The sequence below is a fragment of the Pseudomonas monachiensis genome (genome assembly GCF_047345015.1).
In the GTDB taxonomy this organism is placed as follows: Bacteria; Pseudomonadota; Gammaproteobacteria; order Pseudomonadales; family Pseudomonadaceae; genus Aquipseudomonas; species Aquipseudomonas monachiensis.
Genome location: NZ_CP178857.1, coordinates 287,691 through 403,033, shown reverse-complemented (window position 1 = coordinate 403,033; position 115,343 = coordinate 287,691). Strand labels below are relative to the sequence as shown.

102 protein-coding genes and 3 pseudogenes (2 of these 105 cut by a window edge) are annotated in these 115,343 nt (G+C 61.0%); 52 read left to right on the top strand and 53 right to left on the bottom strand.

Annotated elements, in window-relative coordinates:
* Positions 1-201, top strand: the end of a protein-coding gene (msrA, locus tag ACMDB8_RS01765) for a peptide-methionine (S)-S-oxide reductase MsrA (protein ID WP_409078558.1). It extends 450 nt beyond the left edge of the window; only the last 201 of its 651 coding nucleotides appear in the window; its start codon lies off the left edge, out of view; the stop codon is at positions 199-201.
* 99 nt (positions 202-300) lie between these two features.
* Here msrA and ACMDB8_RS01760 read toward each other — a convergent pair whose 3' ends face one another.
* On the bottom strand, positions 301-1,137 hold the full coding sequence (locus ACMDB8_RS01760; RefSeq protein ID WP_223541749.1) for a 23S rRNA (adenine(2030)-N(6))-methyltransferase RlmJ: 837 nt from the start codon (positions 1,135-1,137) through the stop codon (positions 301-303).
* A gap of 207 nt (positions 1,138-1,344) precedes the next feature.
* On the opposite strand from ACMDB8_RS01760, the gene ACMDB8_RS01755 reads away from it, so the two are divergent.
* The gene (locus ACMDB8_RS01755) at positions 1,345-1,839 is read left to right on the top strand and encodes a DUF2165 family protein (protein WP_056725574.1); all 495 of its coding nucleotides are present in this window, start codon (positions 1,345-1,347) and stop codon (positions 1,837-1,839) included.
* Positions 1,840-1,926: 87 nt separating this feature from the next.
* Here the strand turns inward: ACMDB8_RS01755 and ACMDB8_RS01750 are convergent.
* From ACMDB8_RS01750 to putP, 5 genes and pseudogenes are all read right to left on the bottom strand, one after another.
* Positions 1,927-2,037, bottom strand: a pseudogene (locus ACMDB8_RS01750) (sodium:solute symporter family transporter); the annotation flags it as partial.
* A 21-nt stretch (positions 2,038-2,058) separates the two neighbouring features.
* Positions 2,059-2,388, bottom strand: coding sequence for a hypothetical protein (locus ACMDB8_RS01745; protein ID WP_409078557.1), 330 nt, complete (start codon positions 2,386-2,388; stop codon positions 2,059-2,061).
* A gap of 540 nt (positions 2,389-2,928) precedes the next feature.
* Complete coding sequence (locus ACMDB8_RS01740; RefSeq protein WP_409078556.1) at positions 2,929-3,312, bottom strand: hypothetical protein; 384 nt, start codon at positions 3,310-3,312, stop codon at positions 2,929-2,931.
* Positions 3,312-4,715 carry a PAAR domain-containing protein gene (locus ACMDB8_RS01735; protein WP_409078555.1) on the bottom strand — a complete coding sequence of 468 codons (1,404 nt, stop codon included), beginning with the start codon at positions 4,713-4,715 and terminating at the stop codon, positions 3,312-3,314. Before ACMDB8_RS01735 ends, ACMDB8_RS01740 begins: the two co-directional genes overlap by 1 nt.
* Before the next feature lie 290 nt (positions 4,716-5,005).
* Complete coding sequence (putP, locus tag ACMDB8_RS01730) at positions 5,006-6,490, bottom strand: sodium/proline symporter PutP (RefSeq protein ID WP_150726630.1); 1,485 nt, start codon at positions 6,488-6,490, stop codon at positions 5,006-5,008.
* A 460-nt stretch (positions 6,491-6,950) separates the two neighbouring features.
* Here putP and putA point away from each other — a divergent pair, with 460 nt between their 5' ends.
* Positions 6,951-10,901: a trifunctional transcriptional regulator/proline dehydrogenase/L-glutamate gamma-semialdehyde dehydrogenase gene (gene putA, locus ACMDB8_RS01725; RefSeq protein ID WP_056725582.1), complete on the top strand. Its 3,951-nt coding sequence runs from the start codon at positions 6,951-6,953 to the stop codon at positions 10,899-10,901.
* A 259-nt stretch (positions 10,902-11,160) separates the two neighbouring features.
* Positions 11,161-12,963: an acyl-CoA dehydrogenase gene (locus ACMDB8_RS01720; RefSeq protein ID WP_409078554.1), complete on the top strand. Its 1,803-nt coding sequence runs from the start codon at positions 11,161-11,163 to the stop codon at positions 12,961-12,963.
* Positions 12,964-13,082: 119 nt separating this feature from the next.
* On the opposite strand, the gene ACMDB8_RS01715 is transcribed toward ACMDB8_RS01720, so the two are convergent.
* From ACMDB8_RS01715 to ACMDB8_RS01700, 4 genes and pseudogenes are all read right to left on the bottom strand, one after another.
* Positions 13,083-13,814 (bottom strand): methyl-accepting chemotaxis protein, encoded by a 732-nt coding sequence (locus tag ACMDB8_RS01715; protein ID WP_409078613.1) that lies wholly within the window; start codon positions 13,812-13,814, stop codon positions 13,083-13,085.
* 132 nt (positions 13,815-13,946) lie between these two features.
* Positions 13,947-14,990 (bottom strand): annotated as a pseudogene (locus ACMDB8_RS01710) (HAMP domain-containing protein); the annotation flags it as partial.
* 145 nt (positions 14,991-15,135) lie between these two features.
* Positions 15,136-15,438, bottom strand: coding sequence for a cell division protein ZapA (locus ACMDB8_RS01705; RefSeq protein ID WP_007981180.1), 303 nt, complete (start codon positions 15,436-15,438; stop codon positions 15,136-15,138).
* Complete coding sequence (locus ACMDB8_RS01700) at positions 15,435-15,644, bottom strand: hypothetical protein (RefSeq protein ID WP_056725587.1); 210 nt, start codon at positions 15,642-15,644, stop codon at positions 15,435-15,437. Before ACMDB8_RS01700 ends, ACMDB8_RS01705 begins: the two co-directional genes overlap by 4 nt.
* Positions 15,645-15,774: 130 nt before the next feature.
* Between ACMDB8_RS01700 and ACMDB8_RS01695 the strand changes: the two genes are divergently transcribed.
* The 6 genes from ACMDB8_RS01695 (at position 15,775) to trxC (ending at position 24,129) form a co-directional block, all read left to right on the top strand.
* The gene (locus tag ACMDB8_RS01695; protein WP_409078553.1) at positions 15,775-16,044 is read left to right on the top strand and encodes a hypothetical protein; all 270 of its coding nucleotides are present in this window, start codon (positions 15,775-15,777) and stop codon (positions 16,042-16,044) included.
* Positions 16,045-16,214: 170 nt separating this feature from the next.
* Positions 16,215-16,643, top strand: coding sequence for a hypothetical protein (locus tag ACMDB8_RS01690; protein WP_409078552.1), 429 nt, complete (start codon positions 16,215-16,217; stop codon positions 16,641-16,643).
* Positions 16,644-16,963: 320 nt separating this feature from the next.
* On the top strand, positions 16,964-18,706 hold the full coding sequence (locus tag ACMDB8_RS01685; RefSeq protein ID WP_056725589.1) for a potassium/proton antiporter: 1,743 nt from the start codon (positions 16,964-16,966) through the stop codon (positions 18,704-18,706).
* Positions 18,707-18,740: 34 nt separating this feature from the next.
* Complete coding sequence (gene mscK / locus ACMDB8_RS01680) at positions 18,741-22,109, top strand: mechanosensitive channel MscK (RefSeq protein WP_056725591.1); 3,369 nt, start codon at positions 18,741-18,743, stop codon at positions 22,107-22,109.
* 48 nt (positions 22,110-22,157) lie between these two features.
* Positions 22,158-23,621, top strand: coding sequence for a protein adenylyltransferase SelO (gene selO / locus ACMDB8_RS01675; protein WP_056725593.1), 1,464 nt, complete (start codon positions 22,158-22,160; stop codon positions 23,619-23,621).
* A 73-nt stretch (positions 23,622-23,694) separates the two neighbouring features.
* Positions 23,695-24,129: a thioredoxin TrxC gene (gene trxC, locus ACMDB8_RS01670; RefSeq protein ID WP_223541753.1), complete on the top strand. Its 435-nt coding sequence runs from the start codon at positions 23,695-23,697 to the stop codon at positions 24,127-24,129.
* 93 nt (positions 24,130-24,222) lie between these two features.
* On the opposite strand, the gene ACMDB8_RS01665 is transcribed toward trxC, so the two are convergent.
* Positions 24,223-24,993, bottom strand: a complete 771-nt coding sequence (locus ACMDB8_RS01665) for a ParA family protein (RefSeq protein ID WP_015093167.1) — start codon at positions 24,991-24,993, stop codon at positions 24,223-24,225.
* A gap of 356 nt (positions 24,994-25,349) precedes the next feature.
* Here ACMDB8_RS01665 and ACMDB8_RS01660 point away from each other — a divergent pair, with 356 nt between their 5' ends.
* From ACMDB8_RS01660 to ACMDB8_RS01570, 19 genes are all read left to right on the top strand, one after another.
* The gene (locus ACMDB8_RS01660) at positions 25,350-26,075 is read left to right on the top strand and encodes a beta-ketoacyl synthase chain length factor (protein WP_056725598.1); all 726 of its coding nucleotides are present in this window, start codon (positions 25,350-25,352) and stop codon (positions 26,073-26,075) included.
* Positions 26,051-26,860: a lysophospholipid acyltransferase family protein gene (locus tag ACMDB8_RS01655; RefSeq protein WP_409078551.1), complete on the top strand. Its 810-nt coding sequence runs from the start codon at positions 26,051-26,053 to the stop codon at positions 26,858-26,860. Before ACMDB8_RS01660 ends, ACMDB8_RS01655 begins: the two co-directional genes overlap by 25 nt.
* The gene (locus ACMDB8_RS01650; protein WP_056725601.1) at positions 26,841-27,101 is read left to right on the top strand and encodes a phosphopantetheine-binding protein; all 261 of its coding nucleotides are present in this window, start codon (positions 26,841-26,843) and stop codon (positions 27,099-27,101) included. Before ACMDB8_RS01655 ends, ACMDB8_RS01650 begins: the two co-directional genes overlap by 20 nt.
* A 9-nt stretch (positions 27,102-27,110) precedes the next feature.
* The gene (locus ACMDB8_RS01645; protein WP_007992314.1) at positions 27,111-27,365 is read left to right on the top strand and encodes an acyl carrier protein; all 255 of its coding nucleotides are present in this window, start codon (positions 27,111-27,113) and stop codon (positions 27,363-27,365) included.
* On the top strand, positions 27,362-27,907 hold the full coding sequence (locus ACMDB8_RS01640) for a hypothetical protein (RefSeq protein ID WP_056725603.1): 546 nt from the start codon (positions 27,362-27,364) through the stop codon (positions 27,905-27,907). The genes ACMDB8_RS01645 and ACMDB8_RS01640 overlap by 4 nt, the downstream gene beginning before the upstream one ends.
* The gene (locus ACMDB8_RS01635) at positions 27,904-29,583 is read left to right on the top strand and encodes an AMP-binding protein (RefSeq protein ID WP_409078550.1); all 1,680 of its coding nucleotides are present in this window, start codon (positions 27,904-27,906) and stop codon (positions 29,581-29,583) included. Before ACMDB8_RS01640 ends, ACMDB8_RS01635 begins: the two co-directional genes overlap by 4 nt.
* Before the next feature lie 146 nt (positions 29,584-29,729).
* Entirely contained in the window at positions 29,730-30,464 is a 735-nt protein-coding gene (locus tag ACMDB8_RS01630) for a glycosyltransferase family 2 protein (RefSeq protein ID WP_056725616.1), read from the top strand.
* Positions 30,461-31,402: a glycosyl transferase gene (locus ACMDB8_RS01625; protein WP_056725620.1), complete on the top strand. Its 942-nt coding sequence runs from the start codon at positions 30,461-30,463 to the stop codon at positions 31,400-31,402. Before ACMDB8_RS01630 ends, ACMDB8_RS01625 begins: the two co-directional genes overlap by 4 nt.
* Positions 31,383-32,927, top strand: coding sequence for an HAL/PAL/TAL family ammonia-lyase (locus ACMDB8_RS01620; RefSeq protein WP_056725628.1), 1,545 nt, complete (start codon positions 31,383-31,385; stop codon positions 32,925-32,927). The genes ACMDB8_RS01625 and ACMDB8_RS01620 overlap by 20 nt, the downstream gene beginning before the upstream one ends.
* The gene (locus tag ACMDB8_RS01615) at positions 32,920-33,345 is read left to right on the top strand and encodes an acyl-CoA thioesterase (protein WP_056725634.1); all 426 of its coding nucleotides are present in this window, start codon (positions 32,920-32,922) and stop codon (positions 33,343-33,345) included. Before ACMDB8_RS01620 ends, ACMDB8_RS01615 begins: the two co-directional genes overlap by 8 nt.
* A 197-nt stretch (positions 33,346-33,542) precedes the next feature.
* Complete coding sequence (locus ACMDB8_RS01610) at positions 33,543-34,091, top strand: outer membrane lipoprotein carrier protein LolA (RefSeq protein WP_223541756.1); 549 nt, start codon at positions 33,543-33,545, stop codon at positions 34,089-34,091.
* On the top strand, positions 34,075-36,414 hold the full coding sequence (locus tag ACMDB8_RS01605; RefSeq protein WP_409078549.1) for an MMPL family transporter: 2,340 nt from the start codon (positions 34,075-34,077) through the stop codon (positions 36,412-36,414). The genes ACMDB8_RS01610 and ACMDB8_RS01605 overlap by 17 nt, the downstream gene beginning before the upstream one ends.
* Positions 36,411-37,571 (top strand): hypothetical protein, encoded by a 1,161-nt coding sequence (locus ACMDB8_RS01600; protein WP_056725641.1) that lies wholly within the window; start codon positions 36,411-36,413, stop codon positions 37,569-37,571. The genes ACMDB8_RS01605 and ACMDB8_RS01600 overlap by 4 nt, the downstream gene beginning before the upstream one ends.
* Positions 37,558-38,805: an NAD(P)/FAD-dependent oxidoreductase gene (locus ACMDB8_RS01595; RefSeq protein ID WP_409078548.1), complete on the top strand. Its 1,248-nt coding sequence runs from the start codon at positions 37,558-37,560 to the stop codon at positions 38,803-38,805. Before ACMDB8_RS01600 ends, ACMDB8_RS01595 begins: the two co-directional genes overlap by 14 nt.
* A 93-nt stretch (positions 38,806-38,898) precedes the next feature.
* Positions 38,899-39,423 carry a hypothetical protein gene (locus ACMDB8_RS01590; RefSeq protein ID WP_056725644.1) on the top strand — a complete coding sequence of 175 codons (525 nt, stop codon included), beginning with the start codon at positions 38,899-38,901 and terminating at the stop codon, positions 39,421-39,423.
* Positions 39,420-40,616, top strand: coding sequence for a beta-ketoacyl-[acyl-carrier-protein] synthase family protein (locus ACMDB8_RS01585; protein WP_409078547.1), 1,197 nt, complete (start codon positions 39,420-39,422; stop codon positions 40,614-40,616). Before ACMDB8_RS01590 ends, ACMDB8_RS01585 begins: the two co-directional genes overlap by 4 nt.
* Positions 40,613-41,071 (top strand): hotdog family protein, encoded by a 459-nt coding sequence (locus tag ACMDB8_RS01580; RefSeq protein ID WP_056725648.1) that lies wholly within the window; start codon positions 40,613-40,615, stop codon positions 41,069-41,071. Before ACMDB8_RS01585 ends, ACMDB8_RS01580 begins: the two co-directional genes overlap by 4 nt.
* Positions 41,071-41,799 carry a 3-oxoacyl-ACP reductase FabG gene (fabG, locus tag ACMDB8_RS01575; RefSeq protein ID WP_056725650.1) on the top strand — a complete coding sequence of 243 codons (729 nt, stop codon included), beginning with the start codon at positions 41,071-41,073 and terminating at the stop codon, positions 41,797-41,799. The genes ACMDB8_RS01580 and fabG overlap by 1 nt, the downstream gene beginning before the upstream one ends.
* Positions 41,799-43,025 carry a beta-ketoacyl-ACP synthase gene (locus ACMDB8_RS01570; RefSeq protein ID WP_409078546.1) on the top strand — a complete coding sequence of 409 codons (1,227 nt, stop codon included), beginning with the start codon at positions 41,799-41,801 and terminating at the stop codon, positions 43,023-43,025. The genes fabG and ACMDB8_RS01570 overlap by 1 nt, the downstream gene beginning before the upstream one ends.
* Before the next feature lie 93 nt (positions 43,026-43,118).
* Here the strand turns inward: ACMDB8_RS01570 and ACMDB8_RS01565 are convergent, their stop codons facing one another.
* Entirely contained in the window at positions 43,119-43,385 is a 267-nt protein-coding gene (locus ACMDB8_RS01565) for a DUF6124 family protein (RefSeq protein ID WP_409078545.1), read from the bottom strand.
* Positions 43,386-43,905: 520 nt separating this feature from the next.
* Entirely contained in the window at positions 43,906-44,808 is a 903-nt protein-coding gene (locus tag ACMDB8_RS01560) for a LysR family transcriptional regulator (RefSeq protein ID WP_056725655.1), read from the bottom strand.
* Between the two features lie 118 nt (positions 44,809-44,926).
* Between ACMDB8_RS01560 and ACMDB8_RS01555 the strand changes: the two genes are divergently transcribed.
* Positions 44,927-46,207: an MFS transporter gene (locus ACMDB8_RS01555; protein ID WP_413966567.1), complete on the top strand. Its 1,281-nt coding sequence runs from the start codon at positions 44,927-44,929 to the stop codon at positions 46,205-46,207.
* Here the strand turns inward: ACMDB8_RS01555 and gspM are convergent.
* The 24 genes from gspM to ACMDB8_RS01435 all read right to left on the bottom strand — a co-directional run bounded on the left by gspM (position 46,200) and on the right by ACMDB8_RS01435 (position 73,761).
* Positions 46,200-46,631, bottom strand: a complete 432-nt coding sequence (gene gspM, locus ACMDB8_RS01550; protein WP_056725659.1) for a type II secretion system protein GspM — start codon at positions 46,629-46,631, stop codon at positions 46,200-46,202. The two genes, ACMDB8_RS01555 and gspM, sit on opposite strands and share 8 nt — an antisense overlap.
* Positions 46,628-47,734, bottom strand: a complete 1,107-nt coding sequence (gspL, locus tag ACMDB8_RS01545; RefSeq protein WP_409078543.1) for a type II secretion system protein GspL — start codon at positions 47,732-47,734, stop codon at positions 46,628-46,630. Before gspL ends, gspM begins: the two co-directional genes overlap by 4 nt.
* On the bottom strand, positions 47,731-48,582 hold the full coding sequence (locus ACMDB8_RS01540) for a general secretion pathway protein GspK (protein WP_409078542.1): 852 nt from the start codon (positions 48,580-48,582) through the stop codon (positions 47,731-47,733). The genes gspL and ACMDB8_RS01540 overlap by 4 nt, the downstream gene beginning before the upstream one ends.
* Positions 48,579-49,121 carry a type II secretion system protein GspJ gene (locus tag ACMDB8_RS01535; RefSeq protein ID WP_056725666.1) on the bottom strand — a complete coding sequence of 181 codons (543 nt, stop codon included), beginning with the start codon at positions 49,119-49,121 and terminating at the stop codon, positions 48,579-48,581. The genes ACMDB8_RS01540 and ACMDB8_RS01535 overlap by 4 nt, the downstream gene beginning before the upstream one ends.
* Positions 49,114-49,497, bottom strand: coding sequence for a type II secretion system minor pseudopilin GspI (gene gspI / locus ACMDB8_RS01530; protein ID WP_409078541.1), 384 nt, complete (start codon positions 49,495-49,497; stop codon positions 49,114-49,116). Before gspI ends, ACMDB8_RS01535 begins: the two co-directional genes overlap by 8 nt.
* Positions 49,490-49,957 carry a type II secretion system minor pseudopilin GspH gene (gspH, locus tag ACMDB8_RS01525; RefSeq protein ID WP_409078540.1) on the bottom strand — a complete coding sequence of 156 codons (468 nt, stop codon included), beginning with the start codon at positions 49,955-49,957 and terminating at the stop codon, positions 49,490-49,492. Before gspH ends, gspI begins: the two co-directional genes overlap by 8 nt.
* Positions 49,958-49,960: 3 nt before the next feature.
* Entirely contained in the window at positions 49,961-50,416 is a 456-nt protein-coding gene (gspG, locus tag ACMDB8_RS01520; RefSeq protein WP_056725671.1) for a type II secretion system major pseudopilin GspG, read from the bottom strand.
* 3 nt (positions 50,417-50,419) lie between these two features.
* Positions 50,420-51,628: a type II secretion system inner membrane protein GspF gene (gene gspF, locus ACMDB8_RS01515; RefSeq protein WP_056725675.1), complete on the bottom strand. Its 1,209-nt coding sequence runs from the start codon at positions 51,626-51,628 to the stop codon at positions 50,420-50,422.
* Between the two features lie 3 nt (positions 51,629-51,631).
* Positions 51,632-53,104 carry a type II secretion system ATPase GspE gene (gene gspE, locus ACMDB8_RS01510; protein WP_409078539.1) on the bottom strand — a complete coding sequence of 491 codons (1,473 nt, stop codon included), beginning with the start codon at positions 53,102-53,104 and terminating at the stop codon, positions 51,632-51,634.
* 4 nt (positions 53,105-53,108) lie between these two features.
* A complete protein-coding gene (gene gspD / locus ACMDB8_RS01505; protein WP_409078538.1) occupies positions 53,109-55,028 on the bottom strand; it encodes a type II secretion system secretin GspD in 1,920 nt (639 codons plus the stop codon).
* An 8-nt stretch (positions 55,029-55,036) separates the two neighbouring features.
* Positions 55,037-55,579 (bottom strand): hypothetical protein, encoded by a 543-nt coding sequence (locus ACMDB8_RS01500; RefSeq protein ID WP_409078537.1) that lies wholly within the window; start codon positions 55,577-55,579, stop codon positions 55,037-55,039.
* Between the two features lie 4 nt (positions 55,580-55,583).
* Positions 55,584-56,150, bottom strand: coding sequence for a cytochrome b (locus ACMDB8_RS01495; RefSeq protein WP_236709757.1), 567 nt, complete (start codon positions 56,148-56,150; stop codon positions 55,584-55,586).
* Positions 56,151-56,209: 59 nt separating this feature from the next.
* The gene (gene gbpA, locus ACMDB8_RS01490) at positions 56,210-57,676 is read right to left on the bottom strand and encodes an N-acetylglucosamine-binding protein GbpA (RefSeq protein ID WP_056725686.1); all 1,467 of its coding nucleotides are present in this window, start codon (positions 57,674-57,676) and stop codon (positions 56,210-56,212) included.
* Between the two features lie 290 nt (positions 57,677-57,966).
* Positions 57,967-59,034: a uroporphyrinogen decarboxylase gene (gene hemE / locus ACMDB8_RS01485; RefSeq protein ID WP_056725688.1), complete on the bottom strand. Its 1,068-nt coding sequence runs from the start codon at positions 59,032-59,034 to the stop codon at positions 57,967-57,969.
* 252 nt (positions 59,035-59,286) lie between these two features.
* Complete coding sequence (locus ACMDB8_RS01480) at positions 59,287-60,705, bottom strand: FAD-dependent oxidoreductase (protein WP_007975602.1); 1,419 nt, start codon at positions 60,703-60,705, stop codon at positions 59,287-59,289.
* A 32-nt stretch (positions 60,706-60,737) separates the two neighbouring features.
* The gene (gltB, locus tag ACMDB8_RS01475) at positions 60,738-65,183 is read right to left on the bottom strand and encodes a glutamate synthase large subunit (RefSeq protein WP_056725690.1); all 4,446 of its coding nucleotides are present in this window, start codon (positions 65,181-65,183) and stop codon (positions 60,738-60,740) included.
* 349 nt (positions 65,184-65,532) lie between these two features.
* Positions 65,533-67,122, bottom strand: coding sequence for an AAA family ATPase (locus tag ACMDB8_RS01470; RefSeq protein WP_409078536.1), 1,590 nt, complete (start codon positions 67,120-67,122; stop codon positions 65,533-65,535).
* 10 nt (positions 67,123-67,132) lie between these two features.
* Entirely contained in the window at positions 67,133-68,233 is a 1,101-nt protein-coding gene (gene aroB, locus ACMDB8_RS01465) for a 3-dehydroquinate synthase (protein WP_056725692.1), read from the bottom strand.
* 150 nt (positions 68,234-68,383) lie between these two features.
* Positions 68,384-68,902: a shikimate kinase AroK gene (gene aroK / locus ACMDB8_RS01460; RefSeq protein WP_056725695.1), complete on the bottom strand. Its 519-nt coding sequence runs from the start codon at positions 68,900-68,902 to the stop codon at positions 68,384-68,386.
* A 4-nt stretch (positions 68,903-68,906) separates the two neighbouring features.
* Positions 68,907-70,976, bottom strand: a complete 2,070-nt coding sequence (gene pilQ / locus ACMDB8_RS01455; RefSeq protein WP_056725697.1) for a type IV pilus secretin PilQ — start codon at positions 70,974-70,976, stop codon at positions 68,907-68,909.
* A gap of 13 nt (positions 70,977-70,989) precedes the next feature.
* A complete protein-coding gene (locus tag ACMDB8_RS01450) occupies positions 70,990-71,514 on the bottom strand; it encodes a pilus assembly protein PilP (RefSeq protein ID WP_409078535.1) in 525 nt (174 codons plus the stop codon).
* Positions 71,511-72,134, bottom strand: coding sequence for a type 4a pilus biogenesis protein PilO (locus tag ACMDB8_RS01445; RefSeq protein ID WP_409078534.1), 624 nt, complete (start codon positions 72,132-72,134; stop codon positions 71,511-71,513). The genes ACMDB8_RS01450 and ACMDB8_RS01445 overlap by 4 nt, the downstream gene beginning before the upstream one ends.
* Positions 72,131-72,697, bottom strand: coding sequence for a PilN domain-containing protein (locus ACMDB8_RS01440; RefSeq protein ID WP_409078533.1), 567 nt, complete (start codon positions 72,695-72,697; stop codon positions 72,131-72,133). Before ACMDB8_RS01440 ends, ACMDB8_RS01445 begins: the two co-directional genes overlap by 4 nt.
* Positions 72,697-73,761: a pilus assembly protein PilM gene (locus ACMDB8_RS01435; protein WP_223541766.1), complete on the bottom strand. Its 1,065-nt coding sequence runs from the start codon at positions 73,759-73,761 to the stop codon at positions 72,697-72,699. The genes ACMDB8_RS01440 and ACMDB8_RS01435 overlap by 1 nt, the downstream gene beginning before the upstream one ends.
* A 216-nt stretch (positions 73,762-73,977) precedes the next feature.
* Between ACMDB8_RS01435 and ACMDB8_RS01430 the strand changes: the two genes are divergently transcribed.
* Complete coding sequence (locus ACMDB8_RS01430) at positions 73,978-76,419, top strand: penicillin-binding protein 1A (RefSeq protein ID WP_409078612.1); 2,442 nt, start codon at positions 73,978-73,980, stop codon at positions 76,417-76,419.
* Between the two features lie 256 nt (positions 76,420-76,675).
* Here the strand turns inward: ACMDB8_RS01430 and ACMDB8_RS01425 are convergent, their stop codons facing one another.
* The 3 genes from ACMDB8_RS01425 to rpmE form a co-directional block, all read right to left on the bottom strand.
* On the bottom strand, positions 76,676-77,944 hold the full coding sequence (locus tag ACMDB8_RS01425; protein ID WP_409078532.1) for a malic enzyme-like NAD(P)-binding protein: 1,269 nt from the start codon (positions 77,942-77,944) through the stop codon (positions 76,676-76,678).
* Between the two features lie 182 nt (positions 77,945-78,126).
* Positions 78,127-78,915, bottom strand: coding sequence for a thermonuclease family protein (locus tag ACMDB8_RS01420; protein WP_056725710.1), 789 nt, complete (start codon positions 78,913-78,915; stop codon positions 78,127-78,129).
* 35 nt (positions 78,916-78,950) lie between these two features.
* Positions 78,951-79,169: a 50S ribosomal protein L31 gene (rpmE, locus tag ACMDB8_RS01415; protein ID WP_008047849.1), complete on the bottom strand. Its 219-nt coding sequence runs from the start codon at positions 79,167-79,169 to the stop codon at positions 78,951-78,953.
* A gap of 295 nt (positions 79,170-79,464) precedes the next feature.
* Between rpmE and ACMDB8_RS01410 the strand changes: the two genes are divergently transcribed.
* From ACMDB8_RS01410 to ACMDB8_RS01365, 10 genes are all read left to right on the top strand, one after another.
* The gene (locus ACMDB8_RS01410; protein WP_056725711.1) at positions 79,465-81,684 is read left to right on the top strand and encodes a primosomal protein N'; all 2,220 of its coding nucleotides are present in this window, start codon (positions 79,465-79,467) and stop codon (positions 81,682-81,684) included.
* A 209-nt stretch (positions 81,685-81,893) separates the two neighbouring features.
* Complete coding sequence (argS, locus tag ACMDB8_RS01405) at positions 81,894-83,630, top strand: arginine--tRNA ligase (RefSeq protein WP_409078531.1); 1,737 nt, start codon at positions 81,894-81,896, stop codon at positions 83,628-83,630.
* Position 83,631: 1 nt separating this feature from the next.
* Positions 83,632-84,345 carry an SPOR domain-containing protein gene (locus ACMDB8_RS01400; protein ID WP_007975583.1) on the top strand — a complete coding sequence of 238 codons (714 nt, stop codon included), beginning with the start codon at positions 83,632-83,634 and terminating at the stop codon, positions 84,343-84,345.
* A gap of 233 nt (positions 84,346-84,578) precedes the next feature.
* Positions 84,579-85,109 (top strand): ATP-dependent protease subunit HslV, encoded by a 531-nt coding sequence (gene hslV, locus ACMDB8_RS01395; RefSeq protein ID WP_007975582.1) that lies wholly within the window; start codon positions 84,579-84,581, stop codon positions 85,107-85,109.
* A gap of 54 nt (positions 85,110-85,163) precedes the next feature.
* Positions 85,164-86,501 (top strand): HslU--HslV peptidase ATPase subunit, encoded by a 1,338-nt coding sequence (gene hslU / locus ACMDB8_RS01390; RefSeq protein ID WP_056725716.1) that lies wholly within the window; start codon positions 85,164-85,166, stop codon positions 86,499-86,501.
* A 143-nt stretch (positions 86,502-86,644) separates the two neighbouring features.
* Complete coding sequence (locus ACMDB8_RS01385) at positions 86,645-87,016, top strand: gamma-butyrobetaine hydroxylase-like domain-containing protein (RefSeq protein ID WP_056725718.1); 372 nt, start codon at positions 86,645-86,647, stop codon at positions 87,014-87,016.
* Positions 87,017-87,274: 258 nt separating this feature from the next.
* Positions 87,275-88,954 carry a class II poly(R)-hydroxyalkanoic acid synthase gene (gene phaC / locus ACMDB8_RS01380; RefSeq protein WP_056725720.1) on the top strand — a complete coding sequence of 560 codons (1,680 nt, stop codon included), beginning with the start codon at positions 87,275-87,277 and terminating at the stop codon, positions 88,952-88,954.
* A 155-nt stretch (positions 88,955-89,109) separates the two neighbouring features.
* Positions 89,110-89,964: a poly(3-hydroxyalkanoate) depolymerase gene (phaZ, locus tag ACMDB8_RS01375; RefSeq protein WP_056725721.1), complete on the top strand. Its 855-nt coding sequence runs from the start codon at positions 89,110-89,112 to the stop codon at positions 89,962-89,964.
* A gap of 116 nt (positions 89,965-90,080) precedes the next feature.
* Entirely contained in the window at positions 90,081-91,763 is a 1,683-nt protein-coding gene (phaC, locus tag ACMDB8_RS01370; RefSeq protein ID WP_409078530.1) for a class II poly(R)-hydroxyalkanoic acid synthase, read from the top strand.
* Positions 91,764-91,822: 59 nt separating this feature from the next.
* The gene (locus ACMDB8_RS01365) at positions 91,823-92,440 is read left to right on the top strand and encodes a TetR/AcrR family transcriptional regulator (RefSeq protein WP_223541769.1); all 618 of its coding nucleotides are present in this window, start codon (positions 91,823-91,825) and stop codon (positions 92,438-92,440) included.
* 132 nt (positions 92,441-92,572) lie between these two features.
* On the opposite strand, the gene ACMDB8_RS01360 is transcribed toward ACMDB8_RS01365, so the two are convergent.
* The 3 genes from ACMDB8_RS01360 to ACMDB8_RS01350 all read right to left on the bottom strand — a co-directional run bounded on the left by ACMDB8_RS01360 (position 92,573) and on the right by ACMDB8_RS01350 (position 94,387).
* Complete coding sequence (locus tag ACMDB8_RS01360; protein WP_056725726.1) at positions 92,573-93,433, bottom strand: phasin family protein; 861 nt, start codon at positions 93,431-93,433, stop codon at positions 92,573-92,575.
* 10 nt (positions 93,434-93,443) lie between these two features.
* Positions 93,444-93,866: a phasin family protein gene (locus tag ACMDB8_RS01355; protein ID WP_056725728.1), complete on the bottom strand. Its 423-nt coding sequence runs from the start codon at positions 93,864-93,866 to the stop codon at positions 93,444-93,446.
* A 245-nt stretch (positions 93,867-94,111) separates the two neighbouring features.
* Positions 94,112-94,387, bottom strand: a complete 276-nt coding sequence (locus ACMDB8_RS01350) for a polyhydroxyalkanoic acid system family protein (protein WP_015093124.1) — start codon at positions 94,385-94,387, stop codon at positions 94,112-94,114.
* A 155-nt stretch (positions 94,388-94,542) separates the two neighbouring features.
* On the opposite strand from ACMDB8_RS01350, the gene ubiE reads away from it, so the two are divergent.
* The 11 genes and pseudogenes from ubiE (at position 94,543) to ACMDB8_RS01295 (ending at position 102,636) form a co-directional block, all read left to right on the top strand.
* Complete coding sequence (gene ubiE / locus ACMDB8_RS01345) at positions 94,543-95,313, top strand: bifunctional demethylmenaquinone methyltransferase/2-methoxy-6-polyprenyl-1,4-benzoquinol methylase UbiE (protein WP_007989286.1); 771 nt, start codon at positions 94,543-94,545, stop codon at positions 95,311-95,313.
* Complete coding sequence (locus tag ACMDB8_RS01340) at positions 95,313-95,936, top strand: ubiquinone biosynthesis accessory factor UbiJ (RefSeq protein WP_056725730.1); 624 nt, start codon at positions 95,313-95,315, stop codon at positions 95,934-95,936. The genes ubiE and ACMDB8_RS01340 overlap by 1 nt, the downstream gene beginning before the upstream one ends.
* Complete coding sequence (gene ubiB, locus ACMDB8_RS01335) at positions 95,933-97,537, top strand: ubiquinone biosynthesis regulatory protein kinase UbiB (protein ID WP_056725732.1); 1,605 nt, start codon at positions 95,933-95,935, stop codon at positions 97,535-97,537. Before ACMDB8_RS01340 ends, ubiB begins: the two co-directional genes overlap by 4 nt.
* A gap of 81 nt (positions 97,538-97,618) precedes the next feature.
* Positions 97,619-98,020, top strand: a complete 402-nt coding sequence (gene hisI / locus ACMDB8_RS01330; RefSeq protein WP_007975565.1) for a phosphoribosyl-AMP cyclohydrolase — start codon at positions 97,619-97,621, stop codon at positions 98,018-98,020.
* Positions 98,013-98,345 carry a phosphoribosyl-ATP diphosphatase gene (locus ACMDB8_RS01325; protein ID WP_056725734.1) on the top strand — a complete coding sequence of 111 codons (333 nt, stop codon included), beginning with the start codon at positions 98,013-98,015 and terminating at the stop codon, positions 98,343-98,345. Before hisI ends, ACMDB8_RS01325 begins: the two co-directional genes overlap by 8 nt.
* A 25-nt stretch (positions 98,346-98,370) precedes the next feature.
* Positions 98,371-98,643, top strand: a complete 273-nt coding sequence (locus tag ACMDB8_RS01320; RefSeq protein WP_007989280.1) for a twin-arginine translocase TatA/TatE family subunit — start codon at positions 98,371-98,373, stop codon at positions 98,641-98,643.
* Between the two features lie 10 nt (positions 98,644-98,653).
* Positions 98,654-99,106 carry a Sec-independent protein translocase protein TatB gene (gene tatB / locus ACMDB8_RS01315; RefSeq protein ID WP_082562979.1) on the top strand — a complete coding sequence of 151 codons (453 nt, stop codon included), beginning with the start codon at positions 98,654-98,656 and terminating at the stop codon, positions 99,104-99,106.
* Entirely contained in the window at positions 99,103-99,897 is a 795-nt protein-coding gene (gene tatC / locus ACMDB8_RS01310; protein ID WP_007989278.1) for a twin-arginine translocase subunit TatC, read from the top strand. The genes tatB and tatC overlap by 4 nt, the downstream gene beginning before the upstream one ends.
* Positions 99,894-100,601 (top strand): 16S rRNA (uracil(1498)-N(3))-methyltransferase, encoded by a 708-nt coding sequence (locus tag ACMDB8_RS01305; RefSeq protein ID WP_150703393.1) that lies wholly within the window; start codon positions 99,894-99,896, stop codon positions 100,599-100,601. Before tatC ends, ACMDB8_RS01305 begins: the two co-directional genes overlap by 4 nt.
* Before the next feature lie 118 nt (positions 100,602-100,719).
* Positions 100,720-101,781: pseudogene (locus tag ACMDB8_RS01300) on the top strand (methyl-accepting chemotaxis protein); the annotation flags it as partial.
* Positions 101,764-102,636 (top strand): methyl-accepting chemotaxis protein, encoded by an 873-nt coding sequence (locus ACMDB8_RS01295; protein WP_409078611.1) that lies wholly within the window; start codon positions 101,764-101,766, stop codon positions 102,634-102,636. The pseudogene ACMDB8_RS01300 and the gene ACMDB8_RS01295, both read left to right, overlap by 18 nt.
* A gap of 112 nt (positions 102,637-102,748) precedes the next feature.
* On the opposite strand, the gene mdoH is transcribed toward ACMDB8_RS01295, so the two are convergent.
* The 10 genes from mdoH to hutH all read right to left on the bottom strand — a co-directional run.
* Positions 102,749-105,319, bottom strand: coding sequence for a glucans biosynthesis glucosyltransferase MdoH (gene mdoH / locus ACMDB8_RS01290; protein WP_056725741.1), 2,571 nt, complete (start codon positions 105,317-105,319; stop codon positions 102,749-102,751).
* On the bottom strand, positions 105,312-107,126 hold the full coding sequence (locus ACMDB8_RS01285) for a glucan biosynthesis protein (protein WP_056725743.1): 1,815 nt from the start codon (positions 107,124-107,126) through the stop codon (positions 105,312-105,314). The genes mdoH and ACMDB8_RS01285 overlap by 8 nt, the downstream gene beginning before the upstream one ends.
* A 321-nt stretch (positions 107,127-107,447) precedes the next feature.
* Complete coding sequence (gene dtd / locus ACMDB8_RS01280; RefSeq protein WP_008047807.1) at positions 107,448-107,885, bottom strand: D-aminoacyl-tRNA deacylase; 438 nt, start codon at positions 107,883-107,885, stop codon at positions 107,448-107,450.
* Positions 107,882-108,853 (bottom strand): prolyl aminopeptidase, encoded by a 972-nt coding sequence (gene pip / locus ACMDB8_RS01275; protein WP_056725745.1) that lies wholly within the window; start codon positions 108,851-108,853, stop codon positions 107,882-107,884. Before pip ends, dtd begins: the two co-directional genes overlap by 4 nt.
* A gap of 104 nt (positions 108,854-108,957) precedes the next feature.
* Positions 108,958-109,863 (bottom strand): alpha/beta hydrolase, encoded by a 906-nt coding sequence (locus tag ACMDB8_RS01270; protein ID WP_056725747.1) that lies wholly within the window; start codon positions 109,861-109,863, stop codon positions 108,958-108,960.
* A gap of 58 nt (positions 109,864-109,921) precedes the next feature.
* A complete protein-coding gene (locus ACMDB8_RS01265; protein ID WP_409078528.1) occupies positions 109,922-110,878 on the bottom strand; it encodes a choline ABC transporter substrate-binding protein in 957 nt (318 codons plus the stop codon).
* A 280-nt stretch (positions 110,879-111,158) separates the two neighbouring features.
* Positions 111,159-111,962: an N-formylglutamate deformylase gene (gene hutG / locus ACMDB8_RS01260; protein WP_056725750.1), complete on the bottom strand. Its 804-nt coding sequence runs from the start codon at positions 111,960-111,962 to the stop codon at positions 111,159-111,161.
* Positions 111,963-111,972: 10 nt separating this feature from the next.
* On the bottom strand, positions 111,973-113,178 hold the full coding sequence (gene hutI, locus ACMDB8_RS01255; RefSeq protein ID WP_409078527.1) for an imidazolonepropionase: 1,206 nt from the start codon (positions 113,176-113,178) through the stop codon (positions 111,973-111,975).
* Positions 113,179-113,195: 17 nt separating this feature from the next.
* A complete protein-coding gene (locus ACMDB8_RS01250) occupies positions 113,196-114,602 on the bottom strand; it encodes an amino acid permease (RefSeq protein ID WP_056725755.1) in 1,407 nt (468 codons plus the stop codon).
* A gap of 124 nt (positions 114,603-114,726) precedes the next feature.
* Positions 114,727-115,343, bottom strand: the 3' end of a protein-coding gene (gene hutH / locus ACMDB8_RS01245; RefSeq protein WP_409078526.1) for a histidine ammonia-lyase. It continues 916 nt past the right edge of the window; 617 of the gene's 1,533 nt are visible here — the last part of the coding sequence; the start codon falls outside the window, past its right edge; it ends in the stop codon at positions 114,727-114,729.

The following is a 115,343-nucleotide window of genomic DNA, read 5'->3' as shown; positions in this document are numbered from 1 at the left end:
CAGGAACAACTGGACGCGGCGCTCAAGAGCAAGGAAACCTACCAGGCCGAGCTGTCCAAGGCCGGTCTCGGTGAAATCAGCACCGAAATCGACCAGGCCCCGACCGTCTACTTTGCCGAGACGTATCACCAGCAGTACCTGGCGAAAAACCCGGAAGGTTATTGCGGCATTGGTGGTACCGGCGTGACCTGCCCGATCTGATCGCCAAAACAAAAGATCGCAGCCTTCGGCAGCTCCTACGGGTGTACGCATAGCCCTGTAGGAGCTGCCGCAGGCTGCGATCTTTTGATCATGCAGCTACTACTCGGCAATCAACCAATCCATCTGCCACCCACCCTGGGTTTGCCCCAGCTTCCGGGACAACCACGGCAGCAGTTCACGCAACTCTTCCTCCAGCCCCCAAGGCGGATTGGCAATCGCCAGCCCGGAACCGTTCAGGCTGTTCGGCGTATCCAGCGGATGCACCAGCAACTCCACCCGCAACAACTTCGGCGCACCAGTACCGGCCAGGTCCTGATAGAAGCGGCGCAGGGCACGCTGATCCTTCACCGGGTACCAGATCGCCGCCACGGTCTGGCGCATCCGGCCAATCGCTTCCTTCAACGACGCGGCACAGCGCTGCATCTCGTCGAGCTTCTCGAACGGCGGATCGATCAACATCACCGCACGCTTCTCCGGCACCGGCAACAAGGCCCGCGGCACATGCCAGCCTTCACCCAGGTGCACCTTGACCCGGCGATCACCGGCCATGTTGTCCTTGAGCAGCAGGCCGTCTTCCGGGTGCTTCTCGTTGAGCAACACACGGTCCTGCGGGCGAGTCAGGCGTCGCGCCAGCTCCGGCGAGCCCGGGTAATAGCGCAACTGGCCATCCGGGTTCATCTCGTGCAGCACCTGCATGTAATCAGCGGTCAGGATCGGCAGATCCGGCTGATCCCACAAACGCGCAATGCCTTCCAGGTACTCACCGGTACGATTGGCCTGGTCACCCTGAAGGTCATACAGACCGATGCCGGCGTGGGTATCGAGATAGGCAAACGGCTGCTCCTTGCGCGACATCAGGGCGATGAGGCGGGTCAAGGTCAGGTGTTTGAACACATCGGCGTGATTGCCGGCATGGAAGGCGTGACGATAATTCATGGTTGCTCCTGCGAAGGGCGGGGAGTTTACCTTTTACCGGCCGGCAAGTCAGGGGCTGGCGGCTGAGCGGACACTTCGAGCATTCATAGCGGCAACAAGCACGCACCATCGATCGACAAATTCAGAAACGCCTCACAACAGGAAGATTCCCTAACCTGCAAACCGGCGTGATAGCGTTCTTTGTCGAAAAAAGCAAAGGACGCACAAATGACCATTCGCTACGCAAAGATTGCAATGACCCTGGCGCTCGCCGCATTCGCCTTCATGACCGTATTCAACAACATCACCGACTACAGTTCCAACTTCAACTTCGTCCGGCATGTGCTGAGCATGGATACCACCTTCCCTGACAACGCCGCCCGGTATCGCGCAATTGATCTGCCTTGGGTGTGGCATGGAGCTTACTGGCTGATCATCCTTGGCGAAGCCATTACCTGTGGACTTCTCGGCTACGGCGCACTACAGCTCTGGCGCTCGCGGTCAGCCGGTGGGCATGAGTTCAGACTGGCCAGGAAGTGGGCCGTAGCGGGTTTGACGACAGGGTTTTTCGTGTGGTTTTTCGGCTTCATGGTGGTTGGAGGTGAGTGGTTTCTGATGTGGCAATCCGACATTTGGAATGGTCAGGACGCAGCCTTCAGGTTCTACATGGCAATACTGGGTGTGCTGATCTTTCTGAATCAGCCCGATGCCGATCTTGACTGATCCCCAATGAAAAACGGCCCGCATCCATCGGATGCGTGCCGTCTTCTTCAATCAGGAAGCTAATGCCTCGCTGAAAACCTCATTTGCTCAGCATGAAGTCCTTTCCGCCGCGGCGAATCGCTGCAGCGTGCCCGCAGACAGCGCGCCCAATTTGCTGACGATGTAAATCGCCAGGCTGGCGAAGATGAAGCCCGTGATCTTTTGATCTTGTGGCGACACCTACGCCGCCGCTGTAGGCCGCCCCCGCAACCGCCGCCCAACCACATCCAGCACATCACAGCCATCGCGCAACGTAATTGCGCAGAGCAAGGCGAAATCGCTGAGGATGAAGGACTCGCACTCGATCGAACCGCGCATCGACAGGTTCTCAAGCACTTGGGTAACTGTGCGGATTCTGTAGTTGGCGGCGTCGGTGAGGATGTCGAGTGGCACGTGGGTGTCGACGAACAGAGTGGGCATATCGGTGCAGTTGCTGGTCAATGCCATGAAGCGGTTGTCGGGATGGGGGATTGGTTTTTCGTAGGGTGGGTCGGGGTGAATTGTTTTCATTTTTTAACCTCTGGTAGAAGTGGGGGCTACCATCGGCCTTCCTACAGGCTTGGGTGGCAGCCATACGCGGGGTAGGAATATCGAGACCAGAGAACTCGACCACGCCGAAGCGTGCCCGCGCACAGCCGCCGCAACAGATCTTACGGGCGCACGTTAGAGGCCGCAAATCAGGTGTCGATGCCAAGCGTGTCTCATGGTCTTAACGGGTTCCTACACCCCACCACTGAATTGTCAGTGACCACCAAAGACTATCGACGGAACTCGCGTCGTACCAGTTCATGAAAACCGCTAGGTTTTGAAGGAAACGTCCGAGGACCCTGCCCGGAAAATTCGCAGCACCCCCCAATCCATCAAAGAGATTTGAGACTGTTGCGCTCAAGCTGGGCAAGCCGTTGAAGGATAGTGTTAATCCGTAAGGCATCCTCCCAACCCGCCTGACGGGAAAGTGGCATGAAGAATGGGCACGCCAACCGGGTTGGGTGCCCATTTTTTGTGGAGGGAAGATTATTTAAATCGATCTGATCTTCATGAGGACTTTAACTATATCCAGTCAGTGGCTGCACCAACTCCACCGAGCAACAAAAGCAATCCACAAAGAATCAGCACTCCCCAGCGCCAAATGACAAGTTTGCGCTTGAGTGAAGCAGGAAGACTGTTTATGTCGTCAGCACTTAGAGTGCCATTTTTAATATAGCGATCAGGGAACGCGACAAGTGCTGCGATTCCCGCAATCAAATGCAAGTGGCCCCATGCTCCGAGACGCCGATAGTGAGATAAAGCCATGACCGCAGTACTGTTTTTCAGATGTTTTAGCATCACGTCAATCTTGGTGTAGGACAAGTAAAGTGCTAACCCCATCCAAATGAATATCGTCAGCAGGACTGCGCCACCGAAAGCGCCGAAAATCAATTTCCCCGGGGTCATTAATTCATCTCGTAAACAATGTCGCCAAATAACTCGCCAAGCCCGTTACCCACTGCGCCGCCTACTAACGATCCAGCTGTCACCACCACCACGCCACAGACCAAGGTTCCGACTCCTGCCGTGGTCACGCCGACCGCGAGGCAAATCCCACCAACTGTCTTAGCGGTTAAGGCTGTACCTATTACTGCGCCGCCTGCGATTCCACCGGCGAAACTCCCCGCCTCAGTAAATTTAACTCGCTTGCAGGCCTCGGTATTTCCCGCCGAACACACATCCTGAACTTTCAAGGCAGATGCCCCGCCACCAATAGCCGTGCCGACCCAGCCACCGTACTTGATGTATTTTGATGCTTTGGCCACCCCCTCAAGATGAGTCGCGTAACCCGGCATCTGCCCCACGCCGCCAGCTTCCGTCCAGCGATGAACCAGACTGGGAGGCGAGAGGAACAGCGCCCGATTCAAGTTGGGGTGGTCGGGGAAACCAATGCCTTTGCGCGTCAGGCTGGTCAGGTGGCTATCGAGTTGTGCCAGCAGCTTTTGCCGTTCTGCCACAAACGTCGGTGAGCTCAGGTGGCCATCGCGCAGAAATGAATGTTGATGCAACGCTTCGATTTTTTTCAGGGTTTCGCTGACGTTATCCAGATTATTTTTGAGAATACTCGCGCCGACACCTATTGCGCCCGAGCCATAGGTCAGAAAGGTCTGGATGGCATCACGGTGTTGCACCATGAAATCCGCCTCTTCCGGGCTGAGCGATGCAAGCACCTGGTTGGTCTTGGCCGCTACGTCCATGAGCAGGGCTTCTTCGCGGGTGCACTGGAAGTTATTGGGATCGCTCAGCACGATCATCGAGCCGGCCTTGACGTCGCCCAGGTTGGGATTGAGCAACTTGAATTTGCCCATCACCGCTGGGTCGCGCAGGGTGAACAGCGAGGCCTCGAGTTGTTCCCGGGTGGTGCTTTTGGGAACGACGTAAAAACCAGGCTCCTGGACCGATGTATTGAACGGTATCGGTTTCGGATTGCTCCGCGCGGTCGCGAGTGATGATGGCGATGCTACCGGGTTGCTCGTGGCTAGGGCAGACGGTTGTCTGACGGCCCGTGCGGCGTGCGGTGCAGCACTTCTGCTGGATCCATACGAGCCTGTGAAATCCGATGCGATCAGAGTCGCCTTGCAAGGGCAACCGCTGAAACTGTCCAGCGTGCCGGCCACCAATCGTCCATGACTCACCATGTAGGAAATACCGCCCTCAATCCTGTAGGTTTGGCCGTCCACGCCGCAGGTGACCGGATCGCCTTCGCGCGCATGGGCGAGGCCATACATCATGACGCGTGTATCGGCGTCCTTTACCTTGCCTCCGCACGTGGTCTTGTCACCCAAGCGGATAAAATGCCCTTCAGTCATTGATTGATCTCCCTCTCTACTGCCGCCCCAGTCATGGGCAGCGCACCACTGTTAACGATCGGTAAGCCGACTCGGGATGAGTGGCTTAACGCAAAGTACGTGGACAGAGATGAAACTCAAGATGGCCGAGAAAATCAGGAAATTTCTCACGACCAACACTGAAAAGGACCACGGATATTGGGGTACCAACGCCAGTTCCCTGGACCAGGTGTGCAAAAAAAAACGGCCCGCAACATAAAGCTGCGAGCCGTTCTTTTATCAGGGACGGGAAGAGTTCAACCCATCACTCATCACTTGTTCAGACGATAATCACTCTCTGCCGCCGCAAAACGCTGGAACATGCCGGCAGTCGGCGTGCCCATTTTGCTGACGAAGTAGATCGCCAGGCTGGCGAAGATGAAACCAGGGATGATTTCGTACAGGCCCAGCAGTTCGAAGTGTTTCCAGACGATCACGGTGATCGCGCCGACCAGGATACCGGCCAGTGCGCCGTTGCGGGTCATGTCTTTCCAGATCACGGAGATCAGCACGACTGGACCGAATGCGGCACCGAAACCGGCCCAAGCGTAGCTCACCAGACCCAGTACACGGTTTTCCGGGTTGGACGCCAGGGCGATCGCAACCAGAGCCACCAACAGCACCATGGCACGGCCGACCCACACCAGTTCAACCTGGGAAGCGGATTTACGCAGGAAGGTCTTGTAGAAGTCTTCGGTCAGGGCGCTCGAGCACACCAGCAACTGGCAGCTCAGGGTACTCATCACCGCAGCCAGGATGGCCGACAGCAGGATACCCGCGATCCATGGGTTGAACAGGATCTTGGCCAGTTCGATGAATACACGCTCGTGGTTCTCGGAGACTGCGCCAGCCATGTCCGGGTGCGCCGAGAAGTAGGCGATACCGAAGAAGCCGACAGCCACGGTGCCGCCCAGGCACAGGATCATCCAGGTCATGGAGATGCGACGGGCCTTGGCGATCGACTTAACCGAATCGGCAGCCATGAAACGCGCCAGGATGTGCGGCTGGCCGAAGTAGCCCAGACCCCAGCCCATCAGCGAGATGATGCCGATGAAAGTGGTGCCCTTGAGCATGTCGAAGTTGCTTGGATCTTGCGCTTCGATGGCCAGGAAAGTGGTGTCGACGCCGCCGGTGGCCAGCAGCACGATAACCGGCGTCAGGATCAACGCGAAGATCATCAGGGTGGCTTGTACGGTATCGGTCCAGCTTACAGCCAGGAATCCGCCGATAAAGGTGTAGGCAATCGTCGCCGCGGCACCGGCCCACAGCGCCGTCTCGTAGGACATGCCGAAGGTGCTTTCGAACAGACGGGCACCGGCCACGATGCCGGAAGCACAATAGATGGTGAAGAACACCAGGATCACGACCGCGGAGATGATCCGCAGCAGGCCGCTTTTGTCTTCGAAACGGCTGGCGAAGTAGTCCGGCAGGGTCAGTGCATCACCGTTGTGCTCGGTCTGCACACGCAGACGGCCGGCGACGAACAGCCAGTTCAGGTAGGCGCCGACGATCAGGCCGATGGCGATCCAGCTTTCAGAAAGACCGGACATGTAGATCGCGCCGGGCAAGCCCATCAACAACCAGCCGCTCATGTCGGAGGCACCGGCGGACAGTGCGGTCACAACGCTGCCCAGGCTGCGGCCGCCCAGAATGTAGTCGGAAAGGTTGTTGGTGGAGCGATAGGCCATCAAGCCGATCAGCACCATTGCTGCGATGTAGATCACGAACGTGATCAGGGTTGGATTGCTTACGCTCATTAAGTTACGCCCTGGCTTTGTTTTTATGTAGCGGCGGCTGGTGAACCGCTCGCAAACGCATACGTTTGACAGACGATCCGGATTCCCGCGCATTTATGACTGATGTTTCCCCAGGAAAGCCATCAGCCGGAGCACCCGGTTTTTTCCGGGTTGCACCTTGGGCGCGAATGCTATTCAACAAAGCAAATAAGGTGCAACCAGTTTCTCGAGAATAAGTTGCACCCAGTCGGAAATAAATTTCAAACCCGGTTTTTTGCTCCTTTTCGGAGCAAGAACGGAGGCTGACCAACCTAAAAAGCACCAAGCAGAGGCGGGACCGTGGTACCAGAATTTATTTCCTGACGAGCTGCGTAATATTCCGACAAAAAAAGGGTTGCACCCGGTTGCACCTCAACAGTCGCACGGCTAATCTTGCCGCCAGCTGATGCCACGCAGTCGTGGCAAACATGAGGATAAAAACATGGCTACCACCACCCTTGGGGTCAAACTTGACGACCCGACCCGCGAACGCCTCAAGGCCGCCGCGACCTCGATTGATCGCACGCCGCACTGGCTGATCAAGCAGGCAATCTTCAATTACCTGGAAAAACTCGAGGGTGGTGCAACCCTGTCCGAGCTGAACGGTTTGACCAAGGATTCCGACGACAGCGTCGATGCGCCTCTGGATCACGCCCACCAGTGCTTCCTCGAATTCGCCGAAAGCATCCTGCCGCAATCGGTACTGCGCGCCTCGATTACCGCCGCCTACCGTCGCCCTGAGCCGGAAGTCGTGCCGATGCTGATCGAGCAGGCTCGCCTGCCGGCACCGATGGCCGAGGCCACCAACAAACTCGCCGCCTCGATTGCTGAAAAACTGCGCAACCAGAAGAGCGCCGGCGGCCGTGCCGGCATCGTTCAGGGCCTGTTGCAGGAATTCTCCCTGTCGTCCCAGGAAGGTGTGGCGCTGATGTGCCTGGCCGAAGCGCTGCTGCGCATCCCGGACAAAGGCACCCGCGACGCCCTGATCCGCGACAAGATCAGCACCGGTAACTGGCACCCGCACCTGGGCAACAGCCCGTCGCTGTTCGTCAACGCCGCCACCTGGGGCCTGCTGCTGACCGGCAAGCTTGTGTCCACGCACAACGAAGCGGGCCTGACGTCGTCCCTGAGCCGCATCATCGGCAAGAGCGGCGAGCCGATGATCCGCAAGGGCGTCGACATGGCCATGCGCCTGATGGGCGAACAGTTCGTGACCGGCGAAACCATCGCCGAAGCCCTGGCCAACGCCAGCAAGTTCGAAGCCAAGGGCTTCCGCTATTCCTACGACATGCTGGGTGAAGCCGCACTCACCGAGCACGACGCCCAGAAATACCTGGCCTCGTACGAACAAGCCATCCACTCGATCGGCAAAGCCTCCCACGGTCGCGGGATTTATGAAGGCCCGGGCATTTCGATCAAGCTGTCCGCCCTGCACCCGCGCTACAGCCGCGCCCAGTACGAGCGCGTGATGGACGAGCTGTACCCGCGCCTGCTGTCGCTGACCCTGCTGGCCAAGCAATACGACATCGGCCTGAACATCGATGCCGAAGAAGCCGACCGCCTCGAACTGTCGCTGGATCTGCTCGAGCGCCTGTGCTTCGAGCCGCAACTGACTGGCTGGAACGGCATCGGCTTCGTGATCCAGGCTTACCAGAAGCGTTGCCCGTACGTAATCGACTACGTGATCGACCTGGCTCGCCGCAGCCGTCATCGCCTGATGATCCGCCTGGTAAAAGGCGCGTACTGGGACAGCGAAATCAAGCGCGCCCAGGTCGAAGGCCTGGAAGGCTACCCGGTCTACACCCGCAAGGTGTACACCGACGTTTCCTACATCGCTTGCGCCCGCAAGCTGCTGTCGGTACCGGAAGTCATCTACCCGCAGTTCGCCACGCACAACGCCCATACCCTGTCGGCCATTTATCACATCGCCGGTCAGAACTATTACCCGGGCCAGTATGAGTTCCAGTGCCTGCACGGCATGGGTGAACCGCTGTACGAACAGGTTGTAGGCAAAGTCTCCGAAGGCAAGCTGAACCGTCCGTGCCGCGTGTACGCTCCGGTCGGCACCCACGAAACCCTGCTGGCGTACCTGGTACGTCGTCTGCTGGAAAACGGCGCGAACACCTCGTTCGTCAACCGTATTGCCGACCAGTCGATTTCGATCCAGGAACTGGTGGCCGATCCGGTAGCCAGCATCGAGCAGATGGCGACCGTGGAAGGTGGTTTCGGCCTGCCGCACCCGCGCATTCCGCTGCCACGTGACCTGTACGGCTCCGAGCGCGCCAACTCCAGCGGCATCGACATGGCCAACGAACATCGTTTGGCGTCCCTGTCCTGCGCCCTGCTCGCCACCGCGCACAACCACTGGAAAGCGGCGCCGATGCTCGGTTGCGCCTCCAGCAGCGAAGCGCCGGCACCGGTCTTGAACCCGTCCGATCTGCGCGATGTGGTCGGCCATGTGCAGGAAGCGACCGTCGAAGACGTCGACAACGCGATCCAGTGCGCTCTCAACGCTGCGCCGATCTGGCAGGCCACCCCGCCAGCCGAACGCGCCGCGATCCTGGAACGTGCCGCCGATCTGATGGAAGCCGAGATCCAGCCGCTGATGGGCCTGCTGGCTCGCGAAGCCGGCAAGACCTTCGCCAACGCCATCGCCGAAGTGCGCGAAGCCGTGGACTTCCTGCGTTATTACGCGGTGCAGGCACGCAACGATTTCACCAATGACGCTCACCGTCCGTTGGGCCCAGTCGTATGCATCAGCCCGTGGAACTTCCCGCTGGCTATCTTCAGTGGCCAAGTGGCTGCTGCGCTGGCCGCTGGTAACCCTGTATTGGCCAAGCCTGCGGAACAGACTCCGCTGGTCGCGGCTCAGGCCGTGCGCCTGCTGCTCGAAGCCGGCATTCCGGAAGGCGTGCTGCAACTGCTGCCGGGTCGCGGTGAAACCGTCGGTGCCGGCCTGGTCGGCGACGATCGCGTCAAAGGCGTGATGTTCACCGGTTCCACCGAAGTCGCTCGCCTGCTGCAACGCAACATTGCCGGCCGCCTGGACAGCCAGGGCCGTCCGATCCCGCTGATCGCCGAAACCGGCGGCCAGAACGCAATGATCGTCGACTCCTCGGCGCTGACCGAACAAGTCGTGATCGACGTGGTTTCCTCGGCCTTCGACAGCGCCGGTCAGCGATGCTCGGCCCTGCGCGTCCTGTGCTTGCAGGAAGATTCCGCTGACCGTGTCATCGAAATGCTCAAGGGCGCGATGGCCGAAAGCCGTCTCGGCAACCCTGAGCGCCTGTCCGTGGACATCGGCCCGGTCATCGACGCCGAAGCCAAGGCTGGCATCGAGAAGCACATCCAGGCCATGCGCGACAAAGGTCGCAGCGTGTACCAGGTGGCCATCGCCGACGCTGAAGAGGTCAAACGCGGCACCTTCGTGATGCCGACCCTGATCGAACTGGAAAGCTTCGACGAGTTGCAGCGGGAGATCTTCGGCCCGGTGCTGCACGTGGTGCGCTATAAGCGCAAGGACATCGATCAACTGATCGGCCAGATCAACGCTTCCGGCTACGGCCTGACCCTGGGTGTGCACACCCGCATCGACGAGACCATCGCCAAGGTGATCGACAACGTCAACGCCGGTAACGTCTACGTCAACCGCAACATCGTCGGTGCAGTGGTCGGCGTGCAGCCATTCGGCGGCGAAGGCCTGTCGGGTACCGGCCCGAAAGCCGGTGGTCCGCTGTATCTGTACCGCCTGTTGTCGACCCGTCCTGCGGATGCGATCGAACAATCCTTCGCTCGTGGCGATGCTGCCGCAGCACCGGACGTTCGCCTGCGCGACGCCATGAGCAAACCGCTGAACGCCCTGAAAGCCTGGGCCGACAGCCACAAGCTCGCCGATCTGAGCACCCTGTGCGTACAGTTCGCCGCGCAATCGCAAAGCGGCATCACCCGCGTTCTGGCCGGCCCGACCGGCGAGCGCAACAGCTACGCGATCCTGCCACGCGAACACGTGCTGTGCCTGGCGGAAGTCGAAGGCGACCTGCTGACGCAACTGGCGGCGGTATTGGCAGTCGGTGGTTCGGCGGTATGGCCGGAAGCTGACATGACCAAGGCCTTGTTCGCACGTCTGCCGAAGGACATTCAGGCGCGCATCAAGCTGGTTTCCGACTGGAACAAGGACGAAGTGGTGATTGATGCGGTTGTGCATCACGGCCATTCCGATCAGTTGCGTGCGGTGTGCCAGCAGGTTGCCAAGCGTGCCGGTGCCATCGTTGGCGTGCAGGGCCTGTCGCAAGGCGAAACCAACATTGCGCTGGAACGCCTGGTGATCGAGCGGGCGTTGAGCGTCAACACGGCTGCGGCGGGGGGTAATGCCAGCCTGATGACGATCGGTTAAATCCGACAATCCGGGCACCTGCAACAGGTGCCCGGGTCAGCAACAATCCCTGTGGGAGCGAGCTTGCTCGCGATAGCGGCATAACAGTCGATAGTGATGTTGACTGTTATGGCCTCATCGCGAGCAAGCTCGCTCCCACAGTTGTTTTGTGGTGCCTGTTAAGGCTCTGCTCTGCCCCACCATCACGCTCATCAATCATGCTATTCAGCATAAATTCGCCAGCCTAGACTCGGCCCATTCCAATAAAAGGTAGGTCGCCATGTCCGAGACGTTGCTCAGTTCCCGCAATCTGGCTTTCGAGCTGTATGAAGTCCTCGATGCCGAGGGCCTGACCCAGCGTGAGCGTTTCGCCGAGCACAATCGCGAGACCTTCGATGCGGCCATTGGCACCGCCCGCAGCATTGCCGAGAAGTTCTTCGCCCCGCACAACCGCAAGGGCGACGAGAACGAGCCGCGCTATGAGAACGGTCAGGCGATTCTGATTCCAGAGGTGAAACCGGCGGTGGATGCCTTCCTCGAAGCCGGTTTCCTCAACGCCGCGCGTAGTTTCGACGCTGGTGGCATGCAACTGCCTACCTTGCTGTCCCAAGCCTGTTTTTCGCACTTCCAGTCCGCCAACGCGGCTTCGACCTCTTATCCGTTCCTGACCATGGGCGCGGCCAACCTGATCGAAAGCTTCGGCACTGACGAACAGAAGCAGCGCTTCCTGCAACCGATGATCGACGGGCGCTTTTTCGGCACCATGGCCCTGACCGAACCCCACGCCGGCTCGTCACTGTCGGATATTCGTACCCGCGCGGAACCTGCGTCCGACGGCACTTATCGCCTCAAGGGCAACAAGATCTTCATTTCCGGTGGCGATCACCCGCTGTCGGAAAACATCGTGCACATGGTGCTGGCCAAGCTGCCGGACGCACCAGCCGGGGTGAAGGGCATTTCGCTGTTCATTGTGCCGAAATTCCTGGTCAACGATGACGGCAGCCTCGGCAAACGCAACGACGTGCTGCTCGCCGGTCTGTTCCACAAGATGGGCTGGCGCGGCACCACCTCTACCGCGCTGAATTTCGGCGATAACGGAGAATGTGTCGGCTATCTGGTGGGCAAGCCGCACCAGGGCTTGAGCTACATGTTCCAGATGATGAACGAGGCGCGCATCGGCGTCGGCATGGGCGCGGTGATGCTTGGCTACGCGGGCTATCTGTATTCGCTGGAATACGCCCGCGAGCGGCCGCAGGGTCGCGTGCCGGACAGCAAGGACCCGAACACCGCGCCGGTGGCGATCATCAATCACGCCGACGTCAAACGCATGTTGCTGACACAAAAGGCTTACGTCGAAGGTTCGTTTGACCTCGGCCTGTACGCAGCGCGGCTGTTCGATGACACCACGACCCTTGCGACCGAAACCGAACGCAAACAGGCCCATGAACTGCTGGACCTGCTGACGCCGATCGTCAAATCCTGGCCGTCGGAGTTCTGCCTGAAGGCCAACGAACTGGCGATCCAGATCCTCGGCGGCCACGGCTACACCCGCGAATACCCGGTGGAGCAGTATTACCGCGACAACCGCCTGAACCCGATCCACGAAGGCACCCACGGTATTCAGTCACTGGACCTGCTGGGTCGCAAACTGGCGCAGAATGGCGGCGCGGGACTCAAGCAACTGATCCGCCTGATCGCCGACACTGGCGAGCGAGCACAGGCGTTTGACTCATTGACGCCGCTGCGTGAACCGCTGGAAAAACTGGTTGCTCGTTTGCAAACCGTGACCATCGGCCTGCTGACCGACCTGGCCCAAGGCAAGGTCAACAGCAGCCTGGCGAACTCGGCGTTGTACCTGAAGGTGTTTGGTCACACGGTGATTGGCTGGCGCTGGCTGGAGCAGGCGATCCGTGCCGAGGAAGGTTTGGCCAAGGGTAGTGCGGCGGATGTGAGCTTCTATAAAGGCAAGCTGCAGGCGGCGCGGTATTTCCTGACGTGGGAAGTACCGGGCTGTCACCATGAGCTGGCGATTCTTGAGGCGCGGGATGATGTTTGCCTGGGGATGCAGGATGAGTGGTTCTGATCAGGTATAGATTGGTGTAATGGCCACAAAAAAGATCGCAGCCTTCGGCAGCTCCTACAGGGTGTATATCAGATCCATGTAGGAGCTGCCGAAGGCTGCGATCTTTTGATTTTGAGCTTCTAGCTCAGCTTGAATCCCCCCATCTGCCGCGCCAGATCATCCGCCAAGCGCTGCAACGTCTGGCAATCATCCCGACAGGCCCTGACCTCCCCCGCCGTCGCCCGGGCCAGATCGGAAATGCCCTGCACGTTACGGTTGATCTCTTCTGTCACCGCCGATTGCTCTTCCGTCGCCGTCGCCACCTGATGGTTCATGTCGCTGATGCGCTCGACCTGCCCGGTAATCGCGGTCAACGAAGCCCCGGTGCGCTGGCTCGACTCAACACCCGTGCCCGTCGCCGCTTGCCCCGAATGCATCGAGGACACCGCATTCTCCGCGCCTTGCTTGAGGCTGCCGATCATCTGCTGGATCTCGTCGGTGGATGACTGTGTGCGTCGCGCCAACGTCCGCACTTCATCGGCCACCACGGCAAACCCGCGCCCCATGTCCCCGGCCCGCGCCGCTTCGATAGCGGCGTTGAGCGCCAGCAAATTGGTCTGTTCGGAAATCCCGCGAATCACCGCCAGCACCTGATCGATGGACGCCACCTGATGCGCCAACTCACCCACAGCGCTGGCCGCGATGCCGATTTCGTCAGACATGCTTTCGATATGGCGGATCGAGCCACCCACCACTTCCCGCGCCTGCATCGCCTCATCCCGAGCGGTTTGCGACGCGACTGCTGCGTTGCCGGCATTCTGCGCGATTTCCTGAACGGTCAGGCCCATTTCATGGACAGCAGTGGCGACCATGTCGGTCATTTCCTGCTGCCGACCGGAGCGTTCAGCGGTGTTATCCACAACCTTGGCCACCTGAACCACCGCCGTGCGCAGGCGTTCGCTGGTGGTCAGCACTTCACCAATCATGTCGCGCTGGCTGTCCAGGAACCGATTAAACCCACGGGCCAGGTCGCCCAGCTCATCGGCACGGCTGGAATCTAACCGGTGGGTCAAATCTCCACCACCGCTACCGATGGCAACCAGTGCCGCTGTTACCTGACGAATCGGCCGTACCAACCCACGGGCCAGCAGTACTACCAGCAACAGGCACACCAGCGCGACAGCCAGGCCGATCCCGCTGCTCATCCACATGGCGCGGCGGGCTTCGGCGTAGATCTGCGACTGTGGCACTTCGGCCACCAGGGTCCAGCCGAGATCGCGCAGCGGCAAGCTCAATGCCAGATAATCTTCGCCATCACGCTGGAAGCCACTGTTGGTGGCGGACGCTTTGGAGGTAGAGAGTTGCCCCATCACCGCTTGCGCTGCCGTAGCACCAATCTGCTCGGCCAAGGTACGTTTGCCGCTGAATTGCGCCTCGGGATGCACCTGGATCAAACCATCCGAACGCACGAGATAGACCTTGCCGCGCTCTCCGAAGCTGAAGTTGTGGATCAGCTCCGACAGCTCTTTCATGCTCAGGCCAAGACCCGCAACACCAACGATTTTGCCCGCCTGCTCCACCTTGAGATCGATGAAAAGCGCCAATTCTCCGGTCGCCGTGTCATTGTCGATATTGAGGGTGCGCGGCTGGTTGCTGTCGAGGAACGAGTAGAACCAGGCGTCTTTGGGATTGGAACGACTGAGGGTGCGGTCCAGGCCTTTTTCGCTGATGTAATGGCTGGACGCGGTGCCGATGATCAGCGCGGTAAAGGCTTTGTGCTCGGCGCGGATGCCTTCCAGGTACTGCGCGAAGCTTGCGGTTTGGGCACTGTCCTCACCCCCGGCCAACCAGTTGCGCACCATGCTGTTGCTGGCGATGTCCTTGGCGGCGGTGAGGGGTTGAACGAGGATCCGCTCGATATCGTTGCGCATCGCTTCGATGCTCGACGGCAAGGCTTGCTCGACCAGATAGCTCTGGGCGAGGCGGTTGACCACCAGGGTATAAATGCCAACCACGATCAGGATACTGACGAGCAGAGCGGTGCCCATGCTCAGGATCAACTGCCATTGAATACTGCGTCGCCAGAACTGCATGGAGCACCCCCAAAGAATAAGAGGCTGAAACACTGCAACAGCCGTGCCGATTGTATACAAGCCAACCGACAATTTATTCTTTGGTTGTGCGCAAAGCCGATCAGGCCTGATTGATCGTCTTGGAAATCACTTCAACCGTGGCGCTGACTTGCTCTTGGTAACGGTCGAGTTCGAGCTTGTGCTGCTTCTGCATTTCGATCTGCTGGGAGCACAGATTCATCGCCGCCAGCACCAGCAGTCGGTCACCGATCAGCGTCGGGTACTTCCTCTTGGTTTCGGCCAGGGCTGCCTTCAACATCATCGCGGCGTCCAGCAGGGTCTGTTCTTCCCCGGCCGGTGCCTTGATCGAATAGTCCTCCCCCAGGATCGAGACGACTTTTACCCCTGCGGCGTTGTAACTCATGCGCTGACAGGGCCTGCGCTGACGCGCTCAACCAGGGCCTGGATGCGAGCCGCCGTGGCGCCTTGCTTTTCTTCGTGCTCCATCAGGCTCAGTTGCAGGCTTTCGTTTTCATCTTTGGCCTGGGCCAGTTCCGCGGCCAGGTTCTGGTTCTGTTGCACCAGGTCGCTGACCAGTTGTTCCAATTGGCTAAGGGATGCTTCCAACATTTTGATTTTCCGGGCATTTTCAAAGGGCGCGTACGATAAAGAAAAGTCACCCTGGATGCCAGGGTTATACAGGCGCAAAGCCTTGATTTTGCTGACGAGTGACCTTTCTCGCGAACTGTAGAGACTGTGATTGCCCGATCTGGTTCCTGCACTTCGTCGCCATGGCGTTTGTGCGATACCCCTGCTGCGGATTTTCGCCCCTCACCACTTTGCCTCTCTGACCCGACAAAACAATGAAATCGAACGGACCGCCACGGCGGATAACGAAACAAATAAACATCCCCACCATTACCTCACTCAATCCAACTTCCCGCGATTCGGTACAACAGCGCCAATTCAATATAAAAAATGGCGCACTGAAGAACCCGACACTCAAGACAACCGCGACAAACCTAAATAATTGTTCACACCACCAATTAGCACAACAAAACAACCATGACACACTTCGAATAAAACCCTCGCTCGCAATGGCAACTCAGACCATGGAACAATCTACTCATCGCCGAATAGCGGATCAAACTAAAAACTATCACAACCCCCTACTTACATACCAACGAGAGCTAATTCATCATGATTGAAAATCAAAATAGCTTCACCCCCCTTACTTCTACAACTGCAGACCCTGCCCCACAGCACAGCGACACGGCAACAAGCCCCGGCATTACCTTGACACCAAACGATAGAGGCGGCGTCACCTATGGCATAATCGAATTTCTCGAAGCATCCAGAAAATCTCAACACATCGCCAATTTCGAAACAGGCAAAGACCGCATCGACATGTCAACAGCCTTGAAAAATGCCGGAGTGGGTTCACTGAACTTCAATCTTTCGGACATTTCTGAATTCAGGAATCCGGGCGATGCATTTCTGGATTACTTACCTCACAACAACCAGAGTAATATCCTCGTAAAAGGACAAAGCGCTAAATCATCAATGATGGTCATTTCAGTAAAAGGTCTCGTCCGCCTGGGAGACATCGTCGATTCTGGATGGTCCTGACACATCGTAGCAAACAATCTAACAGCACCTATCCAAAGCGAACTCAAAAAACCAGCAAAACAATCGCTTCTTTCTTGAAAAACCTATTGTACTTTGCCAATTAAACATCCCACTCAATTTAAGACTTGAGCGGAAAACTAACAGTCCCCATTCGAATGGATCTTTCATCAACACAACAGCAAGCCAATCATAGAGATAGCATCTGAGCAGGCGCCCTCAAACCTTTTTTGACAGCGACGCAATTCAACAGGTTAGAATCGCTGGCACGCAGACTGCATGGTCAGTTTGCGCCCGCCTTTCAGCTTTTTGGAGTACTGCCTTTGAATGCGACGACCATCAACAGCCTGTTCTTGATCGGCGCGTTGCTGGTAGGTGCAAGCATTCTGGTGAGCTCACTTTCGTCCCGCCTCGGCATCCCGATTCTGGTGATCATCCTGGCCGTCGGCATGGTGGCCGGTGTCGATGGCGCCGGCATTCTTTTTGATAACTACCCCACGGCTTATCTGGTCGGCAACCTCGCACTGGCAGTGATCCTGCTCGACGGTGGCTTGCGCACCAGGGTGTCGAGTTTTCGCGTGGCGTTATGGCCGGCGCTCTCTCTGGCCACGGTCGGCGTGCTGATTACCACCGGGCTGACCGGCATGGCGGCCGCATGGCTGTTCAACCTGAATCTGATCCAGGGCCTGCTGATCGGCGCCATCGTCGGCTCCACCGACGCCGCCGCGGTGTTCTCGCTATTGGGTGGCAAGGGCCTGAATGAACGGGTAACCGCCAGCCTTGAAATCGAATCCGGCAGTAACGACCCGATGGCGGTGTTCCTCACCGTCACCCTGATCGACATGCTCGCCAGCGGCCAGACCGGCCTGCACTGGAGCCTGCTGACCCACTTGCTGCGCGAGTTCGGTATCGGCGGCGTCATCGGTCTTGGTGGCGGTTGGCTGATGCTGCAATTGGTCAACCGCATCAATCTGGCCACCGGTTTGTATCCGATTCTGGTCATCGCCGGCGGGTTGGTCGTCTTTGCGCTGACCAACGCCCTGCACGGCAGCGGCTTCCTGGCGGTGTACATCTGCGGCCTCGTGATCGGCAACCGTCCGGTGCGCAGCCGCCACGGCATCCTGCACATGCTCGACGGCATGGCCTGGCTGGCGCAGATCGGCATGTTCCTGGTGCTGGGGCTGCTGGTGACGCCTCACGACCTGCTGCCTATCGCCTTGCCGGCACTGGCCCTGGCGCTGTGGATGATTCTGTTTGCCCGGCCACTGTCGGTGATGGTTGGCCTGCTGCCGTTCAAGGCATTTCATGGTCGCGAGAAGGCTTTCATTTCCTGGGTCGGCCTGCGCGGCGCGGTCCCGATCATTCTCGCGGTGTTCCCGCTGATGGCCGGCCTGCCCAACGCCCAGCTGTACTTCAACCTCGCGTTCTTTATCGTGCTGGTGTCGCTGCTGGTTCAGGGCACGAGCCTGCCATGGGTCGCCAAGCTGCTAAAGGTGACGGTGCCCCCGGAGCCGGCGCCCATCTCCCGCTCGGCCCTGGAAGTACACGTCACCAGCGAGTGGGAGCTGTTCGTCTATCGCCTCGGCGCGGAAAAATGGTGCATCGGTTCGCCCCTGCGCGAGCTGAAAATGCCCGAAGGCACCCGTATCGCCGCTTTGTTTCGTGGCCAACAATTACTCCATCCGTCGGGTAGTACGGTACTGGAAGTCGATGATTTGCTGTGTGTTATCGGCCATGAACACAACCTGCCGGCCCTCGGAAAACTCTTCAGCCAAGCGCCGCAACGGGGCCTCGATCTGCGTTTCTTCGGCGACTTCGTACTCGAAGGAGACGCCCAGCTGGCCGCGGTTGCGGCACTGTATGGCCTGAAGGTCGAAGGCATCGATCCGGACATGTCCCTGGGCCACTTCATTGCCCAGAAGGTTGGGGGCGCGCCGGTGGTGGGTGACCAGGTGGAATGGAACAACACCATTTGGACCGTGGCCGTCATGGACGGGAACAAGATCGGTAAAGTGGGCGTCAGATTCCCCGAAGGAAGTCGCCCGGGTCCCGGACTCTTCCTCTAAACTGCTTCCACTATCACTTGCTTGACCGGTCTTTATGCCTAACCTGCGCTCCATTTTCGCCATTGCCCTTTTGGGTTTGAGTCTCTCTGTCGGCACCCTTGGTTTATCGCAAGCGGCGCAAGCGGCCGAACCGCCTTCCAGCGAAGCCGTGCAAGCGAGCCTGGACAAGATTTCCGACCGCAAACTGCCGGAAGCCGATCAGAAGGCCCTGCAATCGGTCCTGCAAGGCACGCTGAACCAGCTCAACAACAAGCGCGACTACGAGCAGAAGCTGATCGCGCTCAAGCAGCAATTGAGCAGTGCGCCCAAACAGACCATCGAGAACCAGCGTGAACTGACCCGCCTCAAGGCCAGTTCCGTGGTGCCGGTGGCGCAGCGTTTCGCCAAGGAACCGATCCAGCAGCTGGAACAATTGCTCACCGAACGCTCCACCCAGCAAAGCGACCTGCAAAAGGCCCTGGCCGACGCCAACAGCCTGATCATCACCGCCCAGACTCGCCCCGAGCGCGCCCAGGCGGAGATATCCAGCAGCCAGACGCGCATTCAGCAGATCAACAACACCCTCAAGAACGGCAAAGACGCCGGCAAGACCCTGAGCCCCGAGCAGCGCGACCAGCTCAATGCCGAGCTGGCAGCGCTGAACGCCCTGATCCCGTTGCGGCGCCAGGAACTGGCCGGCAATACCCAGTTGCAAGACCTCGGCAACAGCCAGCATGACCTGTTGTCGGAGCGGTCCGACCGCCTGGATCGGGAAATCCAGGAACTGCAAACCCTGATCAACCAGAAGCGCCTGGCGTTGTCCCAGGAAACGGTCACCCAGCAATCCATCGAAGCGCAGAAGGCCGGCGGCAGCAGCCTTTTGGCCACCGAAAGCGCGGCCAACCTGAAGCTCTCGGACTACCTGCTCAAAAGCACCGACCGCCTGAACGAAGTCACCCAGCAGAACCTGCAGACCAAGCAGCAACTGGACAGCCTGACCCAGAGCGATGCGGCCCTGGACGAGCAAATCAACGTGCTCAAAGGCAGCCTGCTGCTCTCGAAGATTCTCTACAAACAGAAACAGGCGTTGCCGCGCCTGCGGCTCGACCGCAACCTGGCCGACCAGATCGCCGACATTCGCCTGTATCAGTTCGAAGTCAGCCAGCAACGGGAATTGCTGAGCAACCCGACCACCTACGTCGAAAACCTGCTGTCGACCCAACCCCCCGAGCAAGTCACGGCGCAGCTGCGCAAAAGCCTGATGGAACTGGCCACCACCCGCGCCGACCTGCTGGAGCGACTGAACCGCGAACTGAGTGCGGTGCTCAATGAATCCATCACCCTGCAACTGAACCAGAAGCAATTGCTCAGCACCGCGCAAAGCCTGCGGGCGACCCTGGATGAGCAGATGTTCTGGATTCCCAGTAACAAGCCGCTGGACCTGGAGTGGATTCACAGCGTGCCGGATCGCCTGCAGCGGCAACTCGATTCGCTGCCGGTACTGTCAAGCCTGAGCGAACTGACCGACGGCCTGACCCAGCGCCCACTGCTGTTTCTGCCACTGGCCCTGCTGATCGGCGCGTTGCTGTGGCGGCGCAAGAATCTGTACGCGCGACTGAACAAGGTTCACCAGGACATCGGTCACTTCAAGCGCGATAGCCAGTGGCACACGCCGCAGGCGATTCTGATCAACATTCTGCTGGCGATGCCGGTTTCCCTGGGCCTCGCCTTGTGCGGGCTGGCCTTGCAGATCGACGCCCGTGGACAGAACGCCAATATGGGCGCGGCGCTGCTGCAAATGGCCGGGGCCTGGCTGGTGTTCTACACCGCCTACCGGATCCTCGCGCCAGGTGGTGTGGCAGAACTGCATTTCCGTTGGGAAAAGCCCCAGGTGGAATTCCTGCGCAGATGGATCCGCCGCCTCGGTATCGTGGTGATGGCACTGGTGACCGTCGTCGCCGTTGCCGAACTGCAACCGGCGGCACTGGCCGATGACGTGCTCGGCATGCCGGTGGTGCTGATCTGCTACGCCTTGATGACCTTGCTGCTCAGCCGCCTGCTCAGCAGCAGCCCGACCCACGAAAACGCTTCGCTGTTCCGCAAACTGGTGGGGGTCCTGTTCACCGCCCTGCCCGTCGCCCTGTTCGTGGCGGTGTGCTTCGGCTACTACTACACCGCGCTGAAGCTCAGCGACCGCTTGATCAACACCCTGTACCTGCTGATGTTCTGGCTGGTGATCGAAGCCACCTTCGTGCGCGGCCTCAGTGTGGCGGCGCGGCGCCTGGCCTACCAGCGCGCCCTGGCCAAGCGGCTGGCCGCCAAAGAGGCCGGCGATGGCGAAGCGGTGATCGAAGAACCGACGATGGACATCGAGAAGGTCAACGAACAGTCCCTGCGCCTGATCCGCCTGGCACTGCTCGGCGGCTTCATGGCGGCACTGTATTGGGTCTGGGCCGACCTGATCACGGTGTTCTCGTACCTGGACAACGTCACCCTCTACGAATACACCAGCGGTACCGGCGCCAACATGAGCATGGTACCGATCAGCATCGGCGACATGCTCGGCGCGCTGATCATCATCGGCATCACCTTCGCCCTGGCACGCAACCTGCCGGGCTTGCTCGAAGTGTTCGTGCTGTCGAAGCTGAATCTTGCCCAGGGCAGCGCCTACGCCACCACCACACTGCTGTCTTATGTGATCGCCGGCGTCGGTTTCGTCTCGACGCTGTCGACCCTCGGCGTGAGCTGGGACAAGCTGCAGTGGCTGGTGGCGGCCCTGTCGGTCGGCCTCGGTTTCGGCATGCAGGAGATCTTCGCCAACTTCATTTCCGGCATCATGATCCTGTTCGAACGCCCGGTGCGGATCGGTGACACCATCACCATCGGCAACCTGTCCGGCACCGTGAGCAAGATTCGCATCCGTGCCACGACCATCACCGACTTCGACCGCAAGGACATCATCGTCCCGAACAAGACGTTCATTACCGGGCAACTGATCAACTGGTCGCTGACCGACACCATCACCCGGGTGACCCTCAAGCTCGGCGTCGACTACGGCTCGGACCTGGACCTGGTGAAAGAGCTGCTGCTCAAGGCCGCACGGGATAACCCGCGCGTGCTGAAAGACCCGGAACCCCACGTGTACTTCCTCAACTTCGGCGAAAGCACCCTCGACCACGAGTTGCGCATGCACGTGCGCGATCTCGGCGACCGCAACCCGGTGCTCGACGAGGTCAACCGCTTCATCAACCGCGAGTTCAAGAAGCAGCACATCAACATCTCGTTCCGGCAGATGGAGGTCTACCTCAAGAACCTGCACGGCCAGGAATACAAGATGGTGCCGATCGAACCGGAAGCGAAAACCATCGTGCCGATCGTCGACGGCAAGCCAGCGCAAGAACCGCCCGCCGCCAAACTCGACTAACCGGACTTTCCCCAGCAGAATGCTCGGACATTCTGCTGGAGCCGGCCCTTGAAAGCCCTCGACGAACTCACTTTCGATAACCGCTTCGACCGCCTGGGCGATGCGTTTTCCGCCCATGTGCTGCCCGAGCCCATCGATAATCCGCGCCTGGTCGTGGCCAGCCCCGCCGCCATGGCGCTGCTGGACCTCGACCCGGCCGTGGCCGAAACCCCGGAGTTCGCCGAACTGTTCAGCGGCCACAAGCTCTGGGCCGACGCAATTCCAAGGGCGATGGTCTATTCGGGGCATCAGTTCGGTTCCTACAACCCGCAACTGGGCGACGGTCGTGGCCTGTTGCTCGGCGAGGTGTACAACGAGGCTGGCGAACACTGGGACCTGCACCTAAAAGGCGCCGGCCAGACGCCGTTCTCACGCATGGGCGATGGCCGGGCGGTACTGCGTTCGTCGATCCGCGAATTCCTCGCCTCCGAAGCCCTGAACGCGCTGAATATCCCGACCACCCGCGCCCTGTGCGTGATCGGCTCCGACACCCCGGTGTGGCGCGAAAAACAGGAGCGCGCGGCCATGGTCCTGCGCCTGGCGCCGAGCCATGTGCGCTTCGGGCACTTCGAATACTTCTACTACACCAAGCGCCCCGAGCAGCAGAAAGAGCTGGGTGATCACGTGCTGGCCATGCATTTTCCGCAGTGCCTGGAACAACCGGAGCCGTACCTGGCGATGTTCCGCGAAGTGGTGGAGCGCAATGCCGAACTGATCGCCAAATGGCAGGCGTATGGCTTCTGCCACGGGGTGATGAACACCGACAACATGTCGATCCTGGGCATCACCTTCGATTTCGGCCCGTTCGCCTTCCTCGACGACTTCGACGCCAACTTCATCTGCAACCACTCCGACGACCAGGGCCGTTACTCCTTCAGCAACCAGGTGCCAGTTGGCCAGTGGAACCTCAGCGCCCTGGCCCAGGCCCTGACGCCGTTCATCAGCGTCGAAGCCCTGCGCGAAACCCTCGGCCTGTACCTGCCGCTGTTCCAGGCTCATTACCTGGACCTGATGCGCCGCCGCCTCGGCCTGGCCACCGCGGAGGATGACGACCAGAAATTGCTGGAGAACCTGCTGCAACTCATGCAAAACAGCGGCGTCGACTACAGCCTGTTTTTCCGCCGCCTGGGTGATGAAGCACCGGAACAGGCCATCACCCGCTTGCGTGATGACTTCGTCGACCTCAAGGGCTTTGATGCCTGGGGCGAACTCTACGTCGCCCGGGTGGCACGTGAAGGCACGCTTGATCAACAGCAGCGCCGCCAGCGGATGCACGCGGTCAATCCGCTGTACATCCTGCGCAACTACCTGGCGCAGAAGGCCATCGAGGCGGCGCAGAACGGCGACTACTCGGAAGTCCGCCGGCTACACGCCGTGCTGAGCAATCCGTTCGAGGAACAACCGGGGATGCAAAGCTACGCCGAGCGACCACCGGAATGGGGCAAGCACCTGGAGATCAGTTGTTCGTCGTGAGGCACTGCACGATTGAAAATCTGCAGTCCTGTCTCCAGATAAGGATCATTCGCTTTCGACTGGACGTTTTGTCATGACCGACCCACTCCTCATCCCCTGCCCCCACTGTAACGGCCTCAACCGCATTCCCGCCGAGCGCCTGAACGACCACCCGAAGTGCGGGCGCTGCAAGGCTGAAGTCCTGCTGAGCAAACCGTTTGAATTGAAACAAGGCGACTACGCCAGCCAGATCAAGGGCGATCTGCCGCTGCTGGTGGATGTGTGGGCGGACTGGTGCGGGCCGTGCAAGTCGTTTGCACCGGTGTTCGAGCAGGCGGCCGGGCAACTGGTGGGCAAGTGCCGACTGGCCAAGCTGGACAGCGAGGCGAACCAGCAGTTGTCGGCGCAATTGGGGATTCGCTCGATTCCGAGCCTGATCCTGTTCAAGAACGGCCGGGAAGTCGCCCGGCAGAGCGGGGCTTTTCCGTTACCGCAGTTGATGAGCTGGTTGCGTAGCCAGGGGATCTGAGACTGCCCGGAAAGATCGCAGCCTGCGGCAGCTCCTACAAGGACATCAGCGCCCAATCTGTAGGAGCTGCCGCAGGCTGCGATCTTTTGATCTTCAGGCGTTTTCCAGCAGGTTGTGCAACTCGACAAACTGCTGGGTCAGCTTGTGCCGCGGGTCGAGATGGATCAGTGGCGTATTGGCCTGGTGGGATTCGCGCATGCGTACCGAGCTGGCCAGGTACACCGGCAACACCGGCAGGCCTTCGGCGATCAACTCATCGAGAATCTGCTGGGGCAGGCTGGCGCGGGCCTGGAACTGGTTGACGACAATGCCTTCGACTTCCAGGCCTTCGTTATGGTCGTCCTTCAACTCTTCGATTTCCGCCATCAGGCCATACAGTGCCTGGCGTGAAAAGCTGTCGCAATCGAAGGGAATCAATACACGATCAGCGGCAATCAACGCTGAAACCGCATAGAAGTTCAGCGCGGGCGGGGTATCGAGGTAAATCCGGTCGTAGTCTTCGCTCAGCTCTTCAAGCAACTTACGCAGCTTGTTGATCTTGTGCTTGGCTTCAAGTTTTGGCTGCAAGTCCGCCAGTTCGGCGGTGGCGGTAATGACATGGAGGTTATCGAAGGGGGTTTCGTAGATGTCGACCTGATTCTTTTTGGAGAACGGCCCGGAAGACAGCGTCTGCTTGAAGAAATCGGCGATGCCCATCGGGATATCGCTACCGGTGAGCCCCGTCAGGTACTGAGTGGAGTTGGCCTGGGCATCGAGATCCACCAACAAGGTGCGAAAACCCTCGCTGGCACTGACCGCCGCCAGATTGCAGGCAATGCTGGATTTGCCAACGCCACCTTTCTGATTGAACACCACGCGCCGCATGTCAAAACCTCCGTGTATCAAAGAATGACCGAGTGTAGTGGTCCCCGGCATGGCTACGCTACCTCACCAGTGCAAGGACTACACAGTCAGTTGCCTTCTCCTGCTTGAAAGGCCCTGAACAGCCCGGCGATTCGACGCCAGAACTGACAGACGGAGTCATAATTCTGTGAATAATTACCAATCGTTCAATTTTTGCGAGCCAGTCGCTTCATCTTGCTGAGCAAAATGTAACCAGCATTTGCTACACGTTCCCGGCACCGGGATAATGCGCGCCACTCGGCGCCAAACGCCACGCAGGGTAAGTCCCGGCTTTCGGCCACTCCCCCGCGTCAAGTAAGCCCGTGAGGGTGGAATGAATGTCTGTGATCAACTTCAACATCGCCCAATGGCGCGCCTGGGCCCCTGGGCTTGATAGCGTGTCCGATTGGCAGGCCTGGTGCCGACAACCGGTTGTGCTGCCGGACAGCGATGCCGCTCCCGACGTTTCCTTTCTGCCGGCCATGCAGCGTCGGCGGCTCAGCCGTCTGGCGCGCATGGCATTCAGTGTCGGCTGGCCATTGGCCGAAGGTCGGCAGGATCTGCCATTGGTCTTTGTTTCCCGTCACGGCGAAACGCCCCGCACGATCGAGATCCTCAGCGACCTGGCCACCGATCAACCGCTGTCGCCAACCCGCTTCAGCTTGTCGGTGCATAACGCGATCATTGGCCTGTGGTCGATCATGCGTGGTGAAACCAGCGAAATGACCGCCCTGGCCGCCGCAGGCGATGGCCTGGAACATGGCATGCTCGAAGCTGCCGCGCTGCTGGCTGAAGGCGCTGACGCGGTACTGCTGGTAGTCACCGAAGAGCGGCCGCCCGAGGCTTACTCGACCTGGATCGACGACGTACCGTTCCCTTATGCCGTCGGCCTGCTGATCACGCCCGGCACCGACTGGCGGTTGTCCCTGAACAGCCCCCCGGATGCGTTGTCCAAATCCCGCTGGCCCCACGCGCTGAATCTGCTGCGTACGCTGCTCGGCCAGCAAACCACCTGCCAACATGCCTGGAAAAATCGTGTATGGACCTGGCAACGCAACCCGTGACCGAGAAAAACCGCGACGCCTACCACTGGCGCTTGCTGGCCACCGCCGCGAGCTTTGCCCTGTTCGGGTTGGGCGGGCTGTGCCTGCGCCTGGTGATTTTCCCTGTGCTGAACTGCCTGCCGGGCGACGCCCGGACCCATCGGCTGCGGGCCCGGCAAACGGTCAGCCGCTGTTTCTGGATTTTTGTGCGTTTCATGGCCCGTACCGGGGTACTGACCTATAACATTGAAGGCGCGGAAAAACTCGGTCGTCCCGGGCAAATGATCATTGCCAATCACCCATCGCTGATCGACGTGGTCTTTCTGATCGGTCTGGTGCGTCACGCCAACTGCGTGGTCAAGCAAAGCCTCTGGGAAAACCCTTTCACTCGCGGGCCGCTGCGCTGCACCGAATACATCAGCAACGACGGCAGCATGGACATGCTCGACGCGGCTGCCAACGCGCTGAAAGACGGCCAGACCCTGATCATTTTCCCGGAAGGTACGCGCACCCGACCCGGCCAGCCGCCGGCCTTTCATCGGGGCGGCGCGGCAATCGCCCTGCGGGGTGCGAAAATCCTCACCCCGGTCATTATCAAAGTCAGCCCGACCACATTGACCAAGGCCGAGCCCTGGTATCGCATCCCCAAGCGGCGCGTGCACTTCAGTTTTCGGGTCGGGGCCGATATAGACCCACAGACCTTCGCCACGCAGGGGCCGGCTCCGCAGGCCTCGCGCAAGCTCAACGATTATCTACATTCTTACTTTATTAAGGAGCTCGCCGAAGATGAGCGATCTGCACCGTGATATCAAAATGCTTATCATCGACGCCCTTGGCCTGGAAGACATCAGTGCCGACGACATCGGCAATGAGCAGACCCTGTTCGGCGAAGGCCTGGGCCTGGACTCGGTGGACGCCCTGGAACTGGGCCTGGCCATCCAGAAAAAATACGGCATCAAGATCGACGCCGATGCCAAGGACACGCGCAATCACTTCAGTAACGTGGCGAGCCTTGCGGCGTTCGTCATTGCAAAACAGGCAGCTTGAGACCGGACCATGCAAACTCGTGACGACATTTTCAACACCCTGCGCGATGCCTTGGTCGAGCTTTTCGAGCTGGACCCTGAGCGTGTGAGCCTGGAATCCAACCTGTATCAGGACCTGGAAATCGACAGCATCGACGCGGTCGACCTGATTGATCACATCAAACGTCAGACCGGCAAGAAAATCGCCGCCGAAGAATTCAAATCGGTGCGTACCGTCAGTGACGTGGTCGAGGCGGTCTACCGTCTGGTTCAACCGGCCGCATGAATCGACTGATTGGCCTCGGCCTGCTGCTGGCGGGCCTTTTGTATCCCTTTGCGGTGTATTTCGGCATGGAGCATTTCGCCCCGTGGCAGTTCGGGATGCTGCTGGGCGCACTGTGGCTGGGCCGGGCGCTGACCGGCAAGCGACGGCCTGGCAGCCGGTGGATGGCCACGGTGGCCATTATGTTCTGCCTGTTGCTGGCACTGTTCGACAGCCCGGCGCTGTTGCGCTGGTATCCGGTGCTGATCAGCAGTTTCATGCTGGCGCTGTTCGGATCGAGCCTGATATTCGGCCCACCGATCGTTGAACGCCTGGCCCGGGTACGCGAGCCGCATTTGCCCGCCAAGGGTATTCGCTACACCCGTCAGGTAACCATCGCCTGGAGCGTTTTTTTTCTATGCAACGGTTTGTGTGCCGCCGCCCTGACACTCTGGGCGCCGCTGAGCTGGTGGACGCTGTACACCGGGCTGATTTCCTACGGATTGATAGGCCTGATGTTTGCCATTGAATGGCTCATACGACAAAGGGTACGAGGCCGCCCATGAATTGGATAAAACTTGAGCACCTGCTGCTCAAGGCTCAGCCTGAGCGTGCCGTAACGACCGCCCCGGCACTGGATCACGCCCGACTGTGCGAACAGGCACTGCGCCTGGCCTCCGGCCTGCAAGCCCGGGGTGTGCGGCAGATGGCCGTGCACCTTGAGGATGCCGCCGACCTGGCGATTGCCCTGTTCGGTGCCTGGCGTGCCGGAGTCAGTGTGCTGCTGCCGTCCGACCTGCAACCCCAGACCCGCCAACGCTGGTCAGGTGAAGTCGATCTGTGGCTGAGCGATCAGCCCGACGATGCGCACCTTGGCGACCTACAACAGCAGCCACTGAGTGCCGCCGCCCTGGACCTGGATAACTGCCGACTCAGCCTGTGCACCTCCGGCTCGAGTGGCGAACCCAAGCGCATCGAAAAAAACCTGCGCCAACTGGCCAATGAAGTCGAAGTCCTGGAACAGCTGTGGGGCGCCGACCTGGGCCCGGCATGCATCATTGGCAGCGTCGCCACCCAGCACATCTACGGCCTGCTGTTCCGGGTGCTGTGGCCGCTATGCGCCGGGCGCCCGTTCGTACGTCGGCAGTTGGCCTTTCCGGAAGACCTGCAACGCGCCAGCCGCGAGCACCCGGCCTTCGCCTGGGTGGCCAGCCCGGCGCTGCTCAAGCGCATGGGCGACAACCTCGACTGGCCTGCCTTGAGTTCCGTACGCCGGGTGTTTTCCTCCGGCGGCGCATTGCCGGTCGAGGCTGCACAGAGCCTGCATGAGCGTCTGGGGCAATGGCCAACGGAGATCTTCGGTAGTTCGGAAACCGGTGGAATCGCCTGGCGTCAGGGCGCGGAACTCTGGCAGCCCTTTGCCGGTGTCACGCTGACCCAGGACAGTGACGGTGCACTGCTGATCGCTTCGCCGTATTTGCCCCATGGCCATGTCGAACACACGGCCGATGCCGTGCGTATCTCTGTCGACGGTCGTTTCGAATTGCTTGGGCGACTGGACCGGATCGTCAAGCTGGAAGAAAAACGCATCTCGCTGCCGATGCTGGAACAAGCGCTGACGGCCCATGAATGGGTCATCGAAGCGCGGCTCGGTGTCGTTCAGGAAAACCGCGCCTCCCTGGGGGCATTGCTGGTGCTGAGCGATGCCGGTCTGCATGTGCTGCGCAATCAGGGGCGACGCAGCCTCACCGAGCAATTGCGCCAGCACCTGAGCCAACACTGCGAAGCCCTGGCCCTGCCAAGACGCTGGCGCCTGCTGCGCCAACTGCCGCTGAACGCTCAGGGCAAACTGCCCCAGGCCGACGTCGACGCCCTGCTGTTGGCGCCGCGCCCCAAGGCGCCCGAAGTGCTGGAACAAACCGAAAGCGATGGCGAGTGGAGCCTGCAACTGGCGGTGCCACCGGACCTGGCCTATTTCAGCGGACACTTCCCCACGGCGCCGGTGTTGCCTGGCGTGGTGCAGGTGGACTGGGCGCTGAGCCTGGGCCGGCAATTGATGAACCTGCCGAAAAAATTTGCCGGCATGGAAGTCTTGAAGTTCCAGCAACTGGTGCGCCCGGGAGATGAAATCCAGCTGCACCTGCGCTTCGACCCGGCCCGCGGCAAATTGTATTTCACCTATCGCGACGAAACCGCCACCTGCTCCAGCGGGCGGATCTTGCTGGAGGCGGCGCATGCATAAGCCGGGTGAGTGCTGCGCACTCAATCGCGAGCAGGCTCGCTCCCACACTGGATTTGTGAACGACACAGCCCCCCTGTGGGAGCGGCGGTGCGACGATTCGACTTGCTCGCGAAGCAGGCACCTCGGTCTTTCAGGTGTACACCAACATGCATAGCCCCTGCGCCATCGTCCCGGTGTATAACCACGAAACAGCCATTACCACGGTGGTCGATGCGCTGATCGCCAGCCATCTGCCGTGCATCCTGGTGGACGATGCCAGCAGCCCGCGTTGCGCCCGGGTGCTGGATCGCCTGGCCCAGCGTGAAATGGTTTACCTGATCCGCCTGGCCGAAAACCAGGGCAAGGGTGGCGCGGTCATGACCGGTTTGCGCGAAGCTTCGCGCCTGGGTTTCAGCCATGCCTTACAGGTGGACGCCGATGGCCAGCACGATTTGCAGGACGTCCAACGCTTCATCGAACAGTCACGCCGCTACCCACAAGCGTTGATTTGCGGTTATCCGCAATATGACGCCAGCGTGCCGAAAGGCCGTTTGTATGCACGCTACCTGACTCACGTCATGGTCTGGATCAACACCCTGTCGTTGCAGATTCGCGACTCCATGTGCGGTTTCCGGGTCTACCCTTTGGCACCGGTCCTGGCGTTGATCGAGTCAGCAAAAATCGGCAAGCGCATGGACTTCGACTCGGACATCCTGGTGCGCCTGTCCTGGCGCAATCAGCCGATGTTATGGCTGCAAACCAAGGTCCATTACCCGCTGGACGGCGTTTCGCACTTTCGGATGTTCCACGACAACGTCCTGATTTCCAGCATGCACACGCGGCTGTTCTTCGGCATGTTGCTGCGTGCGCCAGTGATCCTCTGGCGACGGTGGCGGGCATGAGTGCAGACAAGCAACACTGGGCCGACCGCAAAGAACGGGGCAGTTTCTGGCTGATGAAGCTCACCGCGTTCGGCGCCAAAGTGCTGGGCCGTCGAGTACTGAGCCCAGTGTTGTACGGCATCGTCCTGTACTTTTTCCTGTTCGGTCGCAGCGCCCGACACAGTGCCTGGCAATACCAGCAACGGCTGGCCGACTGGAGCGGTCGCAGCGAATTGCGCCCGAGCCATTGGCGGGTGTTCGGCCAGTTCATGGCTTTCGCCGATTCGATGCTCGACAAACTCGACGTCTGGAACGGCAAGCTGAGCATCGAACAAATCGAAATCATCGACCCGGCGCTGCTGCGTGACCAGCTGCGCGGTGCCCGCGGGCAGATGCTGGTGGGCGCACACCTGGGCAATCTGGAAGTCTGCCGCGCACTGGCGGAGATCGGCGAAAAGGTCACGATGAACGTGCTGGTGCACACCAAGCACGCCGAACAGTTCAACCGTTTACTGGGTGAAGCCGGGGCGACCAATTTGCGCTTGATCCAGGTCAGCGAACTGGACCCCGGGATCATGCTGCAACTGAGCGAGCGCCTGGAGCGTGGCGAGTGGCTGGCGATCGCCGGCGACCGCGTGCCGCTGCATGGCGGACGCTGCGCGACCGTGGACTTCCTCGGTCATTCGGCCAGGTTCCCCCAGGGCCCGTGGTTGCTGGCCGGCCTGCTGAAATGCCCGGTCAACCTGCTGCTGTGCCTGAAAAAGCCCGACGGTGACTATCGACTGACCATCGAGCCGTTCGCTGAGGCAATCACCTGGAAACGTACTGACCGCGAACAGGTCATTCATCAGTGGGCCTCCCGCTACGCCGAACGCTTGGGTCACTATTGCCTTGAAGCGCCCCAACAATGGTTCAACTTTTACCCTTTCTGGAAGACCGATGACGACGCCAACGCTTGAGCCGGTAACCTTCGGCGAACGCCCTTTGCGCATAGAAGATGTGCTGGCACTGGCCAACCGCAAAGTGCCGACGCTGTTGCAAAGCGATCCCGCCTACCGCGAGCGCATCGCCAAGGGCGCGCGTTTTCTGGACTCTCTGCTGGACAAGGAAGGCGTGATCTACGGCGTGACCACCGGTTACGGCGACTCTTGCGTGGTCGCGGTGCCGCTGCATCACGTCGAGGCGCTGCCCCGTCACCTGTACACCTTCCACGGCTGTGGCCTGGGCAAACTGCTCGACGCCCAGGCCACCCGCGCGGTACTGGCGGCGCGTTTGCAGTCGTTGTGCCACGGTGTTTCCGGAGTGCGAGTGGAGCTGCTGGAGCGCCTGCAGGCGTTCCTTGAACACGACATCCTGCCGCTGATTCCAGAGGAAGGCTCGGTGGGCGCCAGTGGTGACCTGACGCCGCTTTCGTACGTGGCCGCCACGCTGTCCGGTGAACGCGAGGTGATGTTCCGCGGCGAGCGCCGGCAAGCTGCCGATGTGCACCGCGAACTCGGCTGGCAGCCACTGGTGTTGCGTCCGAAAGAAGCCTTGGCGCTGATGAACGGCACCGCAGTGATGACCGGGCTGGCCTGCCTGGCGTACGCCCGCGCCGATTACCTGCTGCACCTGGCCACGCGCATTACCGCGCTGAACGTGGTCGCCCTGCAAGGCAACCCGGAGCACTTCGACGAGCGCCTGTTCGCCGCCAAGCCACACCCGGGGCAGATGCAGGTCGCCGCGTGGTTGCGCGAGGATCTGGCCATCGACGCGCCCACCGCGCCCTTGCATCGTCTGCAAGATCGCTACTCCCTGCGTTGCGCCCCCCATGTGCTGGGCGTACTGGCCGACAGCCTGAACTGGCTGCGCTCATTCATCGAGATCGAGCTCAACAGTGCCAACGACAACCCGATCATCGACGCCGAGGCCGAGCGAGTGCTGCACGGTGGGCACTTCTACGGAGGCCACATCGCCTTCGCCATGGACAGCCTGAAAAACCTCGTGGCCAACGTCGCCGACCTGTTGGATCGACAACTCGCGCTGCTGGTGGACGAGCGCTACAACCATGGCTTGCCGAGCAACCTGTCGGGTGCCACGGCCGACCGCGCCATGCTCAACCACGGCTTCAAGGCGGTGCAGATCGGCACCAGCGCCTGGACTGCCGAAGCCCTGAAGAACACCATGCCGGCCAGCGTCTTCTCGCGCTCCACCGAATGCCACAACCAGGACAAGGTCAGCATGGGCACCATCGCCGCCCGGGATGCGATCCGCGTGCTGGAACTCACCGAACAAGTGGCGGCCGCCACGCTGCTGGCGGCCAATCAGGGCGTCTGGCTGCGCGGCCAGGCCGAAGATGCACGCCCCCTGCCACCCGCTTTGGCGACCATGCACGAAGCCTTGGCCAAGGACTTCCCACCGGTCATCGAAGACCGCGCGCTGGAAGGCGAATTGCGCCTGTGCCTGCAACGCATCGCCGAACAACACTGGAGGCTGCATGCGTAGCAAGGGATTTCTCTACACCGACACGGAAATCGTCGTACCGTTCTTTGACGTCGACAGCATGCACGTGGTCTGGCACGGCCATTACGTCAAATACCTGGAGGTGGCCCGCTGTGCGCTGCTGGACAAGATCGGCCACAACTACACGGCGATGAACGAATCCGGCTATGCCTGGCCGGTGATCGACCTGCAATTGCGCTACGTGCGCGGCGCGGTGTTCGGCCAGACGCTCAACGTGCGCGCCAACCTGGTGGAGTGGGAGAACCGCTTGAAGATCAACTACCTGATCAGCGACCTGCAAACCGGTGAGCGCCTGACCCGAGCCATGTCGGTACAGGTGGCCGTCGACATCGCCAGCCGCGAGATGCAACTGGCCTCGCCGACAGTGTTCACCGACGCGGTTGAGAGGGTACTGGGATGATCGATATTTCCCTTGAGACCAGCCGCCCCGCCTGTGGCGAGCGAGCTTGCTCGCGCTCGAGTGCGCTGCACTCGCAACCCCGCCGAGGTTTGCTGACGTATTGGGGCCGCTACGCAGCCCAGCGCGAGCAAGCTCGCTCGCCACGTTTCTCAGTGTTCAAATGCCTCAGTGTTTTGGCGTTACTCGGGGTGTCGTCGATGGCCAGCGCCTTCGACCTGCAACAACTCAGCGATCAACTGGCCAGGCCCGAGGTGATCCACGGCAGTTTCATCCAGGAAAAACACCTGCGCGCCCTGTCCCAGCCGCTGACCAGCAAGGGCACGTTCGTGCTGGCCAAAAACCACGGCTTGTTGTGGCTGCTGAAAACGCCACTGCAACAGGACTATCGCATCACCGCCAAAGGCATTGCCCGGCGCGACGGCATTGTCTGGCAAATGCTGCCGGGCAAAAGCGCCGGTGCCGAGCAGAACCGTTTGTTCCTCGCCGTGCTGCAAGGTGACAGCAGTGGCCTGCAACGGGATTTCGAACTGTCCCTGAGCGGCGATGCGCAGAACTGGAAACTCACGCTGCTGCCGCGCTCGATGCTGCTCAAGCAGGTGTTCAACCAGATCAACATTACCGGCGCAGAACTGGTGCACAGCATCGAACTGCTCGAGACCCAGGGCGACAGTACGTTATTGCGCATGCAGGACAGCACCAGCAGCCAGCCGTTGAGCGACGCGGAGCAGCATGACTTTGCCGAGTGAACGGTGGTTGCCACGGTTGTTCCTGATCCTGCTGCTGGCAGTACTGGCGCTCGCCGGTTGGCAATGGCGTGACGCCGCGCCGCTGTCGGCCAACCTGATGGACCTGGTGCCCGGTACGGCGCCCGACGCTCTGGAACTGCGCGCTGAACAACGCATGCAAGAGCCGCTGAACCGCGAAATGCTGGTGCTGGTCGGCCACAGTGATCGCCAGCAGGCCGTCGCCATGGCGCAGACACTCGGCGAGCAATGGCAGGCCAGCGGCTTGTTCGAAAAGGTCCAGTGGACCCTGCAAGCCGACTTGCCGGCGTTGCGCACACAATTGCTGCAAGGTCGCCTGGCGATGCTCCAGGCGGCGGACCGGCAACTGCTGATCGAGCACCCCGACACCTTTATCCAGCAACGGGTGCAAGCGTTGTTCGACCCGTTCAACGGGTACAGCCTGGTGCCGAGCCAGGACGACTGGCTGGGCCTGACCGGGCGCATCCAGAACAGCCAGCCGCAACGTGGTTCGGTGCAACTGGACATCGGCAGCGGCGCCCTGGTCGCCGATGCCGATGGCAAGAGCTGGGTGCTGCTGCGCGCGCGCACCACCGGCAACGCCTTCGACATGAACCTGCCGCTGCAGGTGGCCGACCTGCTTGAACACAGCCGCGAGGAAGCCGCCCGGCACGACGTGCAACTGCTCGCCGCCAGCGGCCTGTTGTACGCCGCCAGCGGTCAACGACAGGCTGCCCGGGAGATGACCTGGGTCGGTGGCGGTGCCACCGTGGGGATTTTGTTGCTGCTGCTGTTGGCCTTCCGGCGCTGGCGCGTCTTGCTGGCGTTCGTGCCGGTGCTGGTGGGCATGCTCTTCGGTGCGGTGGCCTGCGTTGCGTTGTTCGGCCATATGCATGTGATGACCCTGGTACTGGGCTCAAGCCTGATCGGTGTCGCCGTCGACTACCCGCTGCATTACCTGTCCAAGAGCTGGAGCCTGAAACCCTGGCACAGCTGGCCGGCCCTGCGCCTGACCCTGCCCGGGCTGACCCTGAGCCTGATCACCAGCGGCATCGGCTATCTGGCCCTGGCCTGGACACCCTTCCCGGCGCTGACCCAGATTGCCGTGTTCTCCGCCGCCGGTTTGCTCGGTGCCTATCTGTCCGCCGTGTGCCTGCTGCCGGCATTGCTCAAGGGCGTAGACCTGCGCCCGGCGCAATGGCCATTGCGCGTTTGCGAGTTTTTGCTGGGCTGTCGTGAAGCACTGCTCAAACACCTGAAAACGCCAGTCTTGCTGGCACTGCTGATCGCTTTTTGCGTGGCTGGCCTGCTGCAACTGGGCAGCAAAAACGACATTCGTCAGTGGATCAGCGCGCCGCAACAATTGACCGACGAAGCCCAGGCCATTGCCCGGATCACCGGCTATCAACCCACCAGCCAGTTCTTCCTGATACGCGCCGCCGATCAGCAGCAGTTGCTCGAACGCCAGACCGCCCTGAGAGAGCGGCTGGATCAATTGATTGGCCTGGAAAAGCTCCAGGGCTATCTGTCGCTCAATCAACTGGTCAGCCCGCCGAACGAACAGCAACAGGTGCGCGAAACGCTGAACAAACTGCCTTCCTTCTGGCAACCCTTGCTCGACATCGGCGTACCGGCCGAGGCGCTGCAAGCCGAGCTGACGAAGCTACAGGCACTGCCGACCGTGGACATCGACGCAGCGCTCAGCGGCCCGTTGGCAGAACCCTACCGGCCCTTGTGGCTGGGGCCGACCGATGACGGCGTGGCGGCGATGGTCAGCCTGCAAGGCATCAACAACCCGGCCCTGCTGCGGCTCCAGGGCGAGGACTTGCCCGGCGTGACACTGGTGGATCGACTGGGTGAGTTGAACAACGTCTTCGCGGCCACCCAAATCAGTGCCGCTGAACTGAAGCTCGCCTCCTGCGTGCTGATCGTGCTGGTGCTGATCCTGCCATTCGGCCTCGGCGGCGCGTTGCGAATCGTGTCCCTGCCCCTGCTGGCGGCGTTGTGCAGCCTGGCCAGTCTCGGCTGGCTGGGGCAGCCGCTGACCCTGTTCAGCCTGTTCGGCCTGCTGCTGGTGACGGCGATCAGCGTCGATTACGCGATCCTGATGCGCGAACAGGTCGGCGGCGCAGCCGTGAGCCTGCTGGGCACCCTGCTGGCGGCGTTGACCACCTGGCTGTCGTTCGGCCTGCTGGCGGTGTCGAGCACCCCGGCGGTGAGCAACTTCGGGCTGTCGGTGAGCCTGGGCCTGATCTTCAGCTTCCTGCTCGCGCCGTGGGCCGGTCGCCAGGTGCATGAACCCACGGCCATGGAGCGGGCAATATGATGGTCGTTCTGTTCTGGGCGATGGCGCTGGTGTTGTTCGCCCTGGCGACCCGTGTCGGCCGGCATTTCGGCTTGATTCCCATCGTCAGCCAGTTGCTGCTGGCGACCCTTGGCCTGCCGCTGTTGATGTATTTCTGGATCGAGCCCCAATGGCAATTGAGCGGTGCGCTGCTGGTGTCGCCGGGCTGGCTGAAGAACCTCTACAGCCTGAGCTTTGCCCTGTTGCTGGGCTACATCCTCAGCGATGTGATCGACCTGCAACTGGATCGCCAAAGCCTGAAAATCGCCCTTCCCAGCTTTTGCATTCCGTTTGCCTGCGGCCTGGCCACGGCGGTCTGGTTGTTGCCGGCACAACCGTGGATCAGCTCGCTGGCCGTCGGCCTGTTGTTCGCCATCACCGCGATTCCGGTGCTGTACCTGTACCTGCGGCACATCGATTACCCACCCGCCGCCACCCGACGTCTGGTGCAAACCGCGATCCTCATCGACCTCGCCTGCTGGACGCTGTTCGGCATCGCCCAGGGCAGCCTGCACCTGAGCAGCCTGTTGCTGCCGTTGGCCGGCGCGTGCCTGCCGGTGCTGCTGCGGTTGCTCGGTTTGCGCCAGACATGGCTTTACAGCCTGAGCTTTTTCGCCCTGCTGGTCGTCGCCGAACACTTCAAGCTCAATGCGCTGATTTTCGGCATCGGCTATGTGTTGATCATGGCCGCGCTGAAAGCCCCGCTGGTCCTGCCACTGCCAGCCGTGTGGATGGGCCGCTTGCAGACGTACATCGCCATCCCGCTGATCCTTACGTTCGGCATTGTGCAGATCAATGTGCACAGCGCGATGGACAGCCTCGGTTGGGTGCAACTGCTCGCCCTGCTGCTGTTGCCGATGCTGAGCAAACTGCTGGGCAACTGGCTCGGCCTCGGCTGGGCCGGGGCCTCGTTCCAGGGCGCCAGCCGCTGGCGGGAAAGTGTGCTGCTGAACATCCGCGGCTTGAGCGAGATCGTTTTTCTCAACCTGCTGCTGCAACAGCAACTCATCAGCCCGCCGCTGTACTTTGCCCTGATGCTGATGGGCCTGATCGCTACACTGCTGCCAGCCCTGACCGGCATGCACCGAATTCCCCTGAAAGCCGCTGTCCCCGCAAGGAGCCCCCATGCCAACCGTTGAAATGGAATGTCGCCAGGTCGTGGTCATCGGCGCCGGTCCATCCGGCGCCATCGCCGCCGCGTTGCTCAAGCGCAAGGGACACGATGTGCTGGTGATCGAGCGCCAGCATTTTCCACGGTTTTCCATCGGTGAAAGCCTATTGGCCCATTGCCTTGATTTCGTCGAAGAGGCGGGCATGCTCGACGCCGTCAACGCCGCCGGCTTCCAGCTGAAAACCGGTGCCGCGTTTGCCTGGGGCGAGCGCTACAGCGCGTTCGATTTCGGCGAGACGTTCAGCCACGGCAAATCGACGACATATCAGGTCCTGCGTGCCGATTTCGATAAGCTGCTGGCCGATCAGGCTACGTTGCAAGGCGTGGAGATCCGCTATGGCGAAACCATCGTCGACGTCGACATTGCCCCCGGAAAACCGCAGCTCGGCGTGCGCCGCGAAGACGGTAGCGAGTACCGCGTCGAGGCCGGTTTCCTGCTCGATGCCAGTGGCTACGGCCGCGTACTGCCGCGCTTGCTCGACCTCGAGGCGCCGTCGAACTTCCCGGTGCGTCAGGCCGTGTTCACTCACGTCGAAGACCGTATCGACCTCCCGACCTTCGATCGCAGCAAGATCCTGGTGACCACTCACCCGACCCTGCGCGACGTATGGTTCTGGACCATCCCGTTCAGTAACGGGCGTTGCTCGGTCGGCGTGGTCGCCGCCGAGGAACGTTTCGCCGGCCGCAGCGATAATCTGGACGAGTGCCTGCGCAGCTTTATTGCCGAGACGCCAAGCCTGGCCAGCGTGTTGCAAAATGCGCAGTGGGACACCGAGGCGCGAACCATCGGCGGATACTCGGCCAACGTCAAAACCCTGCACGGTCCGGGCTTCGCGCTGCTGGGCAATGCCGCGGAATTCCTCGACCCGGTGTTTTCCTCCGGCGTGACCATCGCCATGCGTTCGGCGAGCATGGCCGCCGGGGTTTTGCACCGTCAGCTGCAAGGCGAAGCCGTCGACTGGCAAACCGAGTTCGCCGAACCGCTCAAGCGCGGCGTCGACACGTTCCGCTGCTACGTCGAAGGCTGGTACGCGGGGACCTTCCAGGATGTGATCTTCCATGAGGGCAGTTCGCCGGAAATCCGCAGGATGATCAGCTCCATACTTGCCGGATATGCCTGGGATCAAAGCAACCCGTTCGTCAGCGAAGCCAGGCGCCGGTTGAAGGTGATATCAGAATTCTGTGCAAGGGATGCGTCATGAACCACTTGTGTGTGCAAGCCAGCCCCCTTTGGCCAACGGGAAGACCCTCTGGTCAATGTGGTGGCGCGCAAAACCTTTTGAAGGAACTGTGTGATGTTGATTAGCCGTCGCTTGAACTGCACAGGGGTAGCCAGTGCATTGCGATTGCTGTTAATCGCCGCAACCCTGCTTTTGAGCGCCTGCGCCGGCCGGGCGCCGCTGCCCGTGCACAATCCGGATCTGCCGCTGCCACTGCAATTGCACATCCAGCGCGGGCAGGCCGACGAACGCGAGGACTGGGTGCTGGTGATCCAGCGTGAAGAGGCGGGTATCCGCTGGTCGATGATGGACCTGTTGGGCATTCCCCAGGCCCGCCAGAAATTGGTCGATAAAACCTGGGAGTCCGATGGTTTATTACCGCCCAACCCGCGAGCCCGGGAGCTGTTCGCGGCGCTGCTGTTTGCGCTGACGCCGCAAGATGAACTGGCGGCCAACTATCCCGGCGCCTGGCAGCACGGCAGGCAACGGTACCTGCCCGAGCGCTGGGACATCCACTACGTACAACCGCAGAATTTTGAATTGAAGCTACCGCGTGGTCCGGCCTATCAAGTCACCCCCCTGAGCGGTGAAACGCCATGACGGCTTACCTCAATGCCCTCGGATTGGTCTGCGCGCTGGGCCGCGACAAGCAGGAAGTTGCCCGCAACCTGTTTGTCGGCGACTGCGGCGGCATGCGCGAACAAACCGGTTGGGTGCCACAACGCACGCTGCAGGTCGGTGCGGTCCAGGGCAAACTGGCAAGCATTCCAGCCGATATGTCGCGCCATCACAGTCGCAACAATCAGTTATTGCTGGAAGCCACGCTGCAAATCCGCCCGGACATCGACAGCGCGATCCAGACCTACGGCCGCGACCGCATCGGTGTAGTGCTGGGCACCAGCACCTCGGGCATCGACGAGGCCAGCCAGAGCCTGGCGCATTACCTGCGCGAAAAACAGTTCCCTGCCGAGTACGACTATCAGCAACAGGAACTCGGGGCACCGGCGGACTTCCTCGCCGAGTGGCTGCAGTTGAGCGGGCCGGCCTATGTCATTTCCACGGCCTGCACCTCCAGCGCCCGGGCCTTGATGAGCGCCCAGCGCCTGTTGGACCTGGGCATTTGCGACGCGGTGCTGTGTGGCGGCGTCGACACCTTGTGCAAGCTGACCCTCAACGGTTTTTCGGCGCTCGAAGCGGTCTCGGAACAACGCTGCAATCCGTTTTCGGTGAACCGCAACGGCATCAACATTGGTGAAGCGGCGGTGCTGTTCCTGATGACCAGGCGTGCAGGCGACAGCCAGCCGATTGCCTTGCTCGGCAGCGGCGCCAGTTCCGATGCGCATCACATATCCGCCCCGGAGCCGACTGGTCGTGGCGCCCTGCAAGCGATGCGCAAAGCCCTGGGCCGCGCCAACCTGCAACCAGAGCAGATCGCTTATCTGAACCTGCACGGCACCGCCACCCAGCACAACGACGCCATGGAAAGCCAGGCCGTGGCGACGCTGTTCCCGGCCGGCGTGCCCTGTTCGTCGAGCAAACCCATGACCGGCCACACCCTCGGTGCCGCCGGGGCGCTGGAAGCGGCGTTCTGCTGGTTGAGCCTGAGCCCGGACAATCGCGAGCATGCCCTGCCGCCACACGTCTGGGACGGACAGCCCGACCCCGAATTGCCGCCGCTGCAATGGGTGACCCCGGCCACGCGCCTGACGTCCATTGCACCTCGCTACCTGATGAGCAATTCCTTTGCCTTCGGTGGCAACAACGTCAGCCTGATTATCGGAGACGCCCCATGATTGACTGGCCGATCGCTGAATTGCTGCCCCACGCTGGCGACATGATCCTGATCGACCGGATCCTGGCGTTCGATGAAGAGCAGATTCACACGCGCCTGACCGTCAAGCCCGATGGCCTGTTCAATCTCCCCGACGGCAGCCTGCCGGCCTGGGTCGGCATCGAACTGATGGCCCAGAGCGTGGCCGCCTTCGCCGGTTGCCATGCGCGCCAGCGCGGTGATGAGGTGGAATTGGGCTTCCTGCTCGGCAGCCGCAAATTCGAATGCAACGTCGAAAGTTTTCCGGCCGGTACCGAGTTGACCATCCACGGTATTCGCTCCCTGGAAGACGATAACGGCATGGGCGTGTTCGAATGCCACATCAACGCCCCCGGCATTCACGTTACCGCCCGTCTGAACGTGTACCGCCCACCCCAGGCCGCTCAATATCTCCATGAACCCGAAGGAGTCCAGTGATGACTGAATCCGTACTGGTCACCGGTTCCAGCCGTGGCATCGGCCGCGCCATCGCCTTGCGCCTGGCCCAGGCCGGGCACGACATCGTGTTGCATTGCCGCAGCGGCCTGGCCGACGCCGAAGCCGTCAAGGCCGAAGTCGAGGCCCTGGGCCGTCGTGCGCGCATCCTGCAGTTCGACGTGTCCGACCGCGCCCGTTGCAAGGAAGTTCTCGAAGCCGACGTGGAAACCCACGGTGCCTATTACGGTGTGGTGCTTAATGCCGGGCTGACCCGCGACGGTGCCTTTCCGGCCCTGAGCGAGGAGGATTGGGATGTGGTGATGCGCACCAACCTCGACGGTTTCTACAATGTGCTGCACCCGGTGATGATGCCGATGATCCGTCGTCGCGCCGCCGGGCGGATTGTCTGCATCACTTCGGTGTCGGGGCTGATCGGCAACCGTGGCCAGGTCAACTACAGTGCCTCCAAGGCCGGGTTGATCGGCGCGGCCAAGGCATTGGCGATCGAGCTGGGCAAGCGCAAAATCACCGTTAACTGTGTCGCACCCGGCCTGATCGACACAGCCATGCTCGACGAGAACGTGCCGGTGGAAGAACTGATGAAAATGATCCCCGCACAACGCATGGGCACCCCTGAAGAGGTGGCCGGCGCGGTGAATTTCCTGATGTCGGCGGAAGCCTCGTACATCACCCGGCAGGTTCTGGCCGTCAACGGAGGCCTGTGCTGATGAAGCGCGTCGTCGTCACCGGCATGGCCGGCATCACCTCACTGGGCAGCGACTGGGAGACCATCGCCGGCAACTTCGCGGCCAACCGCAGCGGCATCCGCCGGATGGACGAGTGGGATCGTTTTACCGAACTCAACACGCGCCTGGCTGGCCCCATCGATGACTTCAAGGTGCCGAGCCACTGGACCCGCAAGCAACTGCGCAGCATGGGCCGGGTTTCGCGGCTGGCCGTCGGCGCGTCGGAACTGGCACTGGCCGACGCCGGATTATTGGGTGACGAATCGATCAAGGACGGGCGCATGGGCGTCGCCTGCGGCTCCTCCACCGGCAGCACCGACGAGATCAAGGCGTTCGGCAACATGCTGCTCAACTCAGTGGCCGAGGGCCTGAACGCCAACTCCTATGTGCGCATGATGCCGCACACCACGGCAGCCAATATCAGCATCTTTTTCGGCCTCACCGGTCGCCTGATTCCCACCTCCAGCGCCTGCACCAGCGGCAGCCAGGGCATCGGCTATGCCTACGAGGCCATCAAGTTCGGCCGCCTGCCGCTGATGCTCGCCGGCGGTGCCGAGGAACTGTGCCCGACCGAAGCCATGGTCTTCGACGCGCTCTACGCCACCAGCCTGAAAAACGACACCCCACAACGCAGCCCGCGCCCTTACGACACCGCACGCGACGGCCTGGTGATCGGTGAAGGTGGAGGCATGCTGGTGCTCGAAGAACTAGAACACGCCCTGGCCCGTGGCGCCCACATCCATGCCGAGATCGTCGGTTTCGGCAGCAACGCCGACGGCCAACACACCACCCGTCCCGAACAAATCACCATGCGCCGGGCCATGGAACTGGCCCTGGAAGACGCCGGGCTGAAACCTTCGGACATCGGCTACGTCAACGGCCACGGCACCGCCACCGAACAGGGCGACATCGCCGAAACCCTGGCCACCAGCAGCCTGTTCGGCGAACACATGCCGATCAGCTCGCAGAAAAGCTTCCTCGGCCACACCCTCGGCGCCTGCGGTGCGCTGGAGTCCTGGTTCAGCATTGAAATGATGAACCGCGACCTCTACGCCCACACCTTTAACCTCGACGAAGTCGACCCGCACTGCGGCAAGCTCGACTACCTGCGCGGCGAGTTTCGGCAGATGAGTAATCAGTACGTGATGAACAATAATTTTGCGTTTGGCGGGGTGAATACTTCGCTGATTTTCAAGCGCTGGTCTTAATCAACGTCAAAAGATCGCAGCCTTCGGCAGCTCCTACAAGGAACCCGTAGGAGCTGCCGAAGGCTGCGATCTTGTTAATGTGCGATGTAACTATCAGGACGAGTCGAGATTATCCAACACCCGATTCACCGCCATTTCCCCCAGCATGATCGACTGCTGAATGCCCAGCAGGGTGTTGCTTTGCGCTCCGTTCAGACTCCTCGCGAAGTCGCTCGCCATGGCATTGGCTGATGCCAGTGAAACACAGGCGTACTCCAGCAGAGTGTGGTTGTCGACTTCAGGAGCGACGAGGAAGATTTGGCCGGGTTGGCGTGAGGTAACCGGTTCGGTATCCGACCGTTTTTTTGCTTTATTGGTCATGATTCAGCGCCCAGAAAAGTGGAGCCGACACCGTGTCGCTACGAATCAAAAGGGTGGCAGCTGTACGCAGGTTAGTAGACCGGGTCTTCGCCAAACCGGCGCGCCCGAAGGCGCCCTGCGCACAGCTACCGTCAAGGGCAGGTACAGACATACCTGCCTATCAGGAGCGCAAATGCACTTAGCGAAAACACGGGCTACTAAACCCGATCACTGACCATCAGTGACACGAATCAAGTTAGCGATGGCCCTCAAAGCGCACAAGCCGGCGGATTCTGGAGTAGTTGCAGGCAACGTCGCAAGGCGCTGTAGCCTTTGCGAAGGATTTCGGAAATGTCCCACGGCGGGTGGTGAAGCTTCCGGCAGGACTGATGCTTCTTGCTCCATACAGCTAGTCTTTTTGGTGTTCTCTCGGACGCCATCGCGAGCAAGCTCGCTCCCACAGGGTCCAGCGCTGTGAACACAATGCTCGCCATACCACCCACTGTGGGAGCGAGCTTGCTCGCGATTGACTGCGCAGCAGTCACGCCTGCAAAGGCTCAACCTTTCTTGTCAGCAGTTCAACAAACGCTTTGGCCATCGCCGACTTCTGATCCTTGCGCTGCACCAACCACACCGCTGACACCGCCGCCGGATCGAGCAGCGGGCGATAGACCACACCGTCAATACGCATCCGCTGATAAGACGCCGGCAGCACCGACACACCGAGCCCCGCTGCAACCAGCCCGATGATGGTCATCGCCTCGCCGGCCTCCTGGGCGAAGTGCGGGCTGAAGCCGGAGTCCCGCGCCAGGCTGAGCAGCTGTGCGTAGAGGCCACTGCCATAGCTGCGCGGAAAAAACACAAAGGGCTCAAGCGCCAGGGCTGACAGGAACAAGCCCTCCTCGCTGCCCTCTACCAACGGGTGCTTGGAGCTGAGTACCGCGACCAGCGGCTCGCGCATCAATTCGACCACGCTAAGGCAGTCCGGCAGCCCGAGCGGGCGCATGATGCCGACTTCAATCGACTCGTCCACCAGCGCATCGGCCACCTGGGTGCTGCTCATTTCCCGCAGGTTCAGGTGCACCGCCGGGAAGCGCTGGCGGAAAGAGAAAATCGCCTGGGGAATGGTCGAGTTGAAGGGGGCCGACGAGGTGAAGCCGATTTTCAGCTCACCCAACTCGCCCAGTTGCGCTCGTCGCGCGACATCCGCCGCTTTGTCGACCTGCGCCAGCACCAGCCGTGCCTCTTGCAGAAACAGCCGACCGGCCTCGCTCAGCTCGACCCGACGATTGGTACGCTCGAAAAGCCGCGCGCCGACTTCCTGCTCCAGCGCCTGAATCTGCTGGCTCAGCGGTGGCTGGGAGATGCCCAGCACCTGTGCGGCGCGGCCGAAGTGCAGTTCTTCGGCGACAGCGATGAAGTAGCGCAGATGACGCAATTCCATGGAAACCCCATTAGGTCGTTAAAGCTATCAAACAGGTCGAACAATATATTGGATTGAATCATTAGCCAGCTATATGCTTTTTTCATTGCCTGACCGGCTGCGTCCTCCGAGGTCCCCCGTGAAAACTGCTGTCGCCCCACTCGCCCATGAAGTTCCTCCCGCAGCACCGGACGCTATTGCCGCTGAGCTGGCGGAGATCTACATCGAAAAAGGCACCCCGGCGTTCATGCGCACGGTGCTGGCGTTGTTCTGCGGCGGCTTCGCGACGTTCGCCCTGCTCTACTGCGTGCAACCGATGATGCCGCTGCTGTCCGACGAGTATTCCATCAACGCGGCGCAGAGCAGCCTGATCCTGTCTATCGCCACCGGCATGCTTGCCATCGGCCTGCTGATCACCGGCCCGATTTCCGACCGTATCGGGCGTAAACCGGTGATGGTGGCCGCATTGTTCGCCGCGGCGCTGTGCACCATGGCCAGTGCGATGATGCCGAGCTGGCACGGTGTGCTGCTGATGCGTGCGCTGATTGGATTGTCGTTGAGCGGTCTGGCGGCGGTTGCGATGACCTATCTGAGCGAAGAAATCCACCCACAGCACATCGGCCTCGCCATGGGTTTGTACATCGGTGGCAACGCGATTGGCGGTATGAGCGGACGCTTGATCACCGGGGTATTGATCGACTTCGTCAGCTGGCACACGGCGATGCTGGTGATCGGTGGCCTGGCGCTGATCGCCGCGGCGCTGTTCTGGAAAATCCTCCCGGAATCGCGCAACTTCCGCGCCCGCTCGCTGCACCCGCGCAGCCTGCTCGACGGTTTCACCATGCACTTTCGCGACGCCGGGTTGCCGCTGCTGTTTCTTGAAGCCTTTGTGTTGATGGGCGCATTCGTCACGCTGTTCAATTACATCGGCTATCGCCTGTTGGCCGCGCCGTACCACATGGAACAGGCCTTCGTCGGGTTGCTGTCGGTGGTGTACCTGTCGGGCATCTACAGCTCAGCGAAAATCGGCTCGCTGGCCGACAGACTCGGTCGCCGCAAAGTGCTCTGGAGCACCATCGCGCTGATGATCGTTGGCCTGGCCCTGACGATGTTCACGCCACTGCCGCTGGTGATCATCGGCATGCTGATCTTTACCTTCGGCTTCTTTGGTGCCCACTCGGTGGCCAGCAGCTGGATCGGCCGCCGCGCCACCAGGGCCAAGGGGCAGGCATCGTCCTTGTACCTGTTCAGCTACTACGCCGGGGGGAGCATCGCCGGTACGGTGGGTGGCGTGTTCTGGCACCTGGGCGGCTGGAACGGTATCGGGTTGTTCATCGGCACGCTGTTGGTGATTGCGCTACTGGTCGCGTTGAAGCTGGCGAAGTTGCCGTTGTTGCCGCAGAACACCTCGACTACCTGAGCACCACCCGTGCCTCCAGGGCATCGTCGCGTTTTTCCAGGGTCAGCGATTGCAACGCGACACCGTTGCGCTCCATGCCGTCGAGCCACTGCATCAACGGTTGTGCATTGCCATTGAGGGTCACGCGCAGCAGATCGGTGTCGCTCTCCATCTGACGGATCTCCAGCCCCGTCGCCGCGGCGCTTTCGCTGATGCGCAGCGATAGCGGTTTTTCGCTGTCGACGGGGACATCGCTGCGCGGTAACGCCCGTTGCAGTTGCGCGGCCAGCCCCGCCTGCTGTTGATACTGTCGCTCGGCGGTTTCCAGTCGCTGCCGGGTCGGTTGCCAGATCAGGCTGAACGCCACGACCGCCAACAAAAAAGTCCCCGACACTTGCAACAGCCGTTGTTCGCGCACGGAAATGCGCCGCCATGCCTGCTTCATGCCCCGTCCTCCACGGTGAGGGTGGCGTGTACCCGGCCAGCCGTTTTGTTCGCGCTGTCGAGCCGCACGGGCATGCCTTGTTGTCGCCCGCGTTCGCGCAACTGCTCCAGCTCGGTAAAGCCGCTGGCGGTCAGCTGAATTCTCCAGCCTTCGCCTGCTCGAAACTCGATGCGCTGGACCTCGACCGGGCTGGCGCCAATCACCTGTTCGATCAACCGGATCAGCCCGGCAATGCGGCTGTTTTGCGAATCCACAGGCTGGCTTTGCAGGGCCTTGAGTTGCGCGGCCATATCGACGATGCGGCTTTGCTCCGGGTAAAGCGCCTTGAATCGCTGTTCATTCTGGGTGGCCAGGCGGCGGGCTTCGCTGTCGAGGAAGCGGATGCGCGTTTCGCTGGCACCCCAGGTCAACAGCGCCAGCATCAACAACGCCCACCCGCCGGCGCGCCAGGGCAGACGCTTGCCCCGTGGGGCAAATGCGCCTTGCAGCAGATTGATGGCCCGTGTCGGGCGCTGGGTCAGGCATTGGTCGATGACGGCGGGGGCCTCACGGGCATCCAGCCATTGCATGTCCTTGGGCAATAACGGAGTGAGCAGAGCCAGGTCGTCTTGCGATATCGCGAGGCGCGCCGACAGGCCTGCACCCAACAACCAGCGACCGAACCACCATGCTCCGCACGGCTGATCGCCGGACAACAGATCGGCATCGACGAACACCCCGCGCACCTCAATGCCCGCCTCTCGCAGCAAGTCGAGCACGGCGGCCAACCGTTCACGGCCAATGACCATGACCGGGAAGCAGCCGTCACGATCACGAGCGCCAACGCTCAGATGCACGCCTTCCAGCGCTTCACTCAGTTGATCTTCCACGGCGTAGGCCATGGCCTGGGCTTCGGGCCTGCGTCGCGACGGCCATGGCTCGCTGCGAACCCAACTGCACATTTCCATGGGCATTAGCACATCGACTACCTGGCCTTGCAATGCCGAGGCCGCCTGATTCAGTGGCATCGGCTGGCGTTGACCGGTTTTTGACCACAGGACGCAGGGCCAGAGGCCTGATGGCGCGTCCTGCCCTTCGGCGGTCAGGTAAAGCCAAGTGTTCATCGCGGTCTCTCGTGGCTGTTCATGGGAAGAAAACGTCGTTGCAGCACCGTCAGCTGTCGAGTCTTGGGGTCGTGCCCGACATCCGTGGCCAGGTGCAGTTCGCGCCCGTCCCGGGTCACCCGCACCCTTATCCGATACCAGCGGCTTTGGGTGCCAAGTCCGTGACTGCTCAGGCCCTGCCCGGAGAGCAAGGGGTCCTGGGTAAACGCCTGGACGCTCGCCCAAGGCGTTGTTGCCGCCTGACGCGCCAGCGCATCGGCGGTCGCGGCGTCCACCTCGCCGAGTGCTCTCAACAGCAGTGCCGGCGCGGTGTTGATGTTCAAGGCGGCTTCGGTGGGCAGCAGCGCCACCCAAGGCTCCAGCCGCTGCAGCAAGCGAGCGTCAATGCCGGGCAGCAAGCGCAGCTGGCTGAGTTCCCGCAGCGGCCCGACCTGGCTCAGTTGCACAGGAGGAAGATCGAGCAATTCAAGCAGGCGCGCCCAACGGTTGAGGGTGACTTGATCCACCTGACCCTGGCGTAACAACGCATTGAGGTTGAAGCGTCCGGCGAGGTCGTCGATATCGATAAGGAACTGCGCATCGTCAACCTCGAAGTCAGGCGCCATGTCAGTCCAGCCTTGCAACCGTTCGACGGGTTTTTTCGCGTCCTGCAACGCGTCGCGCAACAGCAACAACGCCCAGGTTTCCCCGCCCGATGCGAGCTGCCGCAGCTGTATCTGCTGCAACTGTTGCCCACTGCTTTGCAGCGAAAGGTGATGACTGCGCAACACGCCGCCGATGATCAGCAGTGCCAGGCTCATGACCAGCAATACACTGATCAAGGCAATGCCGCGTTGGCGCCCGTTCATGGCAATGCACCCGGCATCGGCAACACCCGACGAATCGATTCGAAGCGCCCGACAGAGACTTGCACCTCCAGCGCCATGGGCGCCTTCGCGTCCTGCCCGGCCGGCCAATGAGCAACCCAGCCGGACTGGCTGTCGAACAGACGCCAGCCCAATTCGCGAACGTCTTCGAGCAACTTTTGCCGCTGCACGAACTCCGTACCTTCGCCCTGGCTTTCGCGCCACAGCACGCCGCCGTCGAGCCGATAGCTCAGCATCTGGCGCTCACTGCGGGGTTGGTCCAGAGGGTTGCGCCAGTGACTGCGCTGGAACTGCAAAAGCGGCCCGGCGAGCACCACCGGCTGTGCGGTGACGTGCAGCAGATCCCGCTCGATCACCGCCATCGCTCGTTGCAGGCTCCTGAGTGCTCGCTCGTGGGCCGCCGTGCCCTGTTGCACTCGCAGCACGCTATCGAACAAACCCCAACTGGCCAGCCCCAGCACGGCGAAGATGGCCAGGGCGATAACCAGCTCCAGCAAGGTGAACCCACGCTGCCTAGTCATGAACCGCAAGTATCCAGCCGCTGGCACGATGCAAGGCGTGCGCACTGTTCGCCGGGCTGACCTGGATGTCGACCTGGAGCAAACGCGGATCGCCGGTGGCGCTGATGTGCTGTTGCAGCACCCAGTCGCGTTGATCCATGGACACGATCTGTTGTTGCTGACCGGCCGACAAACCCGATTGCAGGCGCAATTCGTTCAAGCGGTTGTCCGCCAGCCACGCTGCGAACAGCCGAGTCTCGACGGCGCCGCGCTGCTTCACCGCGTATTGACTGGCCGACAGCACGGCTGCCGCCAGTGTCGCGAAGACCGCCAGGGCCACCATGATTTCCAGCAGCGTGAAGCCGCCCATGGACGACAAGGGTGGCCGACTAGTCATCGATCACCACCTCGCCGATACCATCGCCGGACAGGCTCAGCCAGGTCCTGTCGCCAGACTCGAATGTCAGCGTGAAGGCACTGGTTTCATCGTTGCTGAGCAAGAGCAACTGCGGCGGTCCTTCGTCAGCGTCCAGCCCTACCCCATAGCCATCCTGCTGCAAACGTACTCGTATGCTCAAAGGCCAGGTAGTCAGCCCCTCCACCGGCTCCCACCCGCCATCACCCCGGCGCATCACCCGGTGGCCATCGGTACCCAGCCGCAAGCCATATTCCTGCCCCTCGAACACCGCGCGCTCACGCAATTGATGAATCACCTGCACCATCGCCTCGGCTACCTGCCTGACCTCGCGCGCGGGACTGCCCCCACCGACAAAGCTCACCATGCCCAGCAAGACGCCAACCACGACAATCACGATCATCAGCTCCAATAACGTAAACCCCCGACTGCGGTAGCCCACGGATCAATGGCCCCAATTGCCGATTTCGGCTGCAAACCCTTCGCCGCCCGCTGCGCCATCGGCGCCCAGGGAATACAGGTCGTAAGTGCCGTCTACCGATCGCATACCCGGATTGAGGTACTGATAAGGCGTGTTCCACGGGTCGACCGGCATGCTCTTGAGGTAACCCTGGGGGTTCCAGCCCCGCGCCACGGGCAGTCCGGAAGGACGCTTGACCAACGCTTCCAGGCCTTGCTGGGTCGAGGGGTAATGGGCGTTGTCGAGGCGGTACATTTCCAGGGCGGTGGCGATGGCCTGGATATCGATTCTGGCGGCAGTGACCTTGGCTTGATCGGGGCGACTCATGAACTGCGGCACCACAATGGCCCCCAGCACGCCGATGATGACCACCACCACCATGATTTCGATCAGGGTAAAACCGCGTTGCGCGCGGGAAAGGTTTTTGCGGACAGGTTGCATGGATCAATTCACCAATTGGTTGAGGCTGAGAATCGGGAGCAGGATGGCCATGACGATCAGCAGCACGACGCCGCCCATCAGCACCAGCATGGCCGGCTCGAAGAGGCCCACCACCAGCGCGATGCGCGCGGCGAGGCTGTTTTCCTGTTGTTCGGCGGCCCGGGCCAGCATGCGGTCGAGTTCGCCGGCACGTTCGCCGCTGGCGATCATGTGCAGCATCATCGGCGGGATGTCGCCGCTCATCTCCAGGCCACGGGTCAGCGTTGCGCCTTCGCGGACCGAGCGGGCGACATCGACCATCCGCGCGCGGATGGTCAGGTTGCCGATGACTGCGGCCGCAATTTCCAGGGCGTCCACCAAGGGCACGGCACTTTTGCCGAGGATTGCCAGGGTGCTGGCAAACCGCGCGGCTTCCATGGCGCGCAGCACTTCACCGATGACGGGGGCATTGAGCACCCAACGATGCCAGCGCAGACGCCACTGCGGCTGCTGCCAGCTCCAGCGCCACAGGCCGAGCAGCACCGCCAGCACGCCCATCAACAACAGGAAATGGTCGCGCAGGCCGTTGCTCACGCCGATCAGCGCCCGGGTCAGCCAGGGCAACGGCTGGCCGCTGTCGACGAAGATCTTCACCACATCCGGCACCACGTAACCGAGCAGAAAACCGACGATTGCCACGCTGGCCAACATCAGGATCAACGGGTACACCAGGGCCATCTGAATCTTTTGCCGTGAGGCCTGGCGGGCCTGGGTGTAGGCCGCCAGTTGCTCCAGCACATGGCCCAGATGCCCCGAGCGTTCTCCAGCGGCCACGGTGGCGCGGAACAACTCGGGAAAGGCCCGGGGAAATTGCCCCAGTGCCGAGGCCAGGGCGTGACCTTCCATTACCCGGCTCCTGACCGCCGAGAGCAAGCTTGCAACCTTGCGCTTTGAGCTCTGCTTCGCCACCGCATCGAGCGCTTCCTCAAGGGGCAGTCCGGCCTGAACCAGCGTTGACAGTTGCAACGTCAACAGCGCCAGATCAGCGGCACTCAGGCGTCCACCTCGCGACCGCTGGCCCGCACCGCCGCCAACCCTGACCTCGATCAAGACACGCGGCCACAAACCACGCTCACGCAACAACTGTCGCCCATGGCGGGGTCCATCGGCCTCCAGCCGTCCCTTGCAGGATCGTCCCTGGGCATCGTGGGCGCGGTAGTCGAAGGTCGGCATCGATCAGTTCTCCTGGGTCACACGCAGCAATTCATCGAGGCTGGTCAACCCTTCAAGCACCCGCTGGCGCCCGTCCTGGAACAGGCTGCGCGAGACCTTGCGTGTTTCGTCGACGAGCAATTGCTCACTGGCGCCCTGATGGATCAGCGCCGAGACGGCGGGCGTCACGCTGATCAGCTCGTAAATGCCGATGCGGCCGCGATAGCCGTGCTGGCACTGTTCACAGCCCGAAGCCTTGAACAGGGTGTGCGACGTGCTGGTGTCGAGCCCCAGGCGCTGGCAGGCTGCCGCGTCGGCGAGGTACGACACCTTGCAATGGGGGCACAAGGTGCGCAGCAGGCGCTGGGCCAGAATGCCCACCAGCGAGGACGCCAACAGATAGGCATCGACACCCATGTCTACCAGCCGCGTGACCGCGCCGGCCGCGCTGTTGGTGTGCAGGGTCGAGAGCACCAGATGTCCGGTCAAGGACGCCTGGACAGCGATCTCGGCAGTTTCGCGGTCACGGATTTCGCCAACCATCACCACGTCCGGATCCTGGCGCAAAATCGCCCGCAGGCCCCGGGCGAAGGTCATGTCGACCTTTGGGTTGACCGGCATCTGGCCGACACCCGGCAGGTGATATTCGATCGGGTCTTCGACCGTGAGAATATTGCGGGTCTGGTCATTCAGGCTGCTCAGGGCGGCGTACAGGCTGGTGGTCTTGCCGGAACCGGTCGGCCCGGTCACCAACAAAATGCCGTGGGGCTTGCCCAACAGTTGGCGCAGGGCCACGAGGGTATCGTCCGGCATGCCCAGCCGATGCAGGTCCAGGCGCCCGGCCTGCTTGTCGAGCAAACGCAGCACCACCCGTTCGCCGTGGGCCGAAGGCAGCGTCGAGACCCGTACATCGACTTCATGCCCGGCCAGGCGCAAGGCCATTCGCCCATCCTGGGGCACGCGTTTTTCCGCGATGTCCAGGCGCGCCATGACCTTGATCCGCGACACCAACAGCGTCGCCAGTTCGCGCTTGGGCCTGAGCATTTCACGCAGTTGGCCATCCACCCGCATGCGCACCGACAGGTACTGCTCGAAGGTTTCCAGGTGCACATCCGAGGCATGCTCACGCACTGCTTCACCGAGTAGCGCGTTGATCAGGCGAATGATCGGTGCGTCGCCCTGTTGCTCCAGCAGGTCGGCGGTTTGCGGGACCTGATCGACCAGGCTGAGCAAGTCCAGTTCTTCGTCCAGCCCTTGGGCAACCTGCTCCACCGCACTGTGCCCCTCGCGATAGGCCGCCGCCAGGCGCGAGGCGTACTCATCGGCCCCGACGATTTGAAACGGCAACGTCCGTCCGCACACCCGGCGCGCTTCCGCCAATGCGGTGAGCGGCGCATCACTGCGCAGGGCAATGCGCAGCTCGTCGCCGTCATGCTCCAGCAACACACCAAAACGCCGGGCGAAGCCGAAGGGCAATTGCTCGCAGAGTCCGCTCATGGATTCACTGCGCCTTGCCGCGCAAATCGAACACTGGCGCGTCGCTGGCCGGTTCGAACAACCCGCGCGCCTCGGAAGGCAGCAACAGCGAGTTGTTTTCCCCCGCCCCTGATTTGCTCAAGTCACGCAGCGCGTTGTAACGCTGCTGGCTGACCTGAGACAGGTCTTCCTTGCTGCGCACGATGGTCGGGCGCAAGAACACCATCAGGTTGCTTTTGGTCTGGGTGTCGCGGCTCCAGCGGAACAACGCGCCGAGGTAGGGAATGTCTCGCAGCAGCGGCACGCCGCTTTTCTGGGTGCGCACGCTATCCCTGATCAGGCCGCCGATCACGATGATTTCGCCATCGTCGGCGAGAATGGTGCTCTTGAGTGCTCGCTTGTTGGTGATCAGGTCCGAGGAATCGATGCCCGACACCGACGGCGCGATGTCCGACACTTCCTGCTCGACCTCCAGGCGCAGCGTCGAGCCTTCGTTGATGTAAGGCTTGATCTTCAGGCTGATGCCGACGTCCTTGCGCTCGACGGTGGTGAACGGATTCTCCGCGCCGTTGCTGTTGGTGGCGTAGGAGCCGGTCTTGAACGGCACGTTCTGGCCGACGATGATTTCGGCTTCCTGATTGTCCAGGGTCAACAGGCTCGGCGTGGACAGCAGGTTGCTGTGGGTGTTGCTGGCCAAGGCCGAAATCAGCGCACCGAAGCGGTCGCCGCCCAGTTGCAGGATCGCCCCCTCCGGCGCCGATCTTTTCTCGTCGAACTTCAACCCGCCGACGATCGGAATGTCGGTGCCGGGAAAGTTGATGAAGCCCTTGGCGTCACCTGTGCTGAGGTTCCACTGCACACCGACGGCCTCAGCGATGTCGCCGGAGATTTCGACGATGGCGGCATGGATCAACACCTGGGCCCGTGGCTGGTCCAGCTGGCGCACGATGTTTTCGATGGTCCGCACCTGCGCCGGCTCGGCGATCAGCACCAGCGCGTTCTGGCTTTCGTCGGCCTTGATCATGAAGCTTGCACCGCCAGACGTGTCCTTGGCATTGCCGATGGCGGATGTCTGCTTTCTGCCCTGCCCCATCGACTCCAGAATCTCGGCCAACTGCTTGGCATCGCTGTGACGCAGGCGAATCACCCGGGCATTGTCGAGGGTCGTGGTAGCCGGCGTATCGAGACCTCGGGCCAGTTCGATCAAGCGCTGGCGAACGACCGGCGGGCCAATGAAAACCAGGCGATTGGTCCTGGTGTCCGCCAGTACCTGTATCGCTGAATCGGCATTGCGCTTGCCCATGGAGGCCTCGATAACCGGCGCGACATCGCCCGCCAGGGCATGCTTGAGCGGGACCACCGCGTGCAGGTTGTTCTGACCGGAGTCCAGTTCGCGGATCACCCGCGCGATGCGCTTCACATTGGCAGCCGTGTCGGTCAGCACCAACGCATTGGCCGACACCGAAGGGCCGACATAACCATTGGCAGACACCAACGGTCGCACCAGCCCGGCGATATCGGAGGCACTGCTGGTGTTCAAGCCGATGACTTCGGTCACGAACTGCGACGCCGTAGTGGTTTTCACCGTGCCCTGGCCGGCCCGGGTCTTGGCCTCGGCAACCGGGGTGATGAGGATCCGGTCGCCCTCATCGATCACTGTGAAGTGGTGGGCGTCGAGCACCGAATAGAACAACCGGCGCACGCCTTCACGATCGAGGGCCTGTCGGGACATGACCGTGACGCGACCGGAGACTTTGGGGTCCAGCACCACGGTGGTCCCCAGAATGTTGGAGATCTCTTCGACGATGTCGCGCAGCTCTGCGTTGTTCATCGCCAGCTGCCATTTTTCTTCCTCGGCCAGAAGCGCGCCGTGGGAAAGCGTTACCACCATGGCGACGAAAAAAATCACCGGTCGCAGTACTTGCACACCGAGAAAGCTATTCATGAACTTGATCACTCTGTCGACCCGGCAAGCGGGCTAAAAAAACGCGGAGAAACGCTGGGCACTTGGGGCTTGCCGTGGGGGTCGAGCCGTTGCAGAAAACCCGCTGCGGGAGGCTGGAGCGTCAATAGTTCCTCTCGGCCCTTGCTCCACAACACCGCGTGGTCGGGCTCGACGCGACGCAAGACGCTGCCACCGGGCAAGCGCTCGCCGACCTGGTAGATGCGCGCGCCTTGTGAGTCCGCCAGCAACACCCGGGACAAGCCATGAGTGACGACGAAGCTTGCCTTCAAGGTCAGCGGTTCCGCGCTCGGCAGCAACTCGGCGCCCGTCGTCAGACCGAGCACCGTTGCAACCGCCGTTGCGTCGAGCGTTTGCCGGGGTGCGGGTGCGGTTCGCGAGGTTTCGACCGGCGCTGGCAGCATCAACTGTTCGCGATAGCGCCACTCCTGCCAGCCCAGGAACGCCCCATAGGCCAGCGGCACGACCAGCAGGCTCGCCTTGCCCAGGAGCAAGACCAGTCCGGCCAAGCGTTCGCGCGAAAGCATCACCATGGCCTCACTCAAGTCGCCCGGCCCCAGGCTTGCCACACAGACGCAAAGACATCCGTTGCAGCACCCGGCGGTTGCAGGCCTCATGCACGATGACGGCACCGATGTGGACGGCCAGCAGCAGCGACAACACCACACACGCCCACGTGTGGACCGTAACAAACAGGGCGATCAGGCATGGATCGCTTAACGGTTGAGCGATCCCGATAACCCCGAATACATTGATCGGGCGATCCATCATCAACACGCCGGTCACCAGGACGGCCCCGACGATGAGGTAAATCGATGAGTGCACGAACAGTGCGAGCACTTCGACAAGCGACAACGACCTCAGGCCCGAAAAACGGGTATGAGTGAAAAACAGAAACAGGCGCCACAGGTAAAACGGTATGAACACTGTTGTCAGTGAAACATTGAAGAACGCAACCGATTCCTTGATGTGCGCAGACACCTCGAAACCGGCCACAAGAAAACCAGACAGCAAGGTCCACAGGATCACCGCCGCAGACAACCAATGCAGCAGCACGCGCAGTCTGGAATAACCCGAAACCGTCATTTTCAACTCGATCAACATCAAGGGAATAAAGCTTCAGGCGATCGGCTACCGATCGCCTGAAGTGCTACGAGGGGGACTTACAACTTGTTCCACGCCATGTGCCAGTGAGCACCGACACTCGGTTCGAAGCCGTTGGCGGAGGGGCTGTACTGCTTGCAGTAACCCGACTCGGGGAACGGTTTGCACTCAAAGACTTCGTTGGTCTTCGGATGCAGCACCTTGGTACCGGCGGTGTAGTCGCTGAGGCCTTCGGGGAATACGAAATCGTATTCGATGCCGGCGCCCTCTCCGGTCAGTTGGGTGGTCTGGGTGTCCTGACGGGTCGTGCGACCATCCAGGGTGGTGCCGACCAGGGTCAAGGTGTGCGCGCCCGGGTTGCTGCGCACATCCATGGACAGCGAGGTGGAGCCACTGGCCACTTGTGCCGAGGTGGTGCCTACCGGTTTGTTGTTCTGGTCGAGCAAAGTGGCTTCGACGTTCATCGCACGGTTCGCGATCATGCTGAACTCGACCTTCGCCCGGCCCTTATCCAGAACGTATTCGGCTTGCTGCGAGGCCACCGACATGCGCGCAGCGGTGTCCTCCTTCATGTCCAGTTGCACTTCGTAGCGCACTACCCCGCTTTCTTTTTGTGCGTAGAGGCTGTTGGTGCCTTTGACCGGCTCGACATTGCCGCTCTCGTCGCGGATACCGGCGCGAACAAGGGTGTGGGTCTGGTTGATTTTCTCTGCCAGCTTGAACGACCAGTTTTGCGGCGTGCCTTCTACAGCGTTATCGATGCTGATTTCGACACTGTAGTCCGGGCTCTCGCCATTGCCGGTGAATGCGCGGGCCTTGACCTTGTCGCCCACCAACAGCGCCGTCGAAGGCGCAATGCTGCCTACGGAGGACCAGCCGCCAGGCAGTTCAGGCTCCGCCAGGATGTTCAGATCCGTAGCGTTGTAGAACGCGGCATCGGTATCGCCCACGGTCCAGATGGCCAGGACGACGTGATGACCAGACTTGTCTGCCGGAATGTTGCAGTTGTGCTTGTCGCTGGACTCCGGACGCTTGTTACCGCCGTCGATGGTGCAGAACGGCGTGCTTTCGAAAGTGGCGCGTTTGAGCGATTCGTTCGGATTCCAGCCGTTGCGGGTGATGAAATACTCGTGTTTGGTAGCCGGGTGAACCGCTGTGTAATGCCACTTGAAATCGATGTTGCGGTCCTTGATTTCAGTCAGGTGCCAACGGGTGGCGGACTGTGCATCCATGGCAGAAAACAGCGAGTGACCACCGCTGGCGATCTTGCCATCGACCGGCCCCTGCAAGGGAGCACCGCCGACGCCCGCCGGAAAGCCTTTGAAGGTTTCACCGACACTCTGCGGTTCGTACTGGGCGCCACCGCAGTTGGTGTTCAAGCCTTTCTGGCAAGCCAGCGCGCGCGACGGCGGCACTTCCAGATAGCCATGGGCGGAAACGGTTTGAGAGGCCAGCATTGCCGATAACAGGATCATCGATGAAGTGCAGGCCGTTAAAGCACTTCTTTTATCAAATGTAATTTTCATGATGTATTCCAGACTGCTTATCGAAAACAGGGCGCCTAGTGGGCGCCCCTGTTCGCTTCGTGATTGTTCGGCAATACGCCGGACAAGGGCCTGGAACCTTACGGGGATGGAGGAAAATTCTATGTAGGAGTAATCACCACGCGAGGCAGGAACAGTCTCTCCATGTCTCAATCCGACAAAGAAAGAAAACATTCTTACAGTTGGTGATGCTTTATTTTTTGAGCTTTTAAACGGCACAAAAAAACCTGTCCGGCGCGAGGCGGGACAGGCTTTGTGAAAACGGGCAATCGCTACTCGTGATACTGCGCCGACAGCTCATGTACCGCGCGCAGGAATGCACCAGCATGTTCCGGATCGACTTCCGGCGTGATGCCATGGCCGAGGTTGAATACGTGGCCGCTGCCTTTGCCGTAGCTGGCCAGGATGCGCCCGACTTCGGTACGGATGGCTTCGGGTTTCGCGTAGAGCACGGTCGGGTCCATGTTGCCTTGCAGCGCGACCTTGTCGCCAACACGGGCACGGGCGCTGCCGATGTCGCAGGTCCAGTCCAGGCCCAGTGCGTCGGCGCCGGCATCAGCGATGCTTTCCAGCCACAGGCCACCGTTCTTGGTGAACAGGATGACCGGCACCTTGCGACCTTCGTGTTCGCGGATCAGGCCGCTGACAATTTTCTTCATGTAGGCCAGGGAGAATTCCTGGTACGCCGCCGCCGACAGGCTGCCGCCCCAGCTGTCGAAGATCTGTACCGCTTGCGCACCGGCCATGATCTGGCCGTTAAGGTAGCTGGTGACTGTCTGCGCGAGCTTGTCCAGCAGCAGGTGCAAGGCTTGCGGGTTGTCGTAGAGCATGGTTTTGGTCTTGCGGTAGTCTTTCGACGAGCCGCCTTCGACCATGTAGGTCGCCAGGGTCCACGGGCTGCCGGAGAAACCGATCAGCGGTACGCGGCCGTTCAGTTCGCGGCGGATGGTGCTGACCGCGTCCATCACGTAACCCAGGTCTTTGTGCGGATCAGGAATCGGCAGGGCTTCGATGTCGGCCAGGGTGCTGACGACTTTCTTGAAGCGCGGACCTTCACCGGTTTCGAAATACAGGCCCTGACCCATGGCATCGGGGATGGTCAGGATGTCGGAGAAGAGGATCGCAGCATCCAGTTGTGGATAGCGGTCGAGCGGCTGCATCGTGACTTCGCAAGCGAACGCCGGGTTCATGCACAGGCTCATGAAATCGCCGGCCTTGGCACGGCTGGCGCGGTATTCAGGCAGGTAGCGACCGGCCTGACGCATCATCCACACGGGGGTGACGTCTACGGGTTGCTTGAGCAGGGCGCGCAGGAAACGGTCGTTCTTCAGGGCAGTCATGTCGGCATCCGGAAAAAAAGTGAGGGCATTTTCTCAGAGCCGGGAGCAAAAGGCACGGTTGCAGGTCAGCCTTTTGTCTATCGGGTCAATTTGTCGCGGTGGAATGCAGTATTTGACTCACCACAAAACGACTGTGGGAGCGAGCTTGCTCGCGATGAGGGCTTCACATTCAACATCTCTGCTGACTGATCCACCGCTATCGCGAGCAAGCTCGCTCCCACAGGGGGTATTACATTTAGTTCCGGGGCGAGGTTACACGCCCAGGTAATCCAGGATCCCTTCGGCGGCATTACGGCCTTCGAAGATCGCCGTCACCACCAGGTCGGAACCGCGCACCATGTCGCCACCGGCGAAGATCTTCGGGTTGCTGGTCTGGTGCTTGTACTGACCTTGTTCCGGCGCCACCACGCGGCCCTGGCTGTCGGTCTGGATTTCGAACTGCTCGAACCACGGCGCCGGGCTTGGACGGAAACCGAAAGCGATGACCACGGCGTCGGCCGGGATGATCTCTTCGGAGCCCGGGATCGGCTCGGGGCTACGGCGGCCACGGGCGTCCGGCTCGCCGAGACGGGTCTCGACCACCTTCACGCCTTCGACCTTGTCTTCACCGACAATGGCGATCGGCTGGCGGTTGTAGAGGAATTTCACGCCTTCTTCCTTGGCGTTCTTCACCTCTTTGCGCGAGCCCGGCATGTTCGCTTCGTCACGACGATAGGCGCAGGTCACCGACTTGGCGCCCTGGCGGATCGACGTACGGTTGCAGTCCATCGCCGTGTCGCCGCCGCCGAGTACCACGACCTTCTTGCCTTTCATGTCGACGAAATCTTCCGGCGACTTTTCAAAGCCCAGGTTGCGGTTGACGTTGGCGATCAGGAAATCCAGCGCGTCGTACACGCCCGGCAGGTCTTCCCCGGCAAAGCCGCCCTTCATGTAGGTGTAGGTGCCCATGCCCATGAATACCGCATCGTATTCTTCGAGCAGTTGCTCCATGGTCACGTCCTTGCCCACCTCGGTGTTGAGGCGGAACTCGATGCCCATGCCAGTGAAGACTTCGCGACGATTGCTCAGCACGGTCTTTTCCAGCTTGAACTCGGGGATGCCGAAGGTCAGCAGACCGCCGATTTCCGGGTTCTTGTCGAACACCACCGGGGTCACGCCGCCGCGCACCAGCACGTCGGCACAGCCCAGGCCCGCAGGCCCGGCACCGATGATCGCGACACGCTTGCCGGTCGGCTTGACCTTGGACATGTCCGGGCGCCAGCCCATGGCGAACGCGGTGTCGGTGATGTACTTCTCCACCGAACCGATGGTCACCGCGCCGAAGCCGTCGTTGAGGGTGCAGGCACCCTCGCACAGACGATCCTGCGGGCACACCCGGCCGCAGACTTCCGGCAGGGTGTTGGTCTGGTGCGACAGTTCGGCGGCCTGGAGGATGTTGCCCTCGGCCACCAGCTTCAGCCAGTTGGGAATGAAGTTGTGCACCGGGCACTTCCATTCGCAATACGGGTTACCGCAACCCAGGCAGCGGTGGGCCTGGTCGGCCGACTGCTGGGGTTTGAAGGGTTCGTAGATTTCCACGAACTCTTTCTTGCGTTGACGCAACAGTTTCTTCTTCGGATCCTTGCGCCCGACCTCGATGAACTGGAAGTCATTATTCAGACGTTCAGCCATTTTAAAACCTCATCAAACTCTTCAGGCGCATATCACTGCGGGTTGGCACGGGTGCTGGAAAGCAACGATTTCAGGTTGGCCGCCTTGGGCTTGACCAGCCAGAAACGACGCACGTAATCATCGAGGTTCTCGGCGAGTTCACGACCCCACTCGCTGTCGGTCTCCTCGACGTACTCGTTCAGCACGCGTTGCAGGTGGCTGCGATAGGCTTCCATCGCCTCGCCGCTGATCCGCTGGATTTCCACCAGTTCGTGGTTGACCCGGTCAACGAAGCTGTTGTCCTGGTCGAGCACGTAGGCGAAACCGCCGGTCATGCCAGAGCCGAAGTTGTACCCGGTCTTGCCCAATACGCAGACGAAACCACCGGTCATGTACTCGCAGCAGTGATCGCCAGTGCCTTCCACAACGGTGTGGGCACCGGAGTTACGCACGGCGAAACGCTCGCCCGCGGTGCCGGCGGCGAACAGCTTGCCGCCAGTGGCGCCGTACAGGCAGGTGTTGCCGATGATGGCACTGTCCTGGGTGCGGTAGACGCTGCCCTTCGGCGGAACGATGACCAGCTTGCCGCCGGTCATGCCCTTGCCGACGTAGTCGTTGGCGTCGCCTTCCAGGTACATGTGCAGGCCACCGGCGTTCCATACGCCGAAGCTCTGCCCTGCCGTGCCCTTGAAGCGGAACGTGACCGGCGCGTTGGCCATGCCCTGGTTACCGTGTTTACGCGCGATTTCGCCAGAGATCCGTGCGCCGATGGAACGGTCGCAGTTGCAGATATCCAGGTCGAACTCGGCGCCGCTCAAGTCGTTGATTGCCGAGGAGGCCATGTCGACCATTTTCTCGGCCAGCAGGCCCTTGTCGAACGGCGGGTTGCGTTCAACGCCACAGAACTGCGGCTTGTCCGCCGGTACGTGGTCGCTGCCCAGCAACGGAGTGAGGTCCAGGTGATGCTGCTTGGCGGTCTGGCCTTCGAGGACTTCCAGCAGATCGGTACGGCCGATCAGTTCTTCGAGGGAGCGCACGCCCAGCTTGGCCAGCCACTCACGGGTTTCTTCGGCGACGTAGGTGAAGAAATTCACCACCATGTCGACGGTACCGATGTAGTGATCCTTGCGCAGCTTCTCGTTCTGGGTCGCGACGCCGGTGGCGCAGTTGTTCAGGTGGCAGATACGCAGGTATTTGCAGCCCAGGGCGATCATTGGCGCGGTACCGAAGCCGAAGCTTTCAGCGCCGAGGATCGCAGCCTTGATCACGTCGAGGCCGGTTTTCAGGCCGCCGTCGGTCTGTACCCGGACTTTGCCGCGCAGGTCATTGCCGCGCAGGGTCTGGTGGGTTTCGGCCAGGCCGAGTTCCCACGGAGCGCCCGCGTATTTGATCGAGGTCAGCGGCGATGCGCCGGTGCCGCCGTCGTAGCCGGAGATGGTGATCAGGTCCGCATAGGCCTTGGCCACACCGGCGGCGATGGTACCGACGCCCGCTTCTGCTACCAGCTTCACCGAGACCAGCGCCTTCGGGTTGACTTGTTTCAGGTCGAAAATCAGCTGCGACAAGTCTTCGATCGAATAGATGTCGTGGTGCGGCGGTGGCGAGATAAGGGTCACGCCCGGCACTGCGTAACGCAGCTTGGCGATCAGACCGTTGACCTTGCCGCCTGGCAGTTGACCACCCTCGCCGGGCTTGGCGCCCTGGGCGACCTTGATCTGCAGCACTTCAGCATTGACCAGGTATTCCGGGGTCACACCGAAACGGCCGGTGGCAACCTGCTTGATTTTCGAGCTCTTGATGGTGCCGTAGCGCGCCGGGTCTTCGCCGCCTTCACCGGAGTTGGAGCGCGCACCGAGGCGGTTCATGGCTTCGGCCAGGGCTTCGTGAGCTTCCGGCGACAGGGCGCCCAGGGAGATACCGGCGGAGTCGAAGCGCTTGAGCACCGATTCCAGTGGTTCGATCTCGCTGATGTCCAGCGGCGTGTCCAGGGTTTTGACTTTCAGCAGATCGCGGATCATCGACACCGGGCGGTTGTCCACCAGCGACGTGTATTCCTTGAACTTGCTGTAGTCGCCCTGCTGCACAGCGGCTTGCAGGGTGCTGACCACGTCCGGGTTGTAGGCGTGGTACTCGCCACCGTGGACGAACTTCAGCAGGCCGCCTTGCTGGATCGGCTTGCGCGGGCTCCAGGCTTCGGTGGCCAGGGCTTTCTGCTCGGCTTCGATGTCGACGAAACGCGCACCCTTGATGCGGCTTGGCACGCCACGGAAGCTCAGGTTGCAGACTTCCTCGGACAGACCGATGGCTTCGAACAACTGCGCACCACGGTACGAGGTGATGGTCGAGATGCCCATCTTCGACAGGATCTTGAGCAAGCCCTTGGTAATGCCTTTACGGTAGTTCTTGAATACTTCGTAGAGGTCGCCCAGTACTTCACCGGTACGGATCAGGTCGCCCAGCACTTCATAAGCCAGGAATGGATAGACGGCAGAGGCGCCGAAACCGATCAACACGGCGAAGTGATGCGGGTCACGCGCAGTCGCAGTTTCCACCAGGATGTTGGAGTCGCAACGCAGGCCTTTTTCGGTCAGGCGGTGGTGCACAGCACCTGTGGCCAGGGACGCGTGGATCGGCAACTTGCCAGGGGCAATGTGACGGTCACTCAGCACAACCTGGGTACGACCGGCGCGCACGGCTTCTTCAGCCTGATCGGCGACGTTGCGGATCGCCGCTTCGAGGCCGACGCTTTCGTCGTAGTTCAGATCGATGATCGCGCGTTCGAAACCCGGACGATCGAGGTTCATCAGCGAGCGCCACTTGGCCGGGGAAATGACCGGCGAGCTGAGGATCACGCGCGAAGCGTGTTCCGGCGACTCCTGGAAGATGTTGCGCTCGGCACCGAGGCAGATCTCCAGCGACATGACGATGGCTTCACGCAGCGGATCGATCGGCGGGTTGGTGACCTGCGCGAACTGCTGGCGGAAATAGTCGTACGGCGTGCGCACGCGCTGGGACAGCACGGCCATCGGCGTATCGTCGCCCATCGAGCCCACGGCTTCGTAGCCCTGTTCGCCCAGCGGACGCAGCACCTGGTCGCGCTCTTCGAACGTGACCTGATACATCTTCATGTATTGCTTGAGCTGATCGACGTCGTAGAACGCCGAACCGTGGTCGTTGTCTTCCATGGTCGCCTGGATGCGCAGGGCATTCTTGCGCAGCCATTGCTTGTACGGATGACGGGACTTCAGACGGTTGTCGATCGCGTCGGTGTCGAGGATCTGGCCGGTTTCGGTGTCCACGGCAAAGATCTGGCCCGGGCCAACGCGGCCTTTGGCGATCACGTCTTCAGGCTGGTAGTTCCAGACACCGATTTCCGAGGCCAGGGTGATAAAGCCGTTCTTGGTGGTGACCCAACGCGCCGGACGCAGACCGTTACGGTCGAGCAGGCACACCGCGTAACGACCGTCGGTCATTACCACGCCGGCCGGGCCGTCCCACGGTTCCATGTGCATCGAGTTGTATTCGTAGAACGCACGCAGATCCGGGTCCATGGTTTCGACGTTCTGCCACGCAGGCGGAATGATCATCCGCACGCCACGGAACAGATCGATGCCACCGGTGACCATCAGCTCCAGCATGTTGTCCATGCTCGAGGAGTCGGAACCCACACGGTTGACCAACGGGCCGAGTTCTTCCAGGTCCATCAGGTCGTTGGTGAACTTGGTGCGACGGGCCACGGCCCAGTTGCGGTTACCGGTGATGGTGTTGATCTCGCCGTTGTGCGCCAGGAAGCGGAACGGTTGAGCCAGCGGCCATTTCGGCAGGGTGTTGGTGGAGAAGCGCTGGTGGAACACGCAAATCGAGGTTTGCAGGCGCTCATCGCTCAGGTCCGGATAGAAGGCGGTCAAGTCCGCCGGCATCATCAGGCCTTTGTAAATAATGGTCTTGTGGGAAAAGCTGCACACGTAGTGGTCAGTGTCGGCAGCGTTGGCCACGGACGAGCGACGACGGGAGGTGAACAGCTTGACGGCCATGTCCTGATCGCTCAGGCCTTCACCGCCGATGTACACCTGCTCGATCTGCGGCAGGCGCTCAAGGGCCAGGCGGCCGAGGACGCTGGTGTCGATCGGCACTTTGCGCCAGCCGACCAGTTGCAGACCGGCGGCCAGGATCTCGCGGTTCATGTTCTCGCGAGCGGCTTCGGCCTTGACCGGGTCCTGGTTGAAGAAAACCATGCCCACAGCGTATTGCTTGGGCATTTCGACGCCGAAGGTTTCCTGGGCGATGGCTCGCAGGAACACGTCCGGCTTTTGAATCAGCAGACCGCAACCGTCACCGGTCTTGCCGTCGGCATTAATCCCACCGCGGTGGGTCATGCAGGTCAGGGCCTCGATGGCCGTTTGCAAAAGGGTATGACTGGGCTCGCCCTGCATATGAGCAATCAGGCCGAAACCGCAGTTATCCTTGAATTCATCTGGTTGGTACAGACCTGCTTTCATAGACACTTTCTCACCAGGCTGCTTCTCGCGAAGCAAATTTCTTTTCAATTCAACCACTTACCAACCGCGCCGAACGTACGCCAGCTTTGCGGGGGCAAAAGGGAGGTCATTGTACACACCGACACGGAGGCTCACAAATTTGACGACGAAATGTCGCAAATCTATGTCGCATTTGTGAAAGGTTTAAAGCGATCTGCTGTGCTAGTCAAAACTTTTTTTAATTCTGACCGCAACGACTCAAAGACTACTGTGACGCAGACACCACAAGGCACGCAGCCCGGAAGGTTGCGCGCACTTGTAGAAATTTTGAGGTGCTTGGAGAGGCGGCCTGGGTAAGGCCGCCGAATCTTCAGCGAGTTGTTGCCAGTTCCTGTTGGACGCTGGCGACAGTGCGAGGCCAAGGTTTACCAGCCTGAACCTTCGCTGGCAAGGCCTTGATGGCGGAAACGGCTGCATCACGATTGGCGAAGCTGCCGTAGGTGATCACGTAGAGCGGCTTGCCATTGAGGACTTTCTTGAAATAACGGTACTCGCCACCCTGCTCCTTGACGAAGCTTTGTGCGGCGGTCTCGGAGCTGGTGCCGAGGATTTGCACCACGTAGTTACCCGGTGCCTGACCGGCGTACCAGGTGCCGCCAGCAGCTTTGGCCGCCGGAGCGGATTTCTCCGCAGGCTTGGTCGCCGCGGCAACGGCTGGCTTGGCTGGAGCTGGAGCAGGCTTGGCCACTGGAGCAGGCGCAGGCTTGGCAGTGGCGACCTGAGTCGGCGCAGGCGCAGGCTTGGCCGCTGGTGTCGGCGCAGGGCCGGCAGGAACACCCGCTGGTGGTGCAGTAGTCGTAACGGTCGGCGGCGTAGCGCTGGAGCCTTCTACCGGAACGCCATCATCGCCTTCGGTGATGCCACCCGCGGCTTCAGCCAGAGGGGCGCGCATGACCGGTTGCGAGTTACCGACCAACGGCAATGGCATCGGCTGCGTGCTGCCGGCGAATTCGACGGCCGGAGCACCGCCATTCGCGGCTGGCTGACCCTGGCCAAGCGGCAGTTGCGCCTGTTCATTGGTCGGTGCACCGGTGGTCGGCGCCTTGTTGCGACCCGGAATCAACCAGGCGGCAGCTACCGCGACCACGACCACGGCGGAAATCGCCAATACGTGTTTCTTCGGCATATTGAACCCCATTTTTGGACGCTTGACCGCTGAGCGGCTGGCGATCATGGCTTCGATCATTGCATCGCGGGCGACCTGATTGATGCTGCCAGGCCAGCCTTCGGAGCTTTCGTGAATATCAGAGATCTGATCCGCGGTGAAAAGTTCGATACCGCGACCCGCGCCTTCGAGCCGCTGCTCCAGATATTCACGGGTTTCTTCTTCGGTGTAGGGCTGCAACTCGATGACGTGGAAGCGCTCTTCCTCGAGATGCAGAGCCTCAAGTTGACCGATCAGCGAGGTCTCACCGAACAGGAACACATGCGGGCGACCCTCAGGCGCGCCGGCAGCCAGGACCATCAGAGTCTCAAGGGCGGATTCGTCGAGTTGTTCGGCGTCATCGACCAGCAGATAGACTTCTTGCCCGGTCAGTGCGAGTTGCACCACTTGGGCCAGAATCGCGTCGGCATCAGCCTGGCCGACGTTCAGCGCCTGGGCCACCTGACGCAGCACACCGGCCGCATCGCCGGCGCCGCGGGCAGAAACCACCACACTTTGTACCGATTGCTTGTTGGTGCTGGCGACCAGGGCCTGACGCAACAGGGTCTTGCCACTGCCTTCGGGGCCAGTGACTACCAGCAGCAACTGGCTGTAGCGAGCCAGGTGATGCAGTTGTCCCAGCACGGGTTTGCGCTGGGCCGGGAAAAATTTGAAGCCAGGTACCCGTGGAGCAAAAGGGTCATGACTCAACTGGTAATGGCCGAGGAAAGCCTCGTCGGCATGCAAACTAGTCATCGTGTTCTTATTAACCTTTAAGCTGAGCCAGGGCGCGGTAGTCTGCCCCCAGCGTGGCCTGTAGAACCTCTTTCGGATAATCGTCGGTCACCACCGCTTCGCCCATGTGGCGCAGCAGCACCAGGCGCAAACGACCGTCGATCACTTTTTTATCAATGGACATGTGTTCGAGGAAATCGGCTTCTGTCATCTCTTGCGGCGGAATGACCGGCAGCCCCGCACGCTGGAACAGACGAATACCGCGATCACGCTCCTGCTCGCTGATCCAGCCGAGTCGCGCGGACATTTCCAGCGCCATTACGGTGCCAGCAGCCACTGCCTCACCATGAAGCCATACACCATAGCCCATGTGGGTTTCGATGGCGTGGCCAAACGTATGGCCCAGGTTCAAAGTGGCACGAACGCCCGTCTCTTTCTCATCGGCACCGACCACCGCCGCCTTGGCCGCGCAGGAGCGCTCGATGGCATAGGTCAGGGCTTGCTGGTCCAGACTGCGCAGGCGGTCGACGTTGTCTTCGAGCCAGGTCAGGAACGGCTCATCACAGATCAGCCCGTACTTGATGACTTCGGCCAGCCCGGCGGACAGCTCGCGCGCCGGCAAGGTGTTGAGGCTGGCGGTATCGATCAGCACCACGTTCGGCTGATAAAAGGCGCCGACCATGTTCTTGCCCAGCGGATGGTTGATCCCGGTCTTGCCGCCCACCGAGGAGTCGACCTGCGACAGCAGCGTGGTCGGAACCTGGATGAAATCGACGCCGCGCTGGTAGCAGGCGGCGGCAAAGCCGGCCATATCACCGATCACACCGCCACCGAGGGCGATCACCGTGGTGCGCCGATCATGCCGGGCGGTCAGCAGGCCGTCGAAAATCAGTTGCAGGGTTTCCCAGGTCTTGAAGGCTTCGCCGTCGGGCAGCACCACGGAAATCACCGAGAACTGCGCCAGGCTGCGGGTCAGACGCTCGAGATAGAGCGGCGCAACCGTCTCGTTGGAGATGATTGCTACTTGCCGTCCGCGAATGTGCGGGGCCAGCAGCTCAGGCTGATCCAACAAACCTTCGCCAATATGAATCGGGTAGCTGCGCTCGCCCAGATCGACCTTGAGTGTCTGCATGTGTCCCCACAGTGAAGATGGAATCAGGCGTTCTGCCCTGAGTTAACGAATATCCACGGCCTCATCTGGTGTGACGCCGTCCGGTAGCCATCCGCCACAACCTGGAGTGGTCCTGGCGGACGCCGAGGATAGCGCATTTCCCGCGGCGCTTTAACGGGGTGGCAACTGCTGCAGGCGCTCCAGAATGTCGAGTACGACCATTCGTGGCGGCCGCTCATCGGTTTCGACCACCAGGTCGGCAATTTCCCGATAAAGCGGATCGCGGATCGCCAGCAGATCCCGAAGGGTCTTGGCCGGATCAGCGGTACGCAACAATGGCCGATTGCGGTCGCGAGACGTACGGCCGACCTGTTGCTCGACCGACGCATGCAGATAAACCACACGCCCACCGGCATGCAGTGCCCGACGATTGGCTTCGCGCATGACCGCGCCCCCGCCTGTCGCCAGCACCACACCGTCGTAATCGCACAGCTCGGCAATCATTGCCTGCTCGCGATCACGAAAGCCCGGTTCGCCTTCCTTATCGAAGATCCAAGGGATATTGGCGCCCGTGCGCAATTCAATTTCCTTATCGGAATCTTTGAATGGCAGGCGCAGCTCTTTGGCCAGCAACCGGCCGATGGTGCTTTTTCCAGCACCCATCGGTCCAACAAGAATCAAATTTCGCACAGAATCAATGACTCACAGCAATCGCCCGATTATTCATGATACGCGGAGTGAGGAATACCAACAGCTCGGATTTTTTCTCCGAAACCACGTCACGCCGGAAAAGGCGGCCAAGATACGGCACATCGCCAAGAAATGGCACCTTATCTACAACCTTGCTCTGAGTATTTGAGAAAACACCGCCAATGACGATGGTCTCGCCATCGTTGACCAGGACCTTGGCGTTGACTTCGTTTTTCTTGATGGGCGGTACATCCTGAACCTTGTTCAGGAAGTCCGGTTCGTCCTTGGTGACCTTGACCTCCATGATGATCCGGTTGTCGGGCGTGATCTGCGGCGTCACCTCCAGCGACAGCGAAGCCTCCTTGAACGAGACCGAAGTCGCGCCGCTGGAGCTGGCTTCCTGATAGGGAATCTCGGTGCCCTTGAGGATTTTCGCGGTTTCCTTGTCGGACGTGACCACTTTGGGCTGTGAGACGATTTCCCCGTTGCCGGTTTTCTCCATGGCCGTAAGTTCCAGGTCCAGCAAGACGTTATCGGTGATGAACGCGATGCCGATTCCCGAGGTGTTGTTGGCTACACCCATGTCGACGAACGGTGAGTTGGTGCTGGTACTGCCGGGCGTGCCGATGGTCGATGACCCATTGAGCCCATTGCTGACACCGGAGGTGTTCCAGTTGCCCTTGTTCTGTATCGAACCGCCCCAGCGCACCCCGAGGCTTTTGTCATAGTCGACGTTGGCTTCGACTATGCGCGCCTCGATCATCACCTGACGCACGGGGATATCCAGCTGCGTAACGATCCTGCGCAACTCATCCAGCCGGTCCTGGGTCTGGTAGGCAATGATGTTGTTGGTGCGCTCATCGACAGTGATCGACCCCCGTTCGTCGGGCTTCGCTTCAGCACTGGTCACTGACTGGAAGAGCTTGGCGATGTCCGCCGCCTTGGCGTAATTGACCTGCAACAACTCCCGACGCAACGGCGCCAGATCGGCAATCTGCTTCTGCGATTCGAGCTCCTGACGCTCACGGGCAGCAATTTCATCGGCCGGCGCAACAAGCAGGACATTGCCGACCTTGCGCTTGTCCAGCCCCTTGGTTTTCAGCACCAGATCCAGCGCCTGATCCCACGGCACGTTCTGCAGACGCAGAGTAATTCCCCCCTGGACCGTATCGCTGGCCACCAGATTGAGGTTGGTGAAATCGGCGATCAGTTGCAGCACCGAGCGCACATCGATGTCCTGGAAATTCAGCGATAGCTTCTCGCCGCTATAGGCCTGTTGCCCGGCATTGCGCTTTTGCAGTTCGTCGACCGTCGCCGGGCGAACGCTGATAGTGAGCTTGTTGTCAGTCTGATAGGTCGAGTAATCGAACGTGCCGCCGGGTTCAATACTGATGGTGGCTCGATCGCCGCTCGCGCTGGCATTGACGAACTGCACGGGCGTGGCGAAATCCTTCACGTCCAGTCGCACGCGCAATCGCTCGGGCAATAAGGTTTTGGCAAATCCGACGATGATCCTGCCTTCGCGCTCTTGTATGTCGGGTGCAATCGATGGATCCGACAAGTCGATCACCACGTTGCCTTCGCCCTGGGTTCCCCGCTGGAAATCCACACCCCGAATGACCTTGCCCGCCGTCGCGGCGGCCCGAGCCGGAACCGGCATTGCTGTGGCCGCCGGCCTGGATGTCGACGGTTTGACTCCCTGCCCGACGACGACCAGCAGATTGTTGCCTTCAATTCGCGAGTCGTACGGGGCCGACTGGGCCAGGTTGATGATCAATCGCGTACGGTCCCGGGCTTCCACCACCGTTGCACTGCGGGCATTTCCACTGCCGAGATCGCGAGTCTTGCTGGCCAACTGACTGGCGACACCCGGCAAGTCCAGGGCAATCCGGGCCGGCGAATCCGTCGTGTAGCCGTGGGGCACCGGGGGTGGTGCATCGAACGACAACTTCAACTCGACACGGTCACCGGGCAGCGCAGCGACATCCAGCGCCTTGAGATTGGCTGCTTGTACCATCGGCGACAACAACGCTATCCATAGCGAAAGGCCGACGGTGGAAAGAATCCTGTTCATTATTGGAGTTCCACTATGAGTGCTCTTTCAAGGAAATGGTCCGGGGACGCTCCAGCCAAGCACCCTGACCATCCGGGACAATTTCAACCACATCGACCTGAGAGCCGCTGATCGCAACGATCCGTCCGTCGTTGCGCCCCAGGTAATCGCCGACTTTCAGCCGGTGCACCCCACCCGCCCCACGCAGCAGGGCATAGGAGCCCGTCGCATTGGAAAGGGTGCCGACCATTTGAAACTGCTCGATGTTGAAGCCTTCGAGGTATTGCTTGACCCGACTCGGGTCGGGTTTGACGTTGTGCGAGCCCCTGCGCCGGGCCGCCAGATCAGTGCTGATCTGCGGCGAAAACGGGCTGCGCAGATTCGCCGCGTTGTAAGTGAATGCCGGGTAAGACCGGAATACCGGCGTTGGTTCAATCTTCCCCGGCCCATGCAGGCGCGTTTCGTTCATGTACGCGTCCAGATCGGTGTAGTCATCGCCTGCGCCACAACCGGACAGGGCAGACAGCAACACCACCACAAAACAACGTCCCGGGATCATTGATGCTGTCCCTTGTCGTTGTAGCGGTAGGTCTTGGCGAGGATGGTCAAGCGCAGCTTCGGACCACCCTCGGGGCTGACGGGGGCAAGGTCGAAATCGTGCAAGGTGACGATTCGCGGCAACCCGGCCACACCACTGACGAAAGTGGCCAGGTCGTGGTAGTCCCCGGTGACCGTGATCTGGATCGGCAGTTCGATGTAGAACGGCTGGGCGACTTCAGGCAGCAACTTGATCTCTTCGAACTCCAGGCCGCTGCCCAGGCCCGTACGCGTGATGTCTTCCAGCAAGCCGGGCACTTCGGTGTCGCTGGGCAGTTGACGCAACAGCACGACGAAGGCGCTCTCTATCTCCTTCAACTGCCGGGTGTAGAGATCCAGATTCGCCGCCATGCGGGCCTTGTCGGCGAACTGTTCCTTGAGTGCCGACTCCTCTTCGCGCTTGAGATCGAGCTGGCTCACAAGGTCGCGGGTGGAAAAGCTATAGCCAAAGGCCAGCACCAGAAGCACGAGCAAACCAGCCACCAGACACTTGATCGCCGGCGGCCAGGAACCCATGTTGCTGGTATTCAGATCATTGATGTCGATCTTGCGCAGCCCTTCAAACCATTCAGACAGACTCATTTGCCTTCCTCCGGTTTTGCGGGCTGAGTCTGGCGAACGGTCAGCTGGAAGACGTTGGCCTGCCCCACCTGACCGGCAGTCGTGGCCTTGACTTCGGTCAGGCTCGGCGCATCGAACCAGTCTGATGCCTCCAGGTTGCGCATCAAATCCGAAACACGGTTGTTGGATTGCGCGGCGCCGGTGATGGACAAGGTCTTTGAGGTCATTTTCACCTCGGTGAAATACACGCCGTCGGGCAGGGCTCGCGCCAATTGGTCAAATATTCTCCCGCTGATCTGGCGATTACCTTGCAGGTCCTGGATGACGCCCATGCGCTCGACCAGTTGCTGGCGGCGCGCCTTGAGATCATTGATCCGGGTGATCCGCTCATCGATCTCGGCGACTTGCTTGCCAATGTAATTGTTACGGGCGACTTGCCGGTCGATGGCACCGCTGATGAGCTGGTTCGCGACCAGCACCGCACCCATCGTGCCCACCATCACCGCCACCAGGGTCAGAAGGAAACGCTTGCGGCGAACTTCACGCCGCTCCTCGCGCCAGGGTAAAAGGTTGATCCGTGCCATCAGTCGAAGCTCCTGAGGGCCAGACCGCAGGCGATCATCAACGCCGGGGCATCACTCGCCAGGGCAGCACCATTGACCTTGCTGCCCAGAGTCATATCGCAAAAAGGGTTTGCGACCTGGGTCGGCGTGCCCAATTGCTGCTCGATCAAACGGTCCAGCCCCGGGATCGATGCGGTACCGCCAGCCAGCAGGACATGGTCGACGGTGCTGTACTGGCCGGAGGCAAAGAAGAAATGCAACGAGCGCGACACCTGCTGCACCAGCGCCTCTCGAAATGGCTGCAAGACCTCACCTGCATAGTCATCCGGCAAACCGCCCTTCTTTTGCGCCAGCCCCGCCTGCTCCAGCGTCAGGCCGTAGCGACGCTGGATTTCCTCGGTCAGTTGCCGACCGCCAAACAGTTGTTCGCGGGTGTAGATGATCCGCCCGTTGTGCAGCACGCTCAGGGTGGTCATGGTGGCGCCGATGTCGACCACGGCGACCGTCGAAGGTCCCCCGGAAACCGTGAGCCGACTGGCCAGCAATTCGAATGAGCGCTCCAGCGCGTAGGCCTCGACATCGACCACACGAGCGGTCAGCCCCGCCAGGGCCAGGGCGGCCTCGCGGACCTCGACGTTTTCCTTGCGACAAGCGGCGAGCAGCACGTTGACGCGCTCGGGATTGCGCCCGGAGGTGCCCTGTACTTCAAAGTCGATCGCGACTTCGTCCAGGGGATAAGGAATGTACTGATCGGCCTCGATCTTCAGCTGGCTTTCCATCTCGTCCTCGGAAAGTCCGGCCTCCATCTCGATGGTCTTGGTGATCACCGCCGAGCCCGCCACGGCCACGGCCACGTTCTTCTGGCCGGTTCTGGCCTTGGCCAGCGCGCGCGCAAGGGCCTGCCCCACGCCTTCGAGTTCGGCGATATTCTTTTCGATCACCGCGCCGACCGGCAACGGCTCGACCGCATACGCCTCGACCCGGTAGCGCTCGCCCTGACGGCTCAACTCAAGAAGTTTCACCGAGGTGGAGCTGATATCGATTCCCAAGAGCGTATTGGATTTTTTGTTGAAGAGTCCTGGCACTACCAATTCCCTATGACTTTCCGTGAGTTACGGACTCTGCAATGTCCATTGCGTTCAATCCGCCCGTCTTGACAGCAGCGCCAGCCGCGCTCCCGATCAGAAAAATGCTTATAATGCCCAGCGTTTTTTTCCGCATTTGCTCAAGCGCGGGTCGTTCTGATTTAGCCTGAACCCTGTTGCCCAATTCATTTTTACCCTGGATATCCAAAAGCCTTGATTCGTCTGCTGAAGTTTTTCGGTTGGTCCATCGTCGCGGTTTTCTGCGGACTCCTTCTGGGTCTGAGCGGGGCGTACCTCTACCTTAGTCCCGGACTTCCGTCCGTGGAGGCGCTGAGAAGCATCCAGTTGCAGATCCCTTTGCGGGTCTACAGCAGCGATAACAAGTTGATCGCAGAATTTGGCGAAATGCGCCGTACACCGATCCGTTTCGCCGACATTCCCCCCAACTTCATCAATGCGTTACTAAGTGCTGAAGACGACAATTTCGCCAACCACTACGGCGTCGATCCGAGCAGCCTGATGCGTGCCGCGACCCAGCTGGTCAAAAGCGGACACATTCAGTCCGGCGGCAGCACGATCACCATGCAGGTGGCGAAGAACTTCTTCCTGACCAGCGAACGCAGCTTTTCACGCAAGACCACCGAGATCCTCCTGGCCCTGCAGATCGAACGCCAGCTGACCAAGGACGAGATCCTCGAGCTGTACGTCAACAAGATCTATCTGGGTAACCGCGCCTACGGCATCGAGGCGGCGGCGCAGGTCTATTACGGCAAATCGATCCGCGATGTCAGCCTGGCGCAGATGGCGATGATTGCCGGCCTGCCCAAGGCGCCGTCGCGCTTCAACCCATTGGCCAACCCGGCGCGCAGCAAGGAGCGTCGCGACTGGATCCTGGGGCGCATGTACAAGCTCGGGAAAATCAGCGAGGCCGACTACACCGCTGCGGTCAACGAGCCGCTGAACGCCAGCTATCACGTGCCGACTCCGGAAGTGAACGCCCCGTACATCGCCGAAATGGCCCGTGCCGAAATGGTCGGGCGTTATGGCAGCGACGCGTATACCGAAGGCTTCCGCGTCACCACCACGGTGCCGAGCGATCTCCAGGAACTGGCCAACACCGCGGTCCACGAAGGCCTGATGACCTACGATCAGCGCCACGGCTATCGCGGGCCCGAGTCGCGGCTGCCGGGCAAGACTCGCGAAGCCTGGGCAACCGAGCTGACCAAACAACGCACCATCAGCGGCCTGGAACCGGCCATCGTGACCCTGGTCGACAAGAGCGGCCTGCAAGTGCTGACCCGCACCGGCCAGGAACACGTGAACTGGGACACCATGAAGTGGGCCCGACCGTTCCTGAACACCAACAGCATGGGGGCCAACCCGAAACAACCTTCGGACGTGGCCCAGGTCGGCGATCTGATTCGCGTGCAGCGTCAGCCTGACAATTCGCTGAAGTTCAGCCAGATCCCGCAGGCCCAGGGCGCACTGGTATCCCTGGACCCACAGAACGGTGCCATTCGCTCGCTGGTCGGCGGTTTCGCCTTCGAGCAGAGCAACTACAACCGCGCACTGCAGGCCAAGCGCCAGCCAGGCTCGAGCTTCAAGCCATTCGTCTACGCCGCCGCACTGGATAGCGGCTACACCGCCTCCAGTCTGGTGAACGACGCACCGATCGTGTTCGTCGACGAGTACCTGGACAAGGTCTGGCGTCCGAAGAACGACACCAACACCTTCCTCGGCCCGATTCGCCTGCGTGAGGCGCTGTACAAGTCGCGCAACCTGGTGTCGATCCGCTTGCTGCAAGCGATGGGCGTGGGCAAGACCATCGACTACATCACGCGCTTCGGCTTCAACAAACAGGACCTGCCACCCAACCTGTCCCTGGCGCTGGGCACCGCGACCCTGACGCCAATGGAAATCGCCACCGGCTGGAGCACCTTCGCCAACGGCGGCTACAAGATCACCCCGTTCATCATCGACAGGATCGAAAGCCGCAACGGCGACACGCTGTTCGTCGCCAACCCGCCGAGCGTGCCTCAGGGCGGCGCCGCCAGCGATGGCATTGCCGCGCCAGCCGTCCCTCAAGCCTTCACCGTCAACGCGACGCCAGGCGAAGCCCCGGGCACTACGCCGATGCCACAAGCACCCGCCGTGGCCGAACGCATCGTTGACGGGCGCACCACATACATCCTCAACAGCATGCTTGAGGACGTGATCAAGCTCGGCACCGGTCGTCGCGCGCTAGCCCTGGGCCGCCCTGACATTGCCGGCAAGACCGGTACGACCAACGAATCCAAGGACGCCTGGTTCTCCGGTTACAACGCCGATTACGTGACGACCGTGTGGACCGGTTTCGATCAACCGGAAAGCCTGGGTCGCAAGGAATTCGGCGGCACCGTCGCACTGCCGATCTGGATGAACTACATGGGCGCCGCGCTCAAAGGCAAACCGCCGCATACGCAAGCGGAGCCCGAAGGCATCCTCAGTCTGCGAGTCGACCCAATCAGCGGCCGCGCGGCCAGCCCGGGCACGCCAGGCGCCTACTTCGAACTGTTCAAGGTCGAAGATACGCCACCGTCCGGGAGCGAACTGGGCAACGGCCTGGCACCTGGCAGCCCGCTGCCAGCGGATGAAGCGGCGCCGATCGATTTGTTCTGATAGCTGCAAGTTGAAAAGCCCCGCCTTCGAAAGAAGTGCGGGGCTTTTTTTGCCTGCCTGTTTTGATATTGACTGATCCGGCCTCTTCGCGGGCAAGCCCACAGGAATCAGCGGCGTATATAAATTCGATGAACACCATCGCCCACTGTGGGCGAGCTTGCTCGCGAAGAGGCCCTCATAGGCGGCGCAAAACTGTCAGGCACAAAAAAGCCCCGACTCTCACAAGCCGGGGCTTTCATTGAATCGCTACAACGGCTTAGCCGCTGAACACGTCATCCACGCTCTTGAGCGGGTAGTTCTTCGGATACGGCAGGGTCGCCACGCCGGTCTCGATCGCAGCTTTGGCCACGGCATCGGAGATCAGGGTGATCAGACGGGCATCCATTGGCTTCGGAATGATGTACTCACGACCGAATTCCAGCTTGATGCCGCCGTAGGCGTCGCACACTTCCTGAGGTACTGGCAGCTTGGCCAGTTCACGCAGGGCGTTGGCCGCAGCCACTTTCATTTCTTCGTTGATGCGCTTGGCGCGAACGTCCAGGGCACCACGGAAGATGAAAGGGAAGCCCAGTACGTTGTTGACCTGGTTCGGGTAGTCGGAACGACCGGTGGCCATGATCACGTCGTTACGGGTCGCGTGCGCCAGCTCCGGGGAGATTTCCGGATCAGGGTTCGAGCACGCGAACACGATCGGGTTCGGCGCCATCGACAGCAGGCCTTCAGCGCTCAGCAGGTTCGGGCCGGACAGGCCAACGAACACGTCAGCGCCTTGCAGGGCGTCAGCCAGGGTGCGCTTGTCGGTCGCGTGAGCGAACACAGCCTTGTACTGGTTCAGGTCGTCACGGCCGGAGTGGATCACGCCGGTACGGTCGACCATGTAGATGTTTTCGATGTTGGCGCCCATGCTCACCAGCAACTTCATGCAGGAGATAGCGGCAGCGCCGGCACCCAGGCAGACGATCTTGGCTTCCGGCAGGGTTTTGCCAGCGATTTCCAGCGCGTTGATCATGCCGGCGGCGGTCACGATAGCGGTGCCGTGCTGGTCATCGTGGAATACCGGAATATCGCACTGCTCGATCAGAGCGCGTTCGATTTCAAAGCACTCCGGTGCCTTGATGTCTTCCAGGTTGATGCCACCGAAGGTGATGGAGATGCGCTTGACGGTGTCGATGAAGGCTTGCGGGCTTTCGGAGTCGACTTCGATGTCGAAAACGTCGATGCCGGCGAAGCGCTTGAACAGCACGCCTTTACCTTCCATCACTGGCTTGGAAGCCAATGGGCCGAGGTTACCCAGGCCGAGAATCGCGGTGCCATCGGAAATGACTGCAACCAGGTTGCCTTTGCCGGTGTACTTGTAGGCCAGTTCAGGATCGCGGGCGATCTCGCGTACTGGTTCGGCTACGCCCGGGCTGTAGGCCAGCGACAGGTCGCGGGCGGTAGCGGTGGCCTTGGTGAGCTCGACACTCAGCTTCCCTGGACGAGGATTGGCGTGATATTCGAGAGCGGCAGTTTTCAGATCAGACATTTTGGCATTCCGCTTTTACTGTTGGACAGACTGGTCAGCGAGGATACGCGCCTCGCAAAATCCCCACAAGACTGACCGGTCACCCCTGTCAAGCGCCCGGCCCTACGACTTTGGGCCAAGAGCCACAGCACACAAGGGCTAGACTGTTCACAATCGACAGAAAAAATGTCTACAATTTTTTATCACTGCATCACTTGAAACATCGCCGGGTCGGTCAAGGGCAACATCCAGCGCGCCTGACCTTCTTTCAGTCCGCCACGTCGCGAACGATCCAGCACCCAACCGCGCGCCTCGATCTGCTTGCCTTCGAGCCGTTCCAGCGAGGCTGCATCGAACCGTCCCAGCAGATTGGGCGCAACCTTCAATACAACCGAATCCTGCAATTCGATCCAAACCCCGCCGCGATTGCGTTGAACCTTGCTCACACGACCGCTGAGCACGGCAAAGCCGGAAGTGCTGATCTGCTCCGCCTTCAGTACAGGCGACTGGCGCCACACACCGAGCCCGGCCTGCCGAGCGCTGTTTTCTGCGGCTTGCTGACAGGCGACCAGATCGACATTCGGTGCCACCGCCACCTGAAACCCCAGGCCTTCGGCGAGCATTTGCGCTTCGAGGCTGGCGCCATCGGCACCGTAGACATGAGCCAGGGTGCGACCGTAATGGTCTTTGCTTTCTTTGCCGGGCAGCAAACCAACCTGCCCGTCACTCGCCGCCACCAGGGCTTCAAGTCGCTTGCGCGCGACCACGGCGAACGGTTCGTCGGAACGGCCATTCTTGCCCAGCTCCGGCGTGTTCAAGCCGATCATGCGCACGCTGCGGCCATCGCTCAGGCGCAGGGTGTCGCCGTCCACCACCCGCTGCACCGCGACGGGCGTCAGGCCGCCGGGTGCCGGGCAAAACGCCTGGGCGCCGGATAGCCAAATCGCGGACATAAAAAAGGCGCCCGCGAGGGACGCCTTTTTCATCAGCATGGAAAAACCGGAACGGCTTCCCAAGTTGATTGGCCTTAGGCCTTTTTCGCGCCGAAAGCACCGAAACGGTCGGCGAAGCGCTGTACGCGGCCGCCAGTGTCCAGAGTCTTCTGCTTACCGGTGTAGAACGGGTGGCATTCGTTGCAAACGTCGATCGCCAGGGCTTTGCCGAAGGTCGAACGGGTTTCGAACTTGTTGCCGCAGCTGCAGGTAACAGCAACTGCCGGGTATTCTGGATGGATATCAGCTTTCATGGTGTCTTCCTCAGGCTAGCGTGCCGCCACCCAACACTATTGTTGAATACCGCACGTAATTAGGCCGCGGATTCTACCAGACAATCCTGATCACGCAAGCTGTCCCTGAGACCGACCGTCTGCTAGGCTCCCGGCCTCAAGCGCATTCCCATGTGGGAGCGGGCTTGCTCGCGAAAGCGGTGTGTCAGGCGATAAATGCGTTGACTGACACTCCTTCTTCGCGAGCAAGCCCGCTCCCACAATTGATCTGCGTCCACCCCTTCTTTATGTTGCCTGCTAACCGAGATCCCCCCGCGTGCCCGACGCCATTTTGCGCCTCGCCCTGCCTTCGCCGCTGCGCCGCCTGTTCGACTACCGCGCTCCGGCTGGCGTACTGCGCGCCCAGTTGCACCCCGGCATGCGCCTGCGGGTACCGTTTGGCCGGCGCGAGATGATCGGCATTCTGGTGGAAGTCACCGACACCAGCGAAGTGCCAGTCGAGAAGCTCAAGCCGGCCCTGGCCCTGCTTGACGCTACGCCACCGCTGCCACCCGCGCTGTTCAAGTTGTGTCTGTGGACGTCCCAGTATTACCAGCACAGCCTTGGCGACACCTTGAGCTGGGCGCTGCCGGTTTTGCTGCGCCAGGGTGAGCTGGCTGAAGCGCGCCAGGAGCGTTTCTGGTCTGCCGTGCCGGGGGCAAGCCTCGATGATCCGCGCATCGCCCGCGCCCCGCGCCAGCGTGAAGCCCTGGCCACGCTGGCCCAGCACCCCCACGGCGTCGCCCATCAATTGCTGAGCAAACTGATGCTGAGCAAGGACAGCCTGGATTTGCTGCTGGCCAAGGACCTGGTGCAGGTCGAGATCCGCCGGCACGCCCCGGGTGCACGCCACGAACACTGGCTGGCGCAACCGGAACTCCCGCTGAACCCGGAGCAGCGCGCTGCCTATGAGGCGATTCGCGCCGGCTTCGACAGTTATCACGCGTTCCTGCTGGCCGGCGTCACCGGCAGCGGCAAGACCGAAGTTTATCTGCAATTGATCCGCGAAACCCTTGAGGCCGGCAAGCAGGCGCTGGTGCTGATCCCGGAAATCAACCTCGGCCCGCAGACCCTGGCGCGCTTCGAACAGCGTTTCAATGCCCGGATCGCGCTGATCCATTCGGCGGTCAATGACCGCGAACGCCTCGAGGCCTGGCTGGCCGCCCGGGACGGTGAGGCCGACATCATCATCGGCACCCGCTCGGCCCTGTTCACACCGATGAAGAACCCAGGCCTGATCATCATCGACGAAGAGCACGACGGCTCCTATAAACAGCAGGAAGGTTTGCGCTATCACGCCCGTGATCTGGCATTGGTGCGGGCGCGACAGGAAAACATCCCGATTGTCCTCGGCTCCGCCACCCCTTCGCTGGAAAGCCTGCACAACGCCTACACCGGTCGCTATGGGTTGCTGCGCTTGAACGAGCGTGCCGGCGGCGCCAAACAGCCGCGCTTCCTGCGTCTGGATGTCAAAAGCCGCCCGCTGGACAGCGGCATTTCCGGGCCGATGCAACAAGCCATCGGCCAGACCCTGGCCGCCGGGCAGCAGGTCCTGGTGTTCCTCAACCGCCGCGGCTTCGCCCCGACCCTGCTGTGCCATGACTGCGGCTGGATGTCCGAGTGCCAGCGCTGTGATGCGCGGATGACCGTGCATCAGCGTTACGGCGAGCTGCGCTGCCACCATTGCGGCTACGTCGAACGCGTGCCGCGCCAGTGCCCGAAGTGCAGCAAGGTCGATCTGCGCCCCGTTGGCGCCGGCACCGAGCGGGCCGAGGAGCGCCTGGCGATTCTGTTCCCGGACTATCCGGTGCTGCGGGTCGACCGCGACAGCACATCGCGCAAGGATGCGATGAACCAGTTGTTCGCGACCATTCAAAAAGGCCAGCCGTGCATCCTGATCGGCACGCAGATGCTTGCCAAGGGTCACCACTTCCCACGGGTGACGCTGGTGTCGATCCTTGACGCTGACGGCGGCCTGTTCTCCGGTGACTTCCGCGCCAGCGAGCGCATGGCTCAACTGATCGTCCAGGTCGCCGGCCGTGCCGGTCGCGCCGAAGAGCCGGGCAAGGTGATTATCCAGACACACCTGGCCGACCATCCGCTGCTGATCCAGCTGACCGAGCAGGGCTACTTCGCCTTTGCCGAGCAAGCCTTGAGCGAGCGACGCGCTGCCGGCCTGCCGCCATTTGCGCACTTGGCGCTACTGCGGGCCGAGGCGCATAAACCGGGCCAGGCCGAAGGCTTCCTCGATGAGGCTTGCAGCGAGGCGGAGCGTTTGCTGGCCGAGCAGAATCTGACGGGAATCGAGCTACTGGGACCGGTCCCGGCACCGATGGAGCGCCGGGCCGGGCGTTATCGTGCGCAGCTGTTGGTACAGGCTACGGCGCGGGCACCCTTGCATCGATTGCTGGCCAGTTGGTTGCTGCTGCTGGAGCAGATGCCGAGTGGACGGGCGGTGCGCTGGTCTTTGGATGTTGATCCGGTCGATTTGTATTGAAAGGTCAAAAGATCGCAGCCTTCGGCAGCTCCTACAGAAACGCGCAATCCGTGTAGGAGCTGCCGAAGGCTGCGATCTTTGCCTCTTTTGTCACCACACATCCATATCCTGCCTGCTATGGTTGGCAAGCCCGTCTTCGCAACGGATAATGCCCAGTTTTTCCACCAGCGCATGATGCGCCGCCGCGCCTGCGGTCGAAAGAGAAGACCATGAAAGACACCATCCGCCAGCTGATCCAACAAGCCATCACCCAACTCGTCAACGAAGGTGTGTTGCCTGAAGGCCTGTCGCCGGCGATCCAGGTGGAAAACTCCCGCGACAAGAAGAACGGCGATTTCGCCAGCAACATCGCCATGATGCTGGCCAAGCCGGCCGGCATGAAGCCCCGCGACCTGGCGGAAAAAATCATCGCCGCGCTGCCGACTGACGAAAATGTCGCCAAGACCGAAATCGCCGGCCCCGGCTTCCTGAATTTCTTCCAGAACACCGACGCCCTGGCCACGCGCCTGGACGCTGCCCTGGCCGACGCCCACATCGGCGTGCGCAAGGCTGGCCCGGTGCAGCGCACCGTGGTCGACCTGTCGGCGCCGAACCTGGCCAAAGAGATGCACGTCGGCCACTTGCGCTCGACCATCATCGGCGACGGCGTGGCCCGTGTGCTGGAATTCCTCGGCGACACCGTGATCCGTCAAAACCACGTCGGCGACTGGGGCACCCAGTTCGGCATGCTGATGGCTTACCTGCAGGAAAACCCGATCACCAGCGACGAGCTGTCGGACCTGGAGAACTTCTACCGCGCCGCCAAGCAACGCTTCGACGAATCCGCAGAATTCGCCGACCGCGCCCGTGGCCTGGTGGTCAAGTTGCAGGCCGGCGACGCCGACTGCCTGGCACTTTGGACCAAGTTCAAGGACATCTCGCTGTCCCACTGCCAGAAGATCTACGAACTGCTCAACGTCAAACTGACCATGGCTGACGTGATGGGCGAAAGCGCCTACAACGATGACCTGATCAACGTGGTCAACGACTTGAAGGCCGCAGGCATGCTGGTCGAGAGCAACGGCGCCCAGTGCGTGTTCCTCGACGAGTTCAAGAATGCCGACGGCGACCCGCTGCCGGTGATCATCGTCAAGGCTGACGGCGGCTATCTCTACGCCACCACCGACCTGGCAGCCGTGCGCTACCGCAGCGGCAAGCTCAAGGCCGATCGCGCGCTGTACTTCGTCGACCAGCGTCAGGCCCTGCACTTCCAGCAAGTGTTTGCCGTGGCGCGCAAGGCCGGTTTCGTGACCCATCCAATGGAAATGGAACACATGGGCTTCGGCACCATGAACGGCGCGGACGGTCGTCCGTTCAAGACCCGTGATGGCGGCACCGTGAAGCTGATCGACCTGCTGACCGAAGCCCAGGAGCGCGCCTACACCCTGGTCAAGGACAAGAACCCGGAACTTGCCGAAGCCGAGTTGCGCAACATCGCCAAGGTGGTGGGCATCGGCGCAGTGAAATACGCCGACCTGTCCAAGCACCGCACCAGCGACTACAGCTTCAACTTCGACCTGATGCTCAACTTCGAAGGCAACACCGCACCGTACCTGCTGTACGCCTACACCCGCGTGGCCGGTGTGTTCCGCAAACTCGGCAAGGACTTCAGCGAAGTCGACGGCCAGATCGTCCTCGAAGCGGCCCACGAACACGAACTGGCGGCGAAGCTCGCGCAGTTCGGCGAGATCCTGAACAACGTGTCCGAAAAAGGCACCCCGCACATCCTCTGCACCTACCTGTACGACGTCGCCGGCCTGTTCTCCAGCTTCTACGAGAACTGCCCGATCCTCGCCGCCGATACCCCGGCACAAATGCAGAGCCGCTTGCGCCTCGCCGCGCTGACCGGACGCACCCTCAAGCAAGGCCTGGAACTCTTGGGCCTGGAAACTCTGGAGCGCATGTAAGTTGGCTGCCAAGAAAAAACCTGCACCCAAGCGTGGCGCCAGCCGTTACCAAGCTCCTGCAAAGCAACCGATCCCGGGTTGGTTGTGGATGGCGATCGGCCTGACGGTCGGCGCCTTCATCGTATTCCTGATGAAGCTGGAACCGGGCAAGGGCAGCGACACGGTCAAGCGTGAGAAAGTCGAGCAACAGCAACAGCAGAAAGCCAGCAAGATCGCCGAGGCCAACAAGACCCCGCCGAGCCCGACGCAACCGGTGAAGCCGAAGTACGACTTCTACACCTTGCTGCCGGAATCGGAAGTCATCGTGCCGCCGGATGCCGTGCCGGAGAAAACCCTGCCGACACCGCAAGTGCCGGCTATCCCGACCACGCCGGTCACCCCGGCCGAAGCGGCGAAGATCGACACGGCTCGCGCCCAGGCTGCCTTGGCCGGGATTACGCCGCCTCCTGCGCCGCCGGTGAAGGCTGCGCCGGTGACCAAGTTCTTCCTGCAGGCTGGCTCGTTCCGCAAAGAGACCGATGCGGACAAGGTTCGGGCACAGATCATCCTGCTGGGCCAGGCCGTGGCGGTTGAGTCCGGCACGGTGAAGGACGAAACCTGGTATCGGGTGCTGGTCGGTCCGTTCAGCAACCGCGAACAACTGACCACCGCGCAGAAACAATTGGCCGGTGCAGGTTTCAGCAATTTGTTGTTACAACAACGCCAGAGCCGCTGATCCCTTCAGAACCACCGCGTCATCGTTCATCGCGAGCAAGCTCGCTCCCACAGGGTTTTACGCTAACCCTGTGGGAGCGAGCTTGCTCGCGATGGCGTCATTTCCAACACCACATATCTCCATTTGTAACACGCCGCCCGTCCCCTCTTCCGCTACGCGGTTGAAATCCTCTCCACCACCCCCATATGAATGGGCATAAGGCATTTTCGCCCCGCTGCGTGGAGACTCTTCCCTTGACCACCATCGTTTCAGTTCGCCGCCACGGCAAAGTCGTCATGGGCGGCGACGGCCAGGTTTCCCTTGGTAATACCGTGATGAAAGGCAACGCGAAAAAAGTTCGCCGCCTGTACCACGGTCAGGTCATTGCCGGTTTTGCCGGTGCCACCGCCGACGCCTTTACCCTCTTCGAACGTTTCGAAGGCCAGCTTGAAAAACACCAGGGCCACCTGGTGCGCGCCGCCGTCGAACTCGCCAAAGAATGGCGCACCGACCGCTCCCTGAGCCGCCTTGAAGCCATGCTCGCGGTCGCCAACAAGGACGCCTCCCTGATCATTACCGGCAACGGCGATGTGGTTGAACCCGAAGACGGCCTGATTGCCATGGGTTCCGGTGGCGCCTACGCCCAGGCCGCGGCCAGCGCGCTGCTGAAAAAGACTGATCTGTCGGCCCGTGAGATCGTCGAAACCGCCCTCGGTATCGCCGGCGACATCTGTGTATTCACCAACCACACCCAGACCATTGAGGAGCAGGACTGCGCCGAGTAAGCCTGTTTCGGCCCCGCGCCACGGCTCATTCTTGCTTGAGGTCCTTTAAATACTATGTCCATGACTCCCCGTGAAATCGTCCACGAACTCAACCGCCACATCATCGGCCAGGACGATGCCAAGCGCGCCGTCGCCATTGCCCTGCGCAACCGCTGGCGCCGCATGCAGCTGCCTGAAGAGCTGCGTGTTGAAGTAACGCCAAAGAACATCCTGATGATCGGCCCGACCGGTGTCGGTAAAACCGAGATCGCCCGTCGCCTGGCAAAACTGGCCAACGCGCCGTTCATCAAGGTCGAAGCAACCAAGTTCACCGAAGTCGGCTATGTCGGCCGCGACGTCGAATCGATCATCCGTGACCTGGCCGATGCCGCGATCAAGCTGCTGCGCGAACAGGAAATCGTCAAGGTTCGCCACCGCGCCGAAGACGCCGCCGAAGAGCGCATCCTCGACGCCCTGTTGCCACCGGCACGCATGGGCTTCAGCAGCGACGACGCCCCGACGGCCGACTCCAATACCCGCCAGCTGTTTCGCAAACGCCTGCGCGAAGGTCAGCTGGATGACAAGGAGATCGAAATCGAGGTCGCCGAAATGGCCGGCGTCGATATCTCCGCGCCACCGGGCATGGAAGAAATGACCAACCAGTTGCAAAGCCTGTTTGCCAACATGGGCAAGGGCAAGAAGAAAGCCCGCAAACTCAAGGTCAAGGAGGCGCTGAAGCTGGTGCGCGACGAAGAAGCCAGCCGCCTGGTCAACGATGAAGAATTGAAGGCCAAGGCCCTGGAAGCGGTCGAACAGCACGGCATCGTGTTCATCGACGAAATCGACAAAGTGGCCAAGCGTGGCAATTCCGGTGGCGTCGATGTATCCCGCGAAGGCGTGCAGCGCGACCTGCTGCCGCTGATCGAAGGCTGCACCGTCAACACCAAGCTGGGGATGGTCAAGACCGACCACATCCTGTTCATTGCTTCCGGTGCGTTCCACCTGAGCAAGCCGAGCGACCTGGTGCCCGAGTTGCAAGGCCGCCTGCCGATCCGTGTCGAACTCAAGGCCCTGAGCCCCGAGGACTTCGAACGCATCCTCAGCGAGCCTCACGCCTCGCTCACCGAGCAATACTGCGCACTGCTGAAAACCGAAGGCCTGGGCATCGAGTTCCAGCCGAGCGGTATCAAGCGCATCGCGGAAATCGCCTGGCAGGTCAACGAGAAAACCGAAAACATCGGTGCCCGTCGCCTGCACACCCTGCTCGAGCGCCTGCTCGAAGAGGTGTCGTTCAGCGCCGGTGACCTGGCCAGCGTCCATGACGGCAAGGTGATCCAGATCGACGCCGACTACGTCAACAGCCACTTGGGCGAATTGGCGCAGAACGAAGACCTGTCCCGTTATATCCTGTAAGCAACTCTTACAGCGATAGAGAACCTGTGGGAGCGAGCTTGCTCGCGATGAGGCCATCTCATTCGATATTCATGTTGAATGTGATACCGCAATCGCGAGCAAGCTCGCTCCCACAAGGATCTCCACAAAGCGGACATCCGGCCATGATCCCCACCGACATCAAGCTGCACAAAGCCTCGAAAACCCTGACGCTCAAATACGCGTCCGGCGAGGAATACACCCTGCCCGCCGAGTTCCTGCGCGTGCACTCTCCTTCCGCCGAGGTCCAGGGCCATGGCAAACCCATCCTGCAATTTGGCAAGATCAACGTAGGACTGACCAAGCTGGAACCGGCCGGCCAGTACGCACTGAAACTGACCTTCGACGACGGCCACGACAGTGGCTTGTTCACCTGGGAATATCTGTACGAGTTGGGGCGACGTTATGACGCACTCTGGGAAGATTATCTGGCCGAGCTCAAAGCCGCCGGAAAAACCCGCGATCCGAACGAATCCGTCGTCAGGCTGATGCTCTAATCCGAGCCTCTTGCTCTTTAGAGGGCATTTTCTAATTTCATCTGTTTGAATGCTCCGCTCCAGGGCCGCCGATTGGCCTGCTTGCGAAAAAAATTAAACTCGGGTAACCAATGGAACTGGCAAGTTCCCTGCAGTGCTCTCTGCATTAAAAAGCAGCGATGCAGTATTAACGGTCACCCCGAGCAGTAGTACCTGGCATTGGCTGTGTGACTACACAGCAGGACCCGGTACTCGTCTCAGGACAATGGAGCGTCGTAGATGAGTAACAAGAATAACGATGACTTGAAGAGTCAAGCCTCGGAAAACACCTTGGGGCTGAATCCTGTCGTTGGACTGCGTGGAAAGGATCTACTGGCTTCTGCTCGAATGGTGCTCAGGCAGGCCATCAAGCAACCGATTCACAGCGCCAAGCATGTCGCTCATTTCGGCCTTGAACTCAAGAACGTGCTGCTCGGTAAATCCGAGCTGCTACCGACCAGCGATGACCGTCGTTTCGCGGATCCGGCCTGGAGCCAGAACCCGCTCTACAAACGCTATCTGCAAACCTACCTGGCGTGGCGCAAGGAACTCCACGACTGGATCGACGACAGTAACCTGCCGGCCAAGGACGTCAGCCGCGGGCACTTCGTGATCAACCTCATGACCGAGGCCTTCGCCCCGACCAACACGGCGGCCAACCCGGCGGCGGTCAAGCGCTTCTTCGAAACCGGTGGCAAGAGCCTGCTCGATGGCCTCTCGCACCTGGCCAAGGACCTGGTGCATAACGGCGGCATGCCGAGCCAGGTCAACATGGGCGCATTCGAGGTCGGCAAGACCCTTGGCGTGACCGAGGGTGCGGTGGTCTTTCGCAACGACGTGCTGGAGCTGATCCAGTACAAGCCGATCACCGAGCAGGTGCATGAACGCCCACTGCTGGTGGTACCGCCGCAGATCAACAAGTTCTACGTTTTCGACCTGAGCCCGGAAAAGAGCCTGGCGCGATTCTGCCTGCGCAACAACATGCAGACCTTCATCGTCAGCTGGCGCAACCCGACCAAGGAGCAGCGCGAGTGGGGCCTGTCGACCTACATCGAAGCGCTCAAGGAAGCGGTTGATGTGGTCACCGCCATCACCGGCAGCAAAGACGTGAACATGCTCGGTGCCTGCTCCGGTGGCATCACCTGCACCGCGCTACTGGGCCACTATGCGGCAATCGGCGAGAACAAGGTCAACGCCCTGACCCTGCTGGTCAGTGTGCTCGACACCACCCTGGACAGCGACGTGGCCCTGTTCGTCGACGAGCAAACCCTCGAGGCCGCCAAGCGCCAGTCGTACCAGGCCGGTGTGCTGGAAGGCCGCGACATGGCGAAAGTCTTCGCCTGGATGCGCCCCAACGACCTGATCTGGAACTACTGGGTCAACAACTACCTGCTGGGCAACGAGCCGCCGGTATTCGACATCCTGTTCTGGAACAACGACACCACCCGGTTGCCCGCCGCGTTCCATGGCGACCTGATCGAGATGTTCAAAAGTAACCCGTTGACCCGTGCCGATGCACTGGAAGTGTGCGGAACGCCGATCGATCTGAAGAAGGTCACCGCCGACATCTTCTCCCTGGCCGGCACCAGCGACCACATTACCCCGTGGCGTTCCTGCTACAAGTCGGCGCAACTGTTCGGCGGCAACGTTGAATTCGTGCTGTCCAGCAGCGGGCACATCCAGAGCATTCTGAACCCGCCGGGCAATCCGAAATCGCGCTACATGACCAGCACCGAAATGCCCGCCAATGCTGATGACTGGCAGGAAGAGTCGACCAAGCACGCCGACTCCTGGTGGCTGCACTGGCAGGCGTGGCAAGCACAGCGTTCGGGCAATCTGAAAAAAGCTCCGCTGAAACTGGGCAACAAGGCCTATCCAGCGGGTGAAGCCGCACCGGGCACCTATGTACACGAGCGGTAACTGACACACCTCAACTTCCCTGTGGGAGCGAGCTTGCTCGCGATGACGGTGGCAGGTTTGGCATATGCGCTGACTGACACTCCGCTATCGCGAGCAAGCTCGCTCCCACAGGGGGTGAGGATGAATTGGAAAAAGCGACCCACAGGGCCAGAAGCATGCCGCAACCCTTCATATTCCGTACCGTCGATCTGGATGGCCAGACGCTCCGCACGGCGGTACGCCCCGGCAAGCCTCACTTGACGCCCCTGCTGATTTTCAACGGCATCGGCGCCAACCTGGAGCTGGTGTTCCCGTTCATCGCGGCACTGGACCCGGACCTGGAAGTCATCGCCTTCGACGTACCCGGCGTTGGCGGTTCGTCAACACCGAACCGGCCTTATCGTTTTCCGAGCCTGGCGAAACTCACGGCGCGCATGCTCGACTATCTCGACTATGGGCAAGTCAACGTCATCGGCGTGTCCTGGGGGGGCGCACTGGCCCAGCAGTTCGCCTTCGACTATCCGGAACGCTGCAAGAAACTCGTGCTGGCCGCGACGGCGGCGGGTGCGGTGATGGTGCCGGGCAAACCGAAAGTGCTGTGGATGATGGCCAGCCCGCGACGCTACATCCAGCCGTCCCACGTGATCCGCATTGCACCGATGATCTACGGTGGTGCGTTCCGTCGCGACCCGACGCTGGCCGCGAGCCATGCGGCCAAGGTGCGTTCGGCGGGCAAGCTCGGTTACTACTGGCAGCTGTTTGCCGGCCTCGGCTGGACCAGCATCCACTGGCTGCACAAGATCCGCCAGCCGACCCTGGTACTGGCCGGCGACGATGACCCTCTGATCCCGTTGATCAACATGCGCGTGCTGGCCTGGCGGATTCCCAACGCCCAGTTGCACATCATCGATGACGGGCATCTGTTCCTGATTACCCGGGCTGAAGCGGTGGCCCCGATCATCATGAAATTCCTGGAAGAGGAGCGCCAGCGCGCGGTGATGCATCCGCGTCCGGCGCCATTAGGCGGCTAAAACCGCTGCATCAGCGGTCGGCAGGACGCCACGCCGCGCAACAACCCGTTACAGCGTCTATGGTGTTCTGGTTCGGTGTGTTTGTTTTTGGCCTGAAGACGAAGGAGTGTTGACTCATGCGCGAGAAACCAGCGAGGGATTCTTTACCGACTCCCGCCGCGTTCATCAATGCACAGAGTGCGATTACCGGTCTGCGCGGTCGGGATCTGCTGTCGACCCTGCGCAGTGTGGCCGCCCATGGCTTGCGCAATCCGGTGCACAGCGCCCGACATGCCCTCAAACTCGGCGGTCAGCTTGGCCGTGTGCTGCTGGGCGAAACCCTGCATCCGACCAATCCGCAGGACGCCCGCTTCACCGATCCGGCGTGGAGCCTCAACCCGTTTTATCGGCGTAGCCTGCAGGCCTATCTGAGCTGGCAGAAACAGGTCAAGAGCTGGATCGACGAGAGCGACATGAGCCCGGACGACCGTGCCCGCGCCCACTTCGCTTTCGCCTTGCTCAACGACGCCGTATCGCCCTCCAACACTCTGCTCAATCCACTGGCGGTCAAGGAGCTGTTCAATTCCGGCGGCAACAGCCTGGTGCGCGGCATCAGCCATTTGGTGGACGATCTGCTGCACAACGATGGCCTGCCCCGGCAAGTCACCAAGCAAGCGTTCGAGGTTGGCAAGACGGTCGCCACCACCACCGGTGCCGTGGTGTTTCGCAACGAGCTGCTGGAGTTGATCCAGTACAAGCCGATGAGCGAAAAGCAGTACTCCAAGCCCCTGCTGGTGGTGCCGCCGCAAATCAACAAGTACTACATTTTCGACCTGAGCCCTCACAACAGCTTCGTCCAGTTCGCCCTGAAAAACGGCCTGCAAACCTTCATGATCAGCTGGCGCAACCCGGATGTGCGCCATCGCGAATGGGGGCTCTCGACCTACGTGGAAGCCGTGGAAGAAGCCATGAACGTCTGCCGGGCGATCACCGGAGCACGGGAGGTCAACCTGATGGGCGCCTGCGCCGGCGGGCTGACCATTGCCGCATTGCAGGGTCACTTGCAGGCCAAACGGCAACTGCGCAGGGTGTCCAGCGCGACTTACCTGGTGAGCCTGCTCGACAGTCAGATGGATAGCCCCGCGACGCTGTTCGCCGACGAACAGACCCTGGAAGCGGCCAAGCGCCGTTCCTATCAGAAAGGTGTGCTGGACGGCCGCGACATGGCCAAGGTCTTCGCCTGGATGCGCCCCAACGATTTGATCTGGAGCTACTTCGTCAACAACTACCTGTTGGGCAAGGAGCCACCGGCGTTCGACATCCTCTACTGGAACAACGACAACACGCGTCTACCGGCCGCCCTGCATGGCGACCTGCTGGACTTCTTCAAACACAACCCGCTGACTCACCCGGGTGGCCTGGAAGTGTGTGGCACACCGATCGACTTGCAGAAGGTCACCGTCGACAGCTTCAGCGTCGCCGGCATCAACGATCACATCACGCCGTGGGACGCGGTGTATCGCTCGACGCTGTTGCTCGGTGGCGAGCGCCGCTTCGTGCTGTCCAACAGTGGTCATGTGCAGAGCATCCTCAACCCGCCGAGCAACCCGAAAGCCAACTACGTCGAGAACGGCAAACTGAGCAGCGACCCCCGTGCCTGGTACTACGACGCCAAGCGTGTCGACGGCAGTTGGTGGACCCTGTGGCTGAGCTGGATTCAGGAACGCTCCGGCGCGCAGAAGGAAACCCACATGGCCCTCGGCAACCAGAACTATCCACCGATGGAGGCGGCACCCGGTACTTACGTGCGCGTGCGCTGACGTTCAACGAGCCACGGCCGCTGTCGGCCGTGGCAAGACCCGATCATTAAGAAGACTGGATGAAAACCCGCGACCGGATCCTCGAATGTGCCCTGCAGTTGTTCAATCAAAAGGGCGAACCGAATGTCTCCACCATGGAAGTTGCCAATGAAATGGGCATCAGCCCGGGCAACCTCTACTACCACTTCCACGGTAAGGAACCGCTGATTCTCGGGCTGTTCGAGCGCTTCCAGGGCGAACTGGCGCCCTTGCTCGATCCACCGGCCGATGCCGAACTGGCACCCGAAGAATACTGGCTGTTCCTGCACCTGATCGTCGAGCGCCTGTCCCACTACCGGTTCCTGTTCCAGGACCTGTCGAACCTCGCCGGGCGCCTGCCGAAACTGGCCAAGGGCATTCGCAATCTGCTCAATGCACTCAAGCGCACACTGGCGTCGCTGCTGGCGCGGTTGCAGGCGCAAGGACTGCTGGTCAGCGATACCCAGGCACTGGGGCAACTGGTGGAACAGATCACCATGACGCTGCTGTTCTCACTGGATTACCAGCGGATCCTGGATCGTCAGGGCGAGGTGCGATTGGTGGTTTACCAGATCATGATGCTGGTGGCGCCGCACCTGCTGCCGTCGATGAAGGCTGCAACCGAACAGATGGCGATGGAGTATCTGGAAGACCATTAAGATCAAAAGATCGCAGCCTTCGGCAGCTCCTACGATTGCCCTGTAGGAGCTGCCGAAGGCTGCGATCTTTTTCTATACACAAACAAAAACGCCCGGCCTTCACAGGCCGGGCGTTTTCTTGAGCCCTGAAAATCAGGACTGACTGGTTGGCGTCGTTGGAGCTGGCGCGACAGTCGGGGTGACAGCAGGGGTCGGTGCGGTCGCGGAGTTCGATGCGCTGACCGGAGCTGCCGGCGTTGCCGGTTTGGCAGCTGCCACTGCTGGTTTTGGCGCGGCGGCTTTTGGAGCTGCCGGCTTTTTCACCGCTGGTTTTTTCGCTGCAGCGGGTTTGGCTGCTGGCTTGGCCGCTGCAGTTTTCGCTGCAGGCTTGGCGGCCGGTTTAGCCGCAGGTTTAGCGGCGGCTTTTGCGGCAACCGGCTTGGCCGCTGGTTTGGCTGCGGCCGGTTTGGCGGCTGCAGTTTTAGCCGCAGGCTTGGCAGCAGGTTTGGCCGCTGCTTTTGCCAGTGGCTTGGCTGCGGTTTTGGCGGCCGGTTTGGCAGCAGGCTTGGCCGCCGCGGTTTTCGCCGCAACAGGCGCAACCTTGGCACCGGTCAGTTTTTCGATTTGCTTGGTCAGTGTTTCGACCTTGCTGTGCAGTGCCTTGACTTCGTTGCGGCTCGGTACGCCCAGACGCGAAATGGCGCTGTTCAGACGCTTGTCGAAAGCACCTTCCAGCTCATCCCACTTGCCCAGTGCGCGATCTTTCACGCCGCTGATACGCGATTTGGCCGAAGAAGCGGAGTCCTTGGCGGCGTCGACAGTCTTGCCAACAGCGCTCTTGGTGAGCTTCTCGGCTTTCTCGCCGTCTTTAACCAATGCATCGAAGAGTTTGCTGCCGTCAGTGTCGATCTTCGAGTACACGCCTAAACCAGCCAGCCAGATTTTTCGGGAGTAATCTTCAACCTTCCCGATCCACGAGCTGCCTTCTTTTTCGGTTTTCTTTTTAACAGCCATCCCGTTCTCCTTAAGATTTACGCGCGACACGTTCGAGCAATGCCGTCAGCTCATCGAGCTTAGCAGAGAGTGTCTCAACGTCATGTTTAGACGGAATACCGATACGATTCAAGGCACTTGCGACACGCGTGTCGAACGCCTTCTCGACCTTGTCGAGTTGAACTTCGACACGGCCTTTGAAAGTGCTGACTTCACTCTTGGCTTCATCGATCTCGGCATTGGCCGCTTCAAGTTTCTCGGCAACTACCTTTTTGCCTTTCTTTTCAACAACCTGACCAGCCTTGATCAGCTCTTGAAAGTACTCGCTGCCCTCTTGGCCGACCTTGGCGTAGGCACCCAGGCCTGCCAGCCAGATCTTGCGGGCATAGGATTTGACGTCGCCCAGCGTGCCAGTCGACGGGTCGATTTTTTTCTTCAAAATAACTTTGGCCATGGTGCACCTCACGCGCAGAAGGTTTGAGGAACTGCCCGCGAAATTGTCGGGCTTGGGCACAAAGTAGGGAGAAAAATTAGAAACGGCACCCTAACAACTGACATAAACCTTTGGCTTCGCCACAAAACAAATGTGGGAGCGGGCTTGCTCGCGAAGGCGTCAGGTCAGTCAATATCAATGTTGAATGACGCACCGCTTTCGCGAGCAAGCCCGCTCCCACAGGGGGATCTCATTTCAAACAGAAATCAGACCAACGCCTTGTCCAGCGCCTTCTCGATTTCCGCCTTGATCATGCCGCTCATGGCCGACATCATCAGGCCCAGTTCCACGTCGACCTTGATCGAGTCTTCACTGACATGCACCGCGCCCTTCACACCCGAGCGCTTGAGGTTCAGGGTGTCGCCGGACCACTGCGGCTCCAGGCCATACTGGTCGGAAAGTTTCTGCGCCAGCTTGTCGGCCTTTTCGCGAGCCGCTTCCTTACCCAGGCCATGGGCACGTTCAACACTAATACGGGCCATCGAATGACTCCTGCTTTATGGATGCTTTCCCGAGGCATCTTGACCTCTGCTGCGTCAAAACGTCCCGATGGTTGCCCATCTTACCTTCAGCCTTGCCAAGACAAAGCATGCCTTGGGGATTAGAATGTCGCGCATTCTCTTTTGGTGACAGCGATATGACTGATCAGCGCAAAGGCAGCGATGCCGAACCCACCACTCACTTCGGCTTCAAAAACGTTCCGGAAAGCCAGAAAGCGGAAAAAGTCGCTGAGGTTTTCCACTCGGTAGCCGCCAAGTACGACCTGATGAACGACCTTCTGTCGGGCGGCATGCACCGCCTGTGGAAGCGTTTTGCGATCGAATTGTCGGGCGTGCGCACCGGTAACCGCGTGCTGGACATCGCCGGCGGTACCGGCGATCTGACCCGCAAGTTCTCGCACCTGGTAGGCCCGACCGGCCAGGTCGTGTTGGCCGACATCAACGAATCCATGCTCAAGGTCGGTCGTGACCGCCTGCTGGACCTCGGTGTGGCCGGCAATGTCGAATTCGTCCAGGCCGATGCGGAAAAACTGCCGTTCCCGGACAACCATTTCGACTGCGTGACCATCGCCTTCGGCCTGCGTAACGTGACCCACAAGGAAGATGCCCTGCGCTCGATGCTGCGCGTGCTCAAGCCTGGCGGCCGTTTGCTGGTGCTGGAGTTCTCCAAGCCGACCAACGCGCTGATGTCCAAGGCCTACGACGCCTACTCGTTCGCCTTCATGCCGCTGATGGGCAAGCTGATCACCAACGATTCGGAAAGCTATCGCTACCTGGCCGAATCGATCCGCATGCACCCGAACCAGGAAACCCTGAAGTCGATGATGGTCGAGGCCGGTTTCGATCGCGTGACCTATCACAACATGACCGCAGGCATCGTTGCCCTGCACCGCGGCATCAAGCCCTGATGCTGCTCGCCGGCCTGCTCGCCAGCGTTGAACTCGGCCTGAACCGGGGGCTGCGTCTCGACAGCACGGCGCTGCCGCGGCTGGCGCACTTGACCGGCAAAGTGATTGCCGTCGATTGCCGCAGCCCGGCGCTGCAACTGTTCATCCTGCCCAGCGACGAAGGCCTGATGCTCGCCTCCCAGTGGGAAACCGGCGCCGATTGCACCTTGCGTGCACCGGGCTCGAGCCTGTTGAAACTGGCGATGAGCAAGGACAAGACCTCGATCCTGCACAGCCCTGAAGTCGAACTCGATGGCGACAGCGGCGTGCTGCTGGAACTGGCGGCGATCCTCCAGGACCTCGAACTGGACTGGGAGTACGAGCTGTCGCGCTGGCTCGGCCCGGTAGCCACGCAGCTGGTCGGCGGTCACCTGCGCAGCCGCGCCCGCTGGTATCAACAAGGCTTTGCCAGCCTGGGCCAGAACCTGGGCGAATACCTGGCCGAAGAATCGCGCACCCTCGTCGGTCAGCGCGAGGCCGAAGCCCGATTCAGTGAACTGGACCAGATCAAGCTCGATCTGGAACGTCTCGAGGCGCGTTTCGAGCGCCTTTCCCGATCCCTCGACCCAAGCGATAACGCATGAAGCTGCTTGCCGTCCGCCGTTTGTTGCGCATCCAGCGCGTCGTGATCCGTTACCGCCTCGATGACCTGCTGTTCGCCCTGCCACTGCCCTGGTTCTTGCGGGCACTGCGTTATGCCTTGCCGTGGCGCTGGTTCCCACGCAAGACCCTGGACCTGAGCCGTGGCGCGCGCTTGCGCCTGGCATTACAGGACCTGGGGCCGATCTTCATCAAGTTCGGACAGATCCTGTCCACCCGCCGCGACCTGCTGCCCGAAGACATCGCCGATGAGCTGATGAAGTTGCAGGACCGGGTGCCGCCGTTCGACTCGCAAGTGTCGGTCAAGCTGATCGAAGAACAGCTGGGCAAGAAAATCAGCGAAGTGTTCAGCCGTTTCGACGTCGAACCGCTGGCCTCGGCCTCGGTGGCGCAGGTGCATGCCGCGCAACTGAAAACCGGTGAAGAAGTCGTGGTCAAGGTGATCCGCCCGGGCCTCAAGCCGGTGATCGCCCAAGACCTGGCGTGGCTGTTCATCCTCGCCCGCGCCGCCGAAAAACTCTCGGCCGATGCGCGCCTGCTGCACCCGGTGGACGTGGTCAGCGACTACGAAAAAACCATCTACGACGAACTCGACCTATTGCGCGAGGCGGCCAATGCCAGCCAGTTGAAGCGCAATTTCGAAGGCTCGCCGCTGCTGTACGTGCCGCAAGTCTATTGGGACTGGTGCCGGCCGAAAGTGCTGGTGATGGAACGCATCTACGGCATTCAGGTCACCGATCTGGCGACTCTTGCCGACCAGCGCACCGACATGAAAATGCTCGCCGAACGTGGCGTGGAGATTTTCTTCACCCAGGTGTTCCGCGACAGCTTCTTCCACGCCGACATGCACCCTGGCAACATTTTCGTCAGCACCGTGAATCCGTGGAGCCCGCAGTACATTGCCATCGACTGCGGCATCGTCGGCAGCCTGACCCCGGAAGACCAGGATTACCTGGCGCGCAACCTGTTCGCCTTCTTCAAGCGCGATTACCGTCGCGTGGCGCAGTTGCACATTGATTCGGGCTGGGTGCCGGCGGAAACCAAACTCAACGAGTTCGAAGCAGCGATCCGTACCGTGTGCGAGCCGATCTTCGAAAAACCGTTAAAAGATATTTCCTTCGGCCAGGTGCTGATGCGCCTGTTCCAGACTGCGCGCCGCTTCAACATGGAAGTGCAGCCACAATTGGTCCTGCTGCAAAAAACCCTGCTGAACATCGAAGGCCTGGGCCGCCAGCTGTACCCGGACCTCGATCTGTGGAACACCGCGCAGCCGTTCCTCGAACGCTGGATGCGCGAGCGGGTCAGCCCCAAAGCCCTGCTCGGCAATGTGCACAGCCAGTTCGAACAGATCCCGCACCTGGCCAACATGGCCCGCGACCTGCTCGAACGCATGTCACAACCCCATGCCCTCAACCCGCCGCCTTCGTGGCACCGACGCCGTGACGACTGGTTCCTGCGCCTGCTCGGTACGGCCCACCTGGCCGGTGGCGCCGTCCTTGCCGCGGGCGGTCCGCTGAACCAGTTGGCCTATTGGCCGGCGGGAATCATGATGGCGGTCGGTTTGTATCTGGTCGTGCGCCGATAGCCAGTTGTGTGAACGACTGGCACACTGTTTGAACGCCTGAGCTCGGCTATTGAAGTGTCGAGCCCGCTGTCGGAGTCGAAGATGAAAAACTGGCTGGACGAGATCAAGTGGGACGCTGACGGCCTGGTGCCGGCCATTGCCCAGGATCACAAGACCGGGCGCGTCCTGATGATGGCCTGGATGAACCGCGAAGCACTGGAACTGACCGCTGCCGAGAACCGCGCCATTTACTGGTCACGTTCGCGTGGCAAGCTGTGGCGCAAGGGCGAAGAGTCCGGCCATGTGCAAACCCTGCACGAGATGCGCCTGGACTGCGACGCCGACGTCATCATCCTGATGGTCGAGCAGATCGGCGACATCGCCTGCCATACCGGCCGCCAGAGCTGCTTCTACCGCGTCTATGAGAACGGCGACTGGACAACCGTCGACCCGGTCCTGAAAGATCCGCACGCCATCTATTGCGCAGGGCACAAACATGAGTGACACGCTGAACCGTCTGGCCGAGGTACTGGAAGAGCGCAAAGGCGCCGCTGCCGACAGCTCATACGTCGCCAGCCTGTACCACAAGGGCTTGAACAAGATTCTGGAAAAAGTCGGCGAAGAGTCGGTCGAAACCATCATCGCCGCCAAGGACGCCGCCGTCAGCGGCGACTGCAGCGATGTGATCTACGAAACCGCCGATCTGTGGTTCCACAGTATGGTCATGCTCGCCCAACTGGGGCAGCATCCACAGGCTGTACTCGATGAACTGGACCGTCGTTTCGGTCTCTCCGGACACGCCGAGAAAGCCTCGCGCCCGTCCGCCTGAATAACTATTAGAGAGGAGCAGCAGCATGGGCATTTTTGACTGGAAACACTGGATCGTCATCCTGGTGGTCGTGGTACTGGTGTTCGGCACCAAGAAACTGAAAAACCTTGGCACCGACGTCGGCGAGTCGATCAAGGGCTTCAAGAAAGCCATGAACGATGACGAAAAACCGGCCGATCCGAATGCGACCCCGGCCCAACCGGTTCCACCGGTACAGCCTCAGGCCTCTGTAAATCAGCCGCACACCATCGACGTGCAGGCACAGAAAGTCGAAGAGCCGATCCGCAAAGACGTGTGAGCACTGACTAATGTTTGGTATCAGCTTCTCTGAACTGCTGCTCGTCGGCCTCGTCGCCCTGCTGGTGCTGGGTCCCGAGCGCTTGCCGGGCGCTGCGCGCACCGCTGGCCTGTGGGTCGGGCGCCTGAAGCGCAGCTTCAACGCAATCAAACAGGAAGTTGAACGTGAAATCGGTGCCGACGAAATCCGTCGGCAACTGCACAACGAGCACATCCTGTCGCTTGAGCAGGAGGCGCGGAAAATCTTCACGCCGACCCAGCAGGAGCCGACGCCGGTGGAGCACGTGGGCGCGCAGACGATTCATGCGCCTGCCGCTGCCGTCGACCCGACACCCGCTCCCGTTGTCGCGCCTGTCGAACCTGCGCCTGTTGTTGCAGCCACTGCGGTTGAACCCGTTACACCTGCGGCTGCGCCCGTTGCGCCGGCCCCTCATGACCCAACACTGCCGCCGCGAGCCCCATGAGCGATCTTCCTGAAAACGACCAGCACATGCCGCTGGTTTCGCACCTCACCGAGTTGCGTACCCGTCTGCTGCGCTGCGTAGCGGCGATCTTCATCATCTTTGCCGGGCTGTTCGCCTTTACCCAGCAGATCTACACCTTCGTCTCCACGCCGCTGCGCGCGTACCTGCCCGCTGGCGCGACGATGATTGCCACTGACGTGTCGTCGCCGTTCCTGACGCCACTGAAGCTGACAATGATGGTCTCGCTGTTCCTGGCCATCCCGGTGATCCTGCACCAGATCTGGGGTTTCATCGCCCCAGGCCTGTACAAGCATGAAAAGCGCATCGCCGTGCCCTTGCTGGTCTCCAGCATCTTTCTGTTCTACGCCGGCATGGCGTTCGCCTATTTCCTGGTGTTCCCGCTGATCTTCAAGTTCTTCGCCTCCGCCACCCCGGCCGGCGTGGAAATGATGACCGACATCACCAGCTACCTCGATTTCGTCATGACGCTGTTCTTCGCCTTTGGCGTGGCGTTCGAAATTCCGGTGGCCGTGGTGCTGCTGGTGTGGATCGGCGTGGTCGACGTCAAGTACCTGAAGAAGATCCGCCCGTACGTGATCATCGGCTGCTTCGTGGTCGGCATGATCCTGACGCCACCGGACATCTTCTCGCAGACCCTGCTGGCCGTGCCGATGTGGCTGTTGTTCGAGATCGGCATCCTGTTTGGCAGTCTGATCAGCAAGCGTGGCGAGCATCCGGACGACCAGCCGGCTGACGATCACAACGACCAGCCGCCAGCGACTCAAGCGTGAACCTGCTGCTCCTTGAAGAGGCCGATTTCATTGCGGCCGACCGCGTGGTCCTGCGTGATCGCCGGTTGACCCACATGCAGGAAGTCCACCGCTGTGAAGTGGGCGACAGCATGCGCGTCGGGCGGATCGGCGGGCTGATGGGCTCGGCTGAAGTGCTGCGCCTGGACGCTGCTGAAGCTGAATTGCGCGTCACCCTCGATCAACCGCCACCCGCCAAGCTGCCGCTGACCCTGGTACTGGCCCTGCCGCGCCCCAAAATGCTGCGCAGGGTGTTCCAGACCGTGGCGGCCATGGGTGTGCCGCGTATCGTGCTGGTGAACAGCTATCGCGTCGAGAAGAGCTTCTGGCAGACGCCGTTCCTGGAGCCGGAAGCCATTCGCGAGCAACTGATTCTCGGCCTCGAACAGGCGCGGGACAGCGTGCTGCCAGAGGTGGTGATCGAGAAGCGCTTCAAGCCCTTCGTTGAAGACCGCCTGCCTGCCATCACCGAGGGCACTCTTGGGCTGGTGGGTCATCCCGGCCATTACCCGCCCTGCCCTCGTGCGCTGAGTGAACCGGTAACCCTGGCCATCGGTCCGGAAGGCGGCTGGATTCCTTACGAGATCGACCTGCTGGGCAAATCCGGCCTGCAACCAGTTCAGCTGGGCGAACGCATCCTGCGCGTCGAAACCGCCGTAACCGCGTTGCTGGCACGCCTTTTCTAATCCCGAACACAATCCCACAGGTCATCATCCGCCCATACATCGGGCGACGCCTACAGAACCGCGCCCTCCTGCCGATACACCCCCCATAAAACCAAATTGTGGTCCAGGGAGTTTCAGCATGTACCAATGGCTAGCCGAGAATCTGGGAAACGTCAGCGTTAAACGCAAGCTGGGGATCGGCTTCGGCCTGGTGCTGTTATTGACCCTGCTGATCACCTTCACCGGCTGGAGCGGCCTGAGCGACGTGACCAGCCGTGGCGACAAACTGGGGTTCATCGCCAGTCTCAACGACCTGACCAAGGATCTGCGCATCGCACGTCTGAATTACGAGATGCGTCGCGGTGAACAAGGTCCCGGTGCTGTCAACGATCTGTTGGGCAAGCTCGAAAGCGGCCTGCAGACCGCCCGTGGCCTGATCGAGCAACCGGCCGATACGGCCATGGTCGATCAACAACTGGCCGCGGTCGCCGAATACCGTCGTGCCTTCAACGACATGACCCAGGCTGGCGCCCACCGTGAAGATGCCCGCAGCAAACTCGGCGCCACCGCCGACAACGCCGTGGCCCGCGTCGCCGAAGTGGAACAATCCATGCTGCAAGGTGACAGCGTGGCGGCGTTCAACAGCGTGATCGACCTGAGCAAACTGATCCAGCAGGCGCGCTTCCAGGTGCGTGGCTACACCTACAGCGGCAAGAGCGAAGCCGAACAGCCAGCCCTAGACGCAATCGACAATGCCCTGAAGAACCTCGAGAGCCTGCCGGCCAAACTGCCTGAAGAAAACATCGCCAACCTGCAACAGGCAACTGACTCGCTGAAGGCCTATCGCGCCGCCGTCAGCCAGTTCCGCGACTCTCAGGTGGCCAGCGCCAAGGCTCTGGCACGCATGTCTGCCCAAGGCGAAATCCTGTTGGACATGAGCCAGAAACTCACCGCCTCGCAAACCGTCGTGCGTGATACCGACGCCGCCCACGCCAAGAACATGCTGACCCTCGCCACCGTGCTGGCCATCGCCTTCGGCCTGTTGGCCGCCTGGGCGATCACCCGGCAGATCATCATTCCGTTGAACCAGACCCTGGTCGTGGCCCAGCGCGTCGCCAGTGGCGACCTGACCCACAACCTGACGTCCCAGCGTCGCGACGAGCTCGGCCAGTTGCAGCGTGCCATGCAAAGCATGACCCAGGGCTTGCGCGAACTGATCGGCGGCATCAGCGATGGCGTCACGCAGATCGCCAGCGCCGCCGAAGAGCTGTCTGCCGTCACCGAGCAGACCAGCGCCGGGGTCAACAGCCAGAAGGTCGAGACCGATCAGGTCGCCACCGCCATGAACGAAATGGCCGCCACCGTACAGGAAGTCGCGCGCAACGCCGAAGAGGCCTCCGAAGCCGCCGTCGCCGCCGACCAACAGGCCCGTGAGGGCGACAAAGTGGTCGCTGAAGCCATCGCCCAGATCGAACGCCTTGCCAAGGAAGTCGGCCACTCCACCGAGGCCATGGGTGAACTCAAGCGCGAAAGCGACAAGATCGGCAGCGTGCTCGACGTCATCAAGTCCGTGGCCCAACAAACCAACCTGCTGGCCCTCAACGCCGCGATTGAAGCTGCTCGCGCCGGTGAAGCCGGGCGTGGTTTTGCCGTGGTCGCCGACGAAGTCCGCAGCCTGGCCCAGCGCACCCAGAAGTCCACCGAAGAGATCGAAGAGCTGATCGTCGGCCTGCAAAACGGCACCCAGCAAGTCGCGACCATCATGGACAACAGCCGCACCCTGACCGACAGCAGTGTCGAACTGACCCGCCGCGCCGGCGGTTCACTGGAAAGCATCACCCGCACGGTGTCGGCGATCCAGGCGATGAACCAGCAGATTGCTGCTGCCGCCGAACAGCAAAGCGCCGTGGCCGAAGAGATCAACCGGAGCGTGCTGAACGTGCGGGATGTGTCGGATCAGACCTCGGCGGCGAGCGAGGAAACCGCAGCGTCCAGCGTTGAGCTGGCGCGGTTGGGGACGCATTTGCAGATGCTGGTGGGCAAGTTCAGGGTTTGACGGCATACCCATCGCGAGCCTGCTCGCGATTGCAACAACACGAAGTGACTGACATATCTTCAGCAAAAGCTTTTTCTGAGACAAAAAAAACCCGCTTTCGCGGGTTTTTTTATTATGCCAACTGAGGCTGTTCGCTCATTGGCTTGAGCGGTAGCAGCGGCGCGTGAGGGTCGGCCTTGACCGACTCGCGCCAGGCGCCCAGCCACTCTGGGTGACCTTCGCCCCAGACCTGCTCATGCAAGCGAGCCAAGGCCACCGGGTCGCTCAGCAGTTGCACCTTCTCGTTGTTGGTCAACCCTTGCGGGCCAACCTTCATCGCGTGGCGAACCCGCTCGATCCGCAGCCATTCAATCGGCTCGGCCTGATTGTGCCGGGAGGTCGCCAACGAGCACGCCAGGGCATTCTGTTGTGGGTCGACCACCGAACGGACAAAGCCGTCGTTCAGCGCATGCCAGCGGTTTTCGTGGGTGTACTGGTCGGTCGCCAGCAGGGCCTGCGGCGGATTGTATTCCTCAGGGATCAGGAACAGGCTCTCGTCACGTGACTTCAGGCCCAGGCCGACGCGGCTGGAGATCACCGATACCGGGATCGACAGCATCAACGAACCGACGATCGGCACCAGCCACCACAGGAAGCTCGGGTTCAGCCAGATCACCAGCATGGCCCAGAAGAAGCCCAGCAGGGTTTGCGGGCCGTGGCGCTTGACCGCCTCGCTCCATGGCGTGGAGTCGTCGTCACGTTGCGGCGAGTTCCAGGTCGCGGCCCAGCCGAGGAACGCGGCGAGGACGAAACGGGTGTGGAAGATCATCCGCACCGGCGCCAGCAGCATGGAGAACAGCATCTCCAGCAGCATCGACAGGGTCACCTTGAACTTGCCGCCGAACTCTTTCGCACCCTTGGCCCAGATCAGGATGATGCTCAGCAGCTTCGGCAGGAACAGCAGCACGATGGTGGTCGAGAACAGCGCAATCGCCTTGTCCGGGTGCCATTGAGGCCACAGCGGATAGAGTTGGCGCGGTTCGAGGAAGTACTGTGGCTCCATCAGCGTGTTGACCGCCAGCAGCGCGGTCGACAGCACCAGGAAGAAGAACCACAACGGCGCCGACAGGTAGGACATCACGCCGGTCAGGAACACCGCGCGGTGCACCGGGTGCATGCCCTTGACCAGGAACAGGCGGAAGTTCATCAGGTTGCCGTGGCACCAGCGACGGTCACGCTTGAGTTCGTCCAGCAGGTTCGGCGGCAGTTCTTCATAGCTGCCCGGCAAGTCGTAGGCAATCCACACGCCCCAGCCAGCACGGCGCATCAACGCGGCTTCTACGAAGTCGTGAGACAGGATCGAGCCGGAGAACGCGCCTTTACCCGGCAACGGCGCCAGGGCGCAGTGGTCGATGAACGGCTTCATGCGGATGATCGCGTTGTGACCCCAGTAGTGCGACTCGCCCAACTGCCAGAAGTGCAGGCCGGCGGTGAACAGCGGGCCATACACGCGAGTGGCGAACTGCTGCATGCGCGCATACAGGGTATCCATGCCCGACGCCCGTGGCGCGGTCTGGATGATCCCGGCGTCCGGCGTGGCTTCCATCAGGCGCACCAGACTGGTCAGGCACTCGCCGCTCATCACGGAGTCGGCGTCGAGTACGACCATGTACTTGTAGTCACCGCCCCAGCGACGGCAGAAGTCGTCGAGGTTGCCGCTTTTGCGTTTTACGCGACGACGGCGACGGCGATAGAAGATCTTGCCGAAGCCCCCGGCTTCACGGCAGACGTCCAGCCAGGCCTGCTGCTCGGCAACGCAGATGTCAGCGTCGTTACTGTCGCTGAGCACGAAGAAGTCGAAGCGGTCCAGGTCACCCGTGGCCGCCACCGACTCGAACGTCGCGCGCAGGCCGGCGAATACACGAGGCACGTCTTCGTTGCAGATCGGCATCACCAAAGCGGTGCGTGCATCCTTCGGAATTGGCTCGTTGCCGGCACTTTTACCGGAGATACGGTATTTATCGTGACCGGTCAGCAATTCGAGGAAGCCCATCAGCGCGGTCCAGAAACCGGCCGACACCCAGCAGAACAGAATCCCGAACAGGATCAGGATGCTGGTCTGCAAGGCATACGGCAGCACTTGCGTGGCGGTTTGCAGCAGCGGTTGGTGCAGGACTTCTTCGAGGTCGACGAACGACCAGCCCTGGTACGGCATGATGCCTTTCATGTACCAGCCGGCGACGATGGTCTGGCCGAGCATCAGCAGCAACAGAATGTAGCGACGGATCGAACCCACGGTGCGCCAGCGTGCGGCCGGCAGGACACGTTCGTCCTTCGGCGGCTTCGGCGGGTTGGTACGACCGGTCATCCGGCGCCAGCCACGCACCAGAATGTTGGTGCGCCACGGCTCCGGCACGACCTTGGTCCGCCGGATCGGCGGGGTCGCCTTGAGGCAGACCCGGCCGTTGGCGTCGAGCACCAGCATTTCCGCGTCCTGCAGCTCTTCGGCAGTGCTCAGGGTCAGGCGTTTGCCCACCGAAGCCTGGGCGGCTTCGGTCGGGGCGTCGAACGTCGACGATGACAGGCGTTCGTGCAATTCGCTGAAAGACTGGCAGCCCGCGAGTTCCGCGCGCTGCTGGTCGGTCATCGGCAGATGCGCCAGATACTCGGAAAGAGTTTCTGGCCGTACTTGAGAGTTACTCATCGGCAGGCAACTGATAGCTCCAGGTTTCGGTCAGGACTTCTTCAGTCGGTGCCGATTCCGGTGTGGCTGGGGCCGCGTCGGCAGCAACAGGCTGCTTGGCGTCTTTATTGGCCTGGTCCTTGGCATCTGCAACAGGCTTGGCTTCGGCCTGCTTGGCCTCCGCTTGCCTGGCTTCCTTGTCCGCTTTCTCTTGTTGCTTGGCGGCAACCTTGTCGGCCTTGGCAACCGACGAGTTCGACGCTGGAATCGAAGTCTTGGCCAGGTCCGCCGGCACGATGTTCTGCACCAGCGCGGCACGCATCTCGGTGGACTTGCCCGGGTCCTTGATCTTCATCCGCAGGGTCAGGCGCCAGCCCTTGGTTTCAGGGTTGTAGCGCACGCTGTTTTCCACCAGCTCGGCGTTGTCGCCGACGCTGACCTGGCTGCGAACTTCCGTATCGGCCGGCAATGCCGCCAGGGACGGGCCTTCGAAGTCCACCAGGTAGGCAACGCTGCCGTCCGGCTGACGAATCAGGTTGGACTGCTTGACGTCACCCGTGGACCGCAGGGTCTGTTTGACCCAGGCGCTGTCCGGCGCGTGAATCGAGGCTTCATCCATGGTCCAGTGCATACGATAAGCGACATCGAGCGGCTGGCCAGGTTCCGGCAGTTTTTCCGGATTCCAGAAGGCAACGATGTTGTCGTTGGTTTCGTCGGCGGTCGGAATCTCGACCAGGTCGACTGTGCCTTTGCCCCAGTCACCCTTCGGCTCGATCCAGGCGCTTGGACGCTTGTCGTAACGGTCGTCGAGGTCTTCGTAATGGCTGAAGTCGCGGCCACGCTGCAGCAGACCGAAGCCGCGCGGGTTTTCCACGCTGAAGTTGCTCACGGCCAGGTGTTTCGGATTGTTCAGCGGACGCCAGATCCACTCGCCGTTGCCGGCATGGATCGCCAGACCGCTGGAATCGTGCAGCTCGCGACGGTAGTTCAGTACTTTCGACGGCTGGTTGGCGCCGAACAGGAACATGCTGGTCAACGGGGCAATGCCCAGTTTGCCGACCTTGTCACGCAGGAACATCTGCGCCTTGACGTCGACGATGGTGTCGCTGCCCGGACGCAGGGTCAGGCGATAGGCGCCGGTGGCACGCGGCGAATCCAGCAGGGCGAAGATCACCAGGTGCTTGTCGCCTGGCTTGGGCTGCTGAATCCAGAACTCGCGGAAACGCGGGAATTCTTCGCCGGACGGCAATGCGGTATCCAGCGCCATGCCGCGAGCGGACAAACCATAGACGTGACCCTTGCCGACGACGCGGAAGTAACTCGCGCCAAGCATGGTCATGATTTCGTCTTGCTTGTCGGCCTTGTTGATCGGGTACAGCACACGGAAACCGGCATAACCCAGTTGTTCAGTGGCCTTTGGATCGAACTGCAAGTCGCCGAAGTCGAAACGACTCGGATCGTATTTGATCTCTTCGACGGTGTTGGCGGTGATTTCGTTGATTTTCACCGGCGTATCGAAATGCATGCCCTGGTGATAGAAGGACAGCTTGAACGGCGTCTTCTGATCAGCCCACTCGGCCTTTTCCGTCAGAAAACGAATTTTCTGATAGTCCGCGAATTTCATGTCGCGGAACTCGTTCGGCAGGTTACTGCGCGGCGCTTCGTATTTCTGCGCGGCCAGCTCTTTTGCCTTGACCGATACATCATCCAGACTGAATGCCCAAAGCTGACCGGCGCTGAGCAGGCAGAGCAGTGCAGAGCCCGCTACCAGGGCGCTGCGTAACCGTTTGGCAGACAATTTTGGTGCGTTACAGGGACTAACAATCACGAGCAACCCTCGCCGAAAACAGATCAAAAAACCAACGGCCAGTTAAAGGGCCTGCACGGTGTACGGTCTGAAAAAACCGCCCTTGCAAACCACTCTTGCCAAGTTGGCGAGCATTGTTCCGACTCCGCTGGGGCGAAATGATTCCCCAATCGGATCCGGACAAGTCTCTACCTAAGTCAAAATGGACCAACGAACGCTGATCCCCGTAGCGCGGGATTATCTAGTAGGCCGCGTTACAACGCATCAGGGGTAACAAAGTATTTATCGCGAAAAAGCCCTGTTTTCAGTCGAAATGAGCGTAAAAACTTGTTTCAAACGCTTTCAGGTCTGTAACAGGAAGGTTACCGGGCCATCATTGACCAGGTGCACCTGCATATCCGCGCCGAATCTACCTGATGCCACAGTGCCATGCACCTGTTTCGCTTTGCTTAATAGATAGTCGAACAACTCCTCGCCCAGCGCCGGAGGGGCCGCGGTCGAGAAACCCGGACGCAGCCCGCTTTTGGTATCGGCAGCCAGGGTGAACTGAGAGACCAGCAGCAGCCCGCCGCCCACATCCGCCAGGGACAGATTCATCTTGCCCTCGGCGTCACTGAATACCCGATAGTTAAGCAGTTTATTAAGAAGTTTGTCGGCGCTGGCCCGCGTATCGTCGGGCTCGACGGCTACCAGGACCAGCAATCCCTGATCGACGGCACCCACGATCTCGCCCGCGACCTCGACCCGCGCGCCGCGCACACGCTGTAGCAGACCCTTCATGCTTCTTCAGGCGGCAGGTCGAGCAGACGCCGGGCCATCTGATCGGCGGCGCGTACCAGCGCGTCGGTGATGCCCGGCTCGGAAGCGGCATGACCGGCATCGCGGATGACCTGCAGTTCGCTGTTCGGCCACGCTTGATGCAATTCCCAGGCGTTATCCAGCGGGCAGATAACGTCATAGCGACCATGGATGATCACGCCAGGCAAATGGGCGATCTTGCCCATGTCGCGAATCAGCTGGTTCTGCTCCAGGAAGGCATTGTTGGTGAAGTAGTGGCATTCGATGCGGGCAATCGACAACGCACGTTGTGGTTCGGAGAAGCGATCGACCACCAGCGGGTTGGGACGCAGGGTCGCGGTACGGCCCTCCCAGGTGGACCAGGCCTTGGCCGCGTGCATCTGGGCGATCTGGTCGTTGCCGACCAGGCGCTTGTGGAACGCGGTGAGCAAGTCGTCGCGCTCGTCCAGCGGGATCGGCGCGATGTAGTCCTGCCAGTAATCGGGGAACAGGCGGCTGGCGCCGGCCTGGTAGAACCATTCGATTTCCTGCGGGCGGCAGAGAAAGATCCCGCGCAGGATCAGGCCGTGTACCCGCTCAGGATGGGTTTGTGCGTAGGCCAGCGCCAGGGTCGAACCCCAGGAGCCGCCAAACAGCACCCACTTATCGATGCCCAGGTGCTGGCGAATCCGCTCGAGGTCGGCGACCAGGTCCCAGGTGGTGTTGTTTTCCAGGCTGGCGTGGGGGGTGGATCGACCGCAACCGCGCTGATCGAAGGTGACAATGCGATAGAGGTTTGGATCGAAGAAACAACGACTTTGGGCATCACATCCGGCGCCGGGGCCACCATGGATGAACACCACCGGCAAACCTTCCGGTGAACCGCTTTCGTCGACGTACAGGGTGTGGGTTTCGTCGACGGCCAGATCGTGCCGGGCGTGGGGTTTGATCTGCGGGTACAAAGTCTGCATTGCGCACTCCGTAAGGGGTCGAGGTCATCCCTGGGGGGACTTCTATTATTCTGCCGTCCGGCATCATAAACCCGAATTACGTCAATGAGCATGCCCGCGCGAAGTCAGAGTCTTTGCGCAAGATAACCAAACAGGGTTTCGTACAGTGCATCGACCTCGGTTACCTGCCCGCGGGCCCGCAAACAGCCATGGACCAAACCCTCGCCGACATACAGAGTGGCAATCACGCCCGCGGCATTCAGTCGCTCGGCATACAGCACGCCGTCATCACGCAACGGGTCGAATTGCGCCACCGCGATCAATGCCGGTGGCAGTCCACTGAAGTCCGTGGCGAGCAATGGCATGGCGCAGGCGCTCGGATGGCGGGTGCCTTGCAGGTAAAGCGCGTGATAGTAATCGACGTCACTGCTGCTGAGTAACGGCGCGTCGATGCACTCACTGCGCGACGGCAGCCGGTGATCGCCACCCAACCCCGGATAGATCAGCACCTGCGCGCACGGCAGCGGCTCACCGGCATCGCGTAGCGCCAGGCACAACGCCGCCGCCAGGTTGCCACCGGCACTGTCGCCGGCCACCAGCGTGCGCTCGGGGTCGAGTTTAAACGGCCCGGCGCGCAGTGCTCGCCACACCGTCAGGCAATCATCGAACGCGGCGGGAAACGGATGTTCCGGTGCCCGACGGTAATCGACGGCGATCACCCGTACACCGAGTGTCGATGCCCATTCGGCGCAGATGAAGTCGTGGGAATCGAGGTCCCCCACCACCCAGCCACCGCCATGCAAATAAACGATGCACGACGCACCGCTGGCCGGTGGCTGATAGGAACGAACCGCAACACCGTCCAACTCGAAATCGACCACCTGCAACCCGGCGGGACGTGCCGGGGTAAATGCCCGGCACATCTCGCTGTAGGCCTGGCGCAACCCGGTGATACTGCTGTCGGTACTGTTGAAACTCAGGGTTTTGTCGACGAAAGCCGTCATCTGTTTGGAAAGCGGGTATGGAGCCATGAGCCTGGTGCTCGTTCAGGGAAATGTGTGGGACCCACAGGACTTGATCAGACAGGGATCAGTTCTTCAGGCTGGCCTGAACCGTGGCCACGCCGTCCTTGCCATCGAAACTGCTGACACCCGCCAGCCAGCGCTGCAAGTCCTCGGGATGGTCACGCAGCCATTTTTTCGCGACATCCTGAGCCGTCTGGCGCTCCATGATCGGCACCATCAACTGGCTTTCCTGGGCGGCGGTGAACGTCAGGTTTTCCAGCAACCGATTGACGTTCGGGCAGCGCTGGGCGTAATCCGGTGCAGTCACGGTGGAGACCGTCGCGGCGCCTTCATTCGGTCCGTAGACGTCTTCGCTGCCGGTCAGATAGTCGATCTTCATGTTGATGTTCATCGGGTGCGGGGTCCAGCCGACGAACACCACGAACTCCTTGCGATTCACCGCCCGCTGAACGGCAGCGAGCATGCCGGCTTCACCGGACTCGATCAGTTTGAAGTCCTTGAGGCCAAAGCGATTGGTTTCGATCATGGTCTTGATCGTGGTGTTGGCGCCGCTGCCCGGCTCGATGCCGTAGATCTTGCCGCCGAGCTGATCCTTGAACTTCGCGATGTCGGCAAAGGTTTTCAGGCCCGCCGCTGCCACATAATCCGGGACCGCGAGGGTGGCCTGGGCATCGGCCAGGCTTGGCTTGTCCATGACCTTGACCTGATTGGCAGCCACGAAGGGCGCGATGTTTTTATCCATCGCCGGCTTCCAGTAGCCAAGGAAGATGTCCAGGCGCTTGTCGCGGATACCGGCGAAGATGATTTGCTGTACGGCGCTGGTTTGCTTGCTTTCGTAGCCCAGACCGTTGAGCAGCACATCGGCCATGCCGCTGGTGGCGATCACGTCGGTCCAGTTGACCACGCCCATACGCACGGTTTTGCAGGAGGCGTCGTCCGCGGCCATGGCGCCGGCGCCCAACAGAGCGGTGCCGCAGAAGATTGAGAGACAGCGGGTGAACAGACCTTTGGGGCTTGTCATAGTGAGCATTCTCGTGCGGCAGCGGATTATTGTCGGGGCGGTGTCTTTGTGCACCGTGGCCAGAACATTACGCAGCGGACGAGTGGTGAAAGCGACCTGTAGCGACCGTGTTTTGCACGGTGGCGACTGTCATGTGCAGATGTTGAGGCATATGAAAACCTGTGGGAGCGAGCTTGCTCCGGGCGGCGTTCCGACGATGAGGCCATAACATCCGACATTAATGTTGCCTGACAGTACGCCATCGCGAGTAAGCTCGCTCCCACAGGGTTTTGCGACAGTATTAACGGTTGTAGTGCTTCTCGCCCCAGGCCAGCAACCCTTGCAGCAACTCCTTCAACACCACCCGCGTCGGCTCCGCCAGGTCCGGGCGATAACGGAACGGCACAAACTCATCCATGTAGGTGCACTGCCCCAACTCCAGCTGCACCGCATGAATGTTTTCTGCCGGGTTACCGTAATGACGGGTGATGTGCCCGCCCTTGAAGCGCCCGTTGAGTACGTGGGTGTAGTTGTCGTGAAGCGCGCAGATCGCTTCCAGACGGGTCGCAAGCTGTGGATCGCAACTGGCACCGTTAAAGGTGCCGAGGTTGAAGTCTGGCAGCTTGCCGTCGAACAGGTGCGGGATGATCGAGCGGATCGAGTGCGCATCGAACAGCAGCGCATAGCCGAACTCGGCTTTCAGCCGCGCCAGCTCCTGCTGCAAGGTGCTGTGGTACGGCGTCCAGATCTGCTCCAGATAAGTCGCACGTTCTTCTTTCGACGGCTCCAGCCCTTCACGGAACAACGGCACGCCGTCGAACAGCGTGGCCGGGTACAGGCCTGTGGTCGCGCCCACGTACAGCGGCTTGTCGTCGGATGGCCGGTTCAGGTCGATGACGAACCGCGAGTACTCGGCGGCCAGGGTGCTTGCACCCAGTTGCGCGGCGAAGTCGTAAAGCTGCGGGATATGCCAGTCGGTATCCGGCAGGCTTTTCGCGTCAGGGATCAACCCGGCTTCGACCGCAGGTGTCAGGCGCACGCCAGCGTGGGGCATGCTGATCAGCAGCGGTACGCGGCCTTGTTTGAAGTTCAGAACCTTATCCACAACAGATCTCCTACAGACTTGATTCGACGCCGTGGCGCACGACGCGTTTTTCCAGGTCGCCGCCCAGCCAGTAACACAGGTCGGCCGGACGATCGATTTGCCAGGCGACAAAATCCGCGACCTTGCCGACCTCCAGCGAACCATGGGTGTCAGCCATGCCCAGTGCGGTGGCGGCATGAATCGTCGCGCCGGCCAGGGCCTCTTCCGGGGTCATGCGCAAGCAGGTGCAAGCCATGTTCAGCATCAGGCGCAACGACAGTGCCGGCGAGGTGCCCGGGTTGAGGTCGCTGGCGATGGCGATCTTCACGCCGTGCTTGCGCAGGGCTTCCATCGGCGGCAATTGGGTTTCGCGCAGGAAGTAAAAGGCGCCGGGCAACAGCACCGCGACCGTCCCGGACTTGGCCATGGCAATGGCGTCGTCCTCGGTCATGAACTCCAGGTGATCGGCGGACAATGCGTGATAACGCGCCGCCAGGCTCGAGCCATGCAGCGACGACAACTGCTCGGCATGCAGCTTCACTGGCAGGCCCAGTTTCTGGGCGGTGATGAACACCCGCTCGACTTGTGCCGGGGAGAACGCCAGGTACTCGCAGAACGCGTCCACCGCATCGACCAGACCTTCGGCGGCCAGGGCCGGGAGCATGTCGGCGCAGATGTGATCGATATAGTCGTCAGCGCGACCCTTGTACTCCGGCGGCAAGGCGTGAGCCGCCAGGCAGGTGCTGCGCACGCTGACCGGCAGTTCGGCGCCGAGGCGACGGGCCACGCGCAACATCTTGCGTTCGTTGGCCAGGTCCAGGCCGTAGCCGGACTTGATTTCGATGCTGGTGACACCATCACGCATCAGGCTTTTCAGGCGCTTGGCGGCACTGGCGAACAGTTCATCTTCGCTGGCTGCGCGGGTGGCGCGCACGGTGCTGGCAATACCGCCACCGCTGGCGGCAATTTCCGCGTAGCTGACGCCTTGCAGGCGCTGTTCGAATTCACCGCTGCGGTTACCGCCGAACACCGTGTGAGTGTGGCAATCGATCAGGCCCGGCGTGACCCAGGCCCCACTCAAATCATTGACGGCCGGGTACTCGCCCGCCGGCAATTCACCGCGTGGGCCGATCCACTCAATGTGCGCTCCTGACGTCACGATGGCCGCGTCCTCGATGATCGAGTAGACGCCTTGTGCCATGGTTGCGACGTGACAGTGTTGCCAGAGAGTTTTCATCCGTGGCCTCCATTAGGTTATCGATGAGAAAAAACAGGGTCCTGTGTCACCAGGGCTGCCTGGCCCGCCGCCGGTTTCACCCACGTCAGGTAGGCCAGCACCAGCAACACGATCCAGACCACGCCGACGATCAGCGCTGCCTGGGTGTCCGGGAAATAGCCCAGCACGCCGAAGATGAACAGCATGAAGACAATCGCCGCCGCTGGCGCATAAGGCCACAGCGGTACCGGGAATTTCAGTTGTGCCACCTGCTCGGCGCTCATGGACCGGCGCATGGCCACCTGGGTCACCAGAATCATCAGCCAGACCCACACCGTGGCAAAGGTCGCGATGGAAGCGATCAACAGGAACACGTTTTCCGGAATCAGGTAATTCAGCAACACACCCAGCAACAGCGCGGCACTCATCACCACCACCGTCATCCATGGCACGCCATTGCGCGACAGGCGGGCGAAACCCTTGGGTGCATGCCCTTGCTGGGCCAGGCCGAACATCATGCGGCCAGCGCCGAAGATGTCACTGTTGATCGCCGAAATCGCCGCCGTGATCACCACGATATTGAGGATGGTGGCCGCCGAGCTGATCCCCAGCTTGTCGAAAATCTGCACGAACGGGCTGCCCTGGCTGCCGATCTGCTGCCATGGAAAGATCGACATCAGCACCAGCATCGTCAGCACGTAGAACAGCAGGATCCGCAACGGTACGGCATTGATCGCCCGGGGCAGCACATGCTGCGGATCCTTGGCTTCACCTGCCGTTACGCCGATGATTTCAATACCGCCAAACGCAAACATCACTACCGCGAACGAAGCGATCAGACCGCCCATGCCATTGGGCATGAAACCGCCGTGGTTCCAGAGGTTGCTGATGTCGGTCGCCTGGCCTGGGGCCGAGCTGATGCCGAACCACATGATGCCGAAACCGCCCAGGATCATCGCGACGATGGCCGCGACCTTGAGCAGCGACAGCCAGAACTCCATTTCACCGAAGACTTTGACGTTGCACAGGTTCAGGCCGCCAACGATGGAAACGACACCCAGCACCCAGATCCAGCGGGAAACCTCCGGGAACCAGAAGCCCATGTAAATACCGAATGCCGTGACGTCGGCCATGCCGACGATGACCATTTCGAATGCGTAGGTCCAACCGAGGATGAAGCCTGCCATCGGCCCCAGGTAGGTGCTGGCGTACTGGCCGAAAGAGCCGGCCACCGGGTTGTGCACCGCCATCTCACCGAGGGCGCGCATGACCATGAACACCGCCGCGCCGCCGATCAGGTAAGCGAGCAGTACCGCAGGCCCGGCCATTTGAATGGCCGAGGCAGATCCATAAAACAGCCCGGTGCCGATTGCCGACCCCAGCGCCATGAAGCGAATATGTCGGGCAGAGAGCCCGCGTTTCAAACCTTTTTCTGGCTGTTGCATTTCTCGTCCCTAATTATTGTTATTCGACGCTAAATCGAATCGCTGGCAAGCCAGCTCCTACAGGTTCAACGCGATCCATGTGGGAGCGGCGGTGCGACGATTCGACTTGCTCGCGAAGGGGCAATTACAGGCTAGGCAGCAACTTCGCCGTTACCAGTTCGTTCAGGCAACGCGAGGCCAACAATTCAGACGCCGCATTGATGTCCGGCGCAAAGAACCGGTCCTTCTCATAGAAAGGCACGTCGGCACGCAGGATGGCACGGGCCTTTTCCAGCTTTGGCGAAGTCTTAAGGCCGTTGCGCAGGTCCAGGCCCTGCACTGCCGCCAGCCATTCCACCGCGAGAATCCCACGGGTGTTCTCGGCCATTTCCCACAGACGCTTGCCAGCCGCTGGAGCCATGGAAACGTGGTCTTCCTGGTTGGCGGAAGTCGGCAGGCTGTCCACCGAATGCGGATGGGACAATGCCTTGTTCTCGCTGGCCAGTGCCGCAGCGGTCACCTGGGCGATCATGAAGCCGGAGTTCACGCCACCGTTGGCCACCAGGAACGGCGGCAGTTGCGACATGTGCTTGTCCATCATCAGCGAGATACGGCGCTCGCTCAGGGAGCCGATTTCGGCGATGGCCAGCGCCATGTTGTCAGCGGCCATGGCCACTGGTTCTGCGTGGAAGTTGCCACCGGAGATCACGTCACCTTCAGCGGCGAACACCAACGGGTTGTCGGAAACGGCGTTGGCTTCGA

Coding starts and splice junctions, on each gene's coding strand:
- ACMDB8_RS01720 (WP_409078554.1), top strand. CDS start 11,161: ATGTCCGAGACGTTGCTCAGTTCCCGCAATCTGGCTTTCGAGCTGTAT.
- tatB (WP_082562979.1), top strand. CDS start 98,654: ATGTTTGGTATCAGCTTCTCTGAACTGCTGCTCGTCGGCCTCGTCGCC.
- ACMDB8_RS01360 (WP_056725726.1), bottom strand. CDS start 93,433: ATGGCTGTTAAAAAGAAAACCGAAAAAGAAGGCAGCTCGTGGATCGGG.
- gspI (WP_409078541.1), bottom strand. CDS start 49,497: ATGACTAGTCGGCCACCCTTGTCGTCCATGGGCGGCTTCACGCTGCTG.
- ACMDB8_RS01745 (WP_409078557.1), bottom strand. CDS start 2,388: ATGAAAACAATTCACCCCGACCCACCCTACGAAAAACCAATCCCCCAT.
- ACMDB8_RS01655 (WP_409078551.1), top strand. CDS start 26,051: ATGGACCTGGCAACGCAACCCGTGACCGAGAAAAACCGCGACGCCTAC.
- putA (WP_056725582.1), top strand. CDS start 6,951: ATGGCTACCACCACCCTTGGGGTCAAACTTGACGACCCGACCCGCGAA.
- gltB (WP_056725690.1), bottom strand. CDS start 65,183: ATGAAAGCAGGTCTGTACCAACCAGATGAATTCAAGGATAACTGCGGT.
- ACMDB8_RS01740 (WP_409078556.1), bottom strand. CDS start 3,312: ATGACCCCGGGGAAATTGATTTTCGGCGCTTTCGGTGGCGCAGTCCTG.
- gspE (WP_409078539.1), bottom strand. CDS start 53,104: ATGAGCGGACTCTGCGAGCAATTGCCCTTCGGCTTCGCCCGGCGTTTT.
- ACMDB8_RS01665 (WP_015093167.1), bottom strand. CDS start 24,993: ATGCGGCGCGTGGTGTTCAATCAGAAAGGTGGCGTTGGCAAATCCAGC.
- rpmE (WP_008047849.1), bottom strand. CDS start 79,169: ATGAAAGCTGATATCCATCCAGAATACCCGGCAGTTGCTGTTACCTGC.
- ACMDB8_RS01660 (WP_056725598.1), top strand. CDS start 25,350: ATGTCTGTGATCAACTTCAACATCGCCCAATGGCGCGCCTGGGCCCCT.
- ACMDB8_RS01495 (WP_236709757.1), bottom strand. CDS start 56,150: ATGTTGATCGAGTTGAAAATGACGGTTTCGGGTTATTCCAGACTGCGC.
- ACMDB8_RS01440 (WP_409078533.1), bottom strand. CDS start 72,697: ATGGCACGGATCAACCTTTTACCCTGGCGCGAGGAGCGGCGTGAAGTT.
- ACMDB8_RS01270 (WP_056725747.1), bottom strand. CDS start 109,863: ATGGCTCCATACCCGCTTTCCAAACAGATGACGGCTTTCGTCGACAAA.
- ACMDB8_RS01560 (WP_056725655.1), bottom strand. CDS start 44,808: ATGGAATTGCGTCATCTGCGCTACTTCATCGCTGTCGCCGAAGAACTG.
- pilQ (WP_056725697.1), bottom strand. CDS start 70,976: ATGAACAGGATTCTTTCCACCGTCGGCCTTTCGCTATGGATAGCGTTG.
- ACMDB8_RS01325 (WP_056725734.1), top strand. CDS start 98,013: ATGAGTGACACGCTGAACCGTCTGGCCGAGGTACTGGAAGAGCGCAAA.
- hisI (WP_007975565.1), top strand. CDS start 97,619: ATGAAAAACTGGCTGGACGAGATCAAGTGGGACGCTGACGGCCTGGTG.
- ACMDB8_RS01385 (WP_056725718.1), top strand. CDS start 86,645: ATGATCCCCACCGACATCAAGCTGCACAAAGCCTCGAAAACCCTGACG.
- ACMDB8_RS01735 (WP_409078555.1), bottom strand. CDS start 4,715: ATGACTGAAGGGCATTTTATCCGCTTGGGTGACAAGACCACGTGCGGA.
- ACMDB8_RS01535 (WP_056725666.1), bottom strand. CDS start 49,121: ATGACTAGGCAGCGTGGGTTCACCTTGCTGGAGCTGGTTATCGCCCTG.
- ACMDB8_RS01715 (WP_409078613.1), bottom strand. CDS start 13,814: ATGGTCGCCACTGCTGTCCATGAAATGGGCCTGACCGTTCAGGAAATC.
- ACMDB8_RS01265 (WP_409078528.1), bottom strand. CDS start 110,878: ATGACAAGCCCCAAAGGTCTGTTCACCCGCTGTCTCTCAATCTTCTGC.
- ACMDB8_RS01760 (WP_223541749.1), bottom strand. CDS start 1,137: ATGAATTATCGTCACGCCTTCCATGCCGGCAATCACGCCGATGTGTTC.
- ACMDB8_RS01500 (WP_409078537.1), bottom strand. CDS start 55,579: ATGGTGATGCTTTCGCGCGAACGCTTGGCCGGACTGGTCTTGCTCCTG.
- ACMDB8_RS01590 (WP_056725644.1), top strand. CDS start 38,899: ATGTTGATTAGCCGTCGCTTGAACTGCACAGGGGTAGCCAGTGCATTG.
- gspD (WP_409078538.1), bottom strand. CDS start 55,028: ATGAATAGCTTTCTCGGTGTGCAAGTACTGCGACCGGTGATTTTTTTC.
- ACMDB8_RS01425 (WP_409078532.1), bottom strand. CDS start 77,944: ATGTCTGATCTGAAAACTGCCGCTCTCGAATATCACGCCAATCCTCGT.
- pip (WP_056725745.1), bottom strand. CDS start 108,853: ATGCAGACTTTGTACCCGCAGATCAAACCCCACGCCCGGCACGATCTG.
- gbpA (WP_056725686.1), bottom strand. CDS start 57,676: ATGAAAATTACATTTGATAAAAGAAGTGCTTTAACGGCCTGCACTTCA.
- hemE (WP_056725688.1), bottom strand. CDS start 59,034: ATGACTGCCCTGAAGAACGACCGTTTCCTGCGCGCCCTGCTCAAGCAA.
- trxC (WP_223541753.1), top strand. CDS start 23,695: ATGACCGACCCACTCCTCATCCCCTGCCCCCACTGTAACGGCCTCAAC.
- ACMDB8_RS01690 (WP_409078552.1), top strand. CDS start 16,215: ATGATTGAAAATCAAAATAGCTTCACCCCCCTTACTTCTACAACTGCA.
- ACMDB8_RS01640 (WP_056725603.1), top strand. CDS start 27,362: ATGAATCGACTGATTGGCCTCGGCCTGCTGCTGGCGGGCCTTTTGTAT.
- ACMDB8_RS01705 (WP_007981180.1), bottom strand. CDS start 15,438: ATGAGTTACAACGCCGCAGGGGTAAAAGTCGTCTCGATCCTGGGGGAG.
- ACMDB8_RS01450 (WP_409078535.1), bottom strand. CDS start 71,514: ATGATCCCGGGACGTTGTTTTGTGGTGGTGTTGCTGTCTGCCCTGTCC.
- ACMDB8_RS01615 (WP_056725634.1), top strand. CDS start 32,920: ATGCGTAGCAAGGGATTTCTCTACACCGACACGGAAATCGTCGTACCG.
- tatC (WP_007989278.1), top strand. CDS start 99,103: ATGAGCGATCTTCCTGAAAACGACCAGCACATGCCGCTGGTTTCGCAC.
- ACMDB8_RS01570 (WP_409078546.1), top strand. CDS start 41,799: ATGAAGCGCGTCGTCGTCACCGGCATGGCCGGCATCACCTCACTGGGC.
- ACMDB8_RS01250 (WP_056725755.1), bottom strand. CDS start 114,602: ATGCAACAGCCAGAAAAAGGTTTGAAACGCGGGCTCTCTGCCCGACAT.
- ACMDB8_RS01470 (WP_409078536.1), bottom strand. CDS start 67,122: ATGACTAGTTTGCATGCCGACGAGGCTTTCCTCGGCCATTACCAGTTG.
- ACMDB8_RS01630 (WP_056725616.1), top strand. CDS start 29,730: ATGCATAGCCCCTGCGCCATCGTCCCGGTGTATAACCACGAAACAGCC.
- ACMDB8_RS01580 (WP_056725648.1), top strand. CDS start 40,613: ATGATTGACTGGCCGATCGCTGAATTGCTGCCCCACGCTGGCGACATG.
- ACMDB8_RS01595 (WP_409078548.1), top strand. CDS start 37,558: ATGCCAACCGTTGAAATGGAATGTCGCCAGGTCGTGGTCATCGGCGCC.
- ACMDB8_RS01605 (WP_409078549.1), top strand. CDS start 34,075: ATGACTTTGCCGAGTGAACGGTGGTTGCCACGGTTGTTCCTGATCCTG.
- mdoH (WP_056725741.1), bottom strand. CDS start 105,319: ATGAGTAACTCTCAAGTACGGCCAGAAACTCTTTCCGAGTATCTGGCG.
- aroB (WP_056725692.1), bottom strand. CDS start 68,233: ATGCAGACACTCAAGGTCGATCTGGGCGAGCGCAGCTACCCGATTCAT.
- gspL (WP_409078543.1), bottom strand. CDS start 47,734: ATGAACACTTGGCTTTACCTGACCGCCGAAGGGCAGGACGCGCCATCA.
- ACMDB8_RS01600 (WP_056725641.1), top strand. CDS start 36,411: ATGATGGTCGTTCTGTTCTGGGCGATGGCGCTGGTGTTGTTCGCCCTG.
- ACMDB8_RS01340 (WP_056725730.1), top strand. CDS start 95,313: ATGCTGCTCGCCGGCCTGCTCGCCAGCGTTGAACTCGGCCTGAACCGG.
- ACMDB8_RS01650 (WP_056725601.1), top strand. CDS start 26,841: ATGAGCGATCTGCACCGTGATATCAAAATGCTTATCATCGACGCCCTT.
- ubiE (WP_007989286.1), top strand. CDS start 94,543: ATGACTGATCAGCGCAAAGGCAGCGATGCCGAACCCACCACTCACTTC.
- ACMDB8_RS01295 (WP_409078611.1), top strand. CDS start 101,764: ATGCAAAGCATGACCCAGGGCTTGCGCGAACTGATCGGCGGCATCAGC.
- ACMDB8_RS01350 (WP_015093124.1), bottom strand. CDS start 94,387: ATGGCCCGTATTAGTGTTGAACGTGCCCATGGCCTGGGTAAGGAAGCG.
- phaC (WP_409078530.1), top strand. CDS start 90,081: ATGCGCGAGAAACCAGCGAGGGATTCTTTACCGACTCCCGCCGCGTTC.
- gspG (WP_056725671.1), bottom strand. CDS start 50,416: ATGCAACCTGTCCGCAAAAACCTTTCCCGCGCGCAACGCGGTTTTACC.
- ACMDB8_RS01645 (WP_007992314.1), top strand. CDS start 27,111: ATGCAAACTCGTGACGACATTTTCAACACCCTGCGCGATGCCTTGGTC.
- ACMDB8_RS01420 (WP_056725710.1), bottom strand. CDS start 78,915: ATGCTGATGAAAAAGGCGTCCCTCGCGGGCGCCTTTTTTATGTCCGCG.
- fabG (WP_056725650.1), top strand. CDS start 41,071: ATGACTGAATCCGTACTGGTCACCGGTTCCAGCCGTGGCATCGGCCGC.
- ACMDB8_RS01320 (WP_007989280.1), top strand. CDS start 98,371: ATGGGCATTTTTGACTGGAAACACTGGATCGTCATCCTGGTGGTCGTG.
- argS (WP_409078531.1), top strand. CDS start 81,894: ATGAAAGACACCATCCGCCAGCTGATCCAACAAGCCATCACCCAACTC.
- ACMDB8_RS01480 (WP_007975602.1), bottom strand. CDS start 60,705: ATGGCTGAACGTCTGAATAATGACTTCCAGTTCATCGAGGTCGGGCGC.
- ACMDB8_RS01635 (WP_409078550.1), top strand. CDS start 27,904: ATGAATTGGATAAAACTTGAGCACCTGCTGCTCAAGGCTCAGCCTGAG.
- ACMDB8_RS01755 (WP_056725574.1), top strand. CDS start 1,345: ATGACCATTCGCTACGCAAAGATTGCAATGACCCTGGCGCTCGCCGCA.
- putP (WP_150726630.1), bottom strand. CDS start 6,490: ATGAGCGTAAGCAATCCAACCCTGATCACGTTCGTGATCTACATCGCA.
- ACMDB8_RS01540 (WP_409078542.1), bottom strand. CDS start 48,582: ATGAACGGGCGCCAACGCGGCATTGCCTTGATCAGTGTATTGCTGGTC.
- ubiB (WP_056725732.1), top strand. CDS start 95,933: ATGAAGCTGCTTGCCGTCCGCCGTTTGTTGCGCATCCAGCGCGTCGTG.
- ACMDB8_RS01610 (WP_223541756.1), top strand. CDS start 33,543: ATGGCCAGCGCCTTCGACCTGCAACAACTCAGCGATCAACTGGCCAGG.
- ACMDB8_RS01625 (WP_056725620.1), top strand. CDS start 30,461: ATGAGTGCAGACAAGCAACACTGGGCCGACCGCAAAGAACGGGGCAGT.
- ACMDB8_RS01565 (WP_409078545.1), bottom strand. CDS start 43,385: ATGACCAATAAAGCAAAAAAACGGTCGGATACCGAACCGGTTACCTCA.
- hutI (WP_409078527.1), bottom strand. CDS start 113,178: ATGAAAACTCTCTGGCAACACTGTCACGTCGCAACCATGGCACAAGGC.
- dtd (WP_008047807.1), bottom strand. CDS start 107,885: ATGAAGGGTCTGCTACAGCGTGTGCGCGGCGCGCGGGTCGAGGTCGCG.
- ACMDB8_RS01585 (WP_409078547.1), top strand. CDS start 39,420: ATGACGGCTTACCTCAATGCCCTCGGATTGGTCTGCGCGCTGGGCCGC.
- hslU (WP_056725716.1), top strand. CDS start 85,164: ATGTCCATGACTCCCCGTGAAATCGTCCACGAACTCAACCGCCACATC.
- mscK (WP_056725591.1), top strand. CDS start 18,741: ATGCCTAACCTGCGCTCCATTTTCGCCATTGCCCTTTTGGGTTTGAGT.
- gspM (WP_056725659.1), bottom strand. CDS start 46,631: ATGAAGCAGGCATGGCGGCGCATTTCCGTGCGCGAACAACGGCTGTTG.
- ACMDB8_RS01355 (WP_056725728.1), bottom strand. CDS start 93,866: ATGGCCAAAGTTATTTTGAAGAAAAAAATCGACCCGTCGACTGGCACG.
- ACMDB8_RS01365 (WP_223541769.1), top strand. CDS start 91,823: ATGAAAACCCGCGACCGGATCCTCGAATGTGCCCTGCAGTTGTTCAAT.
- ACMDB8_RS01700 (WP_056725587.1), bottom strand. CDS start 15,644: ATGTTGGAAGCATCCCTTAGCCAATTGGAACAACTGGTCAGCGACCTG.
- phaZ (WP_056725721.1), top strand. CDS start 89,110: ATGCCGCAACCCTTCATATTCCGTACCGTCGATCTGGATGGCCAGACG.
- gspF (WP_056725675.1), bottom strand. CDS start 51,628: ATGCCGACCTTCGACTACCGCGCCCACGATGCCCAGGGACGATCCTGC.
- phaC (WP_056725720.1), top strand. CDS start 87,275: ATGAGTAACAAGAATAACGATGACTTGAAGAGTCAAGCCTCGGAAAAC.
- ACMDB8_RS01445 (WP_409078534.1), bottom strand. CDS start 72,134: ATGAGTCTGTCTGAATGGTTTGAAGGGCTGCGCAAGATCGACATCAAT.
- ACMDB8_RS01620 (WP_056725628.1), top strand. CDS start 31,383: ATGACGACGCCAACGCTTGAGCCGGTAACCTTCGGCGAACGCCCTTTG.